The organism is Chromohalobacter nigrandesensis (genome assembly GCF_023061285.1).
GTDB classification, from domain to species: domain Bacteria; phylum Pseudomonadota; class Gammaproteobacteria; order Pseudomonadales; family Halomonadaceae; genus Chromohalobacter; species Chromohalobacter nigrandesensis.
Genome location: NZ_JAKGAM010000003.1, coordinates 170,603 through 285,104 on the forward strand (window position 1 = coordinate 170,603; position 114,502 = coordinate 285,104).

108 protein-coding genes (2 of these 108 cut by a window edge) are annotated in these 114,502 nt (G+C 61.6%); 42 read left to right on the forward strand and 66 right to left on the reverse strand.

All coding sequences use genetic code 11. The features are described from left to right. Positions 1-263, forward strand: the end of a protein-coding gene (locus tag L1073_RS06145) for a LysR family transcriptional regulator (protein WP_246897839.1). It extends 694 nt beyond the left edge of the window; 263 of the gene's 957 nt are visible here — the last part of the coding sequence; its start codon lies beyond the left edge, outside the window; it ends in the stop codon at positions 261-263. Between the two features lie 187 nt (positions 264-450). On the opposite strand, the gene L1073_RS06150 is transcribed toward L1073_RS06145, so the two are convergent. Both L1073_RS06150 and L1073_RS06155 read right to left on the reverse strand, forming a co-directional pair. Continuing rightward, positions 451-774, reverse strand: a complete 324-nt coding sequence (locus L1073_RS06150; RefSeq protein ID WP_246897646.1) for a 50S ribosome-binding protein YggL — start codon at positions 772-774, stop codon at positions 451-453. Between the two features lie 227 nt (positions 775-1,001). Then, complete coding sequence (locus L1073_RS06155) at positions 1,002-2,219, reverse strand: MFS transporter (protein WP_246897648.1); 1,218 nt, start codon at positions 2,217-2,219, stop codon at positions 1,002-1,004. 243 nt (positions 2,220-2,462) lie between these two features. Between L1073_RS06155 and L1073_RS06160 the strand changes: the two genes are divergently transcribed. Continuing rightward, positions 2,463-3,047, forward strand: a complete 585-nt coding sequence (locus L1073_RS06160; protein WP_246897650.1) for a histidine phosphatase family protein — start codon at positions 2,463-2,465, stop codon at positions 3,045-3,047. A 10-nt stretch (positions 3,048-3,057) separates the two neighbouring features. Here the strand turns inward: L1073_RS06160 and pyrC are convergent, their stop codons facing one another. Both pyrC and L1073_RS06170 read right to left on the reverse strand, forming a co-directional pair. Continuing rightward, positions 3,058-4,113 (reverse strand): dihydroorotase, encoded by a 1,056-nt coding sequence (gene pyrC / locus L1073_RS06165; RefSeq protein WP_246897651.1) that lies wholly within the window; start codon positions 4,111-4,113, stop codon positions 3,058-3,060. Positions 4,114-4,149: 36 nt separating this feature from the next. After that, positions 4,150-5,358 (reverse strand): MFS transporter, encoded by a 1,209-nt coding sequence (locus L1073_RS06170; protein WP_246897653.1) that lies wholly within the window; start codon positions 5,356-5,358, stop codon positions 4,150-4,152. Positions 5,359-5,467: 109 nt separating this feature from the next. Between L1073_RS06170 and gmk the strand changes: the two genes are divergently transcribed. The 5 genes from gmk (at position 5,468) to thpR (ending at position 9,683) form a co-directional block, all read left to right on the forward strand. Further along, positions 5,468-6,115 (forward strand): guanylate kinase, encoded by a 648-nt coding sequence (gmk, locus tag L1073_RS06175; RefSeq protein ID WP_246897655.1) that lies wholly within the window; start codon positions 5,468-5,470, stop codon positions 6,113-6,115. 64 nt (positions 6,116-6,179) lie between these two features. Further along, entirely contained in the window at positions 6,180-6,431 is a 252-nt protein-coding gene (rpoZ, locus tag L1073_RS06180; protein WP_246897657.1) for a DNA-directed RNA polymerase subunit omega, read from the forward strand. Positions 6,432-6,458: 27 nt separating this feature from the next. Next, positions 6,459-8,594 carry a bifunctional GTP diphosphokinase/guanosine-3',5'-bis pyrophosphate 3'-pyrophosphohydrolase gene (gene spoT, locus L1073_RS06185; protein WP_246897659.1) on the forward strand — a complete coding sequence of 712 codons (2,136 nt, stop codon included), beginning with the start codon at positions 6,459-6,461 and terminating at the stop codon, positions 8,592-8,594. A 149-nt stretch (positions 8,595-8,743) separates the two neighbouring features. Beyond that, the gene (locus tag L1073_RS06190) at positions 8,744-9,133 is read left to right on the forward strand and encodes a RidA family protein (protein WP_246897661.1); all 390 of its coding nucleotides are present in this window, start codon (positions 8,744-8,746) and stop codon (positions 9,131-9,133) included. 1 nt (position 9,134) lies between these two features. Continuing rightward, entirely contained in the window at positions 9,135-9,683 is a 549-nt protein-coding gene (thpR, locus tag L1073_RS06195; protein WP_246897663.1) for an RNA 2',3'-cyclic phosphodiesterase, read from the forward strand. A 2-nt stretch (positions 9,684-9,685) separates the two neighbouring features. On the opposite strand, the gene L1073_RS06200 is transcribed toward thpR, so the two are convergent. Then, positions 9,686-10,558: an SDR family oxidoreductase gene (locus L1073_RS06200; protein WP_246897664.1), complete on the reverse strand. Its 873-nt coding sequence runs from the start codon at positions 10,556-10,558 to the stop codon at positions 9,686-9,688. 116 nt (positions 10,559-10,674) lie between these two features. Here L1073_RS06200 and L1073_RS06205 point away from each other — a divergent pair, with 116 nt between their 5' ends. Then, entirely contained in the window at positions 10,675-11,595 is a 921-nt protein-coding gene (locus L1073_RS06205; protein WP_246897666.1) for a hydrogen peroxide-inducible genes activator, read from the forward strand. Next, the gene (recG, locus tag L1073_RS06210; protein ID WP_281505998.1) at positions 11,592-13,685 is read left to right on the forward strand and encodes an ATP-dependent DNA helicase RecG; all 2,094 of its coding nucleotides are present in this window, start codon (positions 11,592-11,594) and stop codon (positions 13,683-13,685) included. Before L1073_RS06205 ends, recG begins: the two co-directional genes overlap by 4 nt. Positions 13,686-13,716: 31 nt before the next feature. On the opposite strand, the gene L1073_RS06215 is transcribed toward recG, so the two are convergent. From L1073_RS06215 to L1073_RS06235, 5 genes are all read right to left on the reverse strand, one after another. Continuing rightward, positions 13,717-14,193 carry an XRE family transcriptional regulator gene (locus L1073_RS06215; RefSeq protein ID WP_246897667.1) on the reverse strand — a complete coding sequence of 159 codons (477 nt, stop codon included), beginning with the start codon at positions 14,191-14,193 and terminating at the stop codon, positions 13,717-13,719. Positions 14,194-14,284: 91 nt separating this feature from the next. After that, on the reverse strand, positions 14,285-16,471 hold the full coding sequence (yccS, locus tag L1073_RS06220) for a YccS family putative transporter (protein ID WP_246897669.1): 2,187 nt from the start codon (positions 16,469-16,471) through the stop codon (positions 14,285-14,287). Between the two features lie 109 nt (positions 16,472-16,580). Further along, positions 16,581-16,940: a hypothetical protein gene (locus L1073_RS06225; protein ID WP_246897670.1), complete on the reverse strand. Its 360-nt coding sequence runs from the start codon at positions 16,938-16,940 to the stop codon at positions 16,581-16,583. Positions 16,941-17,034: 94 nt separating this feature from the next. After that, positions 17,035-17,328, reverse strand: coding sequence for an HU family DNA-binding protein (locus L1073_RS06230; RefSeq protein WP_281505999.1), 294 nt, complete (start codon positions 17,326-17,328; stop codon positions 17,035-17,037). 129 nt (positions 17,329-17,457) lie between these two features. Beyond that, positions 17,458-18,618, reverse strand: coding sequence for an FAD-dependent oxidoreductase (locus L1073_RS06235; RefSeq protein ID WP_246897674.1), 1,161 nt, complete (start codon positions 18,616-18,618; stop codon positions 17,458-17,460). Positions 18,619-18,751: 133 nt separating this feature from the next. Between L1073_RS06235 and L1073_RS06240 the strand changes: the two genes are divergently transcribed. The 4 genes from L1073_RS06240 to phoR all read left to right on the forward strand — a co-directional run bounded on the left by L1073_RS06240 (position 18,752) and on the right by phoR (position 22,417). Continuing rightward, on the forward strand, positions 18,752-19,300 hold the full coding sequence (locus tag L1073_RS06240; protein ID WP_246897675.1) for a chorismate--pyruvate lyase family protein: 549 nt from the start codon (positions 18,752-18,754) through the stop codon (positions 19,298-19,300). Between the two features lie 84 nt (positions 19,301-19,384). Next, positions 19,385-20,278 (forward strand): 4-hydroxybenzoate octaprenyltransferase, encoded by an 894-nt coding sequence (gene ubiA, locus L1073_RS06245; protein ID WP_246897677.1) that lies wholly within the window; start codon positions 19,385-19,387, stop codon positions 20,276-20,278. Between the two features lie 124 nt (positions 20,279-20,402). Continuing rightward, positions 20,403-21,092: a phosphate regulon transcriptional regulator PhoB gene (gene phoB, locus L1073_RS06250; RefSeq protein ID WP_246897679.1), complete on the forward strand. Its 690-nt coding sequence runs from the start codon at positions 20,403-20,405 to the stop codon at positions 21,090-21,092. A 5-nt stretch (positions 21,093-21,097) separates the two neighbouring features. Then, positions 21,098-22,417: a phosphate regulon sensor histidine kinase PhoR gene (phoR, locus tag L1073_RS06255; RefSeq protein ID WP_246897681.1), complete on the forward strand. Its 1,320-nt coding sequence runs from the start codon at positions 21,098-21,100 to the stop codon at positions 22,415-22,417. A 30-nt stretch (positions 22,418-22,447) separates the two neighbouring features. Here phoR and fhuF (L1073_RS17185) read toward each other — a convergent pair whose 3' ends face one another. The 7 genes from fhuF (L1073_RS17185) to cysZ all read right to left on the reverse strand — a co-directional run bounded on the left by fhuF (L1073_RS17185) (position 22,448) and on the right by cysZ (position 29,043). Then, entirely contained in the window at positions 22,448-22,657 is a 210-nt protein-coding gene (gene fhuF, locus L1073_RS17185; RefSeq protein WP_281506000.1) for a siderophore-iron reductase FhuF, read from the reverse strand. Continuing rightward, on the reverse strand, positions 22,593-23,207 hold the full coding sequence (gene fhuF, locus L1073_RS17190; protein ID WP_281506001.1) for a siderophore-iron reductase FhuF: 615 nt from the start codon (positions 23,205-23,207) through the stop codon (positions 22,593-22,595). The genes fhuF (L1073_RS17185) and fhuF (L1073_RS17190) overlap by 65 nt, the downstream gene beginning before the upstream one ends. 94 nt (positions 23,208-23,301) lie before the next feature. Continuing rightward, positions 23,302-25,422, reverse strand: a complete 2,121-nt coding sequence (locus L1073_RS06265) for a TonB-dependent siderophore receptor (RefSeq protein ID WP_486187679.1) — start codon at positions 25,420-25,422, stop codon at positions 23,302-23,304. Between the two features lie 157 nt (positions 25,423-25,579). Continuing rightward, on the reverse strand, positions 25,580-26,599 hold the full coding sequence (locus L1073_RS06270; protein WP_246897683.1) for a helix-turn-helix transcriptional regulator: 1,020 nt from the start codon (positions 26,597-26,599) through the stop codon (positions 25,580-25,582). Between the two features lie 18 nt (positions 26,600-26,617). After that, on the reverse strand, positions 26,618-27,229 hold the full coding sequence (locus tag L1073_RS06275) for a superoxide dismutase (RefSeq protein ID WP_246897685.1): 612 nt from the start codon (positions 27,227-27,229) through the stop codon (positions 26,618-26,620). Positions 27,230-27,359: 130 nt separating this feature from the next. After that, positions 27,360-28,286 (reverse strand): ZIP family metal transporter, encoded by a 927-nt coding sequence (locus tag L1073_RS06280; RefSeq protein WP_246897686.1) that lies wholly within the window; start codon positions 28,284-28,286, stop codon positions 27,360-27,362. A gap of 28 nt (positions 28,287-28,314) precedes the next feature. Next, positions 28,315-29,043 (reverse strand): sulfate transporter CysZ, encoded by a 729-nt coding sequence (gene cysZ, locus L1073_RS06285; RefSeq protein ID WP_246897688.1) that lies wholly within the window; start codon positions 29,041-29,043, stop codon positions 28,315-28,317. A 302-nt stretch (positions 29,044-29,345) separates the two neighbouring features. Here cysZ and L1073_RS06290 point away from each other — a divergent pair, with 302 nt between their 5' ends. After that, positions 29,346-31,220 carry a bifunctional diguanylate cyclase/phosphodiesterase gene (locus L1073_RS06290; RefSeq protein ID WP_246897690.1) on the forward strand — a complete coding sequence of 625 codons (1,875 nt, stop codon included), beginning with the start codon at positions 29,346-29,348 and terminating at the stop codon, positions 31,218-31,220. Here the strand turns inward: L1073_RS06290 and phoU are convergent. The 5 genes from phoU to L1073_RS06315 all read right to left on the reverse strand — a co-directional run bounded on the left by phoU (position 31,178) and on the right by L1073_RS06315 (position 37,263). Further along, a complete protein-coding gene (gene phoU / locus L1073_RS06295) occupies positions 31,178-31,897 on the reverse strand; it encodes a phosphate signaling complex protein PhoU (protein WP_246897692.1) in 720 nt (239 codons plus the stop codon). The genes L1073_RS06290 and phoU overlap by 43 nt on opposite strands. A gap of 32 nt (positions 31,898-31,929) precedes the next feature. Continuing rightward, positions 31,930-32,703, reverse strand: coding sequence for a phosphate ABC transporter ATP-binding protein PstB (gene pstB, locus L1073_RS06300; protein ID WP_246897845.1), 774 nt, complete (start codon positions 32,701-32,703; stop codon positions 31,930-31,932). Between the two features lie 65 nt (positions 32,704-32,768). Beyond that, positions 32,769-34,145: a phosphate ABC transporter permease PstA gene (pstA, locus tag L1073_RS06305; protein ID WP_246897693.1), complete on the reverse strand. Its 1,377-nt coding sequence runs from the start codon at positions 34,143-34,145 to the stop codon at positions 32,769-32,771. Continuing rightward, positions 34,142-36,268 (reverse strand): ABC transporter permease subunit, encoded by a 2,127-nt coding sequence (locus tag L1073_RS06310; protein ID WP_246897695.1) that lies wholly within the window; start codon positions 36,266-36,268, stop codon positions 34,142-34,144. Before L1073_RS06310 ends, pstA begins: the two co-directional genes overlap by 4 nt. Positions 36,269-36,324: 56 nt before the next feature. Further along, positions 36,325-37,263: a PstS family phosphate ABC transporter substrate-binding protein gene (locus L1073_RS06315; protein WP_246897847.1), complete on the reverse strand. Its 939-nt coding sequence runs from the start codon at positions 37,261-37,263 to the stop codon at positions 36,325-36,327. A gap of 233 nt (positions 37,264-37,496) precedes the next feature. On the opposite strand from L1073_RS06315, the gene L1073_RS06320 reads away from it, so the two are divergent. After that, on the forward strand, positions 37,497-37,901 hold the full coding sequence (locus L1073_RS06320; protein WP_246897697.1) for an acyl-CoA thioesterase: 405 nt from the start codon (positions 37,497-37,499) through the stop codon (positions 37,899-37,901). Positions 37,902-37,919: 18 nt separating this feature from the next. Here the strand turns inward: L1073_RS06320 and L1073_RS06325 are convergent, their stop codons facing one another. The 3 genes from L1073_RS06325 to hexR form a co-directional block, all read right to left on the reverse strand. After that, positions 37,920-38,375, reverse strand: coding sequence for a phosphate-starvation-inducible PsiE family protein (locus L1073_RS06325; protein ID WP_246897699.1), 456 nt, complete (start codon positions 38,373-38,375; stop codon positions 37,920-37,922). A gap of 31 nt (positions 38,376-38,406) precedes the next feature. Continuing rightward, positions 38,407-40,626, reverse strand: coding sequence for a DNA helicase II (gene uvrD, locus L1073_RS06330; protein ID WP_246897701.1), 2,220 nt, complete (start codon positions 40,624-40,626; stop codon positions 38,407-38,409). Between the two features lie 70 nt (positions 40,627-40,696). Beyond that, positions 40,697-41,566 (reverse strand): transcriptional regulator HexR, encoded by an 870-nt coding sequence (gene hexR, locus L1073_RS06335; protein WP_246897703.1) that lies wholly within the window; start codon positions 41,564-41,566, stop codon positions 40,697-40,699. Between the two features lie 199 nt (positions 41,567-41,765). Here hexR and L1073_RS06340 point away from each other — a divergent pair, with 199 nt between their 5' ends. Next, a complete protein-coding gene (locus tag L1073_RS06340) occupies positions 41,766-41,960 on the forward strand; it encodes a PA3496 family putative envelope integrity protein (protein WP_246897705.1) in 195 nt (64 codons plus the stop codon). 106 nt (positions 41,961-42,066) lie between these two features. Here L1073_RS06340 and L1073_RS06345 read toward each other — a convergent pair whose 3' ends face one another. Continuing rightward, the gene (locus L1073_RS06345; protein WP_246897707.1) at positions 42,067-43,434 is read right to left on the reverse strand and encodes a sodium-dependent transporter; all 1,368 of its coding nucleotides are present in this window, start codon (positions 43,432-43,434) and stop codon (positions 42,067-42,069) included. 339 nt (positions 43,435-43,773) lie between these two features. Next, entirely contained in the window at positions 43,774-44,643 is an 870-nt protein-coding gene (locus L1073_RS06350) for a DUF72 domain-containing protein (protein ID WP_246897709.1), read from the reverse strand. A gap of 177 nt (positions 44,644-44,820) precedes the next feature. Here L1073_RS06350 and L1073_RS06355 point away from each other — a divergent pair, with 177 nt between their 5' ends. From L1073_RS06355 to L1073_RS06365, 3 genes are all read left to right on the forward strand, one after another. Then, positions 44,821-45,516 (forward strand): DUF6198 family protein, encoded by a 696-nt coding sequence (locus L1073_RS06355; RefSeq protein WP_246897711.1) that lies wholly within the window; start codon positions 44,821-44,823, stop codon positions 45,514-45,516. Positions 45,517-45,610: 94 nt separating this feature from the next. After that, complete coding sequence (gene mltA, locus L1073_RS06360; protein WP_246897713.1) at positions 45,611-46,762, forward strand: murein transglycosylase A; 1,152 nt, start codon at positions 45,611-45,613, stop codon at positions 46,760-46,762. Then, positions 46,755-47,675: an oxidoreductase gene (locus L1073_RS06365; protein WP_246897714.1), complete on the forward strand. Its 921-nt coding sequence runs from the start codon at positions 46,755-46,757 to the stop codon at positions 47,673-47,675. The genes mltA and L1073_RS06365 overlap by 8 nt, the downstream gene beginning before the upstream one ends. Before the next feature lie 32 nt (positions 47,676-47,707). On the opposite strand, the gene hemB is transcribed toward L1073_RS06365, so the two are convergent. From hemB to L1073_RS06380, 3 genes are all read right to left on the reverse strand, one after another. After that, positions 47,708-48,682 (reverse strand): porphobilinogen synthase, encoded by a 975-nt coding sequence (gene hemB / locus L1073_RS06370; protein ID WP_246897716.1) that lies wholly within the window; start codon positions 48,680-48,682, stop codon positions 47,708-47,710. A 104-nt stretch (positions 48,683-48,786) separates the two neighbouring features. Beyond that, on the reverse strand, positions 48,787-50,619 hold the full coding sequence (gene glmS / locus L1073_RS06375) for a glutamine--fructose-6-phosphate transaminase (isomerizing) (protein ID WP_246897718.1): 1,833 nt from the start codon (positions 50,617-50,619) through the stop codon (positions 48,787-48,789). 16 nt (positions 50,620-50,635) lie between these two features. Then, entirely contained in the window at positions 50,636-51,406 is a 771-nt protein-coding gene (locus tag L1073_RS06380) for a DeoR/GlpR family DNA-binding transcription regulator (protein ID WP_246897719.1), read from the reverse strand. Between the two features lie 252 nt (positions 51,407-51,658). On the opposite strand from L1073_RS06380, the gene L1073_RS06385 reads away from it, so the two are divergent. Next, positions 51,659-52,477 (forward strand): methyltransferase domain-containing protein, encoded by an 819-nt coding sequence (locus L1073_RS06385; RefSeq protein WP_246897721.1) that lies wholly within the window; start codon positions 51,659-51,661, stop codon positions 52,475-52,477. A gap of 48 nt (positions 52,478-52,525) precedes the next feature. On the opposite strand, the gene glmU is transcribed toward L1073_RS06385, so the two are convergent. From glmU to erpA, 18 genes are all read right to left on the reverse strand, one after another. Next, a complete protein-coding gene (glmU, locus tag L1073_RS06390; protein ID WP_246897723.1) occupies positions 52,526-53,887 on the reverse strand; it encodes a bifunctional UDP-N-acetylglucosamine diphosphorylase/glucosamine-1-phosphate N-acetyltransferase GlmU in 1,362 nt (453 codons plus the stop codon). A gap of 188 nt (positions 53,888-54,075) precedes the next feature. Then, positions 54,076-54,501 (reverse strand): F0F1 ATP synthase subunit epsilon, encoded by a 426-nt coding sequence (locus L1073_RS06395; protein ID WP_246897725.1) that lies wholly within the window; start codon positions 54,499-54,501, stop codon positions 54,076-54,078. 83 nt (positions 54,502-54,584) lie between these two features. Then, a complete protein-coding gene (atpD, locus tag L1073_RS06400; RefSeq protein WP_246897727.1) occupies positions 54,585-55,961 on the reverse strand; it encodes a F0F1 ATP synthase subunit beta in 1,377 nt (458 codons plus the stop codon). A gap of 87 nt (positions 55,962-56,048) precedes the next feature. Then, positions 56,049-56,930 carry a F0F1 ATP synthase subunit gamma gene (atpG, locus tag L1073_RS06405; RefSeq protein ID WP_246897729.1) on the reverse strand — a complete coding sequence of 294 codons (882 nt, stop codon included), beginning with the start codon at positions 56,928-56,930 and terminating at the stop codon, positions 56,049-56,051. Between the two features lie 66 nt (positions 56,931-56,996). Then, on the reverse strand, positions 56,997-58,541 hold the full coding sequence (gene atpA, locus L1073_RS06410) for a F0F1 ATP synthase subunit alpha (RefSeq protein ID WP_246897730.1): 1,545 nt from the start codon (positions 58,539-58,541) through the stop codon (positions 56,997-56,999). Between the two features lie 16 nt (positions 58,542-58,557). After that, a complete protein-coding gene (locus L1073_RS06415; RefSeq protein WP_246897731.1) occupies positions 58,558-59,094 on the reverse strand; it encodes a F0F1 ATP synthase subunit delta in 537 nt (178 codons plus the stop codon). A gap of 11 nt (positions 59,095-59,105) precedes the next feature. Continuing rightward, complete coding sequence (locus tag L1073_RS06420) at positions 59,106-59,576, reverse strand: F0F1 ATP synthase subunit B (RefSeq protein ID WP_246897733.1); 471 nt, start codon at positions 59,574-59,576, stop codon at positions 59,106-59,108. Positions 59,577-59,642: 66 nt separating this feature from the next. Beyond that, positions 59,643-59,891, reverse strand: coding sequence for a F0F1 ATP synthase subunit C (atpE, locus tag L1073_RS06425; RefSeq protein ID WP_011508579.1), 249 nt, complete (start codon positions 59,889-59,891; stop codon positions 59,643-59,645). Positions 59,892-59,943: 52 nt separating this feature from the next. Beyond that, on the reverse strand, positions 59,944-60,807 hold the full coding sequence (atpB, locus tag L1073_RS06430; RefSeq protein ID WP_246897735.1) for a F0F1 ATP synthase subunit A: 864 nt from the start codon (positions 60,805-60,807) through the stop codon (positions 59,944-59,946). Between the two features lie 16 nt (positions 60,808-60,823). Further along, positions 60,824-61,222: a F0F1 ATP synthase subunit I gene (locus L1073_RS06435; RefSeq protein ID WP_246897736.1), complete on the reverse strand. Its 399-nt coding sequence runs from the start codon at positions 61,220-61,222 to the stop codon at positions 60,824-60,826. Between the two features lie 214 nt (positions 61,223-61,436). After that, a complete protein-coding gene (locus L1073_RS06440) occupies positions 61,437-62,360 on the reverse strand; it encodes a ParB/RepB/Spo0J family partition protein (protein ID WP_246897738.1) in 924 nt (307 codons plus the stop codon). A 40-nt stretch (positions 62,361-62,400) separates the two neighbouring features. Then, positions 62,401-63,168 carry a ParA family protein gene (locus L1073_RS06445; protein WP_246897740.1) on the reverse strand — a complete coding sequence of 256 codons (768 nt, stop codon included), beginning with the start codon at positions 63,166-63,168 and terminating at the stop codon, positions 62,401-62,403. A 50-nt stretch (positions 63,169-63,218) separates the two neighbouring features. Next, positions 63,219-63,845, reverse strand: a complete 627-nt coding sequence (gene rsmG, locus L1073_RS06450; protein WP_246897742.1) for a 16S rRNA (guanine(527)-N(7))-methyltransferase RsmG — start codon at positions 63,843-63,845, stop codon at positions 63,219-63,221. Next, positions 63,842-65,737 (reverse strand): tRNA uridine-5-carboxymethylaminomethyl(34) synthesis enzyme MnmG, encoded by a 1,896-nt coding sequence (gene mnmG / locus L1073_RS06455; RefSeq protein WP_246897744.1) that lies wholly within the window; start codon positions 65,735-65,737, stop codon positions 63,842-63,844. The genes rsmG and mnmG overlap by 4 nt, the downstream gene beginning before the upstream one ends. A gap of 599 nt (positions 65,738-66,336) precedes the next feature. Next, positions 66,337-67,107, reverse strand: coding sequence for an amino acid ABC transporter ATP-binding protein (locus L1073_RS06460; RefSeq protein ID WP_281506002.1), 771 nt, complete (start codon positions 67,105-67,107; stop codon positions 66,337-66,339). A gap of 10 nt (positions 67,108-67,117) precedes the next feature. Next, on the reverse strand, positions 67,118-67,789 hold the full coding sequence (locus L1073_RS06465; RefSeq protein WP_246897746.1) for an amino acid ABC transporter permease: 672 nt from the start codon (positions 67,787-67,789) through the stop codon (positions 67,118-67,120). A gap of 124 nt (positions 67,790-67,913) precedes the next feature. Beyond that, the gene (locus tag L1073_RS06470) at positions 67,914-68,690 is read right to left on the reverse strand and encodes a transporter substrate-binding domain-containing protein (RefSeq protein WP_246897748.1); all 777 of its coding nucleotides are present in this window, start codon (positions 68,688-68,690) and stop codon (positions 67,914-67,916) included. Between the two features lie 139 nt (positions 68,691-68,829). Then, positions 68,830-69,183 carry an iron-sulfur cluster insertion protein ErpA gene (gene erpA / locus L1073_RS06475; RefSeq protein ID WP_040240244.1) on the reverse strand — a complete coding sequence of 118 codons (354 nt, stop codon included), beginning with the start codon at positions 69,181-69,183 and terminating at the stop codon, positions 68,830-68,832. 269 nt (positions 69,184-69,452) lie between these two features. Between erpA and L1073_RS06480 the strand changes: the two genes are divergently transcribed. From L1073_RS06480 to L1073_RS06505, 6 genes are all read left to right on the forward strand, one after another. Then, a complete protein-coding gene (locus L1073_RS06480) occupies positions 69,453-71,168 on the forward strand; it encodes a chloride channel protein (protein ID WP_246897750.1) in 1,716 nt (571 codons plus the stop codon). Positions 71,169-71,229: 61 nt separating this feature from the next. Then, complete coding sequence (locus L1073_RS06485) at positions 71,230-71,661, forward strand: CopD family protein (protein ID WP_246897752.1); 432 nt, start codon at positions 71,230-71,232, stop codon at positions 71,659-71,661. Beyond that, on the forward strand, positions 71,661-72,485 hold the full coding sequence (thiD, locus tag L1073_RS06490) for a bifunctional hydroxymethylpyrimidine kinase/phosphomethylpyrimidine kinase (protein ID WP_246897753.1): 825 nt from the start codon (positions 71,661-71,663) through the stop codon (positions 72,483-72,485). The genes L1073_RS06485 and thiD overlap by 1 nt, the downstream gene beginning before the upstream one ends. Beyond that, on the forward strand, positions 72,482-73,138 hold the full coding sequence (thiE, locus tag L1073_RS06495; RefSeq protein ID WP_246897755.1) for a thiamine phosphate synthase: 657 nt from the start codon (positions 72,482-72,484) through the stop codon (positions 73,136-73,138). The genes thiD and thiE overlap by 4 nt, the downstream gene beginning before the upstream one ends. Positions 73,139-73,222: 84 nt before the next feature. Next, positions 73,223-74,512 carry a glutamate-1-semialdehyde 2,1-aminomutase gene (gene hemL / locus L1073_RS06500; RefSeq protein ID WP_246897757.1) on the forward strand — a complete coding sequence of 430 codons (1,290 nt, stop codon included), beginning with the start codon at positions 73,223-73,225 and terminating at the stop codon, positions 74,510-74,512. A gap of 20 nt (positions 74,513-74,532) precedes the next feature. Further along, positions 74,533-76,128, forward strand: coding sequence for a bifunctional aminoglycoside phosphotransferase/ATP-binding protein (locus L1073_RS06505; RefSeq protein WP_246897759.1), 1,596 nt, complete (start codon positions 74,533-74,535; stop codon positions 76,126-76,128). Positions 76,129-76,297: 169 nt separating this feature from the next. Here L1073_RS06505 and L1073_RS06510 read toward each other — a convergent pair whose 3' ends face one another. Further along, positions 76,298-76,981 carry a LuxR C-terminal-related transcriptional regulator gene (locus L1073_RS06510; protein WP_246897761.1) on the reverse strand — a complete coding sequence of 228 codons (684 nt, stop codon included), beginning with the start codon at positions 76,979-76,981 and terminating at the stop codon, positions 76,298-76,300. A gap of 427 nt (positions 76,982-77,408) precedes the next feature. Here L1073_RS06510 and rdgB point away from each other — a divergent pair, with 427 nt between their 5' ends. From rdgB to L1073_RS06530, 4 genes are all read left to right on the forward strand, one after another. Then, positions 77,409-78,014, forward strand: coding sequence for an RdgB/HAM1 family non-canonical purine NTP pyrophosphatase (gene rdgB, locus L1073_RS06515; RefSeq protein WP_246897850.1), 606 nt, complete (start codon positions 77,409-77,411; stop codon positions 78,012-78,014). Continuing rightward, positions 78,011-79,180, forward strand: coding sequence for a radical SAM family heme chaperone HemW (gene hemW / locus L1073_RS06520; RefSeq protein WP_246897763.1), 1,170 nt, complete (start codon positions 78,011-78,013; stop codon positions 79,178-79,180). The genes rdgB and hemW overlap by 4 nt, the downstream gene beginning before the upstream one ends. Positions 79,181-79,250: 70 nt before the next feature. Beyond that, the gene (locus L1073_RS06525; RefSeq protein WP_246897764.1) at positions 79,251-79,934 is read left to right on the forward strand and encodes a YiaD family glycine zipper/OmpA-like lipoprotein; all 684 of its coding nucleotides are present in this window, start codon (positions 79,251-79,253) and stop codon (positions 79,932-79,934) included. Between the two features lie 110 nt (positions 79,935-80,044). Beyond that, on the forward strand, positions 80,045-80,890 hold the full coding sequence (locus L1073_RS06530) for a 23S rRNA (adenine(2030)-N(6))-methyltransferase RlmJ (RefSeq protein ID WP_246897766.1): 846 nt from the start codon (positions 80,045-80,047) through the stop codon (positions 80,888-80,890). Positions 80,891-80,946: 56 nt separating this feature from the next. Here the strand turns inward: L1073_RS06530 and efeO (L1073_RS06535) are convergent, their stop codons facing one another. The 8 genes from efeO (L1073_RS06535) to rpmH form a co-directional block, all read right to left on the reverse strand. After that, positions 80,947-81,783, reverse strand: a complete 837-nt coding sequence (gene efeO / locus L1073_RS06535) for an iron uptake system protein EfeO (RefSeq protein ID WP_281506003.1) — start codon at positions 81,781-81,783, stop codon at positions 80,947-80,949. Between the two features lie 86 nt (positions 81,784-81,869). Next, positions 81,870-83,180 (reverse strand): iron uptake transporter deferrochelatase/peroxidase subunit, encoded by a 1,311-nt coding sequence (gene efeB, locus L1073_RS06540; RefSeq protein ID WP_246897768.1) that lies wholly within the window; start codon positions 83,178-83,180, stop codon positions 81,870-81,872. Positions 83,181-83,215: 35 nt separating this feature from the next. Beyond that, on the reverse strand, positions 83,216-84,367 hold the full coding sequence (gene efeO / locus L1073_RS06545) for an iron uptake system protein EfeO (RefSeq protein WP_246897770.1): 1,152 nt from the start codon (positions 84,365-84,367) through the stop codon (positions 83,216-83,218). A 14-nt stretch (positions 84,368-84,381) separates the two neighbouring features. Continuing rightward, positions 84,382-85,221, reverse strand: a complete 840-nt coding sequence (gene efeU / locus L1073_RS06550; protein WP_246897772.1) for an iron uptake transporter permease EfeU — start codon at positions 85,219-85,221, stop codon at positions 84,382-84,384. Positions 85,222-85,410: 189 nt separating this feature from the next. Then, positions 85,411-86,787 (reverse strand): tRNA uridine-5-carboxymethylaminomethyl(34) synthesis GTPase MnmE, encoded by a 1,377-nt coding sequence (gene mnmE / locus L1073_RS06555; protein ID WP_246897774.1) that lies wholly within the window; start codon positions 86,785-86,787, stop codon positions 85,411-85,413. Between the two features lie 102 nt (positions 86,788-86,889). Beyond that, a complete protein-coding gene (yidC, locus tag L1073_RS06560; protein WP_246897776.1) occupies positions 86,890-88,587 on the reverse strand; it encodes a membrane protein insertase YidC in 1,698 nt (565 codons plus the stop codon). Between the two features lie 84 nt (positions 88,588-88,671). Then, positions 88,672-89,058: a ribonuclease P protein component gene (rnpA, locus tag L1073_RS06565; protein WP_246897778.1), complete on the reverse strand. Its 387-nt coding sequence runs from the start codon at positions 89,056-89,058 to the stop codon at positions 88,672-88,674. A gap of 11 nt (positions 89,059-89,069) precedes the next feature. Beyond that, complete coding sequence (gene rpmH / locus L1073_RS06570) at positions 89,070-89,204, reverse strand: 50S ribosomal protein L34 (protein ID WP_011508608.1); 135 nt, start codon at positions 89,202-89,204, stop codon at positions 89,070-89,072. A 589-nt stretch (positions 89,205-89,793) separates the two neighbouring features. Between rpmH and dnaA the strand changes: the two genes are divergently transcribed. The 4 genes from dnaA to gyrB all read left to right on the forward strand — a co-directional run bounded on the left by dnaA (position 89,794) and on the right by gyrB (position 96,051). Further along, the gene (dnaA, locus tag L1073_RS06575) at positions 89,794-91,275 is read left to right on the forward strand and encodes a chromosomal replication initiator protein DnaA (RefSeq protein WP_246897780.1); all 1,482 of its coding nucleotides are present in this window, start codon (positions 89,794-89,796) and stop codon (positions 91,273-91,275) included. Between the two features lie 49 nt (positions 91,276-91,324). Further along, positions 91,325-92,428 carry a DNA polymerase III subunit beta gene (dnaN, locus tag L1073_RS06580; protein WP_246897783.1) on the forward strand — a complete coding sequence of 368 codons (1,104 nt, stop codon included), beginning with the start codon at positions 91,325-91,327 and terminating at the stop codon, positions 92,426-92,428. Between the two features lie 100 nt (positions 92,429-92,528). Continuing rightward, complete coding sequence (gene recF, locus L1073_RS06585) at positions 92,529-93,614, forward strand: DNA replication/repair protein RecF (RefSeq protein ID WP_246897785.1); 1,086 nt, start codon at positions 92,529-92,531, stop codon at positions 93,612-93,614. 19 nt (positions 93,615-93,633) lie between these two features. After that, the gene (gene gyrB, locus L1073_RS06590; protein WP_246897787.1) at positions 93,634-96,051 is read left to right on the forward strand and encodes a DNA topoisomerase (ATP-hydrolyzing) subunit B; all 2,418 of its coding nucleotides are present in this window, start codon (positions 93,634-93,636) and stop codon (positions 96,049-96,051) included. 174 nt (positions 96,052-96,225) lie between these two features. On the opposite strand, the gene gmhB is transcribed toward gyrB, so the two are convergent. The 3 genes from gmhB to glyQ form a co-directional block, all read right to left on the reverse strand. Further along, a complete protein-coding gene (gene gmhB, locus L1073_RS06595) occupies positions 96,226-96,774 on the reverse strand; it encodes a D-glycero-beta-D-manno-heptose 1,7-bisphosphate 7-phosphatase (RefSeq protein ID WP_246897789.1) in 549 nt (182 codons plus the stop codon). Between the two features lie 357 nt (positions 96,775-97,131). Then, positions 97,132-99,198, reverse strand: a complete 2,067-nt coding sequence (gene glyS / locus L1073_RS06600) for a glycine--tRNA ligase subunit beta (RefSeq protein ID WP_246897791.1) — start codon at positions 99,196-99,198, stop codon at positions 97,132-97,134. A gap of 2 nt (positions 99,199-99,200) precedes the next feature. Then, positions 99,201-100,157 carry a glycine--tRNA ligase subunit alpha gene (gene glyQ, locus L1073_RS06605; RefSeq protein WP_246897792.1) on the reverse strand — a complete coding sequence of 319 codons (957 nt, stop codon included), beginning with the start codon at positions 100,155-100,157 and terminating at the stop codon, positions 99,201-99,203. A gap of 127 nt (positions 100,158-100,284) precedes the next feature. On the opposite strand from glyQ, the gene rfaD reads away from it, so the two are divergent. Further along, positions 100,285-101,241: an ADP-glyceromanno-heptose 6-epimerase gene (gene rfaD, locus L1073_RS06610; RefSeq protein WP_246897794.1), complete on the forward strand. Its 957-nt coding sequence runs from the start codon at positions 100,285-100,287 to the stop codon at positions 101,239-101,241. After that, positions 101,234-102,265 (forward strand): lipopolysaccharide heptosyltransferase II, encoded by a 1,032-nt coding sequence (gene waaF, locus L1073_RS06615; protein WP_246897796.1) that lies wholly within the window; start codon positions 101,234-101,236, stop codon positions 102,263-102,265. The genes rfaD and waaF overlap by 8 nt, the downstream gene beginning before the upstream one ends. On the opposite strand, the gene L1073_RS06620 is transcribed toward waaF, so the two are convergent. The 5 genes from L1073_RS06620 to L1073_RS06635 form a co-directional block, all read right to left on the reverse strand. After that, a complete protein-coding gene (locus tag L1073_RS06620) occupies positions 102,258-103,832 on the reverse strand; it encodes a sulfatase-like hydrolase/transferase (protein WP_246897797.1) in 1,575 nt (524 codons plus the stop codon). The genes waaF and L1073_RS06620 overlap by 8 nt on opposite strands. A 255-nt stretch (positions 103,833-104,087) precedes the next feature. Continuing rightward, entirely contained in the window at positions 104,088-105,164 is a 1,077-nt protein-coding gene (locus L1073_RS06625; RefSeq protein WP_246897799.1) for a glycosyltransferase family 4 protein, read from the reverse strand. Positions 105,165-105,168: 4 nt separating this feature from the next. Further along, a complete protein-coding gene (locus L1073_RS06630; RefSeq protein WP_246897801.1) occupies positions 105,169-105,957 on the reverse strand; it encodes a glycosyltransferase family 2 protein in 789 nt (262 codons plus the stop codon). A gap of 281 nt (positions 105,958-106,238) precedes the next feature. Further along, entirely contained in the window at positions 106,239-106,361 is a 123-nt protein-coding gene (locus L1073_RS17195) for a hypothetical protein (protein WP_281506004.1), read from the reverse strand. A 178-nt stretch (positions 106,362-106,539) separates the two neighbouring features. After that, positions 106,540-107,268: a 3-deoxy-D-manno-octulosonic acid kinase gene (locus L1073_RS06635; RefSeq protein ID WP_246897803.1), complete on the reverse strand. Its 729-nt coding sequence runs from the start codon at positions 107,266-107,268 to the stop codon at positions 106,540-106,542. Between the two features lie 162 nt (positions 107,269-107,430). On the opposite strand from L1073_RS06635, the gene L1073_RS06640 reads away from it, so the two are divergent. From L1073_RS06640 to waaA, 5 genes are all read left to right on the forward strand, one after another. Beyond that, a complete protein-coding gene (locus tag L1073_RS06640; RefSeq protein ID WP_246897804.1) occupies positions 107,431-108,591 on the forward strand; it encodes a glycosyltransferase family 4 protein in 1,161 nt (386 codons plus the stop codon). 53 nt (positions 108,592-108,644) lie between these two features. After that, entirely contained in the window at positions 108,645-109,607 is a 963-nt protein-coding gene (locus L1073_RS06645; protein ID WP_246897806.1) for an ATP-grasp fold amidoligase family protein, read from the forward strand. Positions 109,608-109,732: 125 nt separating this feature from the next. After that, on the forward strand, positions 109,733-110,845 hold the full coding sequence (locus L1073_RS06650) for a glycosyltransferase family 9 protein (RefSeq protein ID WP_246897808.1): 1,113 nt from the start codon (positions 109,733-109,735) through the stop codon (positions 110,843-110,845). Further along, positions 110,835-112,265 (forward strand): bifunctional D-glycero-beta-D-manno-heptose-7-phosphate kinase/D-glycero-beta-D-manno-heptose 1-phosphate adenylyltransferase HldE, encoded by a 1,431-nt coding sequence (gene hldE / locus L1073_RS06655; RefSeq protein ID WP_246897810.1) that lies wholly within the window; start codon positions 110,835-110,837, stop codon positions 112,263-112,265. Before L1073_RS06650 ends, hldE begins: the two co-directional genes overlap by 11 nt. A 6-nt stretch (positions 112,266-112,271) precedes the next feature. Then, a complete protein-coding gene (gene waaA, locus L1073_RS06660) occupies positions 112,272-113,564 on the forward strand; it encodes a lipid IV(A) 3-deoxy-D-manno-octulosonic acid transferase (RefSeq protein ID WP_246897812.1) in 1,293 nt (430 codons plus the stop codon). Positions 113,565-113,586: 22 nt separating this feature from the next. Here the strand turns inward: waaA and rpiA are convergent, their stop codons facing one another. After that, the gene (gene rpiA, locus L1073_RS06665; protein ID WP_246897813.1) at positions 113,587-114,258 is read right to left on the reverse strand and encodes a ribose-5-phosphate isomerase RpiA; all 672 of its coding nucleotides are present in this window, start codon (positions 114,256-114,258) and stop codon (positions 113,587-113,589) included. Between the two features lie 184 nt (positions 114,259-114,442). On the opposite strand from rpiA, the gene ilvA reads away from it, so the two are divergent. Beyond that, positions 114,443-114,502 carry the 5' end (the start) of a threonine ammonia-lyase, biosynthetic gene (ilvA, locus tag L1073_RS06670; RefSeq protein ID WP_281506014.1) on the forward strand. The gene runs 1,506 nt beyond the window's last position, so 60 of the gene's 1,566 nt are visible here — the first part of the coding sequence; the start codon lies at positions 114,443-114,445; the stop codon falls past the right edge of the window.

Below are 114,502 nucleotides of genomic sequence, written 5' to 3' on the forward strand. Positions count from 1 at the left end.
TGATGGGGCAGGGGCTAGTGCTGTTTCCCACCTGGCTGATCAATGATGCGCTCTCGCGGGGTGAGCTGGTTCCCGTTCTGGAAGCGTGGCGCGGCGAGGTCATGCCCAGCCGCCGCGACATCCACGTGTTGACCACCGAGCGCCGCCTGCGAACGCGCAAGGTGCGCGCGTTTCTGGATTATTTGCTTGAATCGCTGGAACCCCGACCCACCTGGGACCGGTGGCGTGAACGAATAGACGCTACCCGGGCAATATCGACGTGACGCTGAGCGTCGAGGTCTAACTATTGACCAGGCACTGGCTGCGACCGACGTTACCTTTGCGCCCCTTCCCAAGGCGCGATCTCGATGGCCCGAGGCATCACAAGATGACTCGGGCCGTTGCGTCTTGGGTCGAACCGGCAATCGAATCGACACTCGGCTACAAGCAGAGGCGCTTGAACCGCGAGTTTTACGCCACCCCGTAGGCATCCACCCAATCGCCCACCGCCACTTCCGTGCACAGCGGCTGTCGATCGAACCACTCGGCCAGCGCGAGGCGATCGTCATCAGTAGCGTCAGCGTCTTTGCACGGCAGGACGAAGATGTCCAGCCGATCCGCGTCGATCCCGCCACCCATGACCAGGCCGTGCGATTCGAGTTGTGCCTCCAGAGCATCGAGAAACCGCGTCGCATCCTCTGTTCCTATCTTCTGCAAACGGCATGACAACGCAAACCCGAGCACCGCGAATTTCCCCTTTTCCCGTACCACGCCCCCATCTTCCATCCCCGACATAGCGCTTTCTCCCCGACGTCCACCTGGTGGTTTCACTGGCCCAGTCCCGCTCAGTATCGCGCGCATCTTTACCTTGCGAAGCGGCTGAGCGACACATTCCCTCAAGATATATCGGCAAGAATAAGGAAAAACTTAAATATTACCGGAAAATTAAAACGATCAGGAGAGCGGCCATTCGAGGAATGTGGCGACCGCAAGCGACGTACACACGCCACTCGCGGCTTGCCTTATGACGAGACGGCGGGCTGTTGCAGCGCCTCGCGCTTTTCCAGCCAGCGGCCAGTGGCGAAGATTGCGATGCCCAACAAGGCGAGCGAAGCACCCACCAGGCCGGTGGATGACCATGCCAGGCCCGCCTTGATAGTCACGCCGGCCAGCCAGGCGCCGAGGGCGTTGGCCATGTTGAAGGCGGCGTGATTGAGCGAAGCGGCCATGGTCTGGGCGTCTTCGGCAACGTCCATCAACCGAGTCTGCATGGCGGGGGCGACGGCCATGCTGGTCCCGACCAGCGCCACGAAAAAGAAGCCTGTCCACACCGAATTGGCGGCGAAGTAGAAGCCGCCCTGTACACAGGCCACCCACAGCAGAATGATCGGAATGCCGCGCAGAAGGTTCCAGTCGGCGATACGTGCGCCGGCAAAATTACCCAGGATGGTGCCCACCCCGAAAATCACCAGTACCAGCGGCCCCAGCGACTCGGCCATGCCGGCCTGCTCGGTGAGCGTGGGCATGACATAACTGAACACCGCGAACATCCCGCCGCACCCGAAACAGGCCACGCCCAGTGTGAATAGCACGCGCGGCTTGATCATCGCGCCCAGCTCGCGCTTGGGACTGGCCTGATGGTCGGCGGGCTGATACGGCACCCATAGGCGCACCATCAGCGCCGTCAGCAGCGCGATGCCGCCCACGCCGGCGAAGGCCGCCTGCCAGCCGATCAAATTGCCCACCCAGGTGGCCAGCGGCGCGCCGACCAGAATCGCCACTGTCAGCCCGGTCATGACCCGCGCCACCGCCCGGGCGCGTTGATCGACGGGCACCGCCGCCGCGGCCACTAGCGCCGCGACACCGAAATAGGCACCGTGCGGCAAGCCGGCGATGAAGCGTAGCCCAACGAAGGTGCCGAAATGCGGGGCCATGATGCTGGCGAAGTTGCCGAGGGCGAACAGCAGCATAAGCCCGATCAAAAGCGCCCGCTTGGGTAGCCGTGCCGCCAGGGCCGAAATGATCGGCGCGCCGACGACGACGCCGAGCGCGTAACTGCTGATGGCATAGCCAACATCGGGTACCGCCACCTGAAGATCGTCGGCGACACGGCCCATCAACCCCATGATGACGAATTCACCGGTGCCGATACCGAAACCGCCCAGCGCCAGGGCCAACTCCGCCAGGCGTGGGTGCGCGGCGCCACCGGAAGGCGTCGACGCGTCTGTGGATGCGCTCATGGGCATTTTCCTGTCTTGAGGTCCTGATCTTGAGGAACGTAGCGAGAAGAACCTGTCTGAAGACAACGTGTCGCGACCTATTCGCAACCTGTGGGTCGAAACGATCGATTCTCTCAAATTTAGACCAAAGTCTAAAATATAAGCACTCTATCATCCCGCTTATTGGCGGCAATGACACAGAACATGCGCTCCGCCGCGCTTGGCCTGATAGGATCGAGTCAGGATTTCCGTGGAGTCATCGCCATGCCCGAGTTGATTCGTCGCCCCTTCGTCTTTCTGCGCCATGGCCAGAGCACCAGCAACCTGAACCGTCGGATCGCCGGTCAGCGCGATGTCCCTCTCACCGCGCAAGGCGAACGAGAGGCCCGCCAGGCATCGGCGCTGCTCGGCGATGTCGCCTGGCCGTTGATCGTTGCCAGCCCGCTGGAGCGCGCCCGACGCACGGCCGAACTTGCCACCGGGCGTGACCCGCACTGTCTGATCGGAGGACTCAAGGAGCGCCATTGGGGCGAGCACGAAGAACAGCCCATTCCCGAGACGATGCCTTACCTGCTTACGCCCGAAGGCGGTGAAAGCTGGGTAGATTTCGTCACCCGCATCGTCGCCACCCTCAATGCCCTGCTCGTCGAGCACGAGACGCCGCTGATCGTCGGCCATTCCGGGTTGATCCGGGTGATCCGCTATCTCGACAGCGGCTCGCCGGACGGGCCGCGCACCGATAACGCCGTACCGCAATGGGTGGCGCCATACGGAACTCGCGGCTGGCAGATCCGCCCACTGCGTGAGCCAGACATGGCGCACTTGCCGCGCCTATCGACGATGACCTGACGCCTGCGTGTCACTCGCGTCCGGCGTTGACCGACCACGCCAGCGTCTCGCCGGCCTTGAAGGGCATCAGCGTCTCGCCCTGGCCGGCGGTGCGCTCGGGCATCGTCCAGGGGCGACGCTCGAGCTCGATCTCCTCCTCGTTGAGCGCCAGGCCATAGAAGCGCGGCCCGTTCTCCGAGCAGAATGCCGCGAAATGCTCGAGCGCGCCCTCCTCTTCGAACACGTCGGCATAGACCGCCAGCGATGCCTGGGCATTGAACACCCCGGCGCAGCCGCAGGCCGTTTCCTTGGCGGCGACCACGTGCGGCGCCGAGTCGGTGCCCAGGAAGAATCGCGGATGACCACTGGCCACCGCCGCGCGCAACGCTCGCTGGTGCTCGGCCCGCTTGAGAATCGGCAGGCAATACAGATGCGGACGAATACCGCCCACCAGCATGTCGTTGCGGTTGTGCGCCAGATGCTGCGGCGTCAGCGTTGCCGCCAGGTTGGCATCGCCCTCGAGGACATACTGCGCGGCATCGCCGGTGGTGATGTGCTCGAACACCACCTTGAGTGCTGGAAAGCGCTGGCGTAGCGGCGTCATCACCTCGTCGATGAAATACTTCTCGCGATCGAAGATGTCGATCTCGCCGCGCGTGACTTCGCCATGCACCAGCAGCGGCATACCGATCCGCTGCATCACCTCGAGCAGCGGATAGATGTCCGCGACGTGCTTGACGCCATGCTGCGAATTGGTGGTGGCATTCGCCGGGTAGAGCTTGGCCGCCGTCAGCAAGCCGCTGGCATACCCCGCCTCGAGGGTCTCGGCGGAGACGCGCTCGTTGAGATAGCAAGTCATCAGCGGAGTAAAGTCATGACCCGCCGGCACCGCCTCGAGAATCCGCGCGCGGTAGGCCTCGGCCGCCGCCAGCGTGGTGATCGGCGGCATCAGGTTGGGCATCACGATAGCCCGTCCATAGACCCGACTGGTGGCAGGTAGCACCAGGCGCATCACGTCACCATCGCGCAGGTGAAGGTGCCAGTCGTCGGGGCGACGGATTCGCAGGCGGGTAGGGGACTCGGACATGCGCGGACTCCTGATGACGATAACGGGACGAGAAACTCAGTCGGCCGCCGCGGCGGCGCGACGACGTTGCAATGATACCAGCGCCACGCCGGCAAGGAGGGCAACGCCGATGGCGAATCCTACCCCAGTGGCTTGCAGGCCGACGAATCGCGCCACCAGGCCGATGCCCACCACGGGGATCGAGATCGCCACATAGGCGATCACGAAGAAGGTCGAGGTCACCGCGCCGCGCTGATTCAGCGGGCAGGCTGCCGCCACGGCACCCAGCCCGGCGCGAAAGGCAATGCCCTGGCCCAAACCGACGACCAACGCCCCCAGCAGGAAAATCCACAGCGTCGCCAACGCCAATCCGGCCCCGACGATCAATGCGCCGGCGATCACCACGCCACACCCCAGCGGCAAGCGATGCGCCTCGGGCAGACGCCCCTGAACGAGCTGTCCCAGGGTCGAGGCGAAGAACACGCAACCGGCCACCAGGCCGATCGCCAGCAGGTTCGAATGCCCCAGCACCTGGCTCATGAAGGCCGGCGCGGTGGCGGTGAAGAATCCCAGCACCGCAAAGCCGGCGAACCCGGCGATCACCGCCGGCACGAACACGCCGCGCACCTCGGCGGGCACCTTGAGACGCTGGATGCGTAGGCGAATCCGGGGCGGCCGTTTCACGGTTTCCGACGCCACGGCGACGCCCAGCACGGCGATTGCCAACAGCCCCAGGTGCACGGCATACGCCAGGTGCAACGGCCACACGGCGTATTCACCCAAGGCGCCCGCGACCACCGGTCCTAACCCCAGGCCCCCCATGTTGGCGGCGGTGGCGACGAAGGTCGCCGCACGCTTCCAGGCTTCAGGCGCCGACTCCACTACGGCCACCGTCGCCGTACCGGTGAAAATACCGGCGGAGACCCCCGACAGCACACGCCCGACCAGCAACGTGGAAAGACCATCGGCCGCAAGGAAGATAACATCGCTAAGCGCCGCTGCTGCCAAACCCGCAAACAGTAGCGGACGGCGCCCCAATTGATCCGACCAGCGTCCGGTGATCAATAACGCGGCGATGACGCCCACGGCATAGGCGGCGAAGATCACCGTGATGACGAGCTGCGAGAAGCCGAAAGCCGACTGATAGCCCGGGTAGAGCGGTGTCGGCAACGTCGTGCCCAGCATGGTCACGAGAAACGCGAAGGCGACTCCGGCAAAGGCCAGCCGCGTCGTCGATTCCTTGGAGGGCAAACTCGAGGGGGACATGCAAAAGGTTCCTTTGTCAGATGGCCCGCACCCTGCGCGATGTCGGCAGGACACGAAGTGTATGCGATAATGCTCGTTTTCCCAGAAGCGGCTCAATCGGACACGCCCTATGCCCACTCAGCTTCCGTCAAAAGGGACACTCTACATCGTCTCCGCGCCTTCCGGCGCAGGCAAGACCAGCCTGGTACGTGCTCTGCTCGAACGCATCACGGGCATCCAGGTCAGCGTCTCGCACACCACACGCGCCATGCGTCCCGGCGAGCGCAACGGCGTCAACTACCACTTCGTCGACGTCACGACCTTCGAACGCCTGATCGAAAGCGGCGATTTCATCGAGTATGCACGGGTCTTCGACAACTATTACGGTACCTCGCGCGCCGCCGTTCAGGCCCTGCTCGACGCCGGCCAGGACGTGATTCTGGAAATCGACTGGCAAGGCGCCCGCCAAGTGCGCGCGGCCTTCGACGAAGCGGTCTCGGTGTTCATCCTACCGCCTTCGCGTGAAGCGCTCCACGCGCGGCTTGCCGGGCGCGGTACCGATGACGAGGCGACCATCGCCCGGCGCATGCGCGATGCGATCGACGAGATGTTCCACTACGCCGAATACGAGCATGTCATCGTCAACGACACCTTCGCCCACGCACTCGACGAGCTGAGTTGTCTGGTGCATGCCGAACGCACCCGCGTGTCGCGCGTTCAGGCCGCCCAAGCGCCGCTGCTGGCAGCGCTCTTGTCACGCGTGGAAGACGTCGAGTAGACTCGAAGGTCCTTCCGCAGGTCCGGCGCAAGCCGTTTTTATTTTTCGATCAAGGTTCACACTCATGGCACGCGTTACCGTAGAAGATTGCCTCGACAACGTCGATAACCGTTTTCAGTTGGTGATGATCGCCACGCAGCGTTCACGTCAGCTCGCTCGCGGCTCGCGCGATTCCCAACTGGCGTGGGAAAACGACAAGCCCGCGGTCATGGCACTGCGCGAAATCGCGGCCGGCCTGGTCGATGTCAGCGTCCTCGACGAAGTCGTCGATCCGCCCGCTCCCAAGCCGCGTCCCGAGCGAGAGTACAACGACTAAGTCCTCTCCACTGCGAAGGCGCGCGCTATGTTCACCATCGACGATCTCGCGGACCGACTCGGGGGCTACCTACCCCCCGAGGAAATTCTGCACGTCAAGCGCGCCTTCTACTACGCCGAGCAGGCCCATGACGGCCAGCGACGGCGCTCCGGCGAGCCCTACGTCACGCACCCGCTGGCGGTCGCCAATATCCTCGCCAACATGCACATGGACCATCAAAGCCTGATGGCCGCCATGCTGCACGATGTCATCGAAGATACCGGCGTGACCAAGGAGGCGTTGACCCAGCAGTTCGGCGAGCCGGTCGCCGAACTGGTCGACGGCGTCTCGAAGCTGACTCAGATCACCTTCGAGGACAAGGCGGTCGCCCAGGCGGAGAACTTCCAGAAGATGGTCCTGGCGATGTCCCAGGACATCCGCGTGATCATCGTCAAGCTCGCCGACCGCCTGCACAACATGCGCACCCTCGGGGCACTGCGTCCCGACAAGAAGCGCCGCATCGCCCGCGAGACGCTGGAGATTTACGCGCGTATCGCCGGGCGCCTGGGCATCAATACCATTCGCGTCGAACTCGAGGATCTGTCCTTCCAGGCGATCCACCCGATGCGCGCCGAGCGCATCAAGCGCGCCGTCACCAAGGCGCGTGGCAATCGCCGCTCGATGATGCGCCAGCTTCAGGACACCTTGCAGAAATGCCTCGATGACGACGCGCTGGGCGGCGGCGTGGTGGGCCGCCAGAAGCATCTGCTGTCGATCTATCGCAAGATGCGCGACCAGCGCAAACCCTTCGCCGAGATCATGGACGTGTTCGGGTTTCGCATCATCACCGATGACGTCGATACCTGCTATCGCATCCTCGGCGCGGTGCACAATCTCTACAAGCCGGTGCCGGGGCGCTTCAAGGACTACATCGCGATTCCCAAGGCCAACGGCTACCAGAGTCTGCACACCACGCTGTTCGGCCCCAGCGGGATGCCCGTCGAGGTACAGATTCGCACCCGCGAGATGGAGGCGATGGCCAACAACGGTATCGCCGCACACTGGCTGTACAAGGCCGGTCAGACCGAGCGCCCCATCGGCGCCGGCAGCCATGCCCGGGCACGCGAATGGGTCCGCGGGCTGCTCGAGATGCAGCGCCATGCCGGCAACTCACTGGAGTTCATCGAGCACGTCAAGAACGACCTGTTCCCCGACGATATCTACGTGTTCACGCCCAAGGGCGACATCATGGAGCTCCCAGGCGGCGCCACGGCCGTGGACTTCGCCTACAGCGTGCACACCGACATCGGCAATAGCTGCATCGCCTGCCGCATCGACCGCCATCTGGCGCCGCTGTCCTCGACCCTGGAAAGCGGCCAGACGCTGGAGATCATCACCGCTCCCGGTGCGCGGCCCAACCTGGCCTGGCTCAACTTCGTGGTCACCGCCAAGGCGCGCTCAGCGATCCGTCATGCCCTCAAGCATCAACAACGCACCGAGTCCGTGCAGCTGGGGCGGCGCCTGCTCAACCGCGCGCTGAGCGCCTTCGAAACCAGCCTCGAGGAGCTGCCCGAGCATCGCTTGACAGCGATACTCGAGGAGCTCGACCTCAGGCACGAGGACGACCTGCTCGAATCGATCGGGCTCGGCACACGCATGGCCTACGCCATCGCGCGCCGCCTGCTGGAATGCCACGCGCCGGAAACGGCCGAGGAAGTCGCCACGGCATCGCGTTCCGGGATGCCGATCGTGATCAACGGCGCCGAAGGCATGATCATCAGCTTCGCACGCTGCTGTTATCCGCTGCCCGGCGATCCCATCGTCGGCCATCTTTCGGTCGGCAAGGGAATCGTGGTGCACCGCCACGAGTGTGGTAACCTGCGGGAACTGCGTGACGACCCCGACAAACTGTTTGCCCTGGAGTGGTCGCAGCAGATCGATCAAGATTTCCCGGTGGCGCTGCGCCTGCATGTCGAGACACGGCGCGGCCTGGTCGCCGAGCTGGCCGGCCTGGTGACCGACGCCGACGCCAACATCGAACGCATCGGCATCGAGGAACGCGATGCACGCCTGTCGATCGTCAACCTGACGCTGGCCGTCCACGACCGCGTGCATCTAGCAAGTATCATGAAACGACTGCGCAACCTGCCCCACGTCGGCAAGATCACTCGCGTTCGCAGTTGACACCATGGCGACCGACCCGCCGCCAACAGAGCGGCGGGTCGGTCGTTTCGTTTTCACTACGCCCGTCGCGCCCGCTCACGCGGACGCGACGGTGTCGTTATTTTTGTCCATCGCAATGCGCACACCGCATAACGACAAGGAGCCATACCATGAGCAACAAAGCCGTCATCAATACCGAGCAGGCGCCGGCCGCTATCGGCCCCTACTCGCAGGCCATCAAGGCCGGCAATACGGTATACATGTCCGGGCAGATTCCGCTCGACCCCAAGACCATGGAACTGACCTCCCAAGAGTTCGAGGCCCAGGCGCGCCAGGTCTTCACCAATCTGCAGGCCGTCTGCCACGAAGCCGCCGGCTCGATGCAGGACATCGTCAAGCTCAATATCTACCTGACCGACCTGAGCAACTTCGCCGTGGTCAACCAGATCATGGAGGAGTACTTCCAGGCCCCCTATCCGGCCCGCGCAGCAGTCGGCGTCAAGGAACTACCCAAGGGCAGCCAAGTGGAAGCCGAAGCCGTCATGGTCATCGGTGACTGAGATGTACACCACGCGGCGTGTATTCTTCGCCGTCTGGCCCGACGACGCCCTGCGCGCGCGCCTGGCAACGCTGGCGACACGCCTCCAACGCCATTGCGGGGGGCACACGCCGGTCGTCGCTAACCTGCATCTCACGCTGGGATTTCTGGGTAATTTACCCACGGCGGAGATCGCGTCTCTGCAGGCATTGACCGAGCGCCTGACGCTGCCTGCCGGCGAGTGGACGCTCGACCGCTACGGCTATTTTCACAAACCGCGCCTGGCATGGCTCGGCGGTCCGCCGACAGCCACGCTGAACCTGTGGCACGCGCGTCTTGGCGAAGCCCTGGCAGCGAGTGGCCGGCCGCTGCCGGCCTCGCATGACTATCGGCCGCATGTCACGCTACTGCGCCACGCCGAGAAGGCGCCGCCGGCAACGCTCGAGGCACCCGAATGGACCTGGCCGTTGACGCGGCTGACGCTAGTGGAATCGATTCTCGACGGCACTCGGCCCATCTATCGAGTGCTGGCCGAGTGCCCGGCGACAGTCACGGCAAGTCGCCGGGACTAGGATCAGGCGGACTCGGATGCCTGGCGATGCGCCTTTATCACCTCGGTATAGCCTTCGCGAAAGGTGGGATATCGAAATTGGTAACCGGTACCCAGCAAGCGTGAATTGTCACAGCGCTTGCTGGAGCGTCGCCGCAGTGGCGACTGAATGGTCTCGGTCAGTTCGATTTTGAGCTTGCCCGCCATCCACGTCATCACCTCATGCAAGGGCGTCGGCTCGCAGTCACTGGCCAGATAGAGCACCTCTACCGGCTTGTCGTCGAGAGTCAAGGCGATCAGATGCGCCAGCACACCCGCGCAGTCGTCACGGTGGATACGGTTGGAATACATCGGCGGGTTAGCTGCCGCGACGCGTCCTTCCTTGACCTGGCGGATCAACCGATCGCGACCCGGGCCGTAGATTCCCGAAAAGCGCACCACGGTGCCAGGCATGGGATGATCGAGCAGCGCTTGTTCGGCCTCACGCATCAGCAGCCCCGAGAATCCGGTGGGTGCAGTCTCGGAAGTTTCATCGACCACTTCGCCCGCCTGCTGGGCGTAGACGCCGGTCGAGGAGACGAAGAACACGCGCTTGGGTTGCGTGGTACGCGTCTCGAGTTCGCCGAGCACGGCCTTGAGTCCCTTGGGATACGCTTCGGCATAGGCATTTTCGTCGAAGCGCGCAGCGCTTAAGATATAGACGACGGTATCCGCGTCAGGCAAGCGCGCCAGCGCAGCGGGGTCCGTGACGTCCGCTGCCAGGCCCTCGATACCGGTTTCCGCGAGCGGCGCGATATGGCGGCGCACGCCGATCACCCGCTGGCCAGCGTCGATCAACCGCTTGCCTAGCTGGATACCAATGTCGCCACAGCCAATAATCAGAGTCGTTTTCTTCACCTTTCCCTAGCCTCTTGGTAAAAGTCCTTGGTAAAAAGTCCTTAGCAAAAAGTCCCTTGCATCGATACCTTAGTGAATCCATCGCGTCGCCCAGGAGGCCCGAAAAGGCCCAGATCATGACCCTAACAGAACTTCGTTATATCGTAACCTTGGCTCAAGAGCACCATTTCGGGCGCGCCGCCGAGCGCTGCTACGTCTCCCAGCCCACGCTCTCGGTGGCCGTCAAGAAGCTGGAAGACGAGCTGGGCATCGCCTTGTTCGAGCGTTCCAAATCCACCGTACAGGTCACGCCGCTGGGCGAGAAGATCGTCGCTCAGGCACATCGCGTGCTGGAACAGGCCGGCCTCATCAAGGAAATGGCCACCGAAGGCAAGGACCAGTTGGCGAGCCCTCTGCGCATCGGGGCCATCTACACCATCGGACCTTACCTGTTTCCGCACCTGATTCCCGAGCTGTCGCGTCATGCCCCGCAAATGCCACTGTACATCGAAGAAGGCTTGACGGGGGACCTGCGGCGTAAACTGCGCAGCGGTGAGCTGGACGCCGTGGTCGTCGCCCTGCCGTTCAACGAGCCGGATGTGCTGACCAAGGCGATCTACGAAGAGCCTTTCGAAGTGCTGATACCCGCCGGACACCCGTGGACGCGCAAGACGGCTATCGCCAAGGAAGACCTCCTCGAGGAAAAACTGCTGCTGCTGGGCGAGGGGCACTGTTTTCGCGATCAGATCCTCGAAGCCTGCCCCGCCATCAACAACCAGCTCAACAGTCCGGGCAACACCTTGATCGCCGAAGGCGGCTCGTTGGAAACCATTCGCCATATGGTGGCCTCGGGGCTGGGCATCACGGTACTCCCCAAGTCGGCCATCGGCACCAGTCATTACGAATCGGGGCAACTCGAAAGCCGGCCCTTCGCCAATAGCGTGCCCAGCCGTACGGTGGCCATCGCCTGGCGTGCCAGCTTCCCCCGACCCAAGGCCATCGATGCCCTGACCGAGGCCATCGACGCCTGCCAGCAACAGCGTATCCAGGCGGCATGAGCAGCGCAATAAAGACTCTGGATGCACCGGTCAGCGAACTCACCGGCGTGGGCGAGGCGCTGGCCGCCAAGCTCGCCCGGCTAGGCATCGCCAGCATCGCCGACATGCTCTTTCATCTGCCGTTGCGCTATCAGGACCGCACGCGCATCACGCCCATCGGCACACTGCGCGCCGGGACCGAAGTCGTGGTCGAGGGCGAGATCGCCGCCGCCGATATCGTCAAGGGACGGCGGCGCAGCCTGCTGGTGCGTCTCAAGGACGGTTCGGGCATCCTCAGCCTGCGCTTCTTCCATTTCTCGCCTGCGCAACAACAGCAGTTCACGCGTGGCCTGCGCGTGCGCGCGTTCGGCGAGGCCCGCGCCGGCGCCACGGGTCTCGAGATCTATCATCCCGAGTATCGCCTGCTGCAACAGGAAGACGCGCCGGTCGAGGAACATCTGACGCCGATCTACCCCACCACCGAGGGCTTGACCCAACCACGCCTGCGCGGTCTGATCCAACAGGCACTCAAGCAGCTCGACACCGCGCCCGACGCCCTGCCGGACTGGATTCCCGACACCCTGCGCCAGCGCTTTCGCCTGCCGGGGCTACTCGAGTCACTGCGTTACCTGCACGAGCCACCCCCCGAGGCGCCGGTGGAACGCCTCGCCGAAGGGCGCCATCCGGCCCAGCGACGCCTGGCGCTGGAAGAACTGCTCGCCCATCAACTCAGCCTGCGGCAGGTACGCCTGCGTATCCAGACTGACAGCGCGCCCGCACTGGGCGGCGGGCGTAGTCTGCAGGCGCGTTTCCTGACCCAATTGCCGTTCTCGCTGACCGGCGCGCAGCGCCGGGTTCTCGACGAGATCGGCCACGATCTGGAACGCTCGACCCCCATGCTGCGCCTGGTCCAGGGCGACGTCGGCTCGGGCAAGACCGTCGTCGCTGCCATGGCGGCACTGGCAGCCATCGCCGGTGACTGCCAGGCGGCCATCATGGCGCCTACCGAGATCCTCGCCGAGCAGCATTATCGCAACTTCCGCGATTGGTTTGCGCCGCTGGGGATCGAGGTCGGCTGGCTGGCGGGTAAGCTCAAGGGCAAGGCGCGTCTGGATACCAAGGCAGCGATCGCCGATGGCCGCATTCAGGTCGCAGTGGGCACGCACGCGCTGTTTCAGGACGACGTGCACTTCCACCGCCTGGGCCTGGCGATCATCGACGAACAGCATCGCTTCGGCGTTCACCAACGCCTGGCACTGCGCCAGAAAGGCGAAGCCGGTGGCCTCACGCCGCACCAGTTGATCATGACCGCCACGCCGATTCCGCGCACCCTGGCGATGAGCGCCTACGCCGATCTGGATCTATCGATGATCGACGAACTGCCGCCCGGACGCACACCGGTCAAGACGGTAGCGGTACCCGACGAGCGTCGTCCCGAGGTGGTCGAGCGCATTCGTCGCGCCTGCGCCGAGGGCCATCAGGCCTACTGGGTATGCACGCTCATCGAGGAATCCGAAGCCTTGACCTGCCAGGCCGCCGAGGCGACCCATGAGCACCTCGGCGAGGCGCTACCCGACCTGGCCATCGGACTGGTGCATGGGCGCATGAAGGCGGCGGAAAAGGCCGAGGTCATGGAGGCCTTCAAGGCGGGCGAACTGGATCTTCTGATCGCCACCACGGTGATCGAGGTCGGCGTCGACGTGCCCAACGCCAGCTTGATGATCATCGAAAACCCCGAGCGTCTGGGGCTCTCGCAGTTGCATCAGCTACGCGGCCGTGTGGGCCGTGGCGCCACCGAGAGCTTCTGCGTGCTGCTCTATCATCCACCGCTGTCGCAGCACTCGCGGGAACGGCTGGGCGTGATGCGCGATACCACCGATGGCTTTCGCATCGCCGAGAAGGACCTGGAGCTGCGCGGCCCCGGCGAAGTACTCGGCACCCGTCAGACAGGCCTGGCGCAGATGAAGATCGCCGATCTGGAACGCGATCGTGATCTGCTCGATACCATCAGCCCCCTGGCGCGCGCGCTACTCGACGAGGCGCCGGAAGCCGCTACGCCCTTGATCCGCCGTTGGCTGGGCGAAGACGCCGGACATTATGGGCATGTCTGACGCCTGGCAGGCACGCTTAGTGCCCCGGTCGTCATGACGACCCAGCGTCATCCTCGGCCTGGCTGGCCTGCCGCTCCCACTTGCCCGCCTTGGCCAGCGCCATGATGACTTCACGGGCAATGGCGCGCTGACTCGGCGGCAAGCCGGCGAAGGCTTCCAGGGTCTCGCGCTCGCGATAACTCAACCCCTCCCAAAGATGATCGCTCTCGCGGACGCGGTGCTGCGTCGGTGTACCGAAGCGCAAGTCTGCCGGCGGCACTTTCAGCCACTCGGCGAGCACCACGAGCTTTTCCTGAGTGGGCAGTGTCTCACCGCGAAGCCAGCGGCGTACACCGTGCAGCGTCACTGGACGCCCCGGATTGCGCAGGTTGAACTCACGCTCCAGGACAGCGGGCTTGGGCGCATAGCCGGCCTGTTGCATGGCCTCGCGCAGGCGTCGGGCGAATTGGGTCTTGGCGTCTTCCATGCCTGCACAGTAAGACGTCTCGCCCTCCAGCGACGTAACCATCTCGTTGTTTTTTTGAAGATCGGACAATACTAACGGTTACGTAGCGTAGCGTCGATTCTTCCCAGATAGCAGTAACTTACCTGTGACGCCGTCATTCACGCGAGGCCTGCGTCGACAAACGCCCCGCCGCCTCGCTCAGCGCGACGAGTTGACGACTGATCAACGCCAGTTGGCTCTGCAACAAGCGGCGTTCATCACACGTTTCCTCGGCGGCAGATGCCTCCAGCAAGCGGGCATGCCGCATCAGGGCATCCTGGCATGGTTCGACCCTTTCGCCCACAGCGAGCTGGCGTGCCACGCGCGCCAGCGTCTCGGCCACATCATCGGCCGCCGCCGTCACCGTAGTGTTGTCATCACCCGCAGCGCCGGCCGCCCCGCGATGGGCCCCCAAGGCCGAGAGATAACTCAGCAGGGTGTGCGAATGCACCAGGAAACGCAGCCCGATATCGGCGTCCTTGCGAAAGTGGCCCGGCTCCAGCAGCACATTGCCCAGCGTCGTGGAAAGCGCCGCATCGGCGTTATGGGCGTTACGCCGTGCCAGACGATAGGTGAGATCGTCACGCTTACCACGCGCGTACTGGTCGAGGATCGCGCGCAGATAGGCCGCGCTGGCTTCGAGTGTCGTCGCCGCCTGGCGGTGCAGACCGCGCCCTTGCCAATCGGGCAGGATGACCAGCACTGCCAGGCCCGCGATGGCGGCGCCCAGCAGGGTATCGAACAGACGCGGCCAGATCAGCCCGAAGCCATCCCCGACTTGATTGAAGCAACACAGCACCATCAGCGTGATGGCGGCCGTCGCCAAGGTGTAATGATGCGCCCGGGTAGCGAAGAAGGCGACGCCGGCAGCCACTGCGATCAAGGCCTGGACAGGCTCGGTGGGAAACAGCGTGATCAGCGCCCAGCCAGCGACCAGGCCCAGCACCGTGCCTTGGATACGCTGGCGCAGAAAACGCCGCGTGGCCCCGAAATTGGGGCGACACACGAACACGCTGGTAAGCAGGATCCAATACCCCTGAGTGGGGTGAATCCAGTGCAGCAGGCCATAACCCACCACCAGGGTCACGCTCAAGCGCAGCGCATGGCGAAACACCGGCGACGCCAGGCTGAGGTGCGCCTGCAGGCGCTCAAAGACATCGCGCAGCCCGCGAGGCGAGCGATCGAACAGACTGCTGTCCTCGTGATCGGCTCGCGTGTCGGGATTGTCGGCACCGGCCAGCTTGTCTTCCAGCGTGGCGAGATTATCGCCCAGCGCCGACAGCGAGCCCAGCAAGTCGCGCCACTCGTCGCGTCCCTGGGCATGCAGATTGTTAAGGGATGCGTTGAAATCCTCCAGTGCCTGAGCGCTGGGGCCGTGATCGAAGGGACGATCGAGCAGCAGCGCGCGACTCAAAGCCTTGCAGGCACGCCCTTGCTGATCGAGTAGGCGCTGGGCGCGAAACAGGATGTCATGATGGAAGAACGCCTCGGCCAGCGCGCCATACGGATAATGCGAGGAACTCGCGCGCTCGTGAATATCCTGGGCGATGAAGTAGAGCCGCAGGTAGCGATTGAGTTTACGCCCGCCCCGCTGGCCTTCGAGGCGCCGGAAAATCATCTCCTTGCTCTGGTTGAGCGCCGCCACCACGCGGCCATTCTGCTGGGCCAGCGCCAGACGCTGCTGCTCGATGTCCATCCCTCTCAGCGGCTCGAAAAGCGCCGACTTGAGGCGCAAGTAAACGCCCAGCTCGCGAAAGACGTGCGCCAGGCTCAACTTGAGCGGATGCCGCGAGAACAAGGCGCACCACACCACCGAGATCGCCCCGTACCAGGCCGCGCCCGAAACCAGTAGCAACGGCTCGCGCCACAGCTCATCCGGCGCCACGCCGCCGTGTTGCTCGAGGCTGATCATGGTGTAGATGGCGAGAATCAGGGTCGCGGTGGCGATGGTCGCATAACGCTGTCCCACCGCGCCGAGCATGGTCATGCCGAAACTCGATACCCCGAGGCCCAGCGCGAAGATCGCCGGGTGCGCGAACGTCAGCTCCACCGACACTGCGGCGACGGCGAAACACACCAAGGTTACCAGCAATGCCTGCAGTCGCCCTTGCCAAGTATCGTCGGTCTCCGCCAGGGCACTGGCGATGATGCCCAGGAACAGCGGGATCAGCTTGCGCATGTCGTCGAGATACCAGCACAGCGCCATGACGCCGCCCAGAGCGATGAACACACGCAAGCTGTAGGCGAAGGACTCCAGGGTCCAGAGGCGTCTGAGCGATTGGGTCAACGACGTCGGTAGCATATCTCTCGGTCGGACGGTAACAAGCCAGAAAGTCGCGTCATGCGCGACACTACGACGTTAGTATAACGAATCCTGTCGAAGCGGGGCGACTTCCGTCGTGCTGCGGATGTTAGCGCAGATGCTTGAGCAGACCTTGCAGGCGCTCCAGGTCGCGCGAGTCGCCGACCAGACGCAGACGACCGCTTTGTAAACCGTCGAAGAACGCACGCGCTGTGGGGCGCTTGAGAAACGCCACGCCGGCATGGGCATCGCGAAAGCGCAGTTCCAGATCGAGATCGATGGGCAGACCCGGCGCATCCTCGATGGACTCGGGGCGCATACGGTAATGGCGTGCGAGGCTGAGGTCCTCGGTGGCGACGCCCCAATCGAAGCGTTGCATGTCCGAGAGCTTCTGCTGAAAACGCGTATTGCGGCGTCGCGCACGCTTGAGCATGACACCCAATAGCCACAACATCAGACGCAATTTCATGCGCGCCTCGATATATAGAAAAAGAAGGGAAAGGAGAAGGAATTGCACGGAGCGTCGGTGAAGAACGGATGATCCGAACGCTCCGTGCCGTCACTCACTTCACGGCATCCTTGAGCGCCTTGCCGGGCTTGAATGCCACAGTCTTGCTTGCCGGAATGGTCAACGGCTTACCTGTCTGCGGATTCTTGCCGGTACGCGCGGCACGCTCGCGTACGGTGAAGGCACCGAACCCGATCAGCGAGACGTCCTGGCCCTTGGAGACGGTATCCGTGATTTCATCGAGAATGACATTAAGGACCTGACTAGCCTTGTCCTTGGAAAGATCGGCACGCTCGGCGATCGCCGCGGCGAGTTCTGGCTTGCGCATAAAGCCCTCCTGGTTTGGCAACGAATACGACACCTCTTTGATGTCGCTTGTTGTTTTTCAATGAGTGAAACGCACGCCACGCCCTCGGCGCAGCGCTGATACTACCCACCTACTGCGCCAGACCGGTACCCACCGGCAAGGCGACCTAAGCTAGGGTAGCAACGGTGGGGCGACCCGCGCCAGCTCGACTTTCCGTCGTACGCTGGCCCCTGTCAATGCAAACCCCAGCAAATGGCCGTTTTCATCCTCGGCAAGCGCGCTGAGATCGACGCCTTCACCCTCGATCCGCCAGCGCGCCGGCGCCTGGCGCGGCGGCAACGCCACCACCGGACATGACGGCGTCTTGACCAGCACCGGCCAGGCGCCGTAGGCGACCGGCGTCGGTGCCTCGGTCAGCGTTGCCGCCAGCGCCTTGGCACAGGCCTGAAGCGGCTGCACGTACATGGCGTTGAGCCCCGCCACGCAGGCGCAATCGCCCAGTGCATGGATGCCGGGCTGCGCGGTCGCCAGGTAGCGATCCGTTTGGATGCCGGCCTCGGAGATCGCGAGGCCAGCGGCTTCGGCCAGTGCGGTACGCGGCGCAAGCCCCGTGGCGATCAATACCAGATCGGCGGACAATACGTCGCCATCGTCGAGCACCAACGAGACTGCCTCATCGTCACGCCGGAGCTGCATGAGGCTACGTCCCAGGCGTAGCTCGGCGCCTGCCTTGCCCAACGCGGTCCCCAGCACCTGGCCCAGCGGCGGCGGCAGAAGACGCGCCAGCGGCGTTTGCTCGGGGGCGACGAGCGCCACGCGATGCCCTCCGGCAAGCAGGTCGTCGGCGAATTCGCAGCCCACCAGCCCGGCACCGACGATCGCCACGCGCGCGGCACCGCCATGGCGCGACAAGGCAGCCTGGAAGCGCCGATAGTCGTCGAGATCGTTGATGGTAAAGACGCGATCGCGCACGTCGTCAGACACCGTGAAGGGCGCGCTGGGTGCAGCCCCGGTGGCCAATACCAGGTCGCCGTAGGGCAGGTTTTCCGCGCCGATGGCAAGCGTCTGTGTTTGCGGGTCGATACCATCGACCCGCGTGTGTGTGCGCATCGTCATCTGGAGCGCATCGGCCACGTCGATGGGGGAGCGCATCGCCAAACGCTCGGGTGGCATGCTCTTGGCGAAGCCCGTGGACAACAGCGGTTTCGAATAGTCATCGCCACTATCGGCGGTGATCAGGGTGATGGCGCGCCGTGCATCGCGGGCACGCACCTGCCGGGCCAGGCCCAGGCCGGCCATGCCGCTGCCGACGATGATCAAAGGGTCGCTCATGGGCGCCTCGTGCTACGCATGACAGAAGGGTGACGACGCGGCGATACGACACGCGGACGTCGCAAACGCGGACGTCGCAATAGCGCATCGTACACGCATGATACACTCATATACTTTAAGCCTGATTTTACGCATGACACACAACCGTTTCAGCGTTGGCCCACACTGGCTGCCTGCCGCCGCCCAGCGCCCCCACATGAGTCCCGCCTGGTGGCGCTGGGTGGCCTCGCGCGACTCGCTGACCGCCCGCTTGTGTACCGCCAGTACGCAACCCTTTAAAGTACGGCTGCTCACCCAGGGAATCAGCCGGCCCCGACGCGACGAGGCCCGAGCGCTGGGGCTCGACCCCCGAGCCCGTATCTGGCGACGCGAGGTCATGCTGATGCTCGGCGAAACACCTTGGGTCGCGGCCCGCTCGGTGGCCCCGCTGGCGTCGCTTCATGGCGCGCGCCTGCAGTCGCTGGGAACACGTTCGCTGGGCAGTTGGCTGTTTCGCCAGCCCGGCCTCGAACGCGGCCCTATCGAGATCATTCGCGCACCAGCCCCCTCGCTTGTCACGGCGTACGGTCATGCCGCGCCGTGGGGACGGCGCTCGATCCTGCGTCTGGGCCGCACGTCGATTCTCGTCCAGGAATTCTTCCTCGACGCCATGGCCACTGACCTCGCGCTGCCATCGCGCTAAGCTGGCCGCTCACATTTCCATAGGCACGTTGCTTTTTCACAGACACGTTGCTATTTCACAGGCACGTTTTCATAGGAGAGCCCGATGTCCGCCGATTCATCCGAGGCCGCACGCCCCATGGGCCTGGCCCGTGTACCGGACTTCCTGCGCCTGACCCGCCTGAACCGGCCCATCGGCACCTGGCTTCTGATGTGGCCGACGCTGTGGGCGCTATGGCTGGCGGCCGAGGGCGTGCCCGAACGTGGCACGCTGCTGATCTTCGTCGTCGGCGTGTATGTGATGCGTGCCGCCGGCTGCGTGGTCAACGACTACGCCGATCGGCATTTCGATGGCCACGTCAAGCGCACACGTGACCGGCCACTGGCTACCGGGCGCATCTCCGAGAAGGAAGCCAAGGTCACTTTCGCGGTACTGGTAGCGATCGCCTTCGGCCTGGTCTGCCTGACTAACCTGCCCACCGTGCTGCTGTCATTCGCAGCACTGGCGCTGGCGGCCACTTACCCGTTCATGAAGCGCTATACGCACTTCCCCCAGGTGGTGCTGGGCGCGGCTTTCTCGTGGGGCATTCCCATGGCGTTCATGGCCATTCAACGCCAGGTACCGCTCGAGGCGTGGTTGCTGTTGGCCGCCAATGTCGTCTGGACGGTGGCCTACGACACCGAATACGCCATCGTCGACCGCGACGACGACCTCAAGGTGGGCATCAAGTCCACAGCGGTGTTGTTCGGCCGCGCCGATCGGCTGATCATCGGGCTGTTGCAGGCGCTGACCATCGCGCTGCTCGCCTGGGTCGGCCTGCGTCTGGCGCTTGGCGGCTTCTTCTGGCTGGGGCTGGCCGCCATGGTGGCGATCTTCGTCTACCAGCACTATTTGATTCGCCATCGCGAGCGCGATCCATGCTTCCGCGCCTTTCTCAACAATCATTGGGCCGGGCTGGTGGCCTTCGCAGGTATCGCCCTGTCGTTATGGCCTATGTGATGCTATGAGCTATAGGTAAAGAGTACGATTGTCACGAAGCTGTCACATTAGCGCGTTGTAATCGTCATGCTGATGTCATTCATGAGTGATTCGCTGCATCGCGATCCGCAAGAGGCCCACGCCCATGACCGCCAAGACCGTGCTCATCGTCGATGACGAGGCGTCCATCCGCGAAATGATCGCGGTGGCGCTGGAAATGGCCGACTACCGCGTGCTGGAAGCCGACAACGCTCAGACGGCGCATGCCATGGTAGTCGACGATCAACCCGACCTGGTGCTGCTGGACTGGATGATGCCCGGCACCAGCGGCATCGAACTGGCACGGCGTCTCAAGCGCGACACCGCCACCGCCGAGTTGCCGATCATCCTGCTCACCGCCAAGAGCGAGGAGGACAACAAGATCCAGGGGCTGGAAGCCGGTGCCGACGATTACATCACCAAGCCGTTCTCGCCGCGGGAATTGGTGGCACGCCTCAAGGCCGTGCTGCGACGCGCCACACCCACCGGGGTCGAAGACACGGTGGAAATCGACGGCTTGCGTCTCGACCCCGTAAGCCACCGGGTCAGCGCCAACGGCGAGGCGCTGGACGTGGGCCCCACCGAGTATCGGCTCCTGCAATTCTTCATGACCCATCAGGAGCGTGCCTACACCCGTAGCCAGTTGCTCGACCAGGTCTGGGGTGGCAATGTCTATGTCGAGGAGCGTACCGTCGATGTGCATATACGCCGCCTGCGCCGGGCGCTCGGCGATGATCACCAACACCTCATTCAGACGGTACGCGGCACCGGTTATCGCTTCTCCACCAAGGAGTAGCGCACGTGTACTATTGGACCAATGAACTCTGGCGTCTGGCGTATCTCGTCATCGGTCTGGGTGTCTTCGGATGGCTCTTCGGCGAACCCGGCTGGGGGCTGGCCGCCGGTCTGGGCCTCTACGTCTACCTGCACCTGCGCCACTTGCGCGCCCTGTATGTCTGGCTGACCCAGCATCCTAATGACACCCCGCCCGTGGGCGCCGGGGTCTGGGGCGACCTGTTCGACCGCCTCTACAAGTATCAGAAGATCCAGCGTCAATCGCAGGCCCGCTTGCGCGACATCATCCGTCGCGTGCAGGACTCCTGCGAGGCGATGCGCGATGCCGTGGTCATGCTCGACCGACACGGCGACCTGGAATGGTGGAACAGCGCCGCGGGCCAGATGCTCGGCTTTCAAACGCCCCATGACCGTGGCCAGCACATCACCAATTTCCTGCGCGACCCGCGCTTTGTCGCCTATTTCAATGCCCGCGATTACCGCGAACCGCTGACCCTGGCCTCGCCGCTACGCGATGACGTGACGCTGCAATACCAAATCACGCTGTTCGGCGACAACGAACGCCTGGTCATGGCGCGCGACATCTCGCGACTGCATCGTCTCGAACAGATGCGGCGCGACTTCGTGGCCAATGTGTCGCATGAGCTGCGTACCCCGCTCACCGTGTTGACCGGTTATCTCGAGACCTATATCGATCAGGCCGACCAACTGCCGCCGCGCTGGCAGCGCGGCCTCGGCCAAATGCAGGAACAGACCCAACGCATGCAGAACCTGGTCGAGGATCTACTGCTATTGTCGAAGCTGGAAACCGACCAGACCCGCGACGACCCGGCCCCGCTGGACATGGCCACGCTGCTGGAAAACATTCGCGACGACGCCACCAATCTCTGCGCTGGCAGTCATGCGATAGCCCTGGACATCCACACCACCGACCGTCTGCTGGGTGACGCAGGCGAGATGCACAGCGCCGTTTCCAACCTGGTCTTCAATGCCGTGCGTTACACCCCACCGGGGAGCACCGTCACATTGCGCTGGAAGGCCTGGAAGGAGGGTGCCGCAGTGGAGGTCGAGGACGACGGCGACGGTATCGACCCCGTGCACCTGCCACGCCTCACCGAACGCTTCTATCGCGTCGACAAGGGGCGCAGCGCCGCCAATGGCGGCACCGGGTTGGGCCTGGCCATCGTCAAGCATGTGTTGCTGCGCCACGATGCGCATCTCGATATCGACAGCCACCCCGGCCAGGGCGCGCTTTTCCGCTGTGTTTTCCCCGCCACGCGCGTGCGCGCCGTCCCCGAAGAACGGCGTGCCGTGGGTAGCGACTGAGCATTGTCAGAAAAACACCCACTCGACATATCAGCCGTTGACGACGCGCCGTGGCGGTTGGGGTTCGGCCTTCTCGCGACATGCCAACGGGCAGTTGCCGCAGTAGCCGAGTCCGGGGAGAAGATAGCGAATGCAGCAGACACGCCGCGTGCGTTCGATGTCGCCCGCGCTGTTTTCACGATAGCGAATGGGGCGAAACAGCGGGTTGCGCTTGCCATCGGCCAATTCCCGCAGAGTCATCAGACGCCCCCCCCGTATCGGCCCGCGCCTGGGCACCTGGCAAGGTGTAGAGCTGGGAGATGAGGTAGTCATAGTAATGGCCGAGGTTGCCCCACAGTGCGCGGGGCGCGATGCCGGTATGTTCGGCCATGCAGGCCATCGCCGGTCCCCAGGTATCGCGTATCAGCGGCAGAAAGCGCTCCTCGGCCTGAGTGGCGACGAGCGGTGTGCCGGTGTCTTCGACGACCAGCGCCTCGACGAGCATATCCTCGCCGAGTACCAACCCCAGCCGCGACAGTTCGAGCGGTAATTGTCGCTCCGCCAGCAGGTTATATGCCGCCCCCAGATAGGTGGTAAGCGCCAGGAAATACTTCGACCATAGCGAAATCACGGCGCGCGAATCGCCATGCTGATGCTCGGCGCCATAACGCTTGAGGATCTGCGTCATGCCGGGCTCGGAGAACACATCTCGCGCCGCCCAGGTCGTTGCGGGCGCCTGGTCCCAGGTAACCAGCTTGCGATCCATCCCTTTCAAGGGACCGGCATAGAACCGATCGAGCAACACTGACATCGAAAGCTTTCCTGTGGCGAGGCCAAGTGGCAGGCGTGGGCCAGATACCCACGCCAAAAAGCGTAAATGAAAACCACTCGCGACTCAATCGTGCCTAGAAGTCGTAGGTCAGACTCGCGCGTACATTCCGCTCCGCCCCGAAGTAGCAATATTCAAGCGAGTTGCATGACGCCACGTATTCCTTGTCGAGCACGTTGCCCACATTGAGCTGCACCTGCATGCCCGACATCCCCATCTGACTCATGTCATAGCCCAGCATGGCATCGACCAGCGTGTAGTCGGGGACTTGCTCGGTGTTGGCGCGATCCGCTTGGATATCGGCGTAGTAACGCACGCCTAGACCTGCGTCTAATCCCGCGAGCGCATCGCCCTGGAAAGCATAGTGGCCCCATAGACTCGCCTGGTGACGCGGCGCATAGATGGCGTGACTGCCTTCCTCGCTATCCACTTCGCTCTTGGTGTAGGCGATATCGGTATAGCTGTAGGCGGCCTGCAGGCGCAGCCCATCCGTCAACTGCGTGCGGGCTTCCAGCTCCAGTCCTTGCGATTCGATCTCGCCGATGGAGCGATAAGGATCGGTGGGTTGCTCCTTGGTGGCGACGTTTTCCTGCGTGATGCGGAACAGCGAGAGGCTATAGCGATCCTGGGTGCCCAGCGGCTGGTACTTGAGGCCGGTTTCCCACTGCTCGCCTTCCATGGGCTCGAGGACGTCGCCGTCGATATCCACGAAGCTGGTCGGTGTGAAGGCCGTGTTATAGCTGACGTAGGGCGCGACGCCGTTGTCGAACAGGTACAAGAGCCCCGCGCGACCGCTGAAATAGGTCTCGTCGAGGGTATCTTCTCGATTGGCCAGTTTCTGCTCGTTGGTAATCGAGACCCAGTCGTAGCGGCCCCCGAGCGTCAGGCGCCAGCGATCGAACGCCATCTGATCCTGCAGATAGGCGCCCGTCTGGATCAATTCGTGGCGTTCGTCATTGGTTACCGCGATATCCCCCACCGGGTCGGCGCCATATTGAGGATCGAAGGCGTTGAGAGAGGGAAAGGTTCCCGAGGTCCAGACCACATCGTTCTGGCGGTCCTGGTAGTCGACGCCGACCAGCAGGGTATGATCGATGAAGCCGCTGGAGAATTCGCCCTCGAGCTGATTATCGATCGTCCAGGCCTCGAGCGACTCCCGCCCCCCGGAGTAATAGCGAACCAACTCGTTGGAATCGGGCGCTGTCCATCCGAAACCGTAGACCTGGTTCAAGGTGGTGTCCGAATTCAGGTAGCGCAGCTTCTGACGCGCGGTCCAGGCGTCATTGAACCGATGCTCTAGGCTATAACCGAACATCCGCTGGGTGCGTTCGAACTTGTCGTAATCGTCTTCGCCATCGAAGAAGTTATTGCTGATCTTGCGGCCATTGTGACTTTCCACCGCCCCCTCATAAGGCACACCGGAGTGGTAACCGCCTTCCGGATCCTTTTGCAGATAGGCCATGAACGACAGCGTCGTGTCGTCGGTGACATCCCAGGTCACCGAGGGTGCGATGGCGTAGCGCTCTTCCTCGACCATGTCGAACTGGGTATCCGCGCCGCTGGCCAGACCCACCACGCGATAGGCGGCACGCCGCTCATCATCCAGCGGTCCCGTGACATCGAACGCCGCGCTGCGCTGACTGTTATTGCCCACGCCAAAGCGCAGTTGCCGGTGTGTCTCGAATTGCGGCTGCTTGCTGGTCAGCGCCACCAGGCCACCAGGTGAGGAGCGCCCGTAAAGCACTGCGGCCGGCCCTTTGACGACTTCGACGTTTTCCAGGAAATAGGGATCGATCACCATCGAGCTGTAGCCATTGGTGTCTCCCATCACCTTCAGGCCATCGAGGTAGGTATTGCTGAGACTTCCGTCCGAGAAGCCTCGCATGACCATGTAGTCGTAGCGATTGGAGGCACCGACCTGGTTGGTGTAGACCCCCGGCGTATACTGCACGGCGTCTCTGAGGGTGCGAGTGTCACGCGCATCCATCTCCTCGCGGTCGACATTGGAAACGGACTGCGGCGTTTCGATGACCGGCGTCTGTGTCTTGGTGGCGGCCTCGCCCGACACTGTCACCGTGGACAGATCCACGGCACCGCTATCATCGCTGTCGGATTGTGCCCACGTCGTCGTGGGCATGAACAATACGCCCGCCAGGCACGCGCAGGAAAACCAGTGGGGATGCAATGTGCGACTCATGAAAACGGCTCCTCGCTCTCGTCCTCGGGTCGCGGTCGACCCGTTTCTTATGGAGAGTGAGAATTATTAACTTTCAAGAGTCGTTCTGCTTATGGTCAATGCCGAAAAACCTATGCGCGACGCTGTAAGCGATCTCGCTGAGGAACTTCTGTCATCATTAAAGAGTATTCACGACCCCAGCCGAGGGTAGACGCTGATGTAACGCACGCGGCGATAGGCCGTAGCGCTGCTTGAAGGCGGTGGCGAAGTTGCTGGCATGCCGGTAGCCCACCCGTGTCGCCACGTATTGCACGCTATGACCTTCCCGGAGCAGCGCGTGGGCCATCTCAAGGCGACGTTGACGCAAGCATTCGAAGACCGACTGGGCATACGCCTGGCGAAACTTGTCACGCAACACGCTCGGGCTCATGCAGGCCAGTTGCGCCAAGGATTCGATGCTATGCGATGCCTCGGGATAGTCGTGCAAGCATTCACGCACGCGCGCCAGATGATGACGGTCACGCGATCCCAGGCGACGGTCCTGACGGGTGGAGGTGCCCCAGGCCGCCAGGCCGTGAGCCATCAATTGCAGCGCCAGCCCCTCGCCGAGCAAGGCATGCTGTGGTTCCTCCGGTGACGCATTCAGCCACTGTTCGAGCGACAGCCAGACGCCTTCGGGCAAGGACAGGCGCCACGCCTCACTGGTGGTGGTATCGAGCAATTCAGCAAGCGGTGCGGCCAAGCGTGTCGGAGCGGTGCGTGCATCGTCGAGCAACGTCAGATTGATCGCACGCAGTCGCTGGCCGCCCACGTGACGCGCACTCAACGCCTGATGACCATCATGCGTGAGCATTAGCGCTTCACGCGGTGCCAGGGTGAAATGCTGCCCAGCGTGCGACAGTTCCGCATTGCCCTCGAGCATGACGATGATCGACACATGGGCCGGCGCGTCGGCCAAGGCGTGCGTTTCATAGGTATGGTGGATCGTGAGGCGCGAACCAACGAGGCTTACCCCCATGGCGGGGCGGCATTCGTCGACCCAGCCTTCGGCCACCGGGGTGGACGCGGCGTCGTCGTGGTTCAAGGAGGGGAAGTGGTGATACAAACGATAACGGCGCTCGAAAGCGCCGAAATCTGCCATGGTCAGGCACTGGGCCGGCGCTGAGACATCGTTCGTCATGCCTGTCGCCGGGCCCATGACATACTCCCGATAGGCTTACACAGTGGCTTCGGCGTAACGACGCGCCACTTCGTCCCAATCGACGACCTCGAAGAAGGCCTTGATATACTCGGGACGCTTGTTCTGATACTTGAGGTAATAGGCGTGTTCCCACACGTCCAGCCCCAGAATCGGCGTATTGCCGTGCATCAGCGGGCTATCCTGGTTGAGCGTGTTTTCCACGACCAGACGCCCGGCAGGCGTGACGGACAGCCAAGCCCAGCCACTGCCGAAGCGCTTGACGGCGGCTTGCGTGAAGGCTTCACGGAACGCTTCGTCACCGCCCAGCTCGCTTTCGATGGCCGAGGCCAGGTCGCCCTTGGCCTTGCCTCCGCCCTGCGGCGACATGACCGTCCAGAACAGCGAATGGTTGGCGTGCCCGCCACCATTGTTGATCACTGCCTGGCGCTTGGCTTCCGGAACGCGCTCGATTTCACCCATCAGGGTTTCGACCGGCAGCGATTCGAGATCCGTGCCTTCCAGAGCAGCGTTCAGATTGTTGACGTAGGTCTGATGGTGACGGCTGTGATGGATCTCCATGGTGAGCGCATCGATATGCGGTTCCAGGGCATCATAAGCATAGGGTAACGTCGGTAGTTGATGCGCCACGACATACCTCCTTGTCAATCTATCGTCGAATGTCGAGCCTTGGTGCAACATGGCACCAACGGCACGTTGTACCTAACAATAATAGTTTTCATTGCAGGTTTGTCAATTACTTAGCTGCTTATACAGGGGGTCAGAACACCTTGTCGAGTACGAACATCAGCATGAATCCTCCCAGCACTCCGAAGGTCGCATCGCCTTCGTGTCCCTTGCGATGCGACTCGGGAATGATCTCGTGGCTGATCACGAACAACATCGCGCCGGCGGCAAAGGCCAGGCCAAAAGGCAGCAAGGCGTCCACGACATGCACCGCGAGAGCTCCGATGACCCCACCGATGGGCTCCACCAGGCCGCTCAATAACGCCGCACCCAATGCAGTCAGGCGCGAATAACCGATCGCCAGCAGCCCCAGGGAGACGATCAGCCCCTCGGGCAGATTTTGCAGGCCGATGCCCAGCGTCAGCGCCACCCCGGCGGCCATGTCGCCGCGCGCGTAACCTACGCCGACCGCCAATCCTTCGGGAAAGTTATGAATGGTGATGGCGAAGATGAACAGCCAGATACGCCGGATCTGCAAGGCATCCGCGCCGCCCTGCTTGCCCAGCGCGAAATGCTCATGGGGCACGAAACGATCCATGCCCCAGACCAGAATCCCGCCACACACGATGCCCCCGCAAACGATCGTCAGGGCCCAGCCGATGGTACCGGTGAGCGCCAGCGAGTCCTCGTAGGCTGGCATGGCCAGAGAGTAGGCCGTGGCCGCCAGCATCACACCGGCGCCGAAGCCCATCAAGGCATCTTCGAGACGCTGGCTGATGTGGCGCAACACCATGATCGGTAGCGCCCCCAGCGGCGTGAAAAGCCCGGCCACCAGACTCGCCAGCATGCCTGCCTGAAGCGGGCTCAACGTCCCTAGCCAATCGCGCATCTGGGCGCCCAGCCACCACACCAGGACCGCGCCCACGGCCGCCGCGATCAGGATGCCCAGCGCCCAGCGGCGTCGAATAAAGCCGCCGGGCGCTACGGAAGGCGCTGGCGAGGGCGCTTGCGTATCTTGCATGCGGAGTCTCCTGCCTCGTCGAGAGCGTTCAGCGTGTCACAGTCGGTAGATGGCGATAATACTGCCGCCAGAGTATCACTGCACCCGCCACGCCGCCCGGCAACAGCACCAGATTGAGCACCGGCACCCATGTCGCAAACGACATACCGAAGCCAAAGGTCAGCGTCGGCCACAATCGTGTTCGCAATCGATGTCGCATATCGCGAAAACTCACCTGGTTGTTATCCATCGGATAATCCAGGTACTGAATCGCCAGCATCCATGCCGAAAAGGCAGCCCACAAGAACGGCATGAAGATATTCACGCCGGGCACGAAACCGAACACGAACAATAGCGCCATACGCGGCAGCATGTACCCCAGCTTGACGAATTCCCGGCCCAGCGCGTCGACTCCGGCACGGAACAGTCCCCGCGTATCGCTGGGCGGCGCCCCGCTCAGGCGCCATTCCACCTTTTCGGCGAGAAAGCCATAAAACGGCGCGGCGATCAGGTTGGTCACCAGCGTGAAGGAAAAGAACACCACTAACAGCAGGCTCACCACCAGCAGCGGCCAGATCAACCATTCCAGCCAATCGAGCCAGGACGGCACCTGGAGCATCCAGTAGTCGAGCCAGCCACCGAAATGGGTGAACAAATAGCCTAGCGTGACGGCGTAGATCAGCAGATTGATCGCCACTGGCGCAATGACGAAGCGCCGCATCCCCGGCGATAGAACCAGCCGTGTACCCTGACCGATAGCGGTAAACGCATGCAGCATCGAGCTTTATTCCTTGATAGACGATAACGCGGGTCCCGCGCCACAGCATGACATGCGTCGCTCCCAGCGCCCATCTCCCATAATGGATGAGAAATGTAATACCAGTATGAGGTTCTCTCAGACTTCGTGCTAAAGAAAACGCATGACCCACTCGGCCTTTCGGCGCAACTCGGCGAATAGCGGCCAAGCGCGGCACGGCGGTATGCTAACGTGGCTACCACCGAGATGCCTGCACGGCAGCGTTAACGCGCCTCCCCGGCCTGTAGATGACGCGGCCCGGCATCGCGACAAGAGAACACCTCATGGCAAACGCCCCTGGGGTCGGCGCCCCCGATCATGGCGATGAAGCGCGCCGCCTCGACGAACTCCAACGTCTAGGCCTGATGGATACACCGCCCGAGAAGCGTTTCGACGACATCACCCGGCTGGCCGCGCGGGTCTTCGACGTGCCCATTGTGCTGATCACGCTGATCGACCGCCACCACCAGTGGTTCAAATCACGTTTCGGCATCGATGCCTGCGAGATCTCCCGCGACGACGCCTTTTGCGCGCATGCCCTGCTCGAGCGCCAGATACTGGTGATCGAGGACACCGCCAACGATCCGCGCTTTCACGCTCACCCCCTGGTCACCGACACGCCCTACATCCGCTTTTACGCCGGTGCCGTCATTCGCATGGCCTCGGGCCTGCCACTGGGCACGCTGTGCGTGATCGACCGTCGCCCAAGGCGCTTCGACGCCCAGCAGCGCGAGATATTGCTCGACTTGGCACGCCTGGTGGAAAACGAGATCGGCGACGACGTCATCACACGCCTCGAACGCGTGCGGGCCGAGATCGGCACCCAGTTCGACCCGCAAACCCGGTTGGCCACGCAACAACGCTTTCAGCAACTCATCCAGACACGCCTGGCGGCGTTACCGGAAACCGCAGGGTTCTGTGGCGTCGCCGCCATCGATCTCTACGGCATGCGCGCGGTGCGTACGCGCTTCTCGCTAGAGGCCAGCAACGAAGTGCTCATGCGTGGCATCGCGCGGGTCGAGAAAGCCCTCGATGGTTTCGTCTTCGACTTGGCACGCATCGACGATCAACGCCTCGGGGTGCTGCTCTACCGGGGAGACCCCGCGCGCATGGCCGACACCATGGCGGCGTTGGCCGAGACCTTGCGGGCGCCCTATATCGCCGCCGGCAAGAGCGTCACCGCCCCCGCACGCGTGGTCTGGGCACAGGACGCCACTCAACTCGGCCATGCCGATGACATCCTCTCCGCCCTGCAGCATACCTGCCGGCGCCTCCACAACGAGCGCGGCGACACCCTGCTGCGACTCGATACGCCCGCGCTGCTGCCACGCCTGACGCGACGCAACTTGCTGCGCCGCCGCACGGCCTCGGCACTCGCCGAAGATCGCTTCCGGCTGCACTACCAGCCGCAGGTCGCCATACACGGCTACCGAGTAAAAGGATTCGAGGCCTTGCTGCGTTGGCATGACAACGAACTGGGGCAAGTCAGCCCCCAGGATATCGTCGATATCAGCGAAGAAATCGATCTCGGCGATCAACTGGATACCTGGGTTCTGCAAACCGTCACCCAGCAACTGGCCACGTGGCGCGACCGAGGCCACGCCCTGCTACCGGTGTCCGTCAACGTGTCTCAGGAGCAGCTCGCGCGGCCCGCCTTCATCGACTTGATCGACTCACTGCTCACGCGCCACTGCCTACCCGGGCGATTGCTCAACCTGGAAGTGCTGGAGCGCTCGTTGATCGACGACCCCGAGGCCATCATCGACAGCATGCAGCGTCTCAAGCGCCGTGGCGTGGGGTTCGCCATCGATGATTTCGGCACCGGCTATTCGTCGCTTGCCTACCTCACGCGGATTCCGTTCGACACGCTCAAGATCGACAAGAGCTTCATCGACCGCATCTGCGACGATCCACGCGTAGCCTCGCTAGTGCACTCGATCGTCTCGCTGGGGCGCGATGCCGGCATGCAGGTCGTCGCCGAGGGCGTGGAAAGCATCGCCCAGGTCACGCTATTGCGCGACTTTCACTGCCATAGCATTCAGGGCCATGTCTTCTCCATCGCCCTGACGCCAACGCATGCCGAAGCGCTGTTGACGGCCGTGGCCAGAAAGCGCGCTTACTCGCCGAGCGACTCGTCCAGTTCGCCGGGCGCGGTATGACGCACGTCGAGCCCCTTGACCAGATAAATGACGTGCTCGGCCAGGTTGTCGGCATGATCGCCGACCCGCTCCAGGGCCCGCAGGATCGTCATCACGCTGAGAATGGACGTGATCGCGCGCGGATCTTCCATCATGAAGGTCACCAGCGAGCGCGTCGCCGTGGTGTATTCGTTGTCGACCGACTCATCCTCGTGCAACACCTCCAGTGCCAGGCGCGTATCGAAGCGCGCGAACGAGGTCAGCGCGTCACGCAGCATCTTGCGCACGTGCTCGCTCAGATGGCGAATCTCGACCATGCCCCGCGATTGGCGGCTCGATTCGATGAGCGCCAACGCATTGCGGGCGATCTTGTTGGCCTCGTCGCCGATGCGTTCGAGATCGGAGGTAGCACGGATGACCGCCAATACCAGGCGCAGATCGGAGGCCGCCGGCTGCCGACGTGCCAGCACCCGGGTGCATTCCTCGTCGATCTGGATTTGCATGTCGTTGACGGCGGTATCGCTATCGCGCACGCGCTCGGCGGTGCGGCTATCGCCCTCGAGCAACGCCTCGACGGCATCCTGCACCTGCTTCTCGACCAGCCCGCCCATGGCCATCAACTGGGTCTTGAGCTGCTCCAGCTCCTGATTGAACTGACGGGAAATGTGCTGACTATGCGTCTCGTTGGTAATGTCCATGACACTGCTCCGCTTGTCGTAATCGCCGCGACTCAACCCACGCGGCCGGTGATGTAGTCTTCGGTGCGCCGTAAGCGCGGATTGGTGAACAACGTATCGGTCGGGGCGTACTCGACCAGCTCGCCAGCGTGCAGAAACGCAGTATAGTCGGACACCCGCGCCGCCTGCTGCATGTTGTGGGTGACCAGAACCAGCGTCAGTTGCGACTTCAAGCCACGGATCAGTTCCTCGATCTTGAGCGTCGAGATCGGGTCCAGCGCCGAGGCCGGCTCGTCGAGCAGCAACACGTCCGGGCGCACCGCCAGGGTGCGGGCGATGACCAAGCGCTGCTGCTGCCCGCCCGACAACGTCCACGCCGAGGCGTGCAGGTCCGCCTTGACCTCCTCCCACAGCGCCGCCGACTGCAACGCCCATTCGACGATCTCATCCAGCTCGCGCTTGCGTTTGATACCCTGCAGGCGCACCCCATAGGCGACGTTTTCATAGATCGACATGGGGAACGGGTTAGGCGTCTGAAACACCATCCCCACCCGGCGGCGCAACTCGGCCACATCCACATCGCGGGCATGAATGTCCTGGCCCTCGAGGCGGATGCACCCTTGCCGCGTGACCTGGTCGTTGAGGTCATGCAATCGATTGAGGCCGCGCAGCAGCGTCGACTTGCCGCATCCCGAGGGCCCGATGAAAGCCGTCACGCGGTGACGCGGCACGCGCAGTGTCAAGTCGCGCAGTGCCGGCTTCCCCTCATAGGCGAGCGACAGGGCCTCGATGTCGAAACAACTCGACGTCGAGGGAAAATCGACCACTGCCGACGACAAGCGCTGGGTCTCGGCGGCGGAAAAAGACGCGGCGGACAAGAGTGATGAGCCTCCTACGAATGCTCCAGTGCACGGTGACGTGCCCTGAGATGATGGCGCAAGATTATTGCAGTTAGATTAAGCACCACGATGACGACGACCAACAACGTCGCCGTGGCGAACACCAGCGGCATCGCTGCCTCGGCATCGCGACTGGCGAAGCCGAGATCGAACAAGTGATAGCCTAGATGCATGAACTTGCTGTCGAGATGCAAGTACGGAAACTCCCCATCCACGGGAATTTCCGGCGCCAGCTTGGCCACGCCCACCAGCATCAGCGGCACCACCTCGCCGGCGGCACGAGCCACGGCCAGAATCACACCGGTGAGCATCGACGGCAGCGCCATGGGCACCACTACCCGACGCAGGGTCTCGAAACGCGTCGCGCCCAGCGCCAGCGAGCCTTCACGCAACGCTACGGGCACCCGCGCAAGACCTTCCTCGGTGGCCACGATCACCACCGGCAGCGTCAACAGCGCCAACGTCAGCGAGGCCCACAGCAGCCCACCGGTGCCGAAGGTCGGCGACGGCAGGCGCTCGGCGAAGAACCAGCTATCGAGGCGACCGCCCAATCCGTAGACGAACACACCCAGTCCAAAGACGCCGTAGACGATCGACGGCACCCCGGCCAGATTGCGCACCGCGATGCGTACCAGGCGCGTCAACGGCCCCTGGCGTGCCACCTCGTTGAGATACAGCGCCGCCAGCACCCCGAACGGCGTGACCACCAGCGACATCAGCATCACCATCAACAGCGTACCGAAGATCGCCGGCCATACGCCGCCTGCGGTATTGCCATCGCTCGGCGCCTCGCTGAGAAAGCGCCACACGCCATGCCCCCAGGCCGCGAGCTTGTCGCCGACATCCATGCGATTGGGCCAGGAAAGCGACGCCACCTGCGCGAAGGCCACCTCAGCCGCACGCCCCTCGACGTTGCGCAGATGCAGCGTCGTGATCTCGGCGTTCCCCGCCAAGGCCTGACGCAGGTGGCGTTCGGCCTCATCGCCTTGCAGGCGTTCACCGGCGGACGTATCCACCGCCGTCAAGCGTCCGATGAAGGGCCCCCAATCGCGACGCTCGGCATACAGCAAATCCGGTGGCGTCTCACGCGTCTCGATGGCTTGCGTCTCGATCCACTGCCATACCTGACCGTCGAGATCGCGATTGGCGGTGAAATAACGCCGTTCGCCGGCCTCGCTGTCACGCGCGATGCCGGCAATCCGCTCCCCATTGTCGAGGGTCAGTTGCTCGATATCGTCAGGCCAGAAATGCGCCAGCCCACGCGTCACGACCAGCGCCAAAAGCGCCACCACGGCCAACAGCGACAACGCCACGCAGGCCCCGCTCAGCCAGCGCCAGACGCCGTCGCCGGCCAATCGAGGCATCCTCATGCATCACCCCCATAGCGTCGATACCGCCGTTTGAGTCGCCAGCGCACCATTTCCGCCAGGGTATTGACGACGAAGGTGAACACGAACAGCAGCAACGCCCCAAGCAACAGCAGGCGATATTGCGTGCCGCCTACCGCTGCCTCGGGCAATTCGATGGCCAGGTTGGCGGCCAGCGAGCGCAGGCCCTCGAAGAGACTCGGCGACATCAGCGGCGTGTTGCCGGTGACCATCAGCACGATCATGGTTTCCCCTACCGCACGTCCCGCGCCGATCATGACGGCGGAGAGAATCCCCGGTGCGGCGGCGGGCAACTGCACCCGCCACAGCGTCTGCGCGCGCGTCGCGCCCAAGGCCAGGGAGCCTTCCGCCAGGGGGCGGGGCACGCCGGAAAGCGCTTCCTCGGCCAATGAATACAACGTGGGAATGATCGCCAATCCCATGGCCATGCCGACGATCAGCGCATTGCGTTGCGCGTAATCCCAGCCCCACTGCTGGTGCATCCAGGCGCGCAGATCGCCGCCGAACCACCAGGCCTCGAGCCACGGCGAGAGACTCAGCGCCGCCCAGCACAGTAGCGCCAGGGGCACTATCAGACCTACTCCGGCACTGATAGGGGGTAGACGCAGCTCCATACGCCGCGAAAACATCCGCCACAACCAGCCACACGCCACGCTGCCCAGCGGCACGCACACGAAAAGCGCCAGCGTTCCGGCGAGATGGCGCTCGACGAAGGGCGCCACGAACAGCCCCGCGACGAAGCCAATGACCACGCCAGGCAACGCCTCCATCAACTCGATGGCGGGCTTGAGCCGTGCGCGCTGCCGCCGCGACATGTAACAGGCACTATGCACCGCTGCCCCCAGCGCCAACGGTACGGCGAACACCATGGCCCAGGCCGCCGCCTTGAGCGTGCCCCAGGCCAGCGGCACCAGGCTGTACTGCGGCTCTTCATCGCCGGTGACAGCCGCCGCCCAGCGCCACTCGGCATCACTGTGGCCTTCATAGGTCTGCGGCATCCATAGCGTCGCCGGACTCACCGCGGCATGTGCTGCCTCGATCGCCAGCCGCTGGGGTGTGCCCGTCGCACCCAGCCACATGACCTGCGTGCCTTGCGCGTTGACCGACACGGCCGTCGGCGGCGTGGCCTCGGGTGCCTGACCGTGCCAGCGCTGGCCACTCAAGGATTGATAAAGTCCCAGCCGACCGCTGTCGTCCAGTGCCAGCCACAGGCGCTGCCGGGGTAGAGCGATCAAGCGTCGAATGGCGGCATCGCCCAGGGCCGTATAAGACGTCTCGGCCGCTTGCCAGCCCGTATCGTCGGGAGACAGTCGCCAACGATGCAGTCCGCCATTGGCATCGCCGACGATCAGCGTGCGCCCGCCCTGCAGAAAGCTCAGCGCCGTTATCGGCGCCCGGGTCTCGGTGCGTGCCAGCGATGTACCGCCGCCACCGTCAGGAGACAGCTGCCATAGCGTCAATTGCGTGCCTTGGGTCATGGCCAGGCGGCCCGCGTAGCCCAGCGCGATATGCTCGGCCGTCTCCGGTACCGCGATACGCCGCGTGGTCTCAGCGGTATGCCACAGGGCCGCCACCTCGCCTTGAGTATCGCGCCCCGCCAGTACCCAGCCCTGAGCCGCATGACGGAGTGTCAGCGCCGCCACACTACGGGCCTCGAACAGGCGCAAGGTAGCGGCCTGAGTCCAACGCAATCGTCCTTGGTCATCGCGGGGCACCAGGCGTACCTCGCCATTACTCAACCCCAGGGCTAGCGGCTGCGCCTGGCCCGCCTCGGCCACCGTCGTGATCGTGGCGCCTGCGGCCAGCGTCGCAATCTCGCCCTCGGCGTCGCGCAGTTGCCCTTCACGGGTCAACCAACGCGTGCCGTCATCGGCCAACCAGACGGCATGCATCGTGCCGTCGTCGGCAGCCGAGGGGGCGGTATCGACCTCCACTTCGGCGCCGTCGAAAAGCGGCAGCACGGCCAGCGTCAGATACACGCCGATGGCCAGCACCGCCACGACCACGCCGATACCGCTGGCGGCGATCACGCCCGTTGCCAGACGATCGAGACGCTGGCGCAGGCGGCGATTCGGGCGAGGCGGGTCAGTGGAAGGATCAGTCATCGGCGAGCCCGGCGGCGAAGCGTTGCCTTGCAATGAAGTGAAATCATCAGATTACGTCAGTTTGATGACGAATGCGTGTCACCGGCAAGGGGCGGCAATCGCAACGCGCGTCTCGCCGCCGCCAGTCGGTCCTCGGGCAAGGGCACAAACCCTTGGCGAGCCACCACCGCCTGCCCTTCGGGCGATAACACCAGATCGAAGAAGGCGCGTTCCAGGGCCGGCAAGCGCTTGTCCGGGGCCAGGTTGACGTACACAAACAAGGGGCGGGTGAGTGGATAGCGGCCGCTGACGACGTTGTCCTGCGTGGGCAGACGCGGCGTGCCCTCGTCGTCACGCAGCGCCAGCACCTTGACCATCGCGGTGGGATAACCAAGGCCAGCATAGCCGATCGCCTTGCGGGAACGGCCGACCGCCGCCACCACCGCCGAGGAGCCCGGTAGCTCGTTGATGTCGCGGCGGAAATTGCCGCCGCACAAGGCTTCTCGCTTGAACAACGCATGCGACCCGGAAGCGGTGTTGCGACCGAAACGGGCAATCGGCCGCTTAGCCCAGTCACCGTCGAGCCCTAGCGCACCCCAGCGTCGGATAGCCGGTGTTTGACTACAAAAGCGAGTGTCGGCGAACAGCGCCTCGACCTGCGCCAATGACAGCGAGGTGAGCGGATTGTCGCGATGCACGAATAGCGTCAGCGCGTCCAGTGCCACCGGCACCGCCACCGGCGGATGGCCCTGGCGGGCGATGAAGTCGGCGCGCTCGGCCTCGGTCATGGGTCGTGACATGGCACCGACACGCGTCGCCCCTTCGGCCAGTGCCGGCGGCGCAGTTCCCGAGCCAGAGGCCTGTACCTGCAAGCGCACCTGGGGATGGCGCGCGCTGAGCCGTTCGCCCCACTGCGTCATCAAGCCACCCAGCGTATCCGAGCCGACCGAGCCCAGTGTGCCGTTCAACGGCGCCGCCATCGCCATCATCGGCAACAGCAACGCTCCCAGCGTCATCGCCACGCGCCATCGCCAGTGCACTGTGCCGCATCGGCCTGTTCGCCTATTCCTTATCAACGCTCTCGCCCCCGTGGTCACGCCTGCTGCGCCGCGATACGCCTTGCCGAGCGACTGGTCGTCGAGGCCCAGCGGCGTTTACTATGAGATGGTTGCAACGGCGCGCTACTCTCAACCACAACAACGCTCGACAACCACAATGCTCGACAATAACAACCGGCAGGACCCACACCATGCATGAACTCGACGATATTCCCACCCCGCAGGGCGAGCTCACGCTCAAGCTCGTCACTCGGCGTCAGGATACCAATCTCTACGGCGACATCCCCGGCGGTTGGCTCATCGCGCAGATGGACCAGGCCGCCGAGCTCGCTGCAGGACGCCTGGCAAGCGGCCGGACCGCCACGGTCGCCACCGAGGGCATGGATTTTCTGTGCCCGGTGCGACTCGGCGCCGTGGTCAATATCTTCACCCAGGTCAGCGAGGTCGGGCGCAGCTCGATCAAGGTCGATGTCGAAGTGTGGATTCGCCCACCGCACGAGCGCAGTCCCGAAGAGCGCTACAAGGTCACCGAGGCGCGTTTCGTGATGGTGGCGCTGGACGACAACGGCCGCATACGCCCCGTCCCCGAGGCGTAAAGTGCCCATTGTGAGACGTCACGACGAGCCGTTGCCGCCACGCCTCACCAGCCAATAGCTCAGGCCCAGCGCCAGCACGGCGGCGGCCAGGGCCACGATCTTCATCGGCTCGATGGTTTCCATGTCCATGACCATGAACTTGCGGACCAGCGCCATGATCGCGATCAGCACCACGATCTCGACCTGAATGAAGCCGCCACGGCCTTCCATGGTGCGCACGATGGAGTTGTTGAACTCCATGGCGATCAGCACCGTCAAGATCATGTCGAACACCGCCTGGAAGACACGGTAATCGAACGGGTCGCGGGTCTGCACGAACAACAGTTCGATCACGTGAAAAACCAGATAATAGAGCGCCACCAATACCACACAGCCAATCGCCCCGGTAAGGACAAGCGAGACCAGCCGCTCGAAACGCTGATAGCCGGAAAGCTGCGACCACTGATCCATCAATTCGGGGAACCACTTCTTCATCGTTGCGTCTCGCTTATGTTGTGCCTGCGATTCATAACGGCGTCAGCTTGGCGAATCCCAGCACCAGCCATTTGTCGCCCTCGTCCTCGAAGCTGATGTGCACGCGGGCCCTGGCACCTTCGCCCTCGGCATTGATGATCACCCCTTCGCCGAAGACCGGATGACTGACCCGTTGCCCCAGGCTCAACGATGGTTGATCGTCGTCGCCCGCCACACTCTGCTGCTGGGAGAGCCCACGGTTGGGCCGCGAAGAAACCGGCCTCGAGACCTGGCCGCGCAGGCGCACCTCCTCGAGCAGCGACTCGGGCAGCTCATGCAAAAAGCGCGACGGCCGCGAGAAGGTTTCCTTGCCGTGCAGGCGACGTATCTCGGCATGCGTCAAGTACAGCTTGCGCATGGCGCGGGTCACGCCGACATAGCACAGCCGCCGTTCCTCCTCGAGGCGTCCCGGTTCCTCCAGCGACATCTTGTGCGGAAACAGGCCTTCCTCGACCCCGGCGATGAACACCACCGGAAACTCCAGCCCCTTGGCCGAATGCAGCGTCATCAGTTGCACGCTGTCCTCGAAGTCGGCCGCCTCGTGATCGCCGGCATTGAGCGCCGCCTCGGCCAGGAACGGCTCCAGCGCCGCCGCGCCCTCGCCGACTTCCTGCAAAGAGAAGGGATCACCCTGGGTGAAATTGCGCGCCGCATTGATCAGTTCCTCGAGGTTCTCGACACGCGCCTGGCCCTTCTCGCCCTTTTCGTTGCGGTGATGCTCGAGCAGCCCGGTGGTATGCAGGACATGTTCGATCAGCTCATGCAGCGCCATGCCGGCGGTATCGTTGTCGAGGCGCTCGATCAGTTCCGCAAACGCCGAGAGCGCACTTGCCGCGCGTCCCTTGAGCAACCCCTCACTAAGGCTATCGTGCAGGGCTTGCCATAATGACACTGACTGCATACGCGCCCGCTCACGCAGCACTTCCACGGTGCGCGTACCGATGCCGCGTGCCGGCACGTTGATCACGCGCTCCAGCGAGGCATCGTCGTCGCGCGTCAGCGTCAACCTGAGATAGGCCAGGGCGTTCTTGATCTCGAGACGCTCGTAGAAGCGTTGACCGCCGTAGATGCGATAGGGCACGCCACTGCGGATCAACGCCTCCTCGAGCACCCGTGACTGGGCGTTGGAGCGATAGAGGATCGCGATGTCATGCCGCGCGCTGCCCTTGTTCACTTCCTCGTTGAGGGTATCGACGATGAAGCGGGCCTCGTCGAGGTCGTTGAAGCCGGCATAGACCGAGATAGGCTCGCCGTGCACGCCGTCGGTCCACAGCTCCTTACCCATGCGCCCGGCGTTATGGCTGATCAGCGTGTTGGCAGCCTCGAGAATCGCGCTCGTCGAGCGATAGTTCTGCTCCAGGCGCACCGTGGTGGTCGCGGGGAATTCCTCGGCGAAGCGCCGGATGTTCTCGACCTTGGCCCCGCGCCAGCCGTAGATCGACTGGTCGTCGTCGCCGACCACGGTCATGCCCGCGCGATCGCCAGCAAGCAGCTTGAGCCAGGCGTACTGCAAGGTATTGGTATCCTGGAACTCATCGACCAGCAGATGGCCGAAACGCTCGCGGTAATGCGCCAGCAGGGACGGATTATCGCGCAGCAATTCCAGGCCACGCAGCAGCAATTCCCCGAAGTCGACCAGACCGGCGCGTTCGCAAGCCAGTTGATAGCGCTCGTAGAGATCGACCATCTGGCCCATGTAGGCATCGCCATGGGTCTGGACTTGATGGGCGCGCAGGCCCTCTTCCTTGCAGCCGCCGATGAAGTATTGCACCTGCTTGGGCGGGAAGCGCTCAGCGTCGATGCGATGGTCCTTGAGCAGGCGCTTGACCAGGCGCAGTTGATCGTCGCCGTCGATGATCTGGAAATGCTGGGGCAGGCGCGCGTCATGCCAGTGGGTGCGCAGCAGACGATGCGCAATGGAGTGGAAAGTCCCCACCCACATATTGCGCAGCGACAACCCCAGCAGCGCCTCGAGACGCGTGCGCATCTCGCGCGCCGCCTTGTTGGTGAAGGTCACGGCGAGAATCGCGTAGGGCGACAGCCCCTCGACCTGCAATAACCAGGCGATACGATGCACCAGCACGCGCGTCTTGCCCGAACCGGCACCGGCCAGTACCAACAAATTGCCCTGCGGATGGCTAACGGCCTCGCGCTGAGCAGTATTCAGCGAGTCGAGTAGCGGCGAAACGTCGCCCGGCGAAACGTCGTCCATGGATCACGTATCTTGGCATTGCGAAATGAGCACCCAGCTTAGCACAAGCGGTCTCGGCTTCGGTCGCCGGCTATGTCTCGTCTTCCTCGCCGGCTTCAGGAAAGCGCAGCGGTACCAGGCTTTTCTTCACCGACTGCAGTTGTTCGGCCAACTTGGGGCCACGCGTCTTGGCCACACCCACGGCGAGTACATCGACGATCACCAGGTGCGCTACGCGTGAGCTCATCGGCGTATAGATTTCGGTGTCCTCGTGCACGTCGATATACAGCGGCAGAGTGACCTCGCTGGCCAGGGGCGAATCGCTGGGACATAGGCCAATCACCGTGGCGCCGGTCTCGCGGGCCAGGCGCACGCTGGCTACCAATGCTCGGGTGCGCCCGGTCTGGGAGATGGCCACCACCACGTCGCGCGGCGTCAGCGTCACCGCCGACATATTTTGCATGTGCGGATCGGAATAAGCCGCTGTGGATATCTGCAGGCGGAAAAACTTGTGCTGGGCATCGAAGGCAACCGCGCCCGAGGCACCGAAGCCGTAGAACTCCACGCGATTGGCCATGGCCAGGGCATTGACCGCCTTGCCCAGCGCGGCGTGATCGAGCCGATCGCGCACCGAGAGCAGCGTGCCCACGGTGGAGTCGAAAATGTTGTGGGCAAATTCAGCGACGCTGTCGCTATCGTTCATCGAGAACTGCGCAAACTGACTGCCCGTGGCCAGCATCTGCGCCAGCTTGAGCTTAAAGTCCTGGAAACCGTTGCATCCCAGCGCACGGCAGAAACGTACCACGGTCGGTTCGCTGACCTTGGCTTCGGTGGCCAGATCGACGATGCGCATGTGGATAACGTCTTCGGGATGACGCAACACGAAACGCGCCACCTTCTGCTCGGAGCGCCGGAAGTGCTCCATGCGGCGTCTCATCTCGTCGAACAGGGCACTGCTCATGATGGCGCGACTCCTTGGCTGACCAACAACGACGTGAAAACAGATTCGATTCTAGTATGCCGCAGGCGTTGAAGAGGAGAAAAAACGCACGTTTCAGCCTTGACGTCATAATTCTGTCAAGTGCGTTATAGTAAGAATGTCAAGCGAAAACCGGTTACGTGTTAATAAGACGGTTATTAGAACGATTGGGAGATTCGATATGCGTGGTACCGAACATCTTCAATCCTTGAAAAGCGAGCTGCTCGACATTCATATGAGCCTGGAAATGCTCGAGCACGAACAACGCAAGAAGAGTGCCGCGACACGCTATCTACGCGCGCGGCGCGGCATTGAACTGCATCAGGAATTCAAGCGCCTGGAGCGCGACATCGTCGATTACGACGAGTGGCAATAAAATAAACAGACACTCGATGAGCGGAGAGCTCTCCCCGTTCATCGAGTGTCTGGAAGGGCATTCCCAGCCCGGCGCGGGGGCAATATCCGCCTACGCCGGGTAACGCTCAGAGGCTGCTGACGAAGACGATCACCACGCCGATGGGCGCAATGAAACGTACCGCCACGCGCCACAGCGCGAAGGCGCCATCGCTCATGTTGAGCTGCGAGCGCAGTTCGTCGCGCCCCATGAACCAGCCCACGAACAGCACGGTGGCCAAGCCGGTCAGCGGCAGCAACAACTTGCTGGTGACATAATCGAGCAGGTCGAAGAGGGTCATGCCGGCGAACTTGTCGAACATGCCCAGCGGCGCGAAATCACCCCAGATGTTGAACGACAGCACCGTGGCCAGCCCCAAGGCCCAGGTCGCCAGCCCCGCAACGATGGTCGAGCCCACGCGCGACAGCGGCGAGCGCTCCTCGATCCATTCCACCAGCGGTTCGAGCAGCGAGATCGCCGAGGTCCATGCCGCGAATACCAGCAACACGAAGAACAACAGGCCGAACAGCCAACCACCGGCCATATTGCCGAACGCCAGCGGCAGCGTCTGGAAGATCAGGCCAGGGCCTGCGGCCGCATCCAACCCATTGGCAAACACGATGGGGAAAATGGCCAGCCCGGCAAGCAGGGCAATGACGGTATCCATGACCACGACGATGAGCGCCGAGCGCCCGATGTTGACGTCATCGGAGAGATACGAGCCGTATGCCATCATGATGCCCATGCCCAGACTCAAGGTGAAGAAGGCATGTCCCAGCGCGGCGAGAATGCCGTCACGCGTGAGCTTGGAGAAGTCCGGCGTAAACAGGTAAGCCGCCCCTTCGGCGAAAGCGCCCGTGGTCGCGGCATAACCCACGAGCACCACCAGCAGCACCGCCAGCGCGGGCATCAAGGTCTTCGCCGCACGCTCCAGACCACCGGCGACGCCGCCCACCACGACACCGATCGTCATGATCATGAACAAGCTGTGCCAGAGCAGCAATTCCACAGGGCTCGCCAGCAGATTGCCGAACAGGGTGCCCACACTATCGTTATCCAGCCCGCTGAAGGTGTCGACCACCGCCATTTGAATGTACGCCAGCGCCCAGCCACCAATCACGCTATAGAACGAGAGGATCAAGTAGGCGCCGAGAATCCCGCCCACGCCGATCAACACCCAGGCACGGCTGCGCTTGAGACGCCGCGTGATGTCGCCCATCGTCGAGATGGGATTCTTCTGGCCCAGACGCCCGAGCAACCATTCGGACATCAGCATCGGCAGGCCGACCAGGAAGATGCAGATCAGATATACCAGAACGAAAGCGCCGCCGCCGCTTTCGCCGGTCATGTAGGGGAATTTCCAGATATTGCCCAGGCCAACCGATGAACCGACGGCGGCCAGCACGAAGGCCATCCGGGAGGACCATTGTGCATGCGAATGAGACTTGTAAGACATTGCTTCACCTGAATTGCGTGGCGCCATCGATCAATAAAATGATGGCGTTGTATTGTTGTTGCCACGTCCCCTGGGCATGGATCGCACACCGCGACACGGAGCATGACAGGCCCTTGCGAGCGCTGGGATCTGGCCACCGATCAACAAGGAGACCGCATCGCTCGCAGCGATGACAGTCAGCGTAAGGGTGTCGATAAACACCGATTGAGGAGACGACTGTCCGCGACAGTCGTCCGCAAGAAATACCATTTTAGCGACAAGTTTTAGCCAAAACCATTCGCCCAATAGCGTCAAGTCATGAGCCTTGGATAACACGGTAACGCTATTATTATCACTCAATTAGAAAAGTGCACTCTGACGTTCACCGGGAAAGGCCTCGAGAGGCGGTAATTCGACGCGCTCGGCCAGGCGTGAATAAAAGCGTCGCGCCAATTGCGGCGCTTGCCGGTTATCCGGCGTATGCACAAACAAAAAAGGGGTTTTCCCCTGTTTTATCCACAGCGCCAGACGCTCACACCAAGGAGTGAAAAGTCGCTCGTTGATATCCATATCACAATGCCCGATGAAACGCACGATAGGCATATTTGCCGTGGAAATCACGTGTAACGGGCGTTTCGGCTTTTCACCCTGGGCCTTGATCAAGCGCGTATCGCTGCCTGCGGGCGTGTCGAAAAGCGGCCTGACATCGAGCATCACCCGGTCCACCCCCAAAGTTATCAACAAGCGGTTCAATTGCTGTTCTGCCGCCCCTTTGTGGAAAAAATCACTATGACGCACCTCCACGGCACAGGGTATTGCCGACGGCCAGTCTCTCAACAATGCCTCCAACGCTGGCAGCTCCAGAGCCCCGAAATCACGTGGCAATTGCACCATGGTCGGCCCTAGCCGGTCATGTAATGGTGCCAGCGCATCGAAGAACGTCTCCAGCTCATCCGCGATACCCACCAGGCGTTTCTCATGCGTGAGTCGCGCCGGCAGCTTGAAGCAAAAACGAAAATCCGCCGGTGCCTGGCGCGCCCACTGGGCGACGGTCGCCGCCTTGGGCGGCCCGCTGTAGAAGGTGGTATTGCCCTCCACGCTAGTGAACACGGCACCGTAATCGTGCAGCATGCCCTCCTGCGGCGCGTGTTGCGCGTAGAGACTCCCGCGCCATTCGCTATTGGCCCACATCGGCAAACCCAGGAACAAGCGCGGGCGACCCTCCGTCATGACGCGCCTCGCAATTGTATCGCTTGCGCCCTGGGGCTATGATGCGCTGCGCGAAGCAGCCCTATCCGGCACGCTTCTTGCATTGTGTCAAGTCTCCGCTCTTTGGCCACAAGCCCTCGGCGGTTCGCCGACCATCCTCGGCATCGATTCATCTTCCACACCCACGGGAGAGACAACATGAAGGTTTCCTGGCGTTCCTGGCTGACGCTGCTCGAAGGCTGCCTATTGGTGGCACTTGGCGTGCGACTTCTGCAATCCGCCGACCTGCTGGTCAGCGGTACCGCAGGCTTGAGTTTGCTGATCAGCGATCTGCTGCCGGTGAGTTTCGGTATCACTTTCTTCGTCATCAACCTGCCCTTTTACGGGCTCGCGTTCAAGCAATTGGGGCGCGATTTCACGCTACGCACACTCGCAAGCGTGACCTTGCTTTCGGTACTCAGCGACACCCTCACCGCCACACTTCCCCTGGGCAACACCCACCCCGTGGTGTGTGCCATTGCGGCGGGGCTTTTGATCGGCCTCGGGCTTGCGTTGCTGTTTCGCGCCAACGCCTCGTTGGGGGGTCTCAACATTCTCGCCCTTTATCTGGAACGCCGCGTGGGATGGCATGCCGGTCGCACCACGCTGTGCTGCGATCTGCTGCTATTGTTGCTGGCCATCATCGTCTACCCATGGACGCAGGTGGCGGGCTCGGCCTTGGCATTTCTCACCTTGAGCGCAGTGCTCGGCCGTTATCATCGCAAGGCCAGTGTCCAGCGCCATCAACGCGGTGGTGATGACGACGAGACGGCGCATATTCCACGTCGCAAGGGCGCCCTGTCACCGCATCGCGCTTCGATCGCGCGCTTGCGGCCCCTCCACGAGGAAGGCTAAGGCCGAAACGCCACTGGCACGACTCGCCCCGGCAAGGCATCATCGCTGGCGACACTCACTCCTAGAGTCGACCGCCGAGGTGCCTTGCTTGTTCATGTCATTGTCGCGACCGCTCATCGACGCTGCCTACACCCTACGCCAAATCGCGCGTGCGGCGTGGTTATTGCCATTATTGGTACTTGCGGCTTGCAGCTCTCAGTCGCCCGCGCCGAGCACACCATCGCCGACGGCGTCCGAGCGCATGCAACCCATGGAATGGCAGGCACTGCCCGGTTGGCGTGACGATAACGTCATCGCCGCATGGAGCGCATTTGTCGCCAGTTGCCCGCAGCTTGCCAAGAAGTCCCGCTGGACCTCGGTCTGCGCTGACGCCAAGCATGTCGACCCGCTCGATGAAAGCGATATCACGCGCTTTTTCGAGACACGCTTTCAGCCTTACCGCCTTACCAACGACGACGGCTCCACCACAGGCACGATCACCGGCTATTACGAACCCATTCTACATGGCTCGCGTGATCGCCACGGGCCGTACCAGACGCCGCTCTACCGCTTCCCCAATGCCTGGCAAGCTGCCCCAGAACGCAAACGCGCCTCACAAGCCGAGCTGTTGAAAAGCGGTGCCCTGCGCGGTCAGGAACTGGTCTGGATCGACGATCCCGTCGAGGCTGCCTTCCTGCAGATCCAGGGCTCGGGGCGTATCCGGCTGGACGACGGCGGCACCATGCGCGTGGCCTTCGCGGGGTCCAACAATCAGCCCTTCCGCTCATTCAATCGTGCCTTGATCGAGCGCGGTGAAATCGATGCTTCCCAGGCGAACCTTCCCGGCGTGCGGGACTGGGCCAAGCGACATCCCGAACGCGTAGAGGAGATGCTTGCCACCAACCCGCGCATGGTGTTCTTCCGTGAGTTGGACAGCGATCATACCGACACCCAAGGGCCGATCGGCGCTCTCGGTGTGCCTCTGACTTCGGAACGCAGCCTGGCCGTGGATCCCTCGCGCATCCCGCTGGGCGCGCCGGTATTCCTGTCGACCACACAGCCTCTCTCGAAGGAACCCTTGCAGCGCCTGATGGTCGCTCAGGATACCGGCAGTGCCATCAAGGGGACGGTACGCGCGGATTTCTACTGGGGACATGGCGATGCAGCCGGTGAGCGTGCCGGGCGCATGAAGCAAGATGGCCGCCTGTGGGTGCTAATGCCGAAAGGAGTCGATCAGCGGGCAAAGAGAGGAGAGACGCATGAGTGAAGATCGCTACGCCACGGCCCCGTTGGCGGTGGTCACCGGCGCTACCGCCGGACTCGGTCTCGAGACCGCCAAGGGCCTCGCCGCGCAGGGCTATCGCCTGATCGTCACCGCACGCAACATGGAAAGAGGCGAGCTGGCCTGCCATGCCATTCGCGTCCATGCACCGCATGCCGAGGTGCGCGCCGAGCCGCTCGATCTCGATAGCCTCGAATCGGTACGCGACTTCGCCCGGCGTCTGACGCAGACCGAGTCCTCGCTGGAGCGGCTGATCAACAACGCCGGCATCATGGCCCTGCCGCAGCATGAACGCACACGAGACGGCTTCGAGCGCCAGTGGGGCGTCAACTACCTGGGGCACTTCCTGCTCACCAGCGAATTGCTGCCACTGCTCATCACCGCAACGGCACCCCGCGTGGTGCAGCTCTCCAGCCTCGCTCATCGTAGCGGATGCATCGCCTTCGATGATTTAAACGGTGAGACGCACTACGATCCCTGGCGAGCCTACCGGCAGTCCAAACTCGCCATGCTGCTGTTTGCCCAGGCACTGCAGAAACACAGCGATGACCGGGGTTGGGGACTCAAGAGCCTGGCCGCCCATCCCGGATTGTCGCGTACCGCGCTGTTCGACGCCGGAGTGAAAAGCCGTCCCTTCATCGGCAGTGTCTTCAAGCTGACCCTGCCGCTGATCAGCCAGTCCGCCGCCGAGGGCGCCCGCCCCACGCTACATGCCGCGCTCAGCGACAACGCCGGCCCCGGCGCTTACATCGGGCCCGACGGTCTCGGCGAGACGCGTGGCGCCCCCAAAGCGGCCCGACGCGCCCGTAACGCACGCGATTCGTCGGTCGAGGCACGCCTGTGGGACGTTTCGTGCGAACTCACCGGGGCACGCTGGGAAACGACACACCCCGCGTAGGTACTATCAGCCTCTACAGACCTTCCCAGCCTCTACAGGCCTTCTTCCAGCAACTGGGGGGCGAAGTAGGTCATGATCAGGTCGGCACCGGCGCGGCGCATCGAGCCCAGCGTCTCGCGGATCACCGCGGCCTCGTCGATCACGCCCTGCTGCGCTGCCAGGCGGATCATCGCGTACTCACCGCTGACCTGATACGCCACCAGCGGCAACAGGCTGTTGCGGCGGATATCCGCCATGATGTCGAGATACGCCAGCGCCGGCTTGACCATCAGGAAATCGGCGCCTTCGGCCTCGTCCGCCAGCGACTCACGCAGCGCCTCGCGACGGTTCATGGGATCCATCTGATAGGTCTTGCGATCCCCTTGGAGCTCAGTGCCCGCCGCTTCGCGGAAGGGCCCGTACAGCGCCGAGGCCAGCTTGGTGGAATACGCCATGATGGGAATATTCTCGAAACCGGCCTCGTCCAGGGCCGCGCGAATCGTCGCCACCTGACCGTCCTGGGCCGCCGAAGGCGCGATGATATCGGCCCCCGCCTTGGCGGCCGCGACCGCCTGCACGCCGAGGTTGCGGATGGTCAGGTCGTTGTCGACCGTGTCGCCCTTGAGAATGCCGCAGTGACCATGCGTGGTGTACTCGCAGAAGCAGATATCCGGAATCACCACCATTTCGGGGTCGGCCGCCTTGATGATGCGCACCATGCGCGACACCAGACCATTGTCGTCCATCGCATCGCTGCCATTGGCGTCTTTATGATGCGAAATCCCGAACGGCATGATGCCCTTGAGACCCAGCGCACTGAGGCGTTTCACTTCCTCCGCCAGTTGGCCTTCCGGCACACGATACTGCCCCGGCATACCCTCGATGGGGACAAACTCGTCCGCGTTCTCCTCCACGAAGATCGGATACACCAGATGCTCTGGACGCAGCGAAGTTTCACGCACGATGTCACGCAGCGATGAGGTGCGCCGCAGGCGCCGCAAGCGGGCCTGGGGAAACTGAGCAGGCATGTAAGACTCCTTGATAGCCACCGAGCGCGGCAACGCCCGGCGTTAAGAACCGGGATGTATTTTATAGCATGCTAACGAATATGCCCAGCCGACAGGATGTCGCATCATTCCACCGTCACCGACTTGGCCAGGTTGCGCGGCTGGTCGACATCGGTGCCCTTGAGTACGGCAACATGATAAGCCAGCAACTGCAGCGGAATAGTATAGACGAGGGGCGCCAGCGCCTCGTTGACCGCTGGCACGCGCAGTACGTGCAGATGCTCGGAAGGTTCGAGGCGAATGCCTTCATCGGCGAACACGAACAACTCGCCGCCCCGCGCGCGAACTTCCTGCAAATTGGATTTCAGCTTCTCGAGCAATTCATCGTTGGGCGCTACAGCGATCACCGGCATCTCGCTGTCGACCAGCGCCAACGGACCATGTTTCAGCTCGCCCGCCGGATAGGCCTCGGCATGAATATAGGAGATTTCCTTGAGCTTGAGCGCCCCTTCCAGGGCGATCGGGAAATGCGCGCCACGTCCCAGGAATAGCGCATGATGCTTCTCGGCGAATGCCATCGACAGTTGCTCGATCTCGCCATCCAGGGCCAGCACCTGGTTGATCACCCCAGGCAGCTCGCGAAGTCCCTGAACCAGCGGCGCATGATCGCCATTGGCGCCCCGCACGCGGCCCAGCGCCAAGGCCAGTAGCATCAACGCCACCAGTTGGGTGGTGAAGGCCTTGGTCGAGGCCACGCCGATCTCGGGCCCGGCCTGGGTCATCAAGGTCAAATCCGATTCCCGCACCAGCGAGCTGCCCGGCACGTTGCAGATCGCCAGGCTGCCGAGATAGTCACGCTGCTTGGCGAAGCGCAATGCCGCCAGGGTGTCGGCGGTCTCTCCGGACTGCGATAACGTCACGAACAAAGTGCTTTCGGGCACGACGACCTCGCGGTAGCGATATTCCGAGGCTACCTCGACCTGAGTGGGCACGCCGGCCAGCTTCTCGATCCAGTAGCGCGCCACCATGCCCGCATGGTAGCTGGTACCGCAGGCGATGATATGCACCTGACGCACGTTCTCGAACAGCGCAGCGGCATCCGCCCCGAAGCTATTGACCAGCACCTGGTGATCGCCGAGACGGCCTTCCAGCGTGGCCGCGATCACCTGTGACTGCTCGTGGATTTCCTTGAGCATGAAGTGACGATAGCCCCCCTTGCTGGTCACGCCGTCGCCATGCTCGAAGACGGTCACCGGACGCTCGGCGCGTTCTCCGCTCGCCTCGAAGAGTTCGACCTCGCCGCCCCGAGCCAGGCGTACTACATCGCCTTCCAGCATATAGATGAAGCGGTCGGTGACCTGCAACAGCGCCAGCGGATCGGAAGCCAGGAACGCTTCACCGATGCCCACGCCTATCACCAGCGGGCTGCCCTTGCGCGCGCCGATGATCGCATCGGGCTCGGCACGGTGCACCACCGCCAGGGCGTAAGCGCCTTCCAGCAGTGCCACGCTGCGCTGCACGGCCTGGAGCAGGTCCTGGGAAAGGGTGAACTCGCGCGACAACAGGTGCGCGATCACTTCGGTGTCAGTCTCCGAGGTGAAGACATACCCCTGGGACTCAAGCTCGGCTTTAAGCGCCTCATGGTTTTCGATGATGCCGTTATGCACCACCGCCAGGCTATCGCCGGATTGATGCGGATGCGCGTTCTGCTCGCTGGGGCGCCCGTGCGTGGCCCAGCGTGTGTGAGCGATACCCAGGGTGCCCTTGAGCGGCGTGTCGGCGAGCTTGTCTTCCAGGGCCGCTACCTTGCCCACCGCACGTTGACGATTGAGTCGCGCATCATCGGAGAGCACGGACATGCCCGCCGAGTCGTAGCCGCGATATTCGAGACGGCGCAAGCCTTCGAGAAGGATTTCCTGCACATGACGCTCGGCGACAGCCCCTACGATTCCACACATAATGAACTCCTTGTCTTCATTCGTTGACCGCAGCGCGGATGACGGCGATGCCCTGTGCTTCGATTCGACGGCAGGCATCGGCATCGAGCCCTTCGTCGGTGATCAGGGTATGGATCCGTTCCCACGGCAGTTCCAGATTGGGAATACGCCGGCCGATCTTGTCGGATTCGGCGAGTACCACGACTTCGCGCGCGACCTCGGCCATCACCCGCGATAGCCCCAGCAATTCGTTGTAGGTGGTGGTCCCGCGCGCCAGGTCGATACCATCGGCACCGATGAACAATTGATCGAAATCGTAGAAACGCAGCACCTGCTCGGCGACCTGCCCCTGGAAGGATTCGGAGTGCGGATCCCAGGTGCCGCCGGTCATCAGGATCGCCGGTTCGGGCTCGACCTCGCGCAGCGCATTGGCCACCGATAGCGCGTTGGTCATCACCACCAGCCCTTCGCGCCCGCCCAGTTCGGGGATCATCGCCGAGGTGGTGGTACCGCTATCGATGATGATGCGATTGTGGGCGCGAATACGCGCACTCGCCGCTTGTGCGATCGCCAACTTTCGCGGTGAAAGCGGAGCGTTGGCTTCCGCCAGTATCTCACTGGGCAAGGGCACGGCACCGCCGAAGCGGCGCAACAGCAGGCCGCTCTTTTCCAGGATGGCGAGATCCTTGCGCACAGTGACTTCAGAGGTGGCGAAGTGGCGAGCGAGCGTATCGACGCTGGTTTCACCCTGCTCGTTCACGTAGGCCAGCATGGCATGGCGGCGCTGGGCGGTATCGCGTTTGGGCATAGCATCCTTGTTCACAAAAGATATATCTTCCGAAACGAAACAATTTAATTATGGAATGATATATTTCCTTCCTCGTCAAGCCAAGCCTCTCGAGAAATGAGATAATCCATTCTGCATGAGGATATTTTTTACACTGCTTTCTCGACGCGTATTAAAGACGCCTAGTCAGAATCTGTCATAGCAAGAGTCAAAGAGTAACCATCTTCTCATAACACCTTAAGCGGGCAAAAAATCAATATTCGGAGATACTCGATGCAACATCTTCAAACACATGAATACATGGAGCAAATGGATGAAAGCATCGAAGACAAGCTAAAAATGGTCGACTGGACAACCGGCCAAAACGTTCTCGATTGTGGTTGTGGTAGCGGTGGCTTGATGGAGTATCTAATTCATCATGACTACAATACATACGGGATTGATCTGTCGAGTCTTTCAGAAAACCTCATATTCAAGAAAAAACTGACACCAAGATTCGTCAGGGGCGACTTATTATATCTAGGCGAGTATTTCCCGAACCGTAAATTCGATACGATCATATTTTCTTCCGTGTTGCATGAAGTCTATTCCTATAACGATTTTGACATACAAAAAGTGGTCAAAACGCTGCAACAAGCCATCGGCCTTTTATCCGAGCGAGGAAGAATCATTATCCGCGACGGCATCAACCATCCCGATGACAGCCAACAACGCGTCATCGAGTTCATGAATCGCGAAGACCTCGAAGTTTTTAATAAATACTATAAAAGTTTCAAGGGGAGAAAAATATATTTCAACCAAATAGATAATAACAAGATCATACTCAACGTCAACGATGCCATGGAATTTCTTTACACTTACACATGGGGTAATGAATCTTTCTACCGGGAAGTTCAAGAACAGTACGGCATTTTCAACTCTGATGAATATCAAGATCTACTCGAGAGTTTCGGCCTTAATATTATTCATAAATCTGAGTATCTCCAGGCAGGGTATATTGAAAACTTAAAGCCCAAAGTCAATCTCTACGATGAACACGGACATGTCGTCGATTTCCCCAATAGCAACATGTTATTAGTAGCAGAAAAATAAAGCATCGCATCAGTACTACGGCAATATACCGTAGTACTATTAATTATTTCATTTAAGTTTACGAGGCCGTTTCCAGCCGGCACGCGTGGTCTGACGCGGTCGCGCCACCGCCAAAGCTCCAGCGTCGACATTCTTGTTGATGGTCGAGCCGGCCCCGACCGTCGCGCCATCGCCCAGCGATACCGGCGCCACCAGGGCGGTATTGGAACCCACGAAGACATCGTCGCCGATCTCGGTGCGATGCTTGTTGGCGCCGTCATAATTGCAGGTGATGGTCCCGGCACCGACATTGACGCCACGCCCCAGGCGAGCATCGCCGATATAGCTCAAATGATTGATCTTGCTGCCTTCGCCAACCTCGGCGTTCTTGGTCTCGACGAAATTGCCGACCTTGCTGTCGCACGCCAAGCGGGTACCGGGGCGCAAGCGCGCGAAGGGGCCAATGTAGGCACGCGCCGCCACCTCGGCGCCGTCGATGATGCTATGCGCCTCGATCACCGTCTCCGCCGCGATATGGCTGTCGCGGATCAGCGTATAGGGGCCCACACTGACACCGTCGCCGAGCGTCACATCGCCCTCGAATACACAGCCCACGTCGATGAAGACGTCATGCCCGCAGTCGAGACGACCGCGCACATCGAAACGCGTAGGATCGGCAAGCGCCACCCCCGCAGTCAGCAACCGCTCAGCCTGGTCGCGCTGATAGGCACGTTCCAGGGTCGCCATCTGCGAGCGATTGTTGACGCCTTCGACTTCCAGCGCCGAGGCGGGGCTGGTCGTGGCGACCTCGATGCCCTCGGCCGCCGCCATGGCAAATATGTCGGTCAGATAATATTCACCCTGGGCGTTCTCGGCGGAGAGTTGCGGCAACCAGCGCTTGAGCTGGGCACCCGTGGCGGCGACGATTCCGGTGTTGCATTCGGTGATCCCGCGCTCGGCTTCGCTGGCGTCCTTATGTTCGACAATACGCGTGACGCACCCTTCGGCGTCGCGCACGATACGCCCATAACCGCTGGGGTCGGTCAAAGTCACGGTCAACAGTCCCAAGCGACGTTCATCGACCTCATCGAGCAGCGCCGTCAGCGTCTCAGCCCGAATCAACGGCACATCGCCGTACAGAATCAGCACCTTGCCGTCTCCCAGGCCATCCAGCGCCTGCGCCACGGCATGGCCGGTCCCCTTCTGTTCGGCCTGCAGGGCGAAACGTACATCGCGCCCATCGAGCTCGGTCTCGACCTGCTCGGCGCCATGGCCGATCACCACGTGCGTACGTGTCGCGCTGAGTTGCTCGGCAGTATCCAACACATGGGTGACCAGCGGTTTGCCCGCCAGGGGGTGCAATACCTTGGGCTTGGCCGAGCGCATCCGCGTTCCCTGGCCGGCGGCGAGTATCACCACGTCTAACATCATCGCTGTCGTCCCTATGCATCTCTTGAAGAAGATGAGCGTATTCTACGGCGGGTGGGGAATCCCACCAAGCGACATGCGTCATGTCTCGGCACGATATGTAAACGTACGTGCCACGCGGTTAGTGGATCGCATCCATGAAAAAGGCGACCCGGAGGTCGCCTTGTTGACTGCAGTAGCGCCTGCGACGCCTAGCGCCGACCACCCTTCTCGCGCAATTGCTGGATGGTACGCAACTGAGCCACGGCTTCCGCCAGTTCGGCGGCCGCCCGGGTATAGTCGAGATCGGACTGCTTGTCGCCCATGGCCTGCAAGGCCTCCTGACGCGCCTCTTCGGCGGCGGCCTCGTCGAGATCGTGTGCTCGCGTGGCCGTATCGGCCAACACCGAGACCACGTCCGGCTGGACTTCAAGGAAACCGCCGGTGACGAAGTACACCTCTTCCTCGCCACCTTCACGCATGACGCGTATCGGTCCCGGCTTGAGCTCGGTGAGCAGCGGTGCGTGGCCGCGCAGGATGCCCAGATCGCCCGACACGCCGGCCGCCACTAGCTGCTCGGCGTTGCCGGAGAAGATGGCCTTCTCGGCACTGACGATGTCGCATTGGAAGCTAGCCATCGCTATCTCCTCGTTCGTGGAAGCTCGGGCCGGCGCGCCTCGCGCGACAACGCCGTCCCGACCACTTCCCAATGGGCGTGGCCTTACTTCATGTTATTGGCTTTCTCGACGGCTTCGTCGATGGTGCCAACCATGTAGAAGGCTTGTTCGGGCAGTTCATCGTATTCACCGTCGAGGATGCCCTGGAAGCCACGGATGGTCTCCTTGAGGGAGACGTACTTGCCGGGCGCCCCGGTGAAGACCTCGGCGACGAAGAACGGCTGCGACAGGAAGCGCTGGATCTTGCGCGCCCGCGCCACGGTCTGCTTGTCTTCGTCAGACAGCTCGTCCATCCCCAGGATGGCGATGATGTCCTTGAGCTCCTTGTAGCGCTGCAACACGCCTTGCACACCGCGGGCGGTGTTGTAGTGCTCTTCGCCGACGGTCAGCGGATCGAGCTGACGCGAGGTGGAGTCCAGCGGATCGATCGCCGGATAGATCCCCAACTCGGCGATGGAGCGCGCCAGTACCACGGTGGCATCCAGGTGCGAGAAGGTGGTCGCCGGTGACGGGTCGGTCAAGTCATCCGCCGGCACGTAGACTGCCTGCACGGAGGTGATGGAGCCCGTCTTGGTCGAGGTGATGCGCTCCTGCAGGACACCCATTTCCTCGGCCAGCGTCGGCTGATAACCCACCGCAGAGGGCATGCGACCCAGCAGTGCGGAGACCTCGGTGCCCGCCAGGGTGTAACGATAGATGTTGTCGACGAACAACAGCACGTCACGCCCTTCGTCACGGAACTTCTCGGCGATGGTCAGACCGGTCAGGGCCACGCGCAGGCGGTTCCCGGGCGGCTCGTTCATCTGACCATAGACCAGTGACACCTTGTCGAGAACGTTGGAATCCTGCATCTCGTGGTAGAAGTCGTTACCCTCGCGAGTACGCTCCCCCACCCCGGCGAAGACGGAATAACCGCTATGCTCGGTGGCGATATTACGGATCAGTTCCATCATGTTGACGGTCTTGCCAACCCCGGCGCCACCGAACAAACCGACCTTGCCGCCCTTGGCGAACGGGCACACCAAGTCGATGACCTTGATGCCGGTTTCCAACAACTCGTTGGAAGTTGCTTGTTCCGCGTAGCCTGGCGCCTTGCGGTGGATCGGCATGCGTTCGTCTTCGCCGATCTCGCCGGCTTCGTCGATAGGATTGCCAAGGACGTCCATGATACGTCCCAGCGTGGCCTTGCCCACCGGCACCGAAATCGCCGCCCCGGTACTGACGGTATCGAGCCCCCGCTTGAGGCCCTCGGTGGTGCCCATGGCAATGGCACGCACGACGCCGTCACCCAGCTGTTGCTGTACTTCCAGAATGGTCTCGGTGTCGGAGACCTTCAGCGCGTCGTAGACCTTGGGAACATCGTCCCGCGGAAACTCTACGTCAATCACCGCGCCGATGATTTGTACGATACGTCCGCTCATGTTGGTTCCTCTAATACCTGCAAATGAAACCTGCTTCGCCTGGACCCCGAGGCCATTCGCATGAATGCCTCGGCGGGACCTGCGTCGTCATACGGCGGCGGCGCCGCCGACGATCTCCGAAATCTCCTGAGTGATCGCAGCCTGACGGGCCTTGTTATAGACCAACTCCAGGTCATCGATCAGATTGCCGGCATTGTCGGTCGCGTTCTTCATCGCGATCATCCGCGCCGCCTGCTCGCAGGCCGCATTCTCGACCACTGCCTGGTACACCTGGGATTCCACATAGCGCACCAGCAAATGATCGAGCAGGGTCTTGGCATCCGGCTCATACAGGTAGTCCCAGCCGCCGCTGGCACGTGTCTCTTCTTCATCGCCCTCGTCAGCAATTCCTTCTTCCAAGGGAAGCAACTGACGTACGATCGGCTTTTGCGTCATGGTGTTGACGAATTCGTTATGCACCACGTAAAGCCGATCCAGTTGCCCCTCATCGAAGGCCTTCAGCATGACGCTGACGCTCCCGATCAGATCTTCAGCGGACGGGGCCTCGCCCAGTCCGCTCTTGCCCGCCACCAGATTGCCGCCATGGTTGCTAAAGAACACATTGGCCTTGGAGCCGATCGCCGCGTAATCGATCTCGACGTCCTGCTCATGCCAATACTTGGCTTCACGCGTCACGGCCTTGAACACGTTGACGTTCAGGCCGCCGGCCAGACCGCGGTCACTGGAGACTACGATATACCCCACGCGCTTCACGTCGCGCTCGATCATGTACTCATGACGATATTCGGGGTTGGCCTTGGCAATATGGCTCACCACGCGACGGATCAGCTTCGCGTACGGCTGACTGGCCGTCATGCGCTCCTGAGCCTTGCGCATCTTCGAAGCAGCGACCATCTCCATGGCGCTGGTGATCTTCTGCGTGTTCTTGATGCTCCCGATCTGGGTGCGAATCTCTTTTGCAGCTGCCATCTCGATCTCACCCTCTTGCGAGCCGCTCAGCTGGGATGGCGGCCCGGTATATTACCGGGCCCTTCATCACCAGGTCTGAGTGGACTTGAACGTCTCGAGGCCGGACTTGAGGCCCTGCTGGATGTCGTCATTGTAGTCGCCGGTCTGATTGATCTTGTCCATCAGTTCGGCGTGCTCGGATTTCATGTACGCCTGTAGCGACTGTTCGAAATCCAGTACCTTGGCGACTTCGACATCTTCCAGAAAGCCTTCGTTGGCGGCATACAACGTCACCGCCATTTCAGCCACCGACATCGGCGAATACTGATTCTGCTTCATCAGCTCGGTGACCCGCTGCCCATGCTCGAGCTGCTTGCGGGTCGCTTCGTCGAGATCCGAGGCAAACTGCGAGAACGCCGCCAGTTCACGGTACTGCGCCAAGGCCAGACGCACGGTACCGCCCAGCTTCTTGATGATCTTGGTCTGCGCACTACCGCCCACGCGCGATACCGACAAGCCGGCGTTGATCGCTGGACGTACCCCGGAGTTGAAAAGGCCAGTCTCGAGGAAAATCTGACCATCGGTGATCGAGATCACGTTGGTCGGCACGAACGCCGACACGTCACCCCCCTGGGTCTCGATGATCGGCAGTGCGGTCAGCGAACCGGTCTTGCCCTTGACCTCACCGTCGGTGAGCCTTTCAACATGCTCGGGGTTGATCCGCGCGGCACGTTCGAGCAGGCGCGAGTGGAGATAGAAGACGTCACCCGGATAGGCTTCACGGCCCGGCGGACGGCGCAGCAGCAACGAGACCTGACGATAGGCCACGGCCTGCTTGGAGAGATCGTCATAGACGATGAGGGCGTCTTCGCCACGGTCACGGAAATACTCGCCCATGGTGCAGCCGGAATACGCTGCCAGGAACTGCATCGGGGCCGGATCGGCGGCGCCGGCGGCAACGATGATGGTATGTTCCATCGCGCCGTGCTCTTCGAGCTTGCGCACCACATTGGCAACCGTCGACTGCTTCTGGCCGATGGCGACATAGACGCAGGTAACACCCTTGCCTTTCTGGTTGATGATGGTATCGATGGCGATCGCCGACTTACCGATCTGACGGTCACCGATGATCAGCTCACGCTGACCACGCCCGATCGGCACCATGGAGTCGATGGACTTGAGACCGGTCTGGATCGGTTGATCGACAGGCTGACGGGTAATGACGCCCGGCGCGACCTTTTCCACCGCGTCGGTCATCTTGGTGTCGAGCTCGCCCTTGCCATCGATGGGATTCCCCAGTGCATCGACTACACGGCCGATCAGCTCAGGTCCTACCGGCACCTCGAGGATACGACCGGTACACTGCGCGGTCATGCCCTCTTCGAGCTGCAGGTAGTCACCGAGCACCACGGCACCCACGCTATCGCGCTCGAGGTTGAGCACCATGCCGAAGATGCTGCCGGGGAACTCGATCATTTCACCGAACATCGCATCGGCGAGACCATGAATTTTCACGATACCGTCGGAAACGCTGACCACGGTACCTTCATTGCGGGCTTCGGATGCGACATCCAGCTTTTCTATACGCTGTTTGATAATGTCGCTGATCTCGGAAGGATTCAGTTGCTGCATGCCATGTCCCTCGAACTCAAGCGGAAAGTGCGTCGCGTAGACGGTTCAATCGACCGCGTACCGAGCCGTCGATGACGGTGTCGCCGGCACGCAGGATCACGCCGCCCATCAGCGCACGGTCCACCTGAGTGGTAATGGAGATTTCGCGGTTGAGACGCTTTTTCAGCGCGGTCGCGAGCTTGTCCTGCTGTGCGGCATCCAGATCGAAAGCGGAGACGATGGTCACATCCACCCGCTTCTCTTCTCGAGCGCGCAGCGCGTCGAACTGCTCGGCGATCGCCGGGAGAGCGGCAAGCCGCACCTGCGAGCCAACGCTACGGAGGAAATTGCGAAGCGACTCGTCGAGTTCTCCGCAAATATCGAGCAACAACTCGGTCTTCTGTCCCTGGGACAGCTTCGGGTTGCCCACCACCTTAGCGGCAAACGTCGCGTCAGCCACCGTTTGCGCCGCCGACGCCAACTGTTCGGACCAGGCTTCAAGCGCCTTGTGGTCGCGCGCATATTCGAACGCCGCCTTGGCGTACGGACGAGCTACGGTAGACGTTTCAGCCATGCCTCACCTCCTCAGAGCTCGGCCGCGAGCTTGTCGACCAGCTCACGATGCTTGGCTTCATCAATGGAGGAGTCGAGGATACGCTCGGCCCCCTGAATGGCGAGTGTCGCCACCTGGGCTCGCAACTCTTCCTTCGCACGCTGCGTCTCCTGCTCGATCTCGCCGCGGGCGCTTTCGATCATGCGCTCCCCTTCGAGACGAGCGTTGTCACGCGCTTCCTCGATCATCTGGTTGGCCCGTTTATGGGCTTGCTCGATGATCTCGGCCGCCTGCTCCTTGCTTTCCTTGAGTTGCTCGGCCGCTTGCTCCTCGGCCAGCTCAAGGTCGCGAGTCGCACGGCTGGCCGCATCCAGGCCATCGGCGATCTTCTTTTGCCGCTCCTGCAGCGCCTGCATGACCGGTGGCCATACAAACTTCATGCAGAACCAGACGAAAACCGCGAAGGCTATGGCCTGACCGATCAGGGTTAGGTTCAGATTCACGCCAGCACCTCTCGCATCACAAGTTTGGAGTTAATGTCACCGTGGCCCATGGGCCGAACGGCGAAGTTAACCGACAAACGGATTGGCGAAGGTGAAGAACAGCGCGATACCCACACCGATCATGGTCACGGCGTCGAGTAGACCGGCGACGATGAACATTTTCACCTGCAGTTGCGGAATCATTTCCGGTTGGCGTGCCGCACCTTCGAGGAACTTGCCGCCGAGAATGCCGAAGCCGATGGCGGTGCCCAATGCACCCAGACCGATCAGCAGGGAGACGGCGATAGCGGTCATGCCCAGAACTTGTGCTTCCATGATTGACTCCAGTTTATTTCAAGGTTTAAGGGGTTGGGGTTGAGAAAATCGGTTAATGCTTTTCCGTCGCCATGCTCAGGTAGACGATCGTCAGCATCATGAAAATGAACGCCTGCAGCGTGATGATCAGGATATGGAAGGTCGCCCACGCGAAGTGCAAAGGCAACTGCCACAAGCCAACCATGGCGATCAGGATGAAAATCAGCTCGCCCGCATAGAGATTGCCGAACAGCCGCAGTGCCAACGACACGGGCTTGGCCAGCAGCGTCACCGCTTCCAGCAGGAAGTTGACGGGGATCAGCAAGACCTGGACCAACGGGTTGGACGCATTGAACGGGTGCAGCGTCAGCTCGGCCACGAAGCCGGAGAAGCCTTTTTCGCGGATGCTGTAGAAGATGATCAGGGCGAAGACCGACAGCGACATGCCCAGCGTGGCGTTGACGTCAGTGGTCGGCACGACCTTGAAGTAGACATGCGCGGGATCGGCACCGAACCAAGCACCGATCTTCTGCGCCAGCATCGGCAGGAAGTCCACCGGCACCAGGTCCATGAGATTCATCAAGAAGACCCAGCAGAAGATCGTCAGCGACAGAGGCGCGATCAGTTTGCTCTTGCCATGAAACGTCTCGCGCACCGAGTTATCGACAAACTCGACCATCATCTCGACGAAATTCTGCATGCCGCTCGGTACGCCGGTGGTCGCGGTCTTGGCGACCATGCGGAATAACCACAAAAATAAGATCCCCAGGCCGATCGACCAGCCCATGGTATCCAGATGAAGCGCCCAGAAGCCCATTTCCTGGGCTTCCTGCGGGGAATGTGCCAGCCCCAAACCATTCTCCGGGTGCAACCCGAAGGTCATGTTCTGCAGGTGGTGCTGGATGTACTCCGAAGACGTCGGGTTGTTGCCTGCCATTGAGTAAGCCTCGAGTTCAAGTGCGCGACGGTCGATGCAACAGCCAGGGTCCCAGCCAGTGCGCCAACTGCGTCACCACATAAGCGCCAAAGAAGAAAGCCGGGTTTGAGGGGGGCACAGCCACGAATACCACTATGAACAATGCCGCCGTCAAACCGAACTTACCGGCCTCGGCTCGGTAGAAACTCTTAACGATGTTGCGCGCTTGCGATGCTCCTTGATGACGAAAGGTCTGCCAGGCAAAAAAGACATTGGGCAACCAGGCAACCAGGCCGCCCAACAATGTCGATAACGCCGCTTCAGGCGTATGCCAGATCAACGCGAGTGCCGTCATTCCCAGTGCCATGCACAACTGCAACATCAGCAAAGGAAACAGTCGTGGGCCCTTGAGCCTGGCCGGTGCCGTTTTATGCATGGCGTCGGTCTTGCCGTCCTCTCGTTGCTGGTATCGTCACCGGACAAATCTCGGCGGATTATAGGGGAGCGTCTAGTGGCCTTCAACAGAACATGGACCGATTTAGCGCGATCTGGCAGCCCTTTACCACTAAAGGGGCACGAAAAGACGACAAATAACGTTAACGCGCTAAACGTTTACTGCGGCATTTTGTCACATCAAGGTCTCCGCAGACTCAACGGATATGCCCCAGAATCCCATCCAGTTCATCCAGGCTAGTGTAACGAATGGTGACGCGCCCCTTGCCGGACGCTCCATGCTGGATCTTGACCGGGGCACCAAGCAGTTCGGCGAGACGCGTTTCGAGCCGTGCCACATCGGTATTGTCCGATGCACTCGGCGTGGGCTTGGCGGTTTCCTTGCCGCTGGCGTTCTGCTTGGCTAACGCCTCTGTCTGGCGCACGGTCAGGTCGCGCTCGACGACCTCACGCGCAATGCTGCGCTGACGCGCGGCGGGCAGCGTCAGCAGGGCACGCGCATGCCCCATGTCCAGGTCGCCGCGTTCGAGCAGCGTCTGCACTTCCGCGTCGAGGCTCAACAGGCGCAGCAGGTTCGCCACCTGCGCACGCGATTTGCCCACTGCATCGGCCACCTGCTGTTGCGTGAGCTCGAAGTCGTCGAGCAGGCGCTTCAGCGCCATGGCCTCTTCCACCGGATTGAGATTTTCGCGCTGAATGTTCTCGATCAGCGCCAGGGCGAGGGCGGCCTCGTCGCTGACCTCACGCACCACGGCGGGAATGACGTCGAGTTCCGCCAACTGAGCCGCCCGCCAGCGCCGCTCGCCGGCGATGATCTCGTAGCGAGACTCGCCCATCGGACGTACCACGATGGGCTGCATGACGCCTTGGGCGCGAATCGAATCGGCCAGTTCCTCGAGCGACTCGGGCTGAATATCGCGCCGTGGCTGATACTTGCCTCGGCTCAGTTGGCCCAGCGGCAAGCGCATCAAGCGCTCCTGCTCCTCGCTGGCAGCCGGGGCCTGAGCGGGTTCCAGCACGACATCGCCGGCAATGGCATCATCACCGAGCGTATCGCGTTGACGCGCGCCTGCACCGATCAAGGCATCCAGGCCGCGTCCCAGTGCGCGTTTGCGCGTCATAAGTATTCCCTCGATTCGTCTCCCGCTCGCCAGGGACGCATCATAGCGCCAGGCGGCGGATCAGTTCCTTGGCCAACACCCGATGAGCCTGACTCCCCCGCGACAGACGCGCGTACTTGGTCACCGGCACGCCATGACTGGGGGCCTCGGCGACCCGCACATTGCGCGGGATGGTCGCCTTGAGCAGGGTGTCGCCGAAATATTGGCTCAGCTGTTTGCTGACATCACGCGTCAGGCTATTACGTGCGTCGTACATGGTGCGCACGATGCCGAAAATGCTCAGATCGGGATTCACATTGGTCTGGATCTGCTCGACGGTGTCGAGAAGCGCCGAAAGCCCTTCCAGTGCGTAGAATTCGCATTGCAGGGGAATCAGCACCCCGTCCGCAGCGGTCAAGGCATTGACGGTCAGCATGTTGAGCGAAGGCGGGCAGTCGATGATCACCACGTCGTAACTAGCGGCCACGCTTCCCAAGGCATCGCCCAGGCAACGCTCGCGTCCATCACGATCGAGGAGGTCGACTTCGGCGGCCGTCAGGTCGCCGTTGCCGGGCAGCAGCGCATAGCCGGCCTCGGGGCAATCGAGAATCACCTCGCTGGCGCGGCGTCCGTCGAGCAGCACCTCGAGCACGCTCCCCTCGAGCTCATGCTTGTCGATGCCACTGCCCATGGTGGCGTGCCCCTGGGGATCGAGATCGACCAATAGGACCCGTTTGTCCAGCGCGGCGAGACAGGCCGCGAGATTGACCGCAGTGGTGGTCTTGCCAACGCCGCCCTTCTGGTTGGTCAAGGCGATTATCTTGGTCACGATCGACTCCCATTATCGACAACGCCCGAAAACGGCAGCGCTGGTGGCATTCAACTACGTCGCAGGCGCACGAGCACGCGTTGCGCCTCATCGCCCGGCACCGCCAACCGTCGGTTTTCGACGAGCGTCACCTCGCTCGGCAAGGCGGCAAGCTCGGTGTCCACATCACGGCCCTTCATCGCCAACCACTCGCCATCTTCGGTCAACAAGGGGCCCGTCAGCGTGAGAAAGGTCGCCAGATCGGCGAAGGCCCGCGACACGATCTGGTCGAAACCACGATGTTCGAAGGTTTCGACCCGCGCTTGCACCGGGGTGACATTATCCAGCCCCAACTCTAGAACGGCCTGGCGTTGAAAGCGTACTTTCTTGCCATTGCCGTCGAGCAGGGTCACCGCCAGGCGAGGATCGAGGATCGCCAACACCAGGCCAGGCAACCCGGCACCCGCGCCGACATCAAGCAACGTCGGACCGCGCACGGCGGCCGCGACGCTGGCGCTATCGAGCAGATGGCGGATGACCATCTGCTCAGGATCGCGTACTGCGGTGAGGTTATAGGCGCGATTCCACTTGTGCAACAACGCGAGCAACGCCAGCAGGCGTTCACGGGCAGTGGCATCGACTTCGATTCCGAGCGCGACAAGGCCGCTATCGAGACGCGTTTCACAGGCTGGCGTCATGCGTTGGCCGCCTCGAGGGATTGCTCATCGATCAGACGACGCTTCTTGAGATGCACCAACAGCAGCGACACGGCCGCCGGAGTGACGCCGGAAATACGCCCTGCCTGTGCCAGCGTCTCGGGACGGGCGGCCTCGAGCTTCTGACGGATCTCGTGGGACAGGCCGTCGATGCGTGCGTAGTCGAGATCCTCGGGGAGACGCAGCGTCTCATGGCGGCGCAAACGATCGATCTCGTCTTGCTGGCGCGCAATGTATCCCTGGTACTTGGCCTGGATCTGAACCTGGTCGGCGACGGCCGGGTCGAGCGCGGGGGCGTCGTCGTCGAGGTCGGCATGCGTCAGTTCGGGCCGCTTGAGTAGATCCGCCAGGCGGTATTCGCGGGCCAGGGGCTTGTCGAGTTTGCCCGACAGGCGCTGGGCCAGATCGCTCTGGGGTTGTACCCAAGTATCTCGCAAGCGTTCGGATTCGCGCGCGATGGCCTCGCGCTTGGTGGAAAAACGCTGCCAGCGCTCGTCATCGACGAGTCCCAGTTCCCGTCCGATCTCGGTAAGACGCAAGTCGGCGTTGTCCTCGCGCAGCAACAGGCGGTGCTCGGCCCGCGAAGTGAACATGCGGTACGGCTCCTGGGTACCCATGGTGATCAGGTCATCGACCAGCACCCCGATATAGGCCTCGTCGCGGCGTGGTGACCAGGCATCCTGTCCCTGGGCGCGGCGTGCGGCGTTGAGTCCCGCCAGCAAGCCCTGGGCGGCCGCTTCCTCGTAGCCGGTGGTGCCGTTGATTTGACCGGCGAAGAACAGGTTGTGGATAAATTTGGTTTCCAGCGAGTGACGCAGATCGCGCGGATCGAAGAAATCATACTCGATGGCATAACCGGGACGCGTGATGTGCGCGTTCTCGAAGCCCTTGATCGAACGGACCACCTGGAACTGCACGTCGAAGGGTAGCGAGGTCGAGATCCCGTTGGGGTAGAGCTCGTGAGTATCGAGGCCTTCGGGCTCGACGAAGATCTGGTGGCTCGACTTGTCCGCGAAGCGGTTCACCTTGTCTTCGATGGACGGGCAGTAGCGTGGTCCCACACCGCCGATGACGCCGGAATACATCGGCGAGCGATCGAGATTGGCGTGAATGATCTCGTGGGTGTGGGTGTTGGTATGCGCGATATGGCAGTTCATCTGACGCGGATGCTGCTCGCGGTTGCCGAGATATGACATCACCGGGGTCGGCGTGTCACCCGGCTGTGTCTCGAGCACTGAGAAATCCACGCTTTTGGCATCCAGGCGCGGCGGTGTACCGGTCTTGAGTCGATCGACATTGAACGGCAGGGCACGCAGGCGTTGCGCCAAGGCGTTGGAGGACGGATCTCCGGCACGCCCACCGGAGTGATTGTCCAACCCGATGTGGATAACACCACCGAGGAAGGTCCCGGTACACAGCACCACGCTTTCGCCATAGACCCGGATCCCCGTTTGCGTGACGACGCCACGCACCGTGTCGCCGTCAACGATCAGGTCGTCGGCGGCCTGTTGGAAGAGCGTCAGATGCGACTGGTTTTCCAGTTGGCTGCGAATCGCAGCCTTGTAACGGACGCGATCGGCCTGGGCTCGGGTGGCACGCACAGCGGGACCCTTGCGGGCATTGAGTACACGGAACTGAATGCCGCCGAGATCGGTGGCATGTGCCATGGCGCCGCCTAGTGCGTCGATTTCCTTGACCAGATGGCTCTTGCCGATCCCACCGATGGCGGGATTGCAGGACATCTGGCCGAGAGTCTCGATGTTATGCGTCAGCAATAGCGTCTGACAGCCCATGCGAGCGGCAGCCAATGCGGCTTCGGTCCCCGCATGGCCCCCGCCGATGACGATGACATCAAAGCGGTCTGGATAATCCACGTTACACCTCGAATCGCAGCGTCTGGCTGCGGTCGTGCATGTCGGCAAGCCTCATCGTCAGGCGATGAGCTTGGCAAATAGCCGGACAGTATAAACCCCTTGTGAGTAACCGTCAGGGTTTTCCACACATGGATTGCCAGTGGGTTGGCTCTTTATCGGGTCTCTTATTAATAACAATATAGAATTTAAAAGAAGTTCTGTTGCTGTTGTTATTACTGGTATCGACGATATCTGGGGATAAGTGGAAAAAACACAGCATTGGCGAATAGTTACGTTGTTTTTCCTTGATCGGAAAAGAAGCCAATAGCCTGCGTGGGAACGGGGGATGGCCTGTGGATGGAAGGGTTGCTTATCCACACGTCAGATCGTGCACCACTTGTCCCCAGGCGCATACCGGACTCCCGCCCATAGTGGTCAACATTTGGAGGTATTGTCTCTTAACCCCTTCATGACGGGGCTCGTAGCCAGGATGAGCAGGTTATGACAGAAAAGTTATGCACAGGCAAAAAATCGCCCTGTGAAGACAACGAGAAAGCGCGGCGACCCAAGGGATCGCCGCGTGATTGCGGGGTGGGAGTGCTACCTGGTCTCTGAGAACGTTAGTGCTTGAGAACGCGGGAGAGAAAGGACTGGGTACGTTCATTTTGAGGGTGGTCGAAGACTTCTTGTGGCGTGCCTTGTTCGACGATATGGCCGTCGTGCACGAAGATGACGCGGTCGGCGACCTCGCGTGCGAAGCCCATTTCGTGGGTCACGATCATCATCGTCATGCCTTCGTTGGCCAGTTCGCGCATGGCGTCGAGTACTTCGCCGATCATTTCCGGGTCGAGAGCCGAGGTGGGCTCGTCGAACAGCATCAGGCGCGGCTCCATGGCCAATGCACGCGCCAGGGCGACACGCTGTTGTTGGCCTCCGGAAAGCTGCCCGGGATACTTGTCGGCTTGATCGCTGATACCCACGCGTTCGAGCAGTCGATCGGCGATTTCCCGAGCCTTGGCGTTGTCGAGCCCGCGTACCTTCTCCGGGGCCAGGGTCACGTTGGCATGCACCGACAAATGGGGAAACAGGTTGAATTGCTGGAAGACCATGCCGACTTCGGTGCGAATGGTCTGCAACGATTTCCCACCCTTGCCGTGCGGTGTTAGCTCGTTGCCATCGACGACGATGCGTCCCGATTGGAACTCCTCGAGGCCATTGACGCAGCGAATGAGCGTCGATTTGCCGGATCCGCTGGCACCGACGATGACGACCACCTCGCCGGCGGCGATCTCGAGGTCGATATCCTGCAGTACGTGCAGGCTGCCGAAGTACTTGTCGACCTTCTCCAACGTGACGATCGGCGTGGGGGAAGCTTGCTGACTGTCATTCATGATAGGCGCCTCATTGTCCAACCAGGCCCTTGCGCTCGAGCAGGCGCAAGGCGAAAGAGAGACTCAGTGTGATCACCAGGTAAAGCATGGCGACCATCAAGTAGACCTCGAGTGCGGTGAAGGTGGTCGCGATATAGACCTGGCCCTGACGCACCAGCTCGCCTACGCCGATGACCGAGAACAGCGAGGTGTCCTTGATGCTGACGATGCCCTGATTGCCGAGGGCCGGGATCATGCGGCGCAGCGCCTGGGGCCAGATGATGTAGCGGAAGGTATCGGTCCGCGACAGGCCCAGCGACAAGCCAGCCTCGCGCTGGCCCTTTTCGATGGACTGCACCCCGCCACGCACGATTTCCGAAATATAGGCGCCCGCGTTGAGGGCGATGGCCGCGATACCGGCAACCACGGCGTTGATCGGACCGCCCAGGAGTTGCGGTAAGCCATAGAAGATGAATAGCACCTGCACGAGCACGGGGGTGCCGCGGAAGATTTCGATGTAGACAGTGGCTGGCCAGCGTAGCAAGCGCAGCGGACTGATGCGCAGAAGGCCAAAGACGATGCCGATCAGAAAGCCGATGGCGAGGCCGCCGAAGGAGATCAGCAAGGTCCAGGGAATACCGGTGAGAAGATGCGGAATGGAGGCGATGGCCGCCTGCCAGTCGAACTGGAAAGTGACGTCCACGAAGGTGTCTCCAGGGTCGTGACTCGGCGTACGTGTGCGCCGAGGCGACGACGCTTATGGTGGATGGTATGCCATGAAAAGGGGCCGGGTGCATGATCACCCGGCCCCTGATGGATCGTTGTCTTTATTCGGCGTCAGGTGCCTTGCCGAACCACTTTTCGTAGATGTCGTCGTAGGTGCCGTCTTCACGCATCTCGCTGAGCGCTTCGTTGGCGGGTTCTACCCACTCGCTGCCCTCGACGAAGGCGATGCCGTATTGCTGGCCTTCATACAGTGGCCCGACCACCTTGGCCTTGCCGTCGCCCTTGGTCTCGGCGAAGTAGCCGACGTTAGGTGCGTCATAGAACACGGCGTCGACACTGCCGCCCATGAGGGCCATGTACATGTCGGAACTGCCGGGATAGGGGGTGATTTCGGCATCGTCACCGAGCTCTTCCTGAAGGTAATCGTAGCTCGTGGACCCAATCTTGGTGCCGATACGCATGCCTTCGAGATCGTCGAGCTCTTCGACGTCGTCATTGCTGTTGGGGACCAGAATACGTAGACCGCTGTCGTAGTACGGATCGGAGAAGTCGACGATCTCGCCGCGCTCTTCGGTAATGGTGATACCCGCGATGGCGATATCGACGTTACCGGTCTGCACGGCGGGAATGATGCCGTTGAAGTCCATGGTGTTGAGATCGATATCGAAGCCGGCACGATCGGCGATGGCGTTGATGATATCGATGTCGAAACCGACCATTTCGCCGCTATCCTCGTCCATCATCTCGAAGGGCACGAAGCTGGGATCAGTCGCCACGGCGAGCGTGGGTGTATCCTGGGCGAGGGCGGCACTGCTGGTACCAAGTGCCAGCGCGAGGGCGGAAAGACGTAGTGGTAGACATAGTGGCAAGTGTTTCATAGCGTTCCCCGTTTGCTGTTGTTGATGGGACCGGTTCTACATTGACGAGTCCCGGTGAGGGCGTCAAGTAAAGGGTGGGGAACACGAAAAGAGGGAAGGGGCATCCGCGTAGCGGACGCCCGAGGCGCTGCATGCCCGCTCAGACGGCGAACGAGGCACCGCAGCCGCAGGTGGAAGTGGCGTTGGGATTCTTGATGATGAAGCGTGCCCCGGCGAGGCCTTCCTCGAAATCCACCGTGGAGCCGACCAGGTATTGATACGAGAGTGCGTCGATGATCATCGACGCGCCGCCATGTTCGATGACGGTATCCTCGTCGCCGACATTCTCGGCGAAATCGAAACCGTACTGGAAGCCCGAGCAGCCTCCGCCGGTGACGTAGACACGCAGCTTGAGACCCGGCTTGCCCTCTTCCTCGACCAAGACGCCCAGACGCTGGGCGGCGGCATCGGTCAAGTACATGGGCACCGGGACGAACGATTCAGCCCCGCTCATGGTGACCTCCTTAATCCATCGTATGGCATATGGCTCCCCATTATCGTGAAAACCAAGCAAAACGGTCAACTTTGTCTTGATGTGGAGCGCTGACTGCCGTGTAACGCTAGGGTGTATGATAATGTCTAACGTTACATTCGTTTGTAATGATGTCGTGCTGTGCCGGGCTTGGCCATGCCGCCTGTCCTTGTCCCGGTGAGGATCATCAGTGCTCAGGGAGATATGGTGTGCCATTGCGTCGGTTTCGACCACTGCTCAAGCGGCCCAGCATGGAAGTTTTTCGTCGCCGCTTGGCAAGTGTCGATGCGTTGCCACAGTTATGTGTGCTGGGTGTCCTCTCGGGGCTTCTGACCGGCGGTCTGATGGTCGTGTTTCGCGGCGCATTGGAGTTGGGGGCGCTGGCCTTCATGCCGGATGGCGATCCCGAGGCTTTCGAACGACTCGCGGTACCGCTTCGCGTGGTGTTGCCGTTGATCGCCGTGGCGCTGATCGGCCTGTGGCTGTGGCGCATACCGATCAATGCCGGCAAGATTGGCATCGGCCATGTCATCGAACGGTTGACCTATCATCAGGGCAAGATGCCGTTACGCAACTGGATCACCCAGTGGTGGGTAGGGCTCGTGGCGCTGTTGGGTGGTCTTTCCGCAGGGCGCGAGGGGCCCGCCATTCACCTCGGTGCGGCGGCGTCGAGCTGGATCGGCCAGACCATGCGGCTGCCCCACAACAGCCTACGCGTATTGGTGGGATGTGGCACTGCGGCGGGCATCTCCGCGTCGTTCAATACGCCGATCGCTGGCGTCATCTTCGCCATGGAAGTGGTGATGATGGAATACACCATCATCGGCTTCATGCCGGTCATTCTGGCCTCGACTACCGGCGCCGTTGTCTCGCAGTTGGTCTACGGTTCGCAGCCCGCCTTCTCGGTGCCCAGCGTGCAGTTGGCCTCGTTGTTCGATCTGCCCTGGATCGTGGTCACGGCCGTATTGATCGGACTGGTAGCCGGTGGCTTCGTGCGTCTTGCCAGGCCTGCGGCGTGGAAAGCGCGCCTTCCCATGTGGGGGCGATTCCTGGCGGTGGGCGTCGCGGTGGCGGCACTGGCCTGGTGGTATCCTCAGGTCCAGGGCATGGGCTACGACTCGCTGGAGCGCATGCTCGTCGGCCAGCCGGCGCTGGATGTGCTGATCGCCGTGGCGTTCGGCAAGCTGGCGCTGACAGCACTGGCCATCGCCTTCGGGGTCCCGGTGAGCATCATCGGGCCGATTCTGGTGGCGGGGGCGGCCCTGGGCACGTTGTGCGGGCTGCTGTGGGCCACGCTGATGCCGGAGCTGGCCTCGTCGCCGGCGGTGTTCTCGCTGTTGGGCATGGCCGCGATGATGGGGGCTGTCCTGCAGGCGCCTCTGGCAGCGTTGATGGCACTTCTAGAGTTGACGCACAATTCGAGCATCCTGCTGCCGGGCATGCTGGCGGTGGTCATTGCGGTACTGGTGGAGCGTCAGGGGTATCACTGCTCGGGGTTTTTCATCTCCACGCTCGATAGCCAGGGCCTGCATCCCTTGCAGCGCCCCTTGATGCAAGCCTTGTCACGGGTCGCGGTGCCCGCCGTCATGGAGCGTAGCGTGGCGCGGGCACCACGCGTGCTGTCGCGGGCCCAGGCTCAGGAACTGCTGGCCGGCAAACCCACCTGGCTGGTGGTCTCGCGCGAGAACGACAAACCCCCGGTGGGGCTCAAGGCCGCCGGGCTGGCAAGACTCATGCTCGACGAGAAATGGCAGGACGAACCCCGCTTCGACCTGCTCGAAATCCCCGGTCAACGTGTCGATATGGCGCCCATTTCCTTGCAGGCAACGCTCTCGGAGGCCTTTGAGCAACTCAACAAGTATGGCGTCGATGCGCTCTACGTCGAACACACCACGGCGCCGCTGATCCGCAAGATTTCGGGTATCATCACCCGCGACGCCATCGAGAACTACTACCGTAATAAATGACCTCGGCATGGCCCCGAGGAATTTTTCAGCAAGAATGCAGGACTCGCATTAAGGAATCGCCATGTATCAATTGATCTTATCGCTGCACCTGGTTGCCGTCATGACCTGGTTCGCGGCGCTTTTCTTTCTCCCCCGATTGTTCGTCTATCATGCCCAGGCGCGCGATCATGGCGATGAACAGGCGGTAGGCTACTTCCAGCTCATGGAGCGGCGTCTCTACAAGGGCATCATGCTACCGGCGATGATCGCGGTAATCGTTCTGGGCGGACTGCTGGTCTATCTGGTGCCGAGTGTCATGAGTAATGGCTCGTTCCATGTCAAGGTGCTGCTGGTGGCATTTTTGATCGGCTATCATCATGTGTGCCTGGCTTATCTCAAGCGATTCGCGGCCACGCAGTGCCACAAGAGCGCGGCATTCTTCAAGGCGTTCAATGGCATTCCCATTGTGCTGCTGCTGGCTATCGTCCTGCTCGTCGTGTTCCAGCCGTTTTGATGGCAACGCCAAGATTGCCGGCGGTGCTGGTGCTTGCGGGGCATGACCCTACTGGCGGGGCGGGACTGACCGCCGATGGCGAAGCCATCCGCGCCTGCGGTGGTTGGCCGTTGACCGTGCCCACGGCGCTGACGGTACAGACCACGCGCGACGTGCAACGCGTCATGCCGTGTTCGCGCGAGAGTATCGAAAGCGCTTGCGAGGCATTGTTCGCGGATATCGAGATCAATGCCATCAAGGTGGGGTTGATCGCCGATCGTGCGTCTCTTGAGGCGGTCATCGACGTGGCGCGTGCGCATCCCAATCTGCCGTTGATCGTCGACCCGGTGATGCGTGCGGGCGGCGGTAGTGCGTTGGCCCCCGATGACAGCGTATCGATGTTTCGCGAACGTCTGTTGCCGCTGGTGGATATCCTGACCCCCAATCGTCACGAACTGGCACGTCTGAGTGCGACGTCCGGTAGTGAAGTGGATCGGGTGGTGGAACTGATGTCGCTGGGCGCACAGGCGATTCTGGTCACCGGGGCGGATGCCTGGGATGACGAGACGTCAGCATGCAACGAGGTTGTCCACACCCTGCATACTCCCGACAATAGTCGCCAATGGCGTTGGCCACGGCTGGCGGGCGATTATCATGGGTCGGGATGTACCCTGGCGGCTTCGCTTGCCGCGCGCCTGGCGTGTGGCGAATCCTTGATCGAGGCTTGCAGTCAGGCCCAGCGCGTGGCCTGGGATAGCCTGGTGCACGCGCAACGTCCCGGACACGGCCAGGCGTTACCCGATCGGCTGTGGCGCTTGCCGCCCTTCGAGAGCGAGGCAACATGACGGCGGACTGGACGCGCGGCATATACGCCATTACCGATGCGACGCTGTTGCCGGACGATGAATGCCTGTTCGCGGCGTGTGAGCGCGCCTTGAGCGCGGCGCCGGCGCTGCTGCAGTACCGTGACAAGTCGGCGGATGCCGACAAGCGCTGGCGCCAGGCCGCAACCCTGGCCGGGTATTGCCACGATGCCGGGATACCGCTGATCGTGAATGACGATATCGCCCTGGCGGCGCGGCTGGGCGCGCGTTTTGGCACCACCGTCGGGCTGCACCTGGGGCAGCAGGATGGTGCGCTGGATGCTGCGCGCGAGGTCCTGGGACCCGCGGCGATCATCGGGGCGACTTGCCATGCGCGTCTCGATCTGGCGGAACGCGCTGTGGCTGAAGGCGCCAGCTATCTGGCTTTCGGGCGTTTCTTCGCGTCGCGCACCAAGCCAGAGGCGCCAGCGGCGTCCTTGACGTTGCTCGGCGACGCCGCGTGTTTCGGCCTGCCGCGTGTGGCGATCGGTGGACTCGACGTCCACACTATGCGTCTAGCCCGCGAGGCCGGCGCGGAGTTGTTGGCCACGGTGCATGCGGTCTTCGGCGCCGTCGATCCTGCGGTCGCCATCAAGGAATTGCAGGCGAGTCTCGGCGAGGCGGCGCGACACTGAATTATCCACAGGCTCGAGCGGAGAGTTGTTCGACCTGTCCAGAGAGTTATCCACATTTCTAGCCAGACACAGCCAGAGGAAGTCATGACCACGTCCGCACAACTCTTCGAGCAGGCTTGCCGTCACATCCCCGGCGGTGTGAACTCACCCGTGCGCGCCTTCAAGGGCATGGAGCGCGCACCGGTATTCGTGGAGCGCGCCCAGGGCGCCTATCTCTACGATGTCGAAGGTCAACGCTACATCGATTATGTCGGATCCTGGGGGCCGTTGATCACTGGCCATGCCGATCCCGATGTGCTGGGCGCGGTGCGTGAGCGTCTCGACGATGGGCTGTCCTTCGGCACGCCGACCGCCATCGAAACGCGCATGGCGGAGCTGATCTGCGAGATCATGCCGTCCATCGACATGGTACGCATGGTCAACTCGGGCACCGAGGCCACCATGTCGGCGATTCGTCTGGCACGTGGCCATACCGGACGCGACAAGATCGTCAAGTTCGAGGGCAATTACCACGGCCATTCCGACTCGCTGCTGGTCAAGGCCGGTTCCGGCGCGCTGACGCACGGTGAACCCAGTTCACCCGGCGTGCCGGCGTCCCTCGCCGAGCATACCGTGACGCTGCCCTATAACGATCTCGACGCCGTGCGCGACTGCTTCGCGCGTCTGGGGGACGAGATCGCCGGCATCATCGTCGAGCCGGTGGCGGGCAATATGAACTGCATTCCGCCGCAGCCCGAGTTTCTCAAGGGCTTGCGCGAAGTGTGCGATGCCCATGGCAGCGTGCTGATCTTCGATGAGGTAATGACCGGTTTTCGCGTCGCGCTGGGCGGTGCCCAGGCACATTTCGGTGTGACGCCGGACCTGACGTGCCTGGGCAAGATCGTCGGTGGCGGCATGCCGGTCGGCGCCTTCGGCGGGGCGCGTGAGCTGATGGAGCAAGTCTCGCCTTTGGGACCGATCTACCAAGCGGGCACGCTGGCTGGCAATCCTCTGGCCATGGCGGCGGGGATCGCGCTGCTCGAGAAGATTCGCGAACCGGGCTTCCACGACGCGCTCGGTGAACGCGTGGCGACGCTGTGTGATGGTCTGGAAGCCCGTGCGGAGGCAGCCGGCGTGGATTTGATCACCCAGCGCGCGGGCGGCATGTTCGGGGTCTTCTTCACCGCCCAGCGGCGCGTCGATAACTTCGCCCAGGCGACTGCCTGCGATGCCGATACCTTCCGGCGCTTCTTCCTGGGGATGCTCGAGGAGGGTGTGTATCTGGCGCCTTCGCCGTTCGAGGCAGGCTTCATGTCGAGCGCCCACACGGCGGCCGATATCCAGACTACCCTGGATGCCGCCGAACGGGTACTGGCGACCCTCGGTCAGGCCTGACGCGGCGAGTGAACGATGCGATGCAACGACAGGATGCGGGAGAACGCTCAGTGAGCCAGGTATTGATCGAGGCATTGCGCCAAGGCCAGGCATTCGGAGACTCGGTTGGCGAGGTCGAGGTGTTCGAGACCCATATTTCCTGGGTCATTCTTACCGGCGATTATGCCTACAAGATCAAGAAGCCGCTGGATTTCGGCAGCTTTCTGGACTTTTCCACCCTCGAAAAGCGGCGTCGGCTCTGCGAGCAGGAGGTACGCCTCAACCGACGTCTCGCCCCGGCGCTGTATCTTGAGACGGTGCCCATCAGCGGGACGCCTGAGGCACCGCGGTTGGATGGCAGTGGCACGCCGTTCGAATATGCCGTCAAGATGCGTCAGTTCAGCAACCGTCACCTGTTCAGCACCTTGCAGGTCAGCGGCGAGCTCTCGGTGGAGCTGCTCGACGACCTTGTCGATCAACTGGTGGCATTTCACGAAGACGCGCCGCGGATCAGCGGCGATAGTCCGTTGGGCTCGCCGGACACCGTGCGTCGCACGTTGGACCGCGAGTTTCGCTTGATCGAGGCGCGGCTCGACGATCCCCAGGCACGTGAACGTCTCTCGCGGCTCGAGACCTGGAGTCTGGACAGTTTCGCGCGGCTCGAGCACGAGTTCGAGCGGCGCTGGCGTGAAGGCTACGTGCGTGAGACCCATGGCGACATTCACCTCGGCAATGCAGTGCATTTCGAAGGCCGCGCGCTGCTTTTCGACGGCCTGGAATTCAACGCCGAGCTGCGCTGGAACGATGTCGGCTGCGAGCTGGCATTCTTGCTGATGGACCTCGAGGCACGTGGCGAGCAGGCCTTCGCCAACCATGTGCTCAATCGCTACCTGGAACTCTCCGGCGATTACGAGTTGGTGCGCCTGCTCGCCTATTACAAGCTTTATCGGGCGCTGGTGCGGGCCAAGGTGGCGATGCTGCATTACCAGCAACCGCAATTGACGCCTGACGAGCGCCAGGAGGCGTATGCGAAGTACCAGCATTACATTGCCCTGGCAGAGCGTTACAGCGAGTTTCGCTTCCCGTATCTGATCGTCGGCGTGGGCGTCTCGGGCAGCGGCAAGAGCCGTTTCACCGGCGAGATGGTGCAGCGGCTAGGCGGTGTGCGGGTGCGCTCCGATATTGAACGCAAACGGCTTTACGGCTTCGAGGCCCAGTCGAGTACCGCCGACGGCGCCGATATCTATACGACCCAGGCGACTGCGCGTACCTATGATCGTCTTGCCGAACTGGCGGGGATCCTGCTGGAGTCAGGGCTGCCGGCCTGTGTCGATGCCACCTGCCTGACGCGCGCTCAGCGCACGCAACTGTGCTTCGAGGCCGAACGCCGCGGACTGCCGGTGCTGCTGGTGAGTTTCGAGGCGGATGAAGCGACCCTGCGCGCACGCATCGAAAAGCGTGCCCAGCGTGGTGGTGACCCTTCCGAGGCAGGGCTCGAGGTACTCGAACGCCAACTGGCACGTTTCGAACCTTTCGCCGACGATGAACTGAGCCACCTGGTCCATCTCGATACCACGGCACCGGATGCCAACCGGACTCTGGTGTCGATGATTCAGGAGCGTATCCAACTCAATTGAGGCGCCGTCATCATCATGTCGCGACTGCGTCATGGGCCTGTCATGCGCCCTCTTTATGCTAAAGGGGTGGTTAGGGTCGTCACATTGCCGCATGGCGTGTGGGTGATGTGAGTCTCGTGATATTGCGCCGTTCCTTTGGGAGCGGCGTTTTTTGTCGGTACTGCAGGGCTCATGACGTGCGTGCCTTGCGGGCGCTACGCAATGAAACCATGGGTGGCGCACCAAGATTCTGACGCGCCCAGTTCATGGCCTGAATACGGTTGTGTACCTTGATCTTGCGGAAGATATTATAGAGATGCGACTTGACGGTATGCTCGCTGACGAAGAGTTGATCGGCGATTTCGGTGTTGGATGCCCCGGTGCCCAGTAGGCCGATGATTTCCAATTCGCGATGGGTCAGTCCGCACACTGGACGATACGCATTGAGCTGTTGGCGGCGATAAAAGTCGATCAGGCGTGTCATCAGGTTGCGCGACATCCATAGATCGCCTTCGAGCAGCTTGGCGATGCCCTTGCAGATCAGCAGCAGATTGTCCTGGCGGTAAAAGACGCCCTGCAGATGCAGGCTGATAAGAAGTTCCGCCGCATGCTCATCGTCACGCAGATTGAAGGCCGCGAGGATCATCTCCGGGCTTTCGCTGGAGCGGCTGTTCCACAGATGCATGCAGTTTTCGTCGACATGGTCGGCATCCAGCAATACCACGACCTTGCAATTCGTGGGCGGCTCGAAGCTTTCCTGGGTGCTCAGCGCCGAGACCTGACAATCGAGCTGCTGGCGAATGTAATCGATGAATAGCTGCGACTGCGGATTGCAGTCAGTGACCATCAGAACCCTTGTATTTTCCATGCTCATGCGTTTCATCCCGGTGTTGTGTGAGACATCATTGGCATGTCCCGACTTTCTCATGGCCGGTTTCATGCCGAATTGCTTCCAAGCCTTATCCGAGACACGCACTTTGTAAATAGACAGTAACCCCTCATGTTTAAAACTTAATAGAATATAGTTTTTTAATTTTTATAACTTTTATTAATTCTAGAGTAACATCAATCGCTTGGATCGGGGTGGCAAAGGATGCGATGAGGACAGCGACGCTCGGCGGAGAGAAATTTCAGTAAGCCCCTTCATTTAGATGAGGCAAGCCTTACGTTTAAAGTATGAAAAAACTAATTCCTGTTTTTAAGTTATTGTTTTAAAAAACGTATTTATCCATAGCTAGAGCGGTTTCCCGGCCGGCGGACTGTCCGTAGAATGAGTGGCCGAGCGATGAGGAGAAAGCATGATGGCGGATCGAAAGACGCTGGTGCTGGCCAGCGGCAATGCCGGCAAGTTGCGTGAATTCCAGCACTTGCTGAGCCCCTTGGGCCTCGAAGTGCGCCCCCAGCATGACTTCGCCGTGACCGAGGTCGAGGAAACCGGCCTGACGTTCGTCGAGAACGCCCTGCTCAAGGCCCGCGAAGCCTCGCGGGTCAGCGGATGTCCCGCGCTCGCCGACGATTCGGGGTTGGAAGTCGACGCCTTGCATGGCGCCCCGGGAATTTACTCGGCGCGTTTCGCGGGCGAGCCCAAGGATGATGCCGCCAACAATCGCAAGCTCCTGGAAGCGCTCGACGCAGTGCCGGAAGGACAGCGTACCGCGCGCTTCTGGTGCGTGCTGGTGTACTTGCGTCATGCCGAGGACCCGGTGCCGCATATCGTGCAGTGTTCCTGGGAAGGGGAAGTCCGGGCGCATCCACGAGGTGAAGGCGGTTTCGGTTACGATCCTCTCTTCTGGGTGCCGGAACGCGGCATGAGCGCCGCCGAGCTGACCGCCGAGGACAAGAATCGACTCAGCCATCGGGGCCGTGCCATGAACGCGCTGCTCGCCCAATTGTCCGCCAACTCATGACGACTCTACCGCCCTTGTCGCTCTATGTGCACGTGCCCTGGTGCGTGCGCAAATGCCCGTATTGCGATTTCAATTCGCATGGCGTGGGCCATGACAGTGCGCTTCCCGAACGCGCCTATGTCGACGCCCTGCTCGACGATCTGGATGCGGAGCTAGCGTTGGCCAGGGGCCGCGAGCTGGTGAGCATCTTCATCGGCGGTGGCACGCCCAGCCTGCTGAGTGGCGCGGCGTATCGGCGTCTGTTGCAGGCGATAGAGGCACGCTTGCCGTTTGCTTCGGATATCGAAATCACCTTGGAAGCCAATCCCGGCGCGGTAGAACACGACCGCTTTGCGGCGTATCGCGAGGCTGGCATCAATCGCCTGTCTTTGGGGGTGCAGAGTTTCCAGTCCCTCCAGCTCGAGCGACTGGGGCGCATTCATGACGGTGACGAAGCCGCCCAGGCGCTACGTAACGCGCGCGCGGCGGGGTTCGACAACGTCAATCTCGATCTGATGCACGGCCTTCCCGAGCAGGGCGTGGAAGATGCCCTGGCGGATATCGAGCAGGCGCTGGCATTGGCGCCCGAGCATATCTCCTGGTACCAGCTCACGCTCGAGCCCAATACCGAGTTCTACTCACAACCTCCGCGCTTGCCCGATGAAGATGTCCTCTGCGATATCCAGGAGGCTGGGCACGCGCGGCTCGAGGCTGCGGGTTATCACCGCTACGAGATTTCCGCCTACACGCGCCCCGATCACCAGGCGCGCCACAATCTCAACTACTGGACGTTCGGCGATTATCTCGGCATCGGGGCTGGGGCACACGGTAAGTTGAGTGCTTGGCAAACGGATGGCGCTCTGGCCATCGAACGCCGCTGGAAGGTGCGTCAACCGGAAGCCTATCTGCGGCGCGCGCAAGATCCGCGTGGCTTCGTCGCCGGACGTCGCGCCCTCGAGACGCAGGAACTGCCGCTGGAGTTCTTGATGAATGCCCTGCGTCTCACCGAGGGTGTTCCGCGATATTATTGGCGCGAGAGAAGCGGCCAGCCTGATACACTGCTCGATGCCCGACTGGAAGAGGCCCGAGCCAAGGGATTGCTGCGCGATCCGGCGCAACGCCTACAGGCATCGCCTCATGGGCTGTTATTCTTGAACGATCTGCTCGCGCTTTGCGATGAGCAGTGACAAACGTTTCGATGGCAGGAACGCTAGAACGTTTTTCGAAACGCATTTTAAAGCTAAGGAGAAAGGACGCATGCAACGCGCGATATGGATGGCGATTCCGCTGGCGCTGGCGATTGGTGTAACGGGTTGTGCAAGCAACGATGCGCAAACCGGCGGCCAACAGCAGAGTGACCACGGCAAGACCTTCGGCGGCGCGGGTATCGGCGCTGCCGTGGGCGCAATTGCCGGGGCGCTGACCGGGGACGGCGGCAGCAGCACCCGTGATCGTGCATTGATCGGCGGGGCTGCCGGCGCCGCCATTGGCGGCGGCGTAGGCGCCTACATGGATGCCCAGGAAGAAAAGCTGCGCAAGGATCTCGACGGCACCGGTATCGGGGTCGACCGTCAGGGCGACAACATCGTCCTCAACATGCCCAGCCGCGTGACCTTTGCGGTCGACTCCAGCGATCTGCAGACGCCCGCGCGCCAGGCACTCAACGATGCCACCGCCGTCATGCGTGAATATCCCAAGACGCGCATCAATGTCGCTGGCTACACCGACAGTACCGGCAGCGCGGATTACAACCAGCGTCTCTCGGAGCGTCGTGCGCAGTCCGTGGCCGATTATCTCGGCCAGGGCGGCATCGCCGGCAATCGTATCGCTACCGTCGGCCACGGCGAAAGTCAGCCCGTTGCCAGCAACGATACAGAAAACGGCCGCGCCCAGAATCGGCGTGTCGAAATCACGCTGACACCGGTCACCGAGCAGAGCTAAGCGATTACGGCGTCGCGTCAGGCCGGTTCGCGCCGGCCTGGCCTGCCAAGCTCATCAGCGCCCCTGACGTGGGCTCATTCCGCGCTTCACGTCGTTTCGGAACCCCCTTCATGCTCGCCTATCAGCACGCCTACCACGCTGGCAATTTCGCCGACGTTCACAAGCATCTCGCCGTGTTTGCCGTTCTATGCCATCTATTACGTAAGCCCTCGCCCGTTACATATGTGGATACGCATGCCGGACGCGGACTGTACTCGCTCGATGCCGAGGAAACGCAGCGTCTCAAGGAGTATCGCCACGGCGTGGCGAGTGTCTGGGCAGCGCGCGAGCGCTTCGCCGACGACCCGCTGCTGGGCCCATGGTGCGAGCGTCTCGGCGCAGTCCAGGCGTCGTCCCGGCTCAGCCACTATCCGGGCTCGCCCTGGTGGTTGTCTCAGGCATGCCGAGCTCAGGATCGGCTCGATCTGTACGAGCTTCACCCGGGGGAGGCGAGCCACCTCGAGGCGCAAGCGTTGCCCGATCAGGCACGACGCCACCACGCGGACGGGCTGGCCGGTCTACGTGCTTCCTTGCCGCCGGCGACGCCGCGCCTTTGTGTACTCATCGATCCCAGTTACGAGCTCAAGCAGGAATACGCCGACGTTGCGTCGACGTTGCAGGCGGTGGCCGCCAAGGTGCGTCACGCCATCGTCTTGATCTGGTATCCGCTATTGCCCAGCGGTCGCCATCACGATCTGCTCGAGGCCGTCCAGCGTAGCGGGGTGCGTAAGGTCTGGCGCAGCGAGCTGCAATTGCACCCGCCCGGCGATGCCATGCATGGCATGTACGGTAGCGGCATGCTGATCTTCAACCCGCCCTGGGGCGTGGATACGCAGCTCGATGACAGCTTGGCCCACGTCGTGCGGTGCCTGGGAGACGACGCGACGCATTCGTCACAGTGGTGGGTGCCGGAGTGAGCCTGCAAAACAACCACGGCGCCGACGCTTGGGCCGGCGCCGTTGCGACGGAGACCTTATAGCCCCAGCTTGCCGCGCAGGGTCGCCAGATCCTCGGCGAGCACGGTCACCGGCCCGACGAACGCGCGGCGGTCCGTCTGACTGACCTTTTCGTAGCTGACGAAACCGGCCTCGGGATTGTCGGTCTCGTGCCGGTAGTGGGCGAGCGTGTCCTCAACCTCGGCGAAGTTTTTCTCGACACGGTCGACGAAGGCCGGGTCTTCCTCGGCAACCAGCGGCTTGAACAGTTCGAAGATCTTCTGCGAGCCGTCGACATTGCCCTGGAAGTCCCACAGGTCGGTATGGCTATAGCGGTCTTCCTCACCGCTGACCTTGGTTGCGGCGACTTCTTCCATCAGTGCGGCTGCGCCGCCGACGACCTTGGCCGGCGGAAAGGTCAGACCTTGCACACGTGATTCGAGGTCGTTGACGTCGGTCATCAACCGTTTGGCGTAAGGCACGAATCCTTGGGTGATCTGTTCCTTGAAGAGGCCGTATTCGAGACGATGGAAGCCGGTGAAGTCGGGATCCTCGACGCCGTTTTCGTAGTCGTCCTCGCGGGCGTCGATGCTGGCATCGAGGTCGGCGAACAGTTCGGCGATCGGTTCGATGCGCTCGTAGTAGACCCGTGTCGGGGCGTAGAGCGCCTGGGCGCGTTCCAGATCGCCAGCTTCGATGGCCTGGGTAAATTTCTCGGTATGACTGACGAATTGGTCGATATTATCGAGTACGTACAGCTTGTACTCGGCTACTGGCTCGACCAGTGCCTCGGGGTCGACGTCCGCCTGGACCGGGGTCTGCAGGGCCATGAGGCCGAAGACACTGGCGGCAAAAAACAGTGAGCGGGGTGACATGCGATGACTCCTTGATGGGGGATCGAATCGTTAGTGGGGCCAGTTCGGTCATGGATATCGGCGCCTTGGAGTGCCTGTCGTTATGATCAAACATCGGTCGCTTCCATTAGGGAGCGACCGAGAAAGTCGTGTTCATCGATGGCGCCGGGGAGTGTGAAGAAGTATCCGCCGCCCACCGGCTTGATGTACTCCTCCAATGGCTCGCCGTTGAGGTGGTTCTGAACGGTGATGAAACCGGCCTCGAGATCGGCCTGGTAGACGATGAACAACAGCCCCATATCGAGCTGGCCATTGGCTTCGACGCCGTTGGAATAATTAAACGGCCGGCGCAGGATACGGTGCTTCTCGAAGCCTGGAGTACGCGGATTGGCCAGCCGAATATGTGCGTCCAGCGGGGTGATCTTGCCGTCCGCATCATTGGCGTAGTCGGGCTCATCGTATTCGCTGCCGCCGGAAAGAGGCGCGCCGCTGTCCTTGCGTCGACCGAAGATTGCCTCTTGCTCGGCCAGTTGCGCGCGATCCCAGCGTTCGACGAAGTTACGAATGATGCGTACTACCTGATAGCTGCCGCCGTGGGCCCAGTCGGGTTCGTCGGGATCGGCGCCGGTCCACACCAAGGCGTTCATCAGCGTCTCGTCGTCGGTGTCCGGGTTGGCGGTGCCGTCGCGAAAGCCCAGGTAATTGCGCGCGCTGGGCGCGGGGGTATCGTGGCCGGGAGGTACCACGGGCACCGTGCCTTCCTGCTTCCAGCGCACCATGAGAAGGCCGGGCGTGTGCTTGATGATGTCGCGCAGGGCGTGAATGGTCGTATCGTGGGTGTTGGCGCAGATCTGCAACGATAGGTCGCCGTGGCAACGCGCCGGCTCCAGGGCGTCGTTGGGGAAGCCCGTCATACGTTGCAGATGCTTTGGCTTGGCATCGGCCAGGTCGAAGCGCTCGTCGAACAACGAGGCACCCAGCGAGACGGTAACGGTCAGCGCGTCCGGGGCAATAGTCGGCCCGAGGATGCCGGAATCCGCCGGTGGATAACTTGGATCGCGCTTAGGATAGCTGCCGCCACGTGTAAGAAAGGCGATACGCTCGGTGAGGGTGCGCAACAGCCGTTCCAGTCCGGTGCGGTCACGAGCCAGCACGTCGCAGACAACCACCATGCCGGTTGCCGGGCGCGGGGTGAGAACACCCTGCTGATGGCGGCCGTGAAAGGGATGGGACTGCTGGGTGGTGGTACTGACTGGTGCGCCGGTGACGTCGTGGGCACTGGCGGCATCGGTGTGCGATTCGGCCCAGGCCGAACCGCCCAGCCCGGCGGCGGCACCGGCCGCGCCCAACCCTTGTAGAAAGCGGCGGCGATCCAGCGTGAAGGGGCAGCGTGAGGTGTTGTCGGATTGATCACTCATGTCGGTAAACCGTGTAATGCCAAGTTGGACGATGATCAGCCGTTCAGGGCCAACGTTCGGTTGAGGCTATCCAGGGTGTCGGCCAGGGCTTGAGTATCGGCAAGCAAGGCTTCGCGGTCGACATCGCGGCTGTCCTTGGCTCCCGATGCGGTGTTGCTCTGTTCCGGCAAGTCCTGCTGGAGTCTGGCGAGTCGTGCCTGCAGGCCTTCCAGTGCGTTCGGCGCCTGGCGTTCGAGGAGTGGCGCGAGTAGCGTGACGATCTTCTCGGCGCCGGCGGTCAGGCCTTGTAAGTCGAGCAGTTCGTGTGCGCTCAGTGTCTTGCTGTCGAGGGCATGAGCGTGCCAGGCCTCGAGTACCCGGGCGCTGCCGTTGGCCAGTTGAGCTGGAGGAATCGCTTGATGTCTGAAGCGTTCGCCGAGTGTCCGAGCATCCTCGAGCAGTTGTGCGGCGATCGGGGTCAGGCCATCGGTGCTCTCGGCATCGAACAAGCCCCGAGCCAGGCGGTGAAAGCCGACGAATTGCGGATCCTGCTCGCGCTTGGCGAAGTACTCGGCGCGGGCATTGAGGCGTTCGTCGAGATCGCTATAGAGCCCGGTGGCCATCGCCAGGCGTTGGTCGATTAGCCGTGCCTCGCGGTAGGCCGTGCGGGCCGCCTCCAGTTCGCCGGCGGCAATGGCCTGGTGCAAGGCCTCGGCGGCTTCGACCAAGCGCCGGGTCTGCAGGGTCAGATAGACCTTGTATTCTGCCAGCGGGGCGATGAAGGCTTGCCGCGACAAGGCGACCGCCGGTGCATCATCATTGGCCGTGACGTGCAATGTGCCATGCGGATTGCTCAAAAGCCCGCAGGTCATGGCATAGTCGCCCGCCGCCAGGGTGGCGGTCAGCGGCTGGTGTAGGCCGGGGGCGATGTTCTCGCGCTCCTCGAGCACCATCACACCATCGAGAATTTCCCATTCGATGGCCCGCTGGGAGTCGTTGACGATGCTGAAACGCGTCTCGCCGGCGGGCACGCTGAGTTCACGAGGCTCGCAGCCCTGGGCGGTGACCACGAGTCGCACGTCTCCATCGTCATGATCGCGCCCATTCAACGATAGTGCGAACAGACCCAAGGCGGCGAGCATCAGCACGGCCGATGCCAATACGCCGAGCTTGAGCAACCGTGCGGAGGGAGGGGGCGATACGGACATGGGTGTCTCTCCGATCAGCGAGCATTGGCGTGTGGGGCGGCCGACCGTGCGGTGCGCGCGGGACGCAAGAACAGCAGCAGTGTCGCCAGCAGGTAGCCGACATACACCACCGCCTCGCTTACGGTCGGGGCCGGCTGGTAGCCGAGCACACCGGCGAACACGGCACCGAGCGGAGAATCCAGCGGCAATAGGTCGCCGAGATTGAAAAGGACCTGCTGAGCATGGTTCCAGACGCCGGCTTCATGCAGGGCACGCACCGAGCCGGCGAGCAGACCGGCGGCCACCAGTAGAATGAAGAGTCCGGTCAAGCGGAAGAAATGTGCGAGATTGAGGCGCAGGCTGCCGCGGTAGAGGGCAAGGCCGACCACGAGTGCGGCGAGGATGCCCAGCAAAGCGCCTAATGGTGCGGCTTGATCGGTGCTCTGCTGGAATACCGCGAGGAGGAAGAACACCGATTCGAGACCCTCGCGGGCCACCGCAAGAAACACCATGCCGATCAATGCCAGGGTCTGACGACGACCGCTTTCGAAGGCGCCATCGAGGGCACCGGTCAGTGAGCGGCGTACACCACGGGCGGCACGACGCATCCAGAACACCATCCAAGTCAATACAATGACGGCGATCAACCCGACGAGTGCCTCGAACAGCTCCTGCTGACGCTGGGGGAACTCGGCGCTGGCGAACTGCAGGCCTGCGCCGATGCCCAGGGCCAGGGCGACGGCAAGGAAGACGCCGATCCATACGGCAGGCATCCAGGCGCCACGCCCGGTCTGGCGAAGGTAACTGGCGATGATGCCGACGATCAGGGCGGCCTCGAGCCCCTCGCGTAGCATGATGAGAAAGGGGACAAGCATGTTGGAGTCCTGGTGAAGCGGGGTAAGAGGACGCGATCTCGAAAGAGAATGAGATTCGTTGTTATCTATAGGTTACGCCTGCCCCTGGCGAGGGGCAAGGAAATTAGCAGGAAAAGTGCTTACCGGTAGGCGATAAAGCCCGTGGAAGGACGCGGGGATGCTTATTCTCAGTTTCACTGACCGACCGTCTTACTTGCCGATGCAGAAGCTGCCGAAGATCTCACCGAGTAGGTCGTCTGCGGTGAATTCGCCGGTGATTTCGGAGAGCGCGTGCTGCGCTTCGCGCAGATCCTCGGCGAGGAGTTCGCCAGCGCCGTGACCCTGCAACTGGGCGATGCCGTTATCGAGTGCCTGACCGGCACGGTCGAGGGCGTCGAGATGGCGTCGGCGCGCCGAGAAACGTCCTTCGGTGGTGGCATCGAAGCCCATCACCGTCTTGAGATGATCCTTCAAGTTATCCACACCCTCTCCGGTAATGGCGGACATGCGCACCAGCGGTGGGGTTGTGGATAAATCACTCACGGCAGCCTCGCCGCTTTCATCGATCTTGTTACGCACCAGCGTCAGACGCTCGGGATGGGGGAGGCGTGCGACGAATTCCGGCCAGAGTTCCATGGGGTCGGTCTGTGTCGTGGTCGCCGCATCGACCAACAGCAGCACGCGGTCGGCTTTCTCGATTTCTTCCCAGGCGCGGGCGACGCCGATCTTCTCGATGGCATCCGGCGTGTCGCGCAACCCGGCGGTGTCGATGATGTGAAGCGGCATGCCATCCAGATGGATGTATTCGCGCAGCACGTCGCGGGTAGTGCCTTCGATATCAGTGACGATGGCGCTGTCACGCTCGGTCAGCGCATTGAGCAGGCTCGACTTGCCGGCATTGGGGCGTCCGGCGATGACCACGTTCATGCCTTCGCGCATCAGCGCCCCCTGACCGGCGGCGGCGCGCACCTCGCCGAGCATGGTGTGCACGTCGTCGAGCATCGCCTCCACCTTGCCGTCGGCGAGGAAGTCGATTTCCTCCTCGGGAAAGTCGATGGCGGCTTCGACGAACATGCGCAGCTCGATCAGCTTGTCGACGAGGGCTGCGACGCGGGTCGAAAACTCGCCCTGCAGCGAACGCAGGGCGTTCTCGGCGGCGGCGCGGGAGCTGGCATCGATCAAATCGGCGATGGCCTCGGCCTGGGCCAGATCGAGCTTGTCGTTGAGGAAGGCGCGTTCGGAGAACTCGCCGGGACGCGCCAGGCGAGCGCCCAGGGTGACACAGTGCTCGAGAAGCAGATCCATGATCACCGGCCCGCCGTGCCCTTGTAGCTCGAGAACATCCTCACCGGTAAAGGAGTGGGGACCGGGGAAGAAGATCGCGATCCCTTCATCGATGATATCGCCATTGGCGTTGCGGAAAGGGCCGTAATACGCATAACGCGGTGCCGGGCAATGGCCGAGGATACCCTCGGCCAGGGCGCGGCTGGCGGGCCCTGAGATGCGTACGATGCCGACCCCGCCACGTCCGGGAGGCGTGGCGATGGCGGCGATGGTGTCCTGGCGATAGAGAGGCGTGGCGGTCATGTCGTTCTCCGACTCGTTGCCGGTATTGTCCCGGTGGCTGGCCCAAAACGCCAGACCCCCGCCAAGGCGGGGGTCTGATCGGGCGGTACACGGAAAGGGCCGTCAGCTCTTGGCTTTACTGGCTTTTTCCGTATCGCCGTCATTTTCGATCTTGCGCGTGATAACCCACTGCTGAAGGATCGAAATGACGTTGTTGCAGATCCAGTAGATCACCAGGCCGGCCGGGAACCATAGGAAGAAGAACGTGAAGACCACCGGCAGCATCTTCATGATCTTGGCCTGCATGGGATCCGGCGGTGTCGGGTTCAGCAACTGCTGAACGAACATCGAGGCGCCCATGATGATCGGCAGGATGAAGTAGGGATCCTGAGCCGAGAGGTCATGTATCCACAGTATGAAGGGCGCATGACGCAATTCCACGGATTCCAGCAACATCCAGTACAAGGCGATGAAGACCGGCATCTGCACGACGATGGGCAGACAGCCCCCCAGAGGATTGATCTTCTCCTTCTGGTAGAACTTCATCATCTCCTGCGACATCTTCTGTCGGTCGTCGCCGTACTGCTCCTTGATGCGCTTCATCTCCGGGCCCATCTTGCGCATCTTCGCCATCGACTTGTAGGCCTTGGCCGAGAGCGGGAAGAGCACGAGCTTCACGACGACCGTGAGCAGCACGATCGACCAACCCCAGTTGCCGATCAGGCTATGAATCTTCGCCAGCAGCCAGAACAGCGGATTGGCGATGAACCACAACCAACCGAAGTCGACGGTCAGTTCCAGGTGCGGCGCGATGGTTTCCAGGCGGTCCTGAATCTTGGGACCCATGTAGAGCGTCGCGGCCAGCGTGGTTTCATCGCCGGGCGCAAGCTGCTGGGAAGGACCGGCAAACGCGGCCACGTTGCGATCACGGGAATCGATATTGGCGTAATAAAGATTCTCCTGCTCCTGCACCGGGACCCACGCCGAGGTGAAATAGTGCTGGATCATCGCGACCCAACCGCCCTCGGACTCGACATTCTTGAAGTCGCCTTCACGAATGTCATCGAAGTCGATCTTCTCGTAATTGCTTTCTTGAGTAGAGAAGGTCGCACCGAGGAACGAGCTCATGCTCATCGGGCCGCCACCCTGACTGGGATCGGCGCTATTGTCGCGAGCAAGCTGGCCGACGAAGCGTGCGGAGACAGGCGTTTCGCTCTGGTTATCGAGTCGATACTCGACATTGACCGCGTAACTGTCGCGATCGAAGGTGAAACGCTTGATGACGTCCACGCCGTTGACCTCGGCCTTGAGGTCGACACTTAGGCTGTCTTGATCATCACCCAGCGAATATTGCGTTTGTGCGGAAGAGAAGTCGATGCGTCCGTCATGGTCCTTCAATTGCAGCCCTGACTTGGCAACGTAGCTGCGTACGTTGTTGTCGCTGAGGAGGACGAAGGGTTGGTCGCTATTCAAGGACTCATGGTGCTTGGGTAGCGCCGCGTAGACGACATCGCCTCCGCGGGGGTCGATGCGAAGGTCCAGCGTATCGGTGCGTACCTCGATCAAGCCGCTAGCGTCGGTTTGCCCATCCGCGCCAGGCATGTCGGCGGTTCCTTGCGATGAGGCATTGTTACCGCTGTTATTGGAAGCGGGAACTGAGAGGCCTTCACTGCCGGCGTCACTATCGGACGTATCCTGGGTAACGCTTTCAGGTGCGCGCTGTTCGACGCTGTTTTGCCCATAATCCGCATTCCACTGAATGACCAGTAGATAAGCGAGTACCGCGAGCGGGATGACGAGTAGGAGTCGTTTTACGTCCATAAGGATTCTGCCCGGTGATACATTCTGACGTCACGTCCCGACCGGCACTTGCGGCCACGGTGGAACGTGGCGGAGAAATGCCGATCAAGGGGATGGCGTGGACGAGACCGACTGCTTGCGTACGTCTTTTTCCAGGCGTCGCCACATGCCGTGCAATTGGCGATGCAAGGTGTCGTTATCCAGTTCATGAGCCCCACGCCGAGCGAGAACGATGATATCCACGGCGGGAAGACGGTACTGCTGGAGACGAAAGGATTCACGGACGAGGCGTTTCAGACGGTTACGGTCGACAGCACGACGTACGTTCTTCTTGCTAAAGACGAGCCCCACTCGCGGCTCATCGAGAGCGTTGGGGCGCGCAAGCATCAAAAGGCCCTTACCGTGCACCTTGAAGGACGCATGAGCGAAGACGTGCTGATAGTCCCCGGCGGTCAGCAGCCGCAGCCGCCGGGAAAAGCCCTGATCGGACATTCGTTGTCCAGTCAGGCGCTCAGACGCTTGCGGCCTTTGGCACGACGACGCGCCAGCACCTGGCGGCCGTTCTTGGTGGCCATGCGAGCACGGAAGCCGTGCACGCGCTTGCGCTTTAGGACGCTCGGTTGAAAAGTGCGCTTCATAGCTGCGAATTCTCACGTGGTTGTTTGGAAACGATTTGAAACTGAAGAGCCCGGTACGCTTGCACCCGGCGGTATTCGGCTCAAGACCGGCAATTCTAGTGAATCCCTGGGGCGTGTGCAATTTTTCTGGCGCTTTTATCCACACCTGTTTTGTTACGGCGGCGGTTGCTCGGCATGTGCCGAGGCGATCAGCCCGAACGGATGTCGTTGGGAGGCTCGTCGCTTGCTGTGCCGATATTAACTGAAATGCTAACGCTATTATTACTATTGAAATTGTACTGATTGATATTGTTATTAATGGTGGGGATACTATTTGTGGATAACTTGTTTTTCTCCTTTATTAACAGAAATCTATCACGTTATCGAATATGTGGGAAACAGGTGGGGGAAGGGTGGGTAGGCTGTCGGTGCCATTGTGGGTAAGTGGCGATCTTTCCACACCCTGTGACATCTTCACGTTTCACGGACACGTTATGCGCCGAGTTATCGGCAGGGTTTTCCACAGGAAAAGAGACGCGGCATCCATGTGGATAACCCGGGCGTCGAACGATACAATGGTCGGCCATTCATCAACGCTAGGTGAGGTCGTGTGTCGGTCGCTCTCTGGCAGCAATGCCTCAACTTTCTTCAGGATGAGCTGAGTTCCCAGCAGTTCAATACCTGGATTCGCCCCTTGCAGGCGGAGGACGGTGACGCCAGCGAGCTGTGTCTGCTGGCGCCCAATCGCTTCGTGCGTGACTGGGTCAATGATAAATACCTGAAGCGTATCAATGAGTTGCTGAGGGAGCTTGCATCCGGTAAGCCACCTAAGGTGCAGCTGACGGTCGGTAGCCGCCGCAACATGGCCACATCGTCGCCGCGTGATCTGGGGGCACCGGTATCGGCGGCGGCAATGAATACCTCGCGGCCCCCTGAAACGCCGCCTGCGGTGCACACCCCGCGGGCGCGGGGCGACTATGCAGACGAGCAGGAAATCGATCGCCTGCGTGAACGTCAGGAGACGTCGCGCCGCAGTGAGCGCCAGGTGCAGGTAGAAGGTAGCCTCAAGCATCAGAGTGGCCTCAATCCTAATTTCACCTTCGAGACCTTTGTCGAGGGCAAGTCAAACCAGCTTGCGCGGGCCGCGTCACGCCAGGTGGCCGAAAATCCCGGTGGTGCCTATAACCCGCTGTTCCTGTACGGTGGTGTCGGCTTGGGTAAGACGCACCTCATGCATGCAGTGGGCAATCACCTTGCCACGCAGCGTGAGAATGCCACCGTGGTTTACTTGCATTCGGAGCGCTTCGTCGCCGATATGGTCAAGGCGCTGCAGCTCAACGCGATCAACGATTTCAAGCGTTTCTACCGCAGCGTGGACGCACTGCTGATCGACGACATCCAGTTTTTCGCCGGCAAGGAGCGCTCACAGGAAGAGTTCTTTCATACGTTCAATGCGTTGCTTGAGGGTGGCCAGCAGATGATCCTTACCTCGGATCGCTACCCCAAGGAAATCAGCGGGGTGGAGGAACGCCTCAAGTCGCGTTTCGGCTGGGGGCTGACGGTGGCTATCGAGCCGCCTGAGCTGGAAACCCGTGTGGCGATCCTGATGAAGAAGGCCGACCAAGCCAAGGTTGACCTGCCTCACGATGCAGCGTTCTTCATCGCGCAGAAGATCCGCTCTAACGTGCGTGAGCTGGAAGGGGCGCTGAAAAAGGTCATCGCCGACTCGCACTTCATGGGCAAGCCGATCACCCAGGACTTCATTCGCGAATCGCTCAAGGATCTGCTGGCGTTGCAGGACAAGCAGGTCGGCGTCGACAACATTCAGCGTACGGTGGCGGAGTACTATAAGATCAAGTTGGCCGATCTACTCTCCAAGCGTCGTTCGCGTTCGGTGGCGCGCCCGCGTCAGGTCGCCATGGCCTTGGCCAAGGAATTGACCAATCATAGCCTGCCCGAGATCGGCGATGCCTTCGGGGGGCGCGATCACACCACGGTGCTGCATGCCTGCCGAAAGGTGCAGACACTCAAGGAAGAAAGCGCGGATATCCGCGAGGACTACAAGAACCTGTTGCGGCTGCTGACCAGTTGAGCATGGCGGCCAGAATATTCCCTTGGACCCCAGGACGAGAGTGGAGCCCATGAGATTTACCATCACCCGCGAAGACCTTTTGCGTCCACTGTCGCTGGTCGCCGGCGTCGTCGAGCGTCGCCAGACCCTGCCGGTGCTGTCCAACGTGCTGCTCGAGGTACGCGACACGCAACTGGCACTGACCGGTACGGATCTCGAAGTCGAGCTGATCGGCCGCACGGCCCCGCATCACGTCGATGAGCCAGGCTCAGCGACAGTGCCGGCGCGCAAGCTAATGGATATTTGTAAGTCGCTGCCCGAGCGGACCGATATCACCTTTACGCTCGAAGAGGGGCGTGCGGTGCTACGTGCTGGGCGTTCACGCTTCACCTTATCGACGTTGCCGGTGGCGGAATTCCCGAATATCGAGGGAAGTCAAAGCGATACGACCTTGACCTTGACGCGTGGCACGCTCAAGCACTTGATCGACGCGACCTCGTTCGCCATGGCGCAGCAGGATGTGCGTTACTACCTGAATGGCATGCTGCTCGAATTCGGCCATCACCTGGTGCGTACGGTGGCCACCGACGGCCATCGCCTAGCGGTGTGCGCACGTAGCGCCGAGGTCGACGTCGAGCCGGCACAGAAGCTCATCGTGCCGCGCAAGGGGATTCTCGAATTGGCGCGCTTGTTGGATGGCAGCGATGAGCTGGTGGAACTCACCATCGGCGGTACCCATCTGCGCGCACAGACCGGGGATTTCACCTTTACCTCCAAGCTGGTGGACGGCAAGTTCCCCGATTATGAGCGTGTGGTCCCGCGGGGCGGCGATAAGGTCGTCATCGCCGAGCGTGGCGAGTTGCGCCAAGTGCTGTCGCGTACCGCGATTCTCTCCAACGAGAAATACCGTGGGGTTCGACTCAATCTCGAAGAGCATAACCTGCGTGTGACGGCCAACAACCCCGAGCAGGAAGAAGCCGAGGAAAACGTGTCTGTCGAGTATGAGGGCGACACCTTGGAAGTGGGCTTCAATGTCGGCTATCTCGTGGATGTGCTCGGCGTGCTCGATGCCGACCGCGTGCAAATGACGCTTTCCGATCCCAACAGCAGCGCATTGCTGGAAGAACCGGGTGGTGGCGATGCCATGTACGTGGTCATGCCGATGCGCCTCTGAGCGCCTGCGCTGCTTTTTCACTCATGTTCGTCTCGGGCGCGGTCAGCCACGCCGACATTGCTAACCGCTACCGAGACGGCATGCTGCCTCCGATCCCCTTATGCCCATCGAACGTCTCAATTTCCTAGGCCTGCGTAATCTGGAAGCACTCGATATGCGTCCCGCGCCGGGGATCAATCTGGTGACCGGTGCCAATGGCAGCGGCAAGACCAGTTTGCTGGAAGGCGTGCACATGTTGGGGATGGCGCGCTCGTTCCGCACCCAGAAGCTCAAGCATGCGATTACCCACGACGCCGATGCCGTCACCTTGCACGGTCGTCTGGCGGGTGATCCGCCGGTGTCGTTGGGTGTTCGTCGGGCACGCGATGCTGCCGAGCTGGAAATTCGCCTCGATGGTGAGCGCGGTATACGGGTGGCGCGCTTGGCGGAAACGCTCCCCCTGCAGTTGATCAACCCTGATGCATTCCGCCTGTTGGAAGGTGCGCCTGCGGCCCGTCGTGAGTTTCTGGACTGGGGTGTGTTTCACGTGAAACATGAGTTCTTCGAGGCATGGCGGCGGGTGCGGCGCGCCCTGAAACATCGGAATGCCCTGCTCAGACATGATAGAATCGACCTGCGATCGATGCGTGTCTGGGAGCAAGAGTTGGCGCATTGGAGCGAACAACTCGACCTCTTGCGCAGCGACTACATGGCGCAATTCGCCAAGGCATTCGAAGCGACATTGCACGAGTTGTTGCCGCTTTCCGGTTTGTCTCTTCGCTATTATCGCGGATGGGATAAACAGCGTGGGTTGCTGGACGTGCTCGAAAACGGTCGAGATACGGATCGGCAAATGGGCTTTACCCAGCAGGGGCCGCAACGTGCCGACTTGCGCTTGCGCATTGGCAAGCGCGCTGCCGTGGAAGAGCTGTCGCGCGGGCAGCAAAAATTGGTAGTGAGTGCGCTGAAACTGGCCCAGGGGCGCTTGCTGGAGGAACTGACAGGGCGTACCTGCGTTTACCTGATCGATGACTTGGCTGCCGAGCTTGATGTTTCGCATCGGCGGATCTTTTGTCATTGGCTGGCGCGCTTGCACTGCCAGGTCTTTATCACCGGAGTCGAGCGCGATGCGCTCGCGAATGCATGGCAGTCGGAAACGGATGTCGCGATGTTTCACGTGGAACACGGGCGGCTGCTCACGGAATGACTTCACGACGGAGTAGGCAATGAGCGAACAAGCTTACGACTCATCGAGCATCAAGGTCCTCAAGGGCCTGGATGCGGTACGCAAGCGCCCCGGCATGTACATCGGCGATACCGATGACGGCACGGGCCTGCATCATATGGTCTTCGAACTGGTGGATAACTCCATCGACGAAGCGCTCGCGGGACACTGCAGCGAGATTCGTGTGGTGATCCACCCCGATGAGTCTGTCACCGTCAGTGACAATGGGCGTGGCATTCCGACCGATCTCCATTCGGAGGAAAATGTCTCGGCAGCAGAAGTCATCATGACGGTACTGCATGCCGGCGGCAAGTTCGATGACAATTCCTATAAGGTCTCGGGCGGTCTTCACGGCGTTGGCATTTCCGTCGTCAATGCGCTTTCCGAAGAGCTCAAGCTCACGGTGTGGCGCGCCGGTCAGGTGTATGAACAGATCTATCATCACGGTGTGCCCGATGCGCCCCTTGAGGTGGTGGGAAAGACCGAACAGAGCGGTACTCAAGTCAACTTCAAACCGTCGACCGAAACCTTCGCCAATATCGAGTTTCACTACGATATTCTGGCCAAGCGCTTGCGTGAGCTGTCGTTTCTCAACTCCGGCGTTGCGATCCGCTTGCTCGATGAGCGCTCGGGCGCGGAAGAGCTGTTTCACTATGAAGGTGGACTGCGGGCTTTCGTCGATCACTTGAATACCAACAAGGCGACGTTGAACCCCGTTTTCCATTTCGAAACGCAACGCGAAGATGGTATCGGCGTCGAAGTGGCGATGCAGTGGAACGATACCTTCTCCGAGAATATCTTCTGCTACACCAACAACATTCCCCAGAACGATGGCGGCACGCACCTGGCCGGCTTTCGGGCAGCCTTGACGCGTACGCTCAATCATTACATCGAAACCGAAGGGCTATTGAAAAAGGCCAAGGTAAATACTGCCGGTGACGATGCACGGGAAGGCTTGACGGCGATCGTATCGGTCAAGGTGCCCGATCCCAAGTTCTCGTCGCAGACCAAGGAAAAGCTGGTGTCGTCCGAGGTCAAGACGGCGGTCGAGCAGGAGATGGGGCGTCAGCTGGGCGACTATCTGGTGGAGCAGCCCAACGAAGCCAAGGCTATCGTCAACAAGATGCTCGATGCGGCGCGTGCTCGCGAGGCCGCGCGTAAAGCGCGCGACATGACGCGCCGTAAGGGTGCGCTGGATATTGCCGGGCTACCGGGCAAGCTGGCCGACTGTCAGGAGAAAGACCCTAGCCTGTCGGAGCTTTATCTGGTCGAGGGTGATTCGGCGGGTGGCAGTGCCAAGCAAGGCCGTGATCGTCGCACCCAGGCGATCCTGCCGCTCAAGGGCAAGATCCTGAACGTCGAGAAAGCACGCTTCGACAAGATGTTGTCTTCGGCGGAAGTGGGCACGCTGATCACGGCATTGGGGTGTGGCATCGGGCGTGAGGAATTCAATCCCGACAAGCTGCGCTACCACTCGATCATCATCATGACGGATGCCGACGTCGACGGTTCGCACATCCGTACGCTGTTGTTGACGTTCTTCTTCCGGCAAATGCCGGAGCTGATCGAACGTGGCAACGTGTTCATTGCCCAGCCACCGCTTTACAAGATCAAGCGTGGCAAACAGGAAACCTATCTCAAGGATGAGCAGGCGCTGACGGATTACCTGACCTCCACAGCACTGGATGGCGCACGCCTCTACGTCAATGCCGATGCGCCGGGTATCGCTAACGAGCATCTCGAGGCGCTGGTCAACGAATATCGCGATGTCATGCGGCGCATTGATCGTCTGTCGCGGGTCTATCCCAATCTCGTACTGCGCAAGATCGTGCACACCGCAAGGCTCGAGAGCGATAGCCTCAAAGATCGTGAGACCATGCAGCATTGGATTGACCATCTGCAACGCGAAATGGATGATCTCATCGCCTACGAGGGTGGCCCGCGCTATACCTTCCATCTCCAAGAAGACACCGAACGCGGCGTTTATCTACCCTGTGTAGCACTGACGGCGCATGGGGTGACGACCGACTACGTGTGGGGCGTCGATTTCTTCCGCAGCGCCGATTACCGCGCCATGACGACATTGGGCGAGACGCTGGATGGGCTGCTCGAAGAAGGGTCCTACGTGGCCCGCGGTGAGCGTCAGCGTTCGGTGGAGACCTTCTACGAGGCGCTGGAATGGCTGATGAGCGAGGCACAGCGTGGACTCAGCGTACAGCGCTACAAGGGCCTGGGCGAGATGAACCCCGAGCAGCTATGGGAGACCACCATGGATCCCAACTCCCGCCGGATGCTGCGCGTTTCCATCGAGGATGCCGTGGCCTCCGACATGATGTTCAACACCTTGATGGGTGACGAGGTCGAGCCACGTCGTGACTTCATCGAGCGCAATGCGCTAGTCGCCAATCTGGATATCTGACCCGGCTTCGCCGGGAGTCGGAAGAGCGGCGCTTTGCGCCTGGAAGCTGGAAGAAAACCGCCCCATGGCATTTGCCTGGGGCGGTTTTTTCGTTGGGTCGCTTTTCCGCGATGGATAGGCCGTAGGTGCGGTGTTCTGGGACTCTGTCACTGGTACTGGTGCCAGGGTTTCCCACTACTCAAGCAACCAGTTGGCGAAGTCGGCTAGATCGTCGAACAGTCGGACCTTGCTATCGATGATCAGTTCGGGATGCTTCTCCAGGGTGCGCCGCCCCTTGCCCGTACGTACCAGCGCGCTTTGACATCCTGCAGCGTCGCCGGCTTGTAAGTCGCGCAGGCTATCGCCCACCATCCAGCTCCCCTCAAGCGTATCCAACCCCAGTTCGTCACGAATATTTTCTAGCAGACCTGGCAGTGGCTTGCGGCAGGAGCAACCATCGTCCGGCCCATGCGGGCAATAGGCTATATAAGCAATTCTTCCGCCGACAGCGCTCACCAGCTCTTGCATCTTGGCATGCATCGCCTCGAGGGTGGCTACATCGAAATAACCACGTGCGATACCCGATTGATTGGTGGCTACCGCCACTGTCCAGCCGGCTTGCGACAGACGTGCAATGGCCTCGATGGCTTGAGGGTAGGGACGAAATTCATCGAGCGATTTTATGTAGTCATCGGAATCTTCATTGATGACGCCGTCGCGGTCGAGGATGACGAGTTGAGTCAATGGGGTCTCGGCTAGCAGGAAAACTGATGCCAATTATCACGGCTAAGCACGCTGGCTGCAAAAGCAAGCCATGTTTCACGTGGAACAATCCTTGGGCTACGGGCTACGGGCTACGGGCTACGGGCTACGGGCTACGGGCTACGGGCTACGAGGGAAGAGGGAAGAGGGAAGAGAATCCTTGGCGCCGAGTCTGGGCGTTGTGTTTCACGTGAAACATTTTAGCTGTTGCTCAGAGGAAGGCTCGTCTAGTGAGGAAGGCGAAGTATCGGTAGACATGATGTTCCACGTGAAACAAAAAAGGGTGGCCCGAACCAGGCCACCCTTTTCACTAACGCATATCTACTACCGCATACATGGTTATTGCTGCAGCTGGGCGATATCCGCGACTTCCAGGAACAGGGCCTGGAGGCTGGCCAGCAGGGCAAGGCGATTGCGGCGCACGGCATCGTCTTCGGCCATGACCATGACATCGTCGAAGAACGCGTCGACGGGGCCTCGCAGGCGTGCCAGCACATCCAGTGCCTCGCTGTAACGAGCAGCATCCAGCAGCGGGCGTACCGCCTTGTGGCACTGTTCGAGCGCTTCGCTCAGCGTCGTCTCGGCTTCGGCTTGCAGCAGAGAGGCATCCACGGTGGTCGAGCCGTCGTGCTGCTGCTTGGCGAGGATGTTCGAGACACGCTTGTTGGCCGCCGCCAGTGCTGCGGCTTCTTCCCGCTGACTGAAGGCATGCACGGCTCGAACCCGGCGCGCGAAATCGAGCGGCCGCGTGACCGGGCGAGAGCGCACTGCCAGATAGACCTCGACGGCGATGCCTTCGTCTTGAGTCCAAGCGCGGAAGCGGTCGAGCATGTAATCGAGCACGTCATCGACCAGGCCATCCGCCTTGGGTAGCTCGCCATGCTGAGCGGCGGCGAGTTCGAGCAGCTTGCGCAAGTCGAGATCGAGCTTACCCTTGATCAGAATGTTGAGAACGCCGATAGCGGCGCGGCGCAGAGCGAAGGGGTCTTTGGTTCCCGTGGGGCGCTGGCCGATACCGAAGATGCCGGTCAGTGTATCCAGGCGATCAGCTAATGCCAGGGCCAAGCCGGTCTGCGTCTTGGGTACATCGTCGCTAGCGAAGCGCGGCAGGTATTGCTCGTGAAGTGCTTGCGCGACCTCTTCCGGTTCACCGTCCTGGCGAGCATAGTAGGTGCCCATGATGCCCTGAAGCTCGGGGAACTCCAGCACCATCTCGGTGACCAGATCGCACTTGGCGAGCTGTGCGGCACGCTTGGCATGGTCGACGTCGCCACCGATCTGGCCGGCAATGAACGCGCCAATGGTCTCCATGCGCCGCGCCTTGTCACCCAGCGTACCCAGCGACTTCTGGAAAACGACGTTATCCAGTGCATCGCGCCGTGAGGCCAATGTCTGTTTGCGGTCGGTATCGTAGAAGAAAGCGGCATCTGCCAGGCGCGGGCGGATCACTTTCTCATTGCCCTCGATGACCTGCTGCGGTTCGCGGCTCTCGATATTGGAGACGGTGATGAAAGCCGGCTTGAGCCGGTCTTCGGCGTCGAGCAGGTGGAAGTACTTCTGATTGGCTTTCATTGACGAGATCAAGCACTCGGCGGGTACCTCAAGGAAGCGTTCGTCGAAGCTGCCGGTCAGGGCCACCGGCCATTCGACCAGGCCGTTGACTTCATCGAGGAGATCGTCGTCGATCACCGCCGTGGCGTCGTTGACCTCGGCCTCGGCAAGTACCTGCTCGCGGATGCGCTCACGCCGGCGGTCGTTATCGGCCAGCACGAAGGCGTTTTCCAGCACGTCCAGGTAGTCGTCGGCGTGCGCCAGTTCGATGGCCTGCGGAGCATGGAAGCGATGCCCACGGGTGGTGCGGCCGGCCTGGAGGCCGAGCACTTCGGCAGGTACCACATCCTGGCCGTAGAGCATGACCAGCCAGTGCACGGGGCGTGAAAATTCGAGCCTTGAGGCGCCCCAGCGCATGTTCTTGGGCACCGGCAGGGCGTTGACGGCACGCTTGAGAATGGCCGGCAACAGGTCCGTGGTGGCTTCGCCCGATTCCTGATAGCGATAGCCGAGCCAGGTGCCCTTGTCGGTTTCCAGATGGATCAGGTCCGCGACCTCGACGCCGCAGGAGCGCGCGAAGCCTTCTGCGGCCTTGGTGGGCTCGCCGTCCTTGAAGGCGGCGGCCAGGGCCGGGCCGCGGCGTTCTATTTCACGATCCGGCTGCTTATCGCCAAGCGCCTCGATGCTGACCGCCAGACGACGGGGCGTGGCGTAGGCACGCGCCACTTCGAAGGGAACCTCGGCCTCGGCGAGGCCATTGGCGATGCCGTCGCGCAGGGCATTGGCGAGGGATTCGATGGCGCCTGGCGGAAGCTCCTCGACGCCGAGTTCGACCAGTAGGGTATTGGATGCCATTCTTACGCGTCTCCCTCGTTGCTTTCTCGGCTCAGCAGTTCCTGGCGGATGGCCTCGGAGGCCATGGGGAACCCGGCTGCCTTGCGCGATTCGAAGTAGGCGTGGGCGACGTCACGGGCCATGGTGCGCACACGCAGGATGTAGCGCTGACGCTCGGTAACCGAGATGGCATGCCGGGCGTCGAGCAGGTTGAAGGTATGCGATGCCTTGAGTACGTGCTCGTAGGCGGGCAGAGGCAGCCCTGCGCCGAGCAGCTTCTGGCATTCACCTTCGTTGTGGTCGAAGGCGGAGAACAGATAATCGACATCGGCGTGTTCAAAATTGTAAGCCGACTGTTCGCGTTCGTTCTGCAGGTAGACATCGCCGTAGGTGACGGAGGAGCCGTCGGGGGCGTAGGTCCATACTAGATCGTAGACGCTGTCGACATCCTGCAGATACATGGCGATGCGTTCCAGGCCGTAGGTCAGCTCGCCGGTGACCGGATAACATTCGATACCGCCGGCCTGCTGGAAGTAGGTGAACTGGGTCACCTCCATGCCGTTGAGCCAGACTTCCCAGCCGAGCCCCCAGGCGCCTAGGGTAGGCGACTCCCAGTTGTCTTCGACGAAGCGAATGTCGTGGACCTGCGGATCGATGCCGAGACGCTCGAGCGAGCCCAGGTAAAGCGCCTGTAGCTCCAGGGGAGAGGGTTTCATCACTACCTGAAACTGATAGTAGTGCTGCAGGCGATTGGGGTTCTCGCCGTAGCGTCCGTCGGTGGGACGGCGCGATGGCTGCACGTAGGCAGCATTCCAGGTCTCGGGGCCGATGGAGCGCAGGAAGGTCGCGGGATGAAAGGTGCCAGCTCCGACTTCCATATCCAGGGGTTGCATGATTACGCAGCCCTGTTCGGCCCAGTACTGTTGCAGGGCAAGGATCAGGCCCTGGAAGGTTTTCACGTCTGGCGTCGACTGTGTCATTGGTGAAGTACCGTTGGCCCATGAATTCACGAGCCGCCAAGTATACAATTAGCGGTTAATCGGTTATAGGCACCATGACGAAAAGCACGCGTTCCGCGTGGGTGCGCGACTTGAAGGAATCGACGACATGATCGTAGTGACGGGCGGTGCCGGATTCATCGGCGCCAATCTAGTGAAGGCTCTCAATGCACGTGGCCACGAGGATGTGCTCGTGGTCGACGACCTCTCCGATGGCACCAAGTTCGTCAATCTCGCCGACTGTACGCTGGGCGATTATCTCGACAAGGATGATTTCCTCGCGCGAGTGAAGGCCGAACTGCGTGGCGAGCCGAGCGCCTTGCCGCCGATCGAGGCCATCTTCCATGAAGGGGCCTGCTCGGATACCACTGAGTGGGACGGCAAGTTCATGCTCGAGAACAACTTCGAGTATTCCAAGGCGCTGCTGCACTTCTGTCAGCACAAGCGGATTCCCTTTCTGTACGCGTCGTCGGCGGCGACCTACGGCGGCAGCGAAGTGTTCGTGGAGGCGCCGGAGCACGAGAAGCCGCTCAACGTCTACGGCTACTCCAAGCTGCTGTTCGACCAGTACGTGCGCGTCCACTGGGAGGAGTTCGACGCCCAGGTCGTGGGCTTCCGCTACTTCAACGTCTATGGTCCGCGCGAGCAGCACAAGGGCAAGATGGCCAGCGTCGCCTATCACCATCATAACCAGGTGAAACGTGGCGAGAACCCCAAGCTGTTCGGCGCCTGGGAAGGCTATGAAGCTGGCATGCAAAGCCGTGATTTCATCTATGTTGGCGATGTAGTGGATGTCAATCTGTGGTGCCTCGACAATCCCGAGGTGTCGGGTATCTTCAATCTGGGCACTGGTCGAGCCGAGCCGTTCAAGGCCATTGCCGAGACGGTGATCGATTATTACCAGACCGGCAAGATCGACTACATTGCCTTTCCCGAGGAGCTCAAGGGGCGCTATCAGAGCTACACCCGCGCAGATATCTCGCGCCTGCGTGAGGCAGGCTATGCGGCAGAATTCAAGACGGTTCGCGAGGGCGTCAATGCCTACCTGGATTGGTTGAATGGCTGACGACATCGCTACCGCCCCACGCCTGCTCGTCGTCGGCCCTTCCTGGGTCGGCGACATGGTCATGGCGCAGAGCCTGTTCATGACGCTCAAGGCACGCTATCCGGATGCCTACCTCAGCGTACTGGCACCGGGGTGGTCGTTGCCGATCCTGGCGCGCATGCCCGAGGTCGACGAGACCGTCGCGCTGGACGTCAAGCACGGGGAATTCGGCTGGACCACCCGGCGCAAGGTGGCGCGTACGCTCAAGGGCCGCTTCGATAAGGCGATCGTATTGCCGCGTTCCTGGAAAGCGGCGCTGGTCCCGTTCCTGGCCCGCATTCCCGAGCGTTTTGGGTTCCATGGCGAGCAGCGTTACGTGGTGCTCAACGCGCGCCGTCAGCTCGACAAGAGCGTGCTGGATCAAACCGTGAAGCGCTTCGTCTCGCTGGGCCTTCCCGAGGATGAGGCGCAAACCGGGGATTTTGCGATTCCTGCGCCGCGCCTCGAGGTAAATGCCGACGAACAACGCCGCTTGCGCGAGACGCTGGGGCTTTCTGAACGTCCCGCCATTGGGATGATGCCGGGCGCCGAATACGGGCCGGCGAAGCAGTGGCCGCTGGCGCATTTCCGTACCCTGGCGGAACGTCTGGTGGCCGAGGGCTTCGAGGTGCGGGTGTTGGGTGGCCCCAAGGATGCCGACGCCGGTGAGACGATCAGCCAAAAGCTGGACGGCGTGCATAACCTGTGCGGACGTACCAAGTTAACCGAGGTGGTGGATTTGCTCGCCGATTGCCAGCAAGTGGTCACCAATGACTCGGGGCTGATGCACGTGGCAGCGGCGGTGGGCACGCGGGTGCAGGCCATCTACGGCTCGTCCTCGCCGGCCTACACGCCACCGTTGACCGAGAATGTCGAGATTCACGATCTGTATCTGTCATGTTCGCCGTGTTTCGCGCGCGACTGCCCGTTGGGGCATACCAACTGCCTGCGCCAGCTCGAACCGGCGCGGTTGTTGGCGTCGATTCGGCACACTGCGCTCAGTTGACCCCTTCCCACATGTAGGTTTGCAGTGCGTCTTCCTCCGCCATGTGGTCGTTGATGGTCTCCAAGCCGTATTCTTCGACCAGCGTGGGGTCCTTGGCGAATAGCGAACGTCCTAATCCGGCGGCGCGTGTGTCTAGTGTAAACCCCATGGCTTCGAGTACCGTCGGATAGACATCGACCATCGACCCCATGCGCTGGATACGCTTGCCGGCGGGGACCCCATCACCCAGCATCATGAAGGTGTTTTCGCGCTCGGCATCGACCAGCTGTGGCCACTCCGAGTTCTTCATGCTCAGGTGGTCGCTGGAGATGACCACCAAGGTATTGTCGAGCAGGCCTTCCTGGTCGAGGCGCTGCAGGAAGCGGCGCACCAGCCAGCCTGTGCATTTCACCGAATAGAGGATATCGACGCCGTCGAACTCGCCCTGATGCTCCAGGCATGCTTGAGCCGGGTTGCCGAACGGCGGGTGGGTCGCCAGGGTCAGGGCGAACATGGCATAGGGCTGGCGATCGTCATTCTCGGCGAGCTTGCGGATACGCTGGGTGACCATGTCGAGCAGGGTGTCGTCGTAAAGGCCCCAGCCGTTGAGGTAATCCGGTGGCGTGACTTGATCCTCCAGCTCGTCGCGGCCCAACGCGCGATCGAAGCCGTGTCCCTCGTAGAATACCTTCTTGCCGGCGAAACGTGTGCTTGCGCCGCCCATGTAGGTGAGATCGTAGCCATTGGCATCGAGCAGGTCGCCGAGGCACTGAGTATGCGGAAGCACCTCGTCGAGCGGTTCGAACTGATTGTCATGTTTCAACCCGGCGGGGATCAGCGGCACGCCACATTGAGTAGCGACCATGCCGGCGGTCGTCCAGCCGGTATTGTCGAGCTGCTTGAGTCCCTCGAAGACGGTGCCGCGCTTGCCGAGCGCGGCGAGATCCTCATAGGCGTCGCCGAACGTGTCGCGGTCGGCGTAGGTCCGCTCGGTGCTCTCCAGATAGAGGTAGATGAGGTTGGGGCGTGTTTGCGGCTCGCTTTCAATGCTGGGTACACGGTAGTGATCGCGCAACCAATCTCCCTCGGTGACCACTGCGGCGCCGCGTTGCGAGAGGCCGAACAGCAGCGGATTGAAAGCCAGCAGAAAGATTGCACCGACACGCTCCCACAGCCGCCATCGGTGGTCGGCGCGCACCAGCCAGGTGAAGGCCATGAGCATGACGATGGCGCACAGGGTGAATATCACCGCGGCGAAGACGCGGCCTTCGCCGCCATGCTCGGTCATTCCCGCCTGCAAATGGAAGATCACCGCGCCCAAGTCTACCTTGCCGAAGCTATCGTCCAGGTACAGGTAGATCCACCAAAGGGCCAACGGAATCGACGACCAAGGCAAGATGCGTCGCGTGCTGGTGCGCTGCGCAGGATGGCCCCAGCGAAAATACCAGGCGATAGCGACCCACACCGCTGCGACGGGAAACAAAAACCAGTGACTGATGATGGTCAGCGTGGTGAAGAGATACCCCAGGCATAAGCCGAGGTAGGTAAGCACGCTCCAGCGGAGGGTGGTGGGTGACAGCTTCATCATAAGAACGCGTCCTTGTCTTTATGACTAGAGTATGACAGCGAAGACGCCGATCTGACTCATCGTTGCGGCAGTTGTTTGAGTTCGTAGAGCTCGTTGAGTTTGGCGTACTTCATGTAGGCATGAAACGCCGTGGTCAGTGCGACCGTTATGCCATCCATTCCCTGGAGCAGGCCACCCTTGAAGATCCAGCTTGCGCAGCATCGTGGCTGGGGCGTACATCAACGCTATATTACGGCTGAAAAATTATTTCGTCGCCTACATATCGGCTGACTGACACGCGTCGACGAGACGTTGATACAGTGCGAGATAGGCGCTGGCCATGGCGTCTGGAGTAAACGCCGATAGGCGTTGACTGGCGCTGATGGCCAACCGCTTCTGGCGTGCGGGATCTTCAAGCAATGCTTTCAAAGTGTCCGCCAGCGCGCCAGCATCGCCAACGGGTACCAGCATACCACTGACATCGTTCTCGATCAGATCAGGGATGCCGTCGACATCGCTGGCTACGATGGGCACGCTGTGATCCATGGCATCGAGTAGCGTTGAGCCAAGGCCTTCATTGCGTGAGGGAAAGGCGAACAGCGTCATGACCTCAAGGTAGTCGCCGACATTTGGATGAAAGCCTTCCCAGATGACGTTATCCAGATCCGCGCTCTCTTCTTTTAGCGCCTCGCCATCCTCGCCTTCGCCCAATAGAAGAAAACAGACGTGTGGATGTGTCGTACGTAGTTGACGCGCCGCATCTAGCAGTACTCGCTGTCCTTTGTGGCGATCCACCAGCGCCCCAATATGGCCGATCACGGTGCGGCCGGCAAAGCGTTTGCGCAGCGCTGCGACCTTGACCGGGTCACTTGGCTGGCCTGATAAAACGCTGGGAATTTTGGTCACTGGGCACCAGTTACGTTCGCGAAGATGGTCTTCGATGATCGATGAGATGGCCACTGACATTGCGGCGCCGCGATAGGTCATCCGATTGAAGTGTTTGGATTTGATCGGCTGAGGAACGCGGCGGGTGAGAATATAGGGCGTACCACGCAGCTTTTTCTCAACCCATGCCCAGTGTATGGCCTTGGCTTCGTGGGCATGAGTGAGGGTCGCCCTCGAGCGATGACAATGCCCGGCGAGAGCGTGGTCTGCATCGATGAGTTCGATGTCGAGGTTGCCCAGCGCGTCGCGCATCGGGGAGTCACGACGGCATACTAGGCTTTGCTCGATACCACCCTGATGTGTTGCCAGACGTGCTAGCGCCTCTATCAGTAGCAGCGTCTGGCGCTCGCCGCCACGAAAGCCACGGGCCAGATTGACGTGTCGAACATGCAACGAACGGTCTCCCATGCGCTCACCATACCCGGTCGAAATCTTCGGCGTTTAGCACCTGGGCATCGCGCTGGAACTCGAGCAGCTTGGCGTACTTCAAGTAAGCGTTGATGCCCGCCGACAGGGCCACCGAGACACCGTCGCTACCCGCTAGAAAGCCGGCCTGAAACAGGTACTTGCGTACGAAAGCGTTGGCGCCATGCAGTGTCGGTGACAACGCATTGGCACGCTTGCCCTTGAGGTACATGATCTTGGCGGCACGATTGGAAAAACGTCCGCTGGCCTTGCTGAAAAGCTCGCCGAGGTTGGCAAATGAATAGTGCTCGAGATCGGCATCCAGGCGCTGAGGGGACTTCGCCTGGACGGAAGCATGTTGACGACTCTCGGAAAAGCCTGTGCGATCGCGATCAAACAGTCGAATGCAGTAATCGGGATACCAGCCACAGCGCCGGACCCAGCGGCTACCAATGAAATTGCGCCGGCGTAGCGCGTAAGCATCGTGCTTGTCGCTTTCGAGATTGAGTGTCTTGATGGCGATGACCGCTTCTTCAGTCAGGCGTTCGTCGGCATCTAGCGACAGTACCCAGCGATGAGTCGCGGCACGCGGACCCACGTTTTTCTGCGGCCCATCCCCCAGATAGGGTTGATGAATCACGCTGGCGCCCAACGCTTCGGCGCGGGCGACGGTATCGTCATGAGAGCCAGAGTCAATCACTATCAACTCGTCGCAGATTCGGTTGAGCGATGTCAGACAGGCATCTATGTTGTCGGCTTCGTTGAGCGTGATCACTACGCCAGTAATGGCGGCCATGAGCAGTCCTGATTCTTTGATGAAGAGATGTGTCTGATAGCGCCACAGGACATATTGTAGCGCTAGTCATGGTGACATCGACACGGCTAGCGATAGAATCGACGAAACCATTGCATCGCTTCAAACACCGCTGGCGAAAACTCGGCGCCCTCGACCGGATTGAGTTGGCGGTCGACGATCTTCCACTGACCGGTGCCATAGACCACGGTGATGCGATTCGGTTCGATGATGCCGTAGTCGATGTAGCTACTGGACTGGACCCAGGGATGATCGATATCCGGCTAATGGGCGGCATCAGCCGGCACGTCATAGCCGTGTGGGGCATCGTAGAACAGCATGCCGAACCACGGCGACGCGTCTTTTTGCTCCTCCTGATCGCGCCACTGCAACCAATCCTCGGTCATCTTCCGGTCCCGACTCGCAGGTGGGCTACCTGGTGTACTCAATCGCAGCGGATCGACCGACGAGAAAATCATGCCATCGAAACCGACGCCATCGAGGCTGGCCGAGGAGGAGATGCCCAGCGCGCCTTCAACAATAGCGCCAACGATGCCTCAACGTATCTTGCATGGGAAAGCTTTACTAGGAGCCACTGGGAATGTGTCGGTAGCCATTCATGATGGCGGCGAAAGCGTGTTCTGCAGTTGCAGGTGAGAAACGAAAAAGTGAGCGCTTGAGGCGTGCCAGGTTGGCCTCTTGCCAGCGGCCTGGGGTGCGCAACCGGCAGCGATCGAAATCGATCAGCCATATCCGGTCATTGGCATCGACGAGCAGGTTGCGGGCGTTGAGGTCGACATGGTCGAGGCCAGCGTCGTGAAAACGGCGGATAGTGGCGCCAACGTCAGCGAGCAGTTCAGGCGTCATATCGGTCAAACGTTCCGCCAGTGCCTGACTATCAGGCAGACGCTCGGTCATCAACGCCGCGTGGTACGTCATCCTGTGTTTAACGACAAGCGCGGCGACAGGGGCCGGGACCGGCAGATTTTGCTTGAAGAGATAATGTGTCAGCCGCATTTCCTCAAATGCCCGGGTGTTTTCCAAACCCCTCCATAGGTAGTCCATTCGACTTATCTTGGCCGCCATTCCACCACGTCGGTATGGGCGCAAAACCCAATCGTTGCCGTCGACAGAGAGAAATTGGCTCGCTCCGCGGCCCGGCGCTGTCCCGGTCACTAGACCTCGCTGGACCCATGCCTGCGGATCGAGCCATGCTTCGCCGAAAGGAGGTAGAATCGGCTGCTCAGGATGAGAGAGACGCGCCCGATCATATAAGATGTACGATTCCCGATGGTGATGGGTCGATAATGGCATGACCAATCCTTGACGTTGGACCGTAGGGTAAACCGTAGCTAGCCAGTGGCATGTTAGGCACAAATCAGCGCCACAGGAGCACATTGTAACCAGGAAAACTCGCCATCGCATGCCGGCGTGTCACACCGATCAGCATCCATCGAATATTGTAAGGAAACTGTCGTGACTGAAGATTCGCAAGCGCCGTTGGCCGTGATTGCCATTCGCCAGGTGGAAAAAAGTACTGGTGCTAGTCGCAACGCCTTTGAGCAGGCAACGGCATTGAAGACACTGGGCTATCGGGTGGTGATTCTCGCCGAGCGCGGTCGGCGAGAGCTGGCGGAAGCAGCCGGTGCGGAGCTGGTTCGGTTGAAACGCTGGCCGTTTAAGGGTCCGTTCCGGCGCTTCTGGTTCAATCGGCGGGTGCAGGCGTGGTGTCGTCGCCATCATCCCACGATGCTGGTCAGCCACGGCGATGTCGAGACGCCGGACGTCGTCTACATGCACAACTGCGTGCATCTTGCCAGCCAGCGTATCCAAGGCCGTGAATTACCCGAGGGCCACGAGGTGGCAGCGATTCACGACCGCGTGCTGCAGAGTGGCAAGTTTCGCCGCCTGGCAGTCAACTCGCGGATGATGGCGGAGGACTTCCGCGATCGCTATGGTATCGATGAATCGCGAATTGAGATCAGCTACCCAGGCTATGACCCTGAGATCTTCAATCTCCAGCGGGCTGCGGTAGGCCGCGAGGCGCGTCGGCGTGAGCTGGGCGTCGATGACGACACCTGGCTGATCGGGTTGGTCACCTCCGGCAACTTCACCAAACGCAACGTCGCCGGCTTCGTCGACATGGCCGCCGGTCTGGAAAAACGCCTACCGGGGCAATGCCGCTTTCTGGTCGTCGGCAAGGACGATTTCTCGCCCTATCAGCACCAGGCCGAACAGGCGGGCATTGCCGAGCGCTTTATCTGGCGCACCACGGTCAGTGACGTCGAGACACTCTACGGCGCGCTCGACGTGTTCGTGCTGCCGGCCCATATCGAAGAGTTCGGACGCGTAGCGCTAGAAGCGATGGCTTGCGGCACCCCTGCGCTGCTATCGACCACTACCGGTGCTGCCGAGCTGCTCGAGCTGAATCATGCCGACCTAATGCTGGAAAGTCGGGATATAGGTGGATGGGTCGATCGCCTTGAGCAAATGTTGAAAGATGATAATCTCGGCGCCTTGGGGGCGGCACTCTCTACGCTAGTCACCGATTACTCCTATCGTTGCCAGACCGAGAAATTGAAAATATCGTTCCAACAGCTGGAGCAAGGCGCTGATAATATGGAAAGTTTCTACTGAAAATTATCGAGAACGACGCCAGATATTCACTGAATGATGAATGCAGATGTTCTATGAAAAACAGCATTAATCCCCAAGAGTGGCGTTTTTACTGGCTGAAAGCCAAAAAACGTGCTTCGGAAAAATTTCGACGCCTGAAGCGCTCCGATCAGAAAGAGGCCATTAGACAATTCGACAAGCGCTTTGGTTTTCCGCCAAATTTAAAAACCCCCAAAACTTTCAGTGAAAAAGTTACCTACTTAAAACTGAACGCGGATAAGCCCGTATTCCGTGAGCTCGCAGACAAGCTCCGCGTACGCGACTACGTTGCAGACCGGATTGGTGCAGATCGGTTGATCCCGTTGCTGGCGAACCAACCCGTGTTGACTCGTCACTTATTCGATACGCTGCCGGCACAGTTCGTGATCAAGGCCAATCATGGCAGTGCCATGAACCGAATCGTGTTTGATAAGCAGGCGCTCGATTACGAGGCACTGAAAAAGGAAACCGATACTTGGGTGGCGTGTAACTTCTATACGAGTTCTCGGGAGACGCAGTACCGCCATATCGATCCGACGATACTCGTAGAGCGATTGATGCTTGATGAAGATGGCAACGTGCCGCGAGATTACAAGATTCACTGTTTTCGCAAGAACGGCGCTCAAAAGATGGTCCTCCAAGTCGATAGCGATCGGTTGGGCGATCATACACGAGACTTTTATACCTCGGACTGGGAGCGAGTCCCGCTCAGGGCTAAGTACCCCACCAGCCCGAACACACAGGAACCGACTCCCCCTGCTTGTCTGCAAGAATTGCTGGAGTGTGCCGATCAGCTATCCGAAGGTTTCTCCTACGTCCGCGTGGATTTGTACGTGATCAACAATCACGTCTATTTCGGCGAAATGACGTTTACCCCCGGCAGCGGATTCATTCGCTTCGATCCTGAAGCGGTAGACGAGGATTGGGGGCGCTGGTTCGATCTGCCCTACCAATTATCGTTACGAGATAAAAACGACCTGCACGATCCGGCTGCGTGAAATTTGTGCTATCCGGGATTTTCTATAAGTGGTCCGCCTGTTACGGCTGACGCATCCTCGGTCACGTTCGGCGCCCAATTTCCGTTAGAATGTCCGTTTCATCCAATGGGAAGTCGGTCAGGCCCATGAAGCATTCTCTGCCAGAGCGTCCGCGACACATCGGCATCCTGCGCCTTTCCGCGCTGGGCGATGTCTGCAACCTTGTCCCGACCATTCGCGTGCTGCAGCGCCTATGGCCCGATGCGCGCATCACCTGGATCATCGGCAAGGGGGAGCACAGTCTACTGGCCGGTTTATCAGGGGTCGAGTTCATCGTCTATGACAAGGCCTCGGGGTGGGCCGGCATGCGCGAGATCTGGCGCCAGCTCGGCGATACGCGCTTCGATGTGCTGCTGCACATGCAACAGGCGCTGCGCGCCAGCGTGCTTTCCCTGGGTCTCAAGACGGATCTGCGTATCGGCTACGACAAGGCCCGCGCCAAGGACTGGCAGCACTGGTTCACTCATCGTCAGTTGGCACCGCATGACCGTGCGCATGTGCTGGAGTCGTTTCTCGATTTCGCACGCCTGCTGGGCGGCGAGGAGCGCGTCGATGCCGAACCCTTGCGCTGGGATCTGGCGATCCCCGACAGCGCCTACCAGGAAGCGGCGCGCGTCACCGGTGAGGCGCCTTACGTAGTGATCAGCCCCTGCTCCAACCCGCGCCTGCGCAATTTCCGCAACTGGTCCGCCGAGGGCTATGCGGCGGTGATCGCGCATGCTTGGGAAGAGCACGGCCTGCGCACGGTAATGACCGGGGGCAGCAGCGCCCAGGAGCAGGAAATGGGCGCGCACATTCGTGCCCTGTGCGCGGAAGACGCGGTCATCGATGCCATCGGCGCGACATCGCTCAAGGGGCTGCTGGCGATGCTCGACCGTGCGCGGATGGTGATCGCGCCGGACTCCGGGCCGGTGCACATGGCCAACGCCCTGCGCACGCCGACGCTGGGGCTTTTTGCCACCACCAATCCCGATCGCGCAGCGCCCTATTGCTGGCGGCGTTTCGTGGTCGACCGTTACCCCGATGCCGTGCGTCGTTATCTGCACAAGTCACCGGAGGCCATCCCGTGGGGCACGCGCGTGCGGCACCCCGACGCCATGAGCCTGATCCATGCCGACGACGTCATCGCTCAATTCGATGCCTTGCTGGATGCCGCGCCGTCCGCTTCGCCCCGCTCGGAGTCCGACCATGAAGCTTGATCTGACCGTTCTCGAACAGGCCCGCTTGCTGGTGGTGGGCGATGTCATGCTCGACCGCTACTGGCACGGCGGCACCTCGCGCATCTCGCCGGAAGCGCCGGTGCCGGTGGTCAAGGTCGGCGAATCGGAAGACCGCCCCGGCGGCGCCGCCAACGTGGCACTCAATATCGCTGCGCTGGGCGCGCACGCCGCGCTGGCCGGCGTGGTCGGCGAGGATGACAATGCCGCCTTGCTCAAGGCGCGTCTCGATTCCGTCAATGTGAGTACTTACTTTCAGCATAGTCCGGATATTCCCACGATTACCAAACTGCGCGTGATGAGTCGCAACCAGCAGTTGCTGCGTCTCGATTTCGAGGAATCACTGTGGGACATCGATACCCAAGGCCTGACCGAACGCGTCGAAGCGGCGTTGCCCGACGCCGACGTGGTGATCCTCTCCGACTACGGCAAGGGCAGCCTCAACCGTGTCGAAACGTTGATCGCCATCGCGCGCCAGGCAGGTAAGCGCGTGCTGGTCGACCCCAAGGGTCATGCCTTCGACAAGTATCGCGGGGCGAGCATCATTACCCCCAACCTGGGGGAGTTCGAAGCGGTGGTGGGGCCGTGCCCCGACGATGCCACGCTCGCCGAGAAGGGCGAGCAGCTACGCGCCGACTTGCAGCTCGAAGCGCTGCTGATCACGCGCAGCGAGAAGGGCATGACGTTGATCCGCGAGGGCCACGCGCCGCTGCATCTGCCGACGCATGCCCGCGAGGTGTATGACGTTACTGGGGCCGGGGATACCGTCATCGGTGTGCTGGGGTTGGCGTTGGCGGCGGGCCACGGCTATCCCGAAGCGATCATGCTCGCCAACCTGGCAGCGGGGCTGGTGGTCGCCAAGCCGGGCACCGCGACGCTGTCCATCGCCGAGCTTTACACGGCACTGCATGGCGACAAGCTCGCCGAATTCGGTCCCATCGGGGAAAGCGCGCTGATCGATGCGGTGCGCGCGGCCAAGCTGCGCGGCGAGCGCGTGGTGATGACCAACGGTTGCTTCGACATCCTGCATGCTGGCCACGTGGCCTATCTCGAGCAGGCCAAGCGGCTGGGGGATCGGTTGATCGTGGCCGTCAACGACGACGCCTCCGTGGCGCGCCTCAAGGGTCCCAAGCGGCCGATCAACGCCCTCGAACGCCGCATGCAGGTGCTGGCGGGCTTGAGTGCGGTGGACTGGGTAGTGCCCTTCGCCGAGGAAACCCCGACACGCTTGATCGCCGAGGTGTTGCCCGACGTGCTGGTCAAGGGCGGCGACTATCGCCCCGAAGACATCGCTGGCGGCGAGGCGGTCATCGCCGATGGCGGCGAGGTCCGAGTGCTCAATTTCGAGGACGGTGTCTCCACTACGGCGATGATCGGTACCATTCTCGACCGTGAAGGTTAAGGCGCAATGATGGCTCCGGGTGTCGCACGCGGTCTCTACAGCGCGCTGCTGTATCTGCTCTCGCCTCTCATCTGGTGGCGGGTATGGCGTGAGCATGCGCTTACTAACAAGCGCGCGGAACGCTTGGGGCTGATCGCCGACGCAGGAGACGGCGCGCCGACGATCTGGCTGCATGCCGCTTCGGTCGGCGAGGTGCTGGCGGCGCGGCCCTTGATCGAGGCACTGGCCGAACGCCACGCCGACCACCGCCTGGTGGTCACCACCATGACCGCCACCGGCGCCGAGCGTGTACGGGCGCTGTTTCCCGCCGAGCGCTATGCGCTCACGCATTACTTCCTGCCGCTGGACTTCCCGGGGGCGGCGCGGCGTTTCATCGCGCGCTTGCGCCCGCACCTGGCGATCATCGTCGAGACCGAGCTATGGCCCAACCTGCTGGCAGCGTGTGAACGCCAGCAGGTGCCCGTGGTCGTCGCCAACGCCCGGCTCTCGGACAAGGCCTTCCAGGGCTATCGCAAGTTGGTGCCGTTGCTGCGTGGCGCCCTGGGGGCGGTGAGTTGGCTGGCGGCCAAGTCGGCAGCGGATCTCGAACGCTTTACGGCGCTGGGATTACCCGAGGCGCGCGGCGAGGTGGTGGGTTCGATCAAGTTCGATCTACCCATCAATGCCGAGTTGCGTAATGATGGTGAGCGCTTACATACCCATTGGGGCTCGCGGTTCGTGTGGGTGGCAGGCTCGACCCATGAGGGCGAAGACGAGCAAGTACTGGCCGCGCATGCCCGCCTGCGACGCACGCATCCTCAGGCGCTGCTGGTGTTGGTGCCACGCCATCCACAGCGTTTCGCGACGGTGGCCGAGCTCTGCGAGGCGCGCGGTGAACGCCTCGCGCGACGTTCGCAAGATGAAACGGTGGAAGCCGAGACGAGCATCCTGCTGGGCGACACCATGGGCGAGCTGATGCGCTTCTACGCCGCGGCGGATGCTGCCTTCGTAGGCGGCAGCCTGGTGCCCATCGGCGGGCACAACCTGCTCGAACCCGCCGCGCTCGGCGTGCCGGTGCTTACCGGGCCGCACCTGGCGAACTTTCAGGACATCGCCGAGACCCTGCGCGAGGCCCAGGCGCTATGTGAGGTCGACTCTGCCGAAGCTCTGGGCGAGGCCTTGGCGGCCCTCGCTGACGACCCCGACCAGCGTCGTCGGCTGGGTGCCGCCGGCGAAGCGGTGGTGGCCGCCAATCGCGGCGCGCTGGAAAAGACGCTGCAAGGCATCGCGGCGCGCCTGCCGGCCCGATCCAACGCGTAACGCTAGGCGCTTCCGGACGCCGTCAGGGCGTGTGGCGCTCGATGCCATTCTCCGTCCCCAACAGCAAGACATCGGCGCCGCGCTGGGCGAAGAGCCCGTTGGTGACTACGCCGACGATGTTATTGAGGCGTTCTTCCATGGTCTTGGGGTCCTCAAACAGGCAATCGTAACCGTCGAGGATCTGGTTGCCGTTGTCGGTGACCACGCCGTCGCGGTAGACCGGGGTGATGCCCAGCTTGACCAGCTCGCGCGCTACGTAGGAGCGTGCCATGGGGATCACCTCGATGGGCAGCGGAAAGCCGCCGAGCACATCGACGTGCTTGGAGGTGTCGGCGATGCACACGAAACGCTCGGCGCAGGCCGCGACAACCTTCTCGCGCGTCAGCGCCGCGCCGCCGCCCTTGATCATGTTGAAGTGCGCATCGATCTCGTCGGCGCCGTCGACGTAGACCGGCACCGTGCCTACGTGGTTGAGCTCGAAAACATCGATGCCGTGGCTGCGTAGACGTTCTGCCGTGGCGTCCGAGCTTGCCACCGCGCCTTGGAAGTCGTGCTTGAGCTTGGCGAGCAGGTCCACGAAGAAATTGGCAGTGGAGCCGGTGCCCACGCCGATGATGGTGTCGCGGCCGAGCAAGGGCTTGATATCCTCGATGGCGGCAGCAGCTACCGCGCGCTTGAGTTCGTCTTGGGTCATGGTGCGTCCGTATGGGCGTTCGTAACGAGTCGTGAAAACGTCCTGAGTAAGACGTATCGGTAAATCCGTGCCCATTATAGAGCTTATCCGCGCTGCATAAGAGACATGACGACACGCGTGGGACTGGACGATGTGCCGCGCCCTCTGCTAACAATGGAAGTTTGCTACCGGTTGGCCGCCGCCCCTGGCGCACCGGCTTCACAATGAGACGCGCGAATTCGCAGGACACACCAGAATGCTAGAA

What these genes read in the sequence shown, in the direction of transcription:
- L1073_RS06150 (WP_246897646.1), bottom strand. Translation starts at nt 774, where the DNA reads ATGTCGGGGATGGAAGATGGGGGCGTGGTACGGGAAAAGGGGAAATTC.
- L1073_RS06155 (WP_246897648.1), bottom strand. Translation starts at nt 2,219, where the DNA reads ATGAGCGCATCCACAGACGCGTCGACGCCTTCCGGTGGCGCCGCGCAC.
- L1073_RS06160 (WP_246897650.1), top strand. Translation starts at nt 2,463, where the DNA reads ATGCCCGAGTTGATTCGTCGCCCCTTCGTCTTTCTGCGCCATGGCCAG.
- pyrC (WP_246897651.1), bottom strand. Translation starts at nt 4,113, where the DNA reads ATGTCCGAGTCCCCTACCCGCCTGCGAATCCGTCGCCCCGACGACTGG.
- L1073_RS06170 (WP_246897653.1), bottom strand. Translation starts at nt 5,358, where the DNA reads ATGTCCCCCTCGAGTTTGCCCTCCAAGGAATCGACGACGCGGCTGGCC.
- gmk (WP_246897655.1), top strand. Translation starts at nt 5,468, where the DNA reads ATGCCCACTCAGCTTCCGTCAAAAGGGACACTCTACATCGTCTCCGCG.
- rpoZ (WP_246897657.1), top strand. Translation starts at nt 6,180, where the DNA reads ATGGCACGCGTTACCGTAGAAGATTGCCTCGACAACGTCGATAACCGT.
- spoT (WP_246897659.1), top strand. Translation starts at nt 6,459, where the DNA reads ATGTTCACCATCGACGATCTCGCGGACCGACTCGGGGGCTACCTACCC.
- L1073_RS06190 (WP_246897661.1), top strand. Translation starts at nt 8,744, where the DNA reads ATGAGCAACAAAGCCGTCATCAATACCGAGCAGGCGCCGGCCGCTATC.
- thpR (WP_246897663.1), top strand. Translation starts at nt 9,135, where the DNA reads ATGTACACCACGCGGCGTGTATTCTTCGCCGTCTGGCCCGACGACGCC.
- L1073_RS06205 (WP_246897666.1), top strand. Translation starts at nt 10,675, where the DNA reads ATGACCCTAACAGAACTTCGTTATATCGTAACCTTGGCTCAAGAGCAC.
- recG (WP_281505998.1), top strand. Translation starts at nt 11,592, where the DNA reads ATGAGCAGCGCAATAAAGACTCTGGATGCACCGGTCAGCGAACTCACC.
- L1073_RS06215 (WP_246897667.1), bottom strand. Translation starts at nt 14,193, where the DNA reads ATGGTTACGTCGCTGGAGGGCGAGACGTCTTACTGTGCAGGCATGGAA.
- yccS (WP_246897669.1), bottom strand. Translation starts at nt 16,471, where the DNA reads ATGCTACCGACGTCGTTGACCCAATCGCTCAGACGCCTCTGGACCCTG.
- L1073_RS06225 (WP_246897670.1), bottom strand. Translation starts at nt 16,940, where the DNA reads ATGAAATTGCGTCTGATGTTGTGGCTATTGGGTGTCATGCTCAAGCGT.
- L1073_RS06235 (WP_246897674.1), bottom strand. Translation starts at nt 18,618, where the DNA reads ATGAGCGACCCTTTGATCATCGTCGGCAGCGGCATGGCCGGCCTGGGC.
- L1073_RS06240 (WP_246897675.1), top strand. Translation starts at nt 18,752, where the DNA reads ATGACACACAACCGTTTCAGCGTTGGCCCACACTGGCTGCCTGCCGCC.
- ubiA (WP_246897677.1), top strand. Translation starts at nt 19,385, where the DNA reads ATGTCCGCCGATTCATCCGAGGCCGCACGCCCCATGGGCCTGGCCCGT.
- phoB (WP_246897679.1), top strand. Translation starts at nt 20,403, where the DNA reads ATGACCGCCAAGACCGTGCTCATCGTCGATGACGAGGCGTCCATCCGC.
- fhuF (WP_281506000.1), bottom strand. Translation starts at nt 22,657, where the DNA reads ATGACTCTGCGGGAATTGGCCGATGGCAAGCGCAACCCGCTGTTTCGC.
- fhuF (WP_281506001.1), bottom strand. Translation starts at nt 23,207, where the DNA reads ATGTCAGTGTTGCTCGATCGGTTCTATGCCGGTCCCTTGAAAGGGATG.
- L1073_RS06265 (WP_486187679.1), bottom strand. Translation starts at nt 25,422, where the DNA reads ATGAGTCGCACATTGCATCCCCACTGGTTTTCCTGCGCGTGCCTGGCG.
- L1073_RS06270 (WP_246897683.1), bottom strand. Translation starts at nt 26,599, where the DNA reads ATGGGCCCGGCGACAGGCATGACGAACGATGTCTCAGCGCCGGCCCAG.
- L1073_RS06280 (WP_246897686.1), bottom strand. Translation starts at nt 28,286, where the DNA reads ATGCAAGATACGCAAGCGCCCTCGCCAGCGCCTTCCGTAGCGCCCGGC.
- cysZ (WP_246897688.1), bottom strand. Translation starts at nt 29,043, where the DNA reads ATGCTGCATGCGTTTACCGCTATCGGTCAGGGTACACGGCTGGTTCTA.
- L1073_RS06290 (WP_246897690.1), top strand. Translation starts at nt 29,346, where the DNA reads ATGGCAAACGCCCCTGGGGTCGGCGCCCCCGATCATGGCGATGAAGCG.
- phoU (WP_246897692.1), bottom strand. Translation starts at nt 31,897, where the DNA reads ATGGACATTACCAACGAGACGCATAGTCAGCACATTTCCCGTCAGTTC.
- pstA (WP_246897693.1), bottom strand. Translation starts at nt 34,145, where the DNA reads ATGAGGATGCCTCGATTGGCCGGCGACGGCGTCTGGCGCTGGCTGAGC.
- L1073_RS06310 (WP_246897695.1), bottom strand. Translation starts at nt 36,268, where the DNA reads ATGACTGATCCTTCCACTGACCCGCCTCGCCCGAATCGCCGCCTGCGC.
- L1073_RS06315 (WP_246897847.1), bottom strand. Translation starts at nt 37,263, where the DNA reads ATGACGCTGGGAGCGTTGCTGTTGCCGATGATGGCGATGGCGGCGCCG.
- L1073_RS06320 (WP_246897697.1), top strand. Translation starts at nt 37,497, where the DNA reads ATGCATGAACTCGACGATATTCCCACCCCGCAGGGCGAGCTCACGCTC.
- L1073_RS06325 (WP_246897699.1), bottom strand. Translation starts at nt 38,375, where the DNA reads ATGAAGAAGTGGTTCCCCGAATTGATGGATCAGTGGTCGCAGCTTTCC.
- uvrD (WP_246897701.1), bottom strand. Translation starts at nt 40,626, where the DNA reads ATGGACGACGTTTCGCCGGGCGACGTTTCGCCGCTACTCGACTCGCTG.
- hexR (WP_246897703.1), bottom strand. Translation starts at nt 41,566, where the DNA reads ATGAGCAGTGCCCTGTTCGACGAGATGAGACGCCGCATGGAGCACTTC.
- L1073_RS06340 (WP_246897705.1), top strand. Translation starts at nt 41,766, where the DNA reads ATGCGTGGTACCGAACATCTTCAATCCTTGAAAAGCGAGCTGCTCGAC.
- L1073_RS06345 (WP_246897707.1), bottom strand. Translation starts at nt 43,434, where the DNA reads ATGTCTTACAAGTCTCATTCGCATGCACAATGGTCCTCCCGGATGGCC.
- L1073_RS06350 (WP_246897709.1), bottom strand. Translation starts at nt 44,643, where the DNA reads ATGACGGAGGGTCGCCCGCGCTTGTTCCTGGGTTTGCCGATGTGGGCC.
- L1073_RS06355 (WP_246897711.1), top strand. Translation starts at nt 44,821, where the DNA reads ATGAAGGTTTCCTGGCGTTCCTGGCTGACGCTGCTCGAAGGCTGCCTA.
- mltA (WP_246897713.1), top strand. Translation starts at nt 45,611, where the DNA reads ATGTCATTGTCGCGACCGCTCATCGACGCTGCCTACACCCTACGCCAA.
- L1073_RS06365 (WP_246897714.1), top strand. Translation starts at nt 46,755, where the DNA reads ATGAGTGAAGATCGCTACGCCACGGCCCCGTTGGCGGTGGTCACCGGC.
- hemB (WP_246897716.1), bottom strand. Translation starts at nt 48,682, where the DNA reads ATGCCTGCTCAGTTTCCCCAGGCCCGCTTGCGGCGCCTGCGGCGCACC.
- glmS (WP_246897718.1), bottom strand. Translation starts at nt 50,619, where the DNA reads ATGTGTGGAATCGTAGGGGCTGTCGCCGAGCGTCATGTGCAGGAAATC.
- L1073_RS06380 (WP_246897719.1), bottom strand. Translation starts at nt 51,406, where the DNA reads ATGCCCAAACGCGATACCGCCCAGCGCCGCCATGCCATGCTGGCCTAC.
- L1073_RS06385 (WP_246897721.1), top strand. Translation starts at nt 51,659, where the DNA reads ATGCAACATCTTCAAACACATGAATACATGGAGCAAATGGATGAAAGC.
- glmU (WP_246897723.1), bottom strand. Translation starts at nt 53,887, where the DNA reads ATGATGTTAGACGTGGTGATACTCGCCGCCGGCCAGGGAACGCGGATG.
- L1073_RS06395 (WP_246897725.1), bottom strand. Translation starts at nt 54,501, where the DNA reads ATGGCTAGCTTCCAATGCGACATCGTCAGTGCCGAGAAGGCCATCTTC.
- atpD (WP_246897727.1), bottom strand. Translation starts at nt 55,961, where the DNA reads ATGAGCGGACGTATCGTACAAATCATCGGCGCGGTGATTGACGTAGAG.
- atpG (WP_246897729.1), bottom strand. Translation starts at nt 56,930, where the DNA reads ATGGCAGCTGCAAAAGAGATTCGCACCCAGATCGGGAGCATCAAGAAC.
- atpA (WP_246897730.1), bottom strand. Translation starts at nt 58,541, where the DNA reads ATGCAGCAACTGAATCCTTCCGAGATCAGCGACATTATCAAACAGCGT.
- L1073_RS06415 (WP_246897731.1), bottom strand. Translation starts at nt 59,094, where the DNA reads ATGGCTGAAACGTCTACCGTAGCTCGTCCGTACGCCAAGGCGGCGTTC.
- atpE (WP_011508579.1), bottom strand. Translation starts at nt 59,891, where the DNA reads ATGGAAGCACAAGTTCTGGGCATGACCGCTATCGCCGTCTCCCTGCTG.
- atpB (WP_246897735.1), bottom strand. Translation starts at nt 60,807, where the DNA reads ATGGCAGGCAACAACCCGACGTCTTCGGAGTACATCCAGCACCACCTG.
- L1073_RS06435 (WP_246897736.1), bottom strand. Translation starts at nt 61,222, where the DNA reads ATGCATAAAACGGCACCGGCCAGGCTCAAGGGCCCACGACTGTTTCCT.
- L1073_RS06440 (WP_246897738.1), bottom strand. Translation starts at nt 62,360, where the DNA reads ATGACGCGCAAACGCGCACTGGGACGCGGCCTGGATGCCTTGATCGGT.
- rsmG (WP_246897742.1), bottom strand. Translation starts at nt 63,845, where the DNA reads ATGACGCCAGCCTGTGAAACGCGTCTCGATAGCGGCCTTGTCGCGCTC.
- L1073_RS06460 (WP_281506002.1), bottom strand. Translation starts at nt 67,107, where the DNA reads ATGAATGACAGTCAGCAAGCTTCCCCCACGCCGATCGTCACGTTGGAG.
- L1073_RS06470 (WP_246897748.1), bottom strand. Translation starts at nt 68,690, where the DNA reads ATGAAACACTTGCCACTATGTCTACCACTACGTCTTTCCGCCCTCGCG.
- erpA (WP_040240244.1), bottom strand. Translation starts at nt 69,183, where the DNA reads ATGAGCGGGGCTGAATCGTTCGTCCCGGTGCCCATGTACTTGACCGAT.
- L1073_RS06480 (WP_246897750.1), top strand. Translation starts at nt 69,453, where the DNA reads ATGGAAGTTTTTCGTCGCCGCTTGGCAAGTGTCGATGCGTTGCCACAG.
- L1073_RS06485 (WP_246897752.1), top strand. Translation starts at nt 71,230, where the DNA reads ATGTATCAATTGATCTTATCGCTGCACCTGGTTGCCGTCATGACCTGG.
- thiD (WP_246897753.1), top strand. Translation starts at nt 71,661, where the DNA reads ATGGCAACGCCAAGATTGCCGGCGGTGCTGGTGCTTGCGGGGCATGAC.
- thiE (WP_246897755.1), top strand. Translation starts at nt 72,482, where the DNA reads ATGACGGCGGACTGGACGCGCGGCATATACGCCATTACCGATGCGACG.
- hemL (WP_246897757.1), top strand. Translation starts at nt 73,223, where the DNA reads ATGACCACGTCCGCACAACTCTTCGAGCAGGCTTGCCGTCACATCCCC.
- L1073_RS06505 (WP_246897759.1), top strand. Translation starts at nt 74,533, where the DNA reads ATGCAACGACAGGATGCGGGAGAACGCTCAGTGAGCCAGGTATTGATC.
- L1073_RS06510 (WP_246897761.1), bottom strand. Translation starts at nt 76,981, where the DNA reads ATGAGCATGGAAAATACAAGGGTTCTGATGGTCACTGACTGCAATCCG.
- rdgB (WP_246897850.1), top strand. Translation starts at nt 77,409, where the DNA reads ATGGCGGATCGAAAGACGCTGGTGCTGGCCAGCGGCAATGCCGGCAAG.
- hemW (WP_246897763.1), top strand. Translation starts at nt 78,011, where the DNA reads ATGACGACTCTACCGCCCTTGTCGCTCTATGTGCACGTGCCCTGGTGC.
- L1073_RS06525 (WP_246897764.1), top strand. Translation starts at nt 79,251, where the DNA reads ATGCAACGCGCGATATGGATGGCGATTCCGCTGGCGCTGGCGATTGGT.
- L1073_RS06530 (WP_246897766.1), top strand. Translation starts at nt 80,045, where the DNA reads ATGCTCGCCTATCAGCACGCCTACCACGCTGGCAATTTCGCCGACGTT.
- efeO (WP_281506003.1), bottom strand. Translation starts at nt 81,783, where the DNA reads ATGTCACCCCGCTCACTGTTTTTTGCCGCCAGTGTCTTCGGCCTCATG.
- efeB (WP_246897768.1), bottom strand. Translation starts at nt 83,180, where the DNA reads ATGAGTGATCAATCCGACAACACCTCACGCTGCCCCTTCACGCTGGAT.
- efeO (WP_246897770.1), bottom strand. Translation starts at nt 84,367, where the DNA reads ATGTCCGTATCGCCCCCTCCCTCCGCACGGTTGCTCAAGCTCGGCGTA.
- efeU (WP_246897772.1), bottom strand. Translation starts at nt 85,221, where the DNA reads ATGCTTGTCCCCTTTCTCATCATGCTACGCGAGGGGCTCGAGGCCGCC.
- mnmE (WP_246897774.1), bottom strand. Translation starts at nt 86,787, where the DNA reads ATGACCGCCACGCCTCTCTATCGCCAGGACACCATCGCCGCCATCGCC.
- yidC (WP_246897776.1), bottom strand. Translation starts at nt 88,587, where the DNA reads ATGGACGTAAAACGACTCCTACTCGTCATCCCGCTCGCGGTACTCGCT.
- rnpA (WP_246897778.1), bottom strand. Translation starts at nt 89,058, where the DNA reads ATGTCCGATCAGGGCTTTTCCCGGCGGCTGCGGCTGCTGACCGCCGGG.
- rpmH (WP_011508608.1), bottom strand. Translation starts at nt 89,204, where the DNA reads ATGAAGCGCACTTTTCAACCGAGCGTCCTAAAGCGCAAGCGCGTGCAC.
- dnaN (WP_246897783.1), top strand. Translation starts at nt 91,325, where the DNA reads ATGAGATTTACCATCACCCGCGAAGACCTTTTGCGTCCACTGTCGCTG.
- recF (WP_246897785.1), top strand. Translation starts at nt 92,529, where the DNA reads ATGCCCATCGAACGTCTCAATTTCCTAGGCCTGCGTAATCTGGAAGCA.
- gyrB (WP_246897787.1), top strand. Translation starts at nt 93,634, where the DNA reads ATGAGCGAACAAGCTTACGACTCATCGAGCATCAAGGTCCTCAAGGGC.
- glyS (WP_246897791.1), bottom strand. Translation starts at nt 99,198, where the DNA reads ATGGCATCCAATACCCTACTGGTCGAACTCGGCGTCGAGGAGCTTCCG.
- glyQ (WP_246897792.1), bottom strand. Translation starts at nt 100,157, where the DNA reads ATGACACAGTCGACGCCAGACGTGAAAACCTTCCAGGGCCTGATCCTT.
- rfaD (WP_246897794.1), top strand. Translation starts at nt 100,285, where the DNA reads ATGATCGTAGTGACGGGCGGTGCCGGATTCATCGGCGCCAATCTAGTG.
- waaF (WP_246897796.1), top strand. Translation starts at nt 101,234, where the DNA reads ATGGCTGACGACATCGCTACCGCCCCACGCCTGCTCGTCGTCGGCCCT.
- L1073_RS06620 (WP_246897797.1), bottom strand. Translation starts at nt 103,832, where the DNA reads ATGATGAAGCTGTCACCCACCACCCTCCGCTGGAGCGTGCTTACCTAC.
- L1073_RS06625 (WP_246897799.1), bottom strand. Translation starts at nt 105,164, where the DNA reads ATGGGAGACCGTTCGTTGCATGTTCGACACGTCAATCTGGCCCGTGGC.
- L1073_RS06630 (WP_246897801.1), bottom strand. Translation starts at nt 105,957, where the DNA reads ATGGCCGCCATTACTGGCGTAGTGATCACGCTCAACGAAGCCGACAAC.
- L1073_RS17195 (WP_281506004.1), bottom strand. Translation starts at nt 106,361, where the DNA reads ATGACCGAGGATTGGTTGCAGTGGCGCGATCAGGAGGAGCAAAAAGAC.
- L1073_RS06635 (WP_246897803.1), bottom strand. Translation starts at nt 107,268, where the DNA reads ATGCCATTATCGACCCATCACCATCGGGAATCGTACATCTTATATGAT.
- L1073_RS06645 (WP_246897806.1), top strand. Translation starts at nt 108,645, where the DNA reads ATGAAAAACAGCATTAATCCCCAAGAGTGGCGTTTTTACTGGCTGAAA.
- L1073_RS06650 (WP_246897808.1), top strand. Translation starts at nt 109,733, where the DNA reads ATGAAGCATTCTCTGCCAGAGCGTCCGCGACACATCGGCATCCTGCGC.
- hldE (WP_246897810.1), top strand. Translation starts at nt 110,835, where the DNA reads ATGAAGCTTGATCTGACCGTTCTCGAACAGGCCCGCTTGCTGGTGGTG.
- waaA (WP_246897812.1), top strand. Translation starts at nt 112,272, where the DNA reads ATGATGGCTCCGGGTGTCGCACGCGGTCTCTACAGCGCGCTGCTGTAT.
- rpiA (WP_246897813.1), bottom strand. Translation starts at nt 114,258, where the DNA reads ATGACCCAAGACGAACTCAAGCGCGCGGTAGCTGCTGCCGCCATCGAG.